This window comes from Caballeronia sp. EK, from assembly GCF_014384845.1.
GTDB classification, from domain to species: Bacteria; Pseudomonadota; Gammaproteobacteria; order Burkholderiales; family Burkholderiaceae; genus Caballeronia; species Caballeronia jiangsuensis.
Genome location: NZ_JACSUE010000004.1, coordinates 334,721 through 447,421, shown reverse-complemented (window position 1 = coordinate 447,421; position 112,701 = coordinate 334,721). Strand labels below are relative to the sequence as shown.

At 63.9% G+C, this 112,701-nt stretch carries 107 protein-coding genes (1 of these 107 running past the window's edge); 64 read left to right on the top strand and 43 right to left on the bottom strand.

From position 1 onward, the window contains the following. Window positions 1–700: the start of an AI-2E family transporter gene (locus tag IAG25_RS14390; RefSeq protein WP_187605438.1), read on the bottom strand. 1,304 nt of this gene lie to the left of the window's left edge; 700 of the gene's 2,004 nt are visible here — the first part of the coding sequence; the start codon lies at window positions 698–700; its stop codon lies off the left edge, out of view. Between the two features lie 279 nt (window positions 701–979). Between IAG25_RS14390 and IAG25_RS14385 the strand changes: the two genes are divergently transcribed. The 6 genes from IAG25_RS14385 (at window position 980) to zwf (ending at window position 7,128) form a co-directional block, all read left to right on the top strand. Further along, window positions 980–1,162 (top strand): DUF1289 domain-containing protein, encoded by a 183-nt coding sequence (locus tag IAG25_RS14385; RefSeq protein WP_187605437.1) that lies wholly within the window; start codon window positions 980–982, stop codon window positions 1,160–1,162. A gap of 102 nt (window positions 1,163–1,264) precedes the next feature. Beyond that, entirely contained in the window at window positions 1,265–1,567 is a 303-nt protein-coding gene (locus tag IAG25_RS14380; protein WP_187605436.1) for a hypothetical protein, read from the top strand. Window positions 1,568–1,725: 158 nt separating this feature from the next. After that, entirely contained in the window at window positions 1,726–2,346 is a 621-nt protein-coding gene (locus IAG25_RS14375; RefSeq protein ID WP_187605435.1) for a glutathione S-transferase family protein, read from the top strand. A gap of 52 nt (window positions 2,347–2,398) precedes the next feature. Next, window positions 2,399–4,486: a 2Fe-2S iron-sulfur cluster-binding protein gene (locus IAG25_RS14370; protein WP_187605434.1), complete on the top strand. Its 2,088-nt coding sequence runs from the start codon at window positions 2,399–2,401 to the stop codon at window positions 4,484–4,486. Between the two features lie 91 nt (window positions 4,487–4,577). Then, window positions 4,578–5,477 carry a LysR family transcriptional regulator gene (locus IAG25_RS14365; protein WP_187605433.1) on the top strand — a complete coding sequence of 300 codons (900 nt, stop codon included), beginning with the start codon at window positions 4,578–4,580 and terminating at the stop codon, window positions 5,475–5,477. Window positions 5,478–5,652: 175 nt separating this feature from the next. Continuing rightward, a complete protein-coding gene (zwf, locus tag IAG25_RS14360) occupies window positions 5,653–7,128 on the top strand; it encodes a glucose-6-phosphate dehydrogenase (RefSeq protein WP_035502837.1) in 1,476 nt (491 codons plus the stop codon). A gap of 27 nt (window positions 7,129–7,155) precedes the next feature. On the opposite strand, the gene IAG25_RS14355 is transcribed toward zwf, so the two are convergent. From IAG25_RS14355 to IAG25_RS14345, 3 genes are all read right to left on the bottom strand, one after another. Then, entirely contained in the window at window positions 7,156–8,448 is a 1,293-nt protein-coding gene (locus IAG25_RS14355; protein WP_187605432.1) for an FUSC family protein, read from the bottom strand. A gap of 86 nt (window positions 8,449–8,534) precedes the next feature. Beyond that, on the bottom strand, window positions 8,535–8,714 hold the full coding sequence (locus IAG25_RS14350) for a hypothetical protein (RefSeq protein ID WP_187605431.1): 180 nt from the start codon (window positions 8,712–8,714) through the stop codon (window positions 8,535–8,537). A gap of 3 nt (window positions 8,715–8,717) precedes the next feature. Next, window positions 8,718–9,356 carry a LysE family translocator gene (locus IAG25_RS14345; protein ID WP_187605430.1) on the bottom strand — a complete coding sequence of 213 codons (639 nt, stop codon included), beginning with the start codon at window positions 9,354–9,356 and terminating at the stop codon, window positions 8,718–8,720. A gap of 183 nt (window positions 9,357–9,539) precedes the next feature. Here IAG25_RS14345 and wrbA point away from each other — a divergent pair, with 183 nt between their 5' ends. After that, window positions 9,540–10,142, top strand: a complete 603-nt coding sequence (wrbA, locus tag IAG25_RS14340) for an NAD(P)H:quinone oxidoreductase (RefSeq protein ID WP_035502888.1) — start codon at window positions 9,540–9,542, stop codon at window positions 10,140–10,142. A 15-nt stretch (window positions 10,143–10,157) separates the two neighbouring features. Here the strand turns inward: wrbA and IAG25_RS14335 are convergent, their stop codons facing one another. Genes IAG25_RS14335 through IAG25_RS14325 form a run of 3 tightly spaced genes read right to left on the bottom strand, consistent with a single transcriptional unit; the run spans window position 10,158 to window position 12,740 of the window. After that, window positions 10,158–11,774, bottom strand: coding sequence for an alkaline phosphatase D family protein (locus tag IAG25_RS14335; RefSeq protein ID WP_187605429.1), 1,617 nt, complete (start codon window positions 11,772–11,774; stop codon window positions 10,158–10,160). A 20-nt stretch (window positions 11,775–11,794) separates the two neighbouring features. Continuing rightward, a complete protein-coding gene (locus IAG25_RS14330) occupies window positions 11,795–12,322 on the bottom strand; it encodes a universal stress protein (RefSeq protein WP_187605428.1) in 528 nt (175 codons plus the stop codon). A gap of 31 nt (window positions 12,323–12,353) precedes the next feature. Next, a complete protein-coding gene (locus tag IAG25_RS14325; protein WP_035502822.1) occupies window positions 12,354–12,740 on the bottom strand; it encodes a hypothetical protein in 387 nt (128 codons plus the stop codon). 422 nt (window positions 12,741–13,162) lie between these two features. Here IAG25_RS14325 and IAG25_RS14320 point away from each other — a divergent pair, with 422 nt between their 5' ends. Beyond that, window positions 13,163–13,645: a glycoside hydrolase family 108 protein gene (locus IAG25_RS14320; RefSeq protein WP_035502886.1), complete on the top strand. Its 483-nt coding sequence runs from the start codon at window positions 13,163–13,165 to the stop codon at window positions 13,643–13,645. Continuing rightward, a complete protein-coding gene (locus IAG25_RS14315) occupies window positions 13,645–14,334 on the top strand; it encodes a hypothetical protein (protein WP_187605626.1) in 690 nt (229 codons plus the stop codon). Before IAG25_RS14320 ends, IAG25_RS14315 begins: the two co-directional genes overlap by 1 nt. Before the next feature lie 11 nt (window positions 14,335–14,345). On the opposite strand, the gene IAG25_RS14310 is transcribed toward IAG25_RS14315, so the two are convergent. Continuing rightward, on the bottom strand, window positions 14,346–14,882 hold the full coding sequence (locus tag IAG25_RS14310; RefSeq protein WP_187605427.1) for a periplasmic heavy metal sensor: 537 nt from the start codon (window positions 14,880–14,882) through the stop codon (window positions 14,346–14,348). Between the two features lie 246 nt (window positions 14,883–15,128). Then, window positions 15,129–15,896, bottom strand: a complete 768-nt coding sequence (locus tag IAG25_RS14305) for an IclR family transcriptional regulator domain-containing protein (RefSeq protein WP_035502817.1) — start codon at window positions 15,894–15,896, stop codon at window positions 15,129–15,131. 268 nt (window positions 15,897–16,164) lie between these two features. On the opposite strand from IAG25_RS14305, the gene IAG25_RS14300 reads away from it, so the two are divergent. After that, window positions 16,165–17,574, top strand: coding sequence for an MFS transporter (locus IAG25_RS14300; protein WP_187605426.1), 1,410 nt, complete (start codon window positions 16,165–16,167; stop codon window positions 17,572–17,574). 130 nt (window positions 17,575–17,704) lie between these two features. Beyond that, window positions 17,705–18,619 (top strand): LysR family transcriptional regulator, encoded by a 915-nt coding sequence (locus IAG25_RS14295; RefSeq protein WP_187605425.1) that lies wholly within the window; start codon window positions 17,705–17,707, stop codon window positions 18,617–18,619. Window positions 18,620–18,629: 10 nt separating this feature from the next. Here the strand turns inward: IAG25_RS14295 and IAG25_RS14290 are convergent, their stop codons facing one another. The 5 genes from IAG25_RS14290 to IAG25_RS14270 all read right to left on the bottom strand — a co-directional run bounded on the left by IAG25_RS14290 (window position 18,630) and on the right by IAG25_RS14270 (window position 23,013). After that, on the bottom strand, window positions 18,630–19,514 hold the full coding sequence (locus tag IAG25_RS14290; protein ID WP_187605424.1) for a bifunctional helix-turn-helix transcriptional regulator/GNAT family N-acetyltransferase: 885 nt from the start codon (window positions 19,512–19,514) through the stop codon (window positions 18,630–18,632). A gap of 48 nt (window positions 19,515–19,562) precedes the next feature. After that, on the bottom strand, window positions 19,563–20,609 hold the full coding sequence (locus IAG25_RS14285; protein WP_187605423.1) for a Gfo/Idh/MocA family protein: 1,047 nt from the start codon (window positions 20,607–20,609) through the stop codon (window positions 19,563–19,565). Between the two features lie 63 nt (window positions 20,610–20,672). Next, entirely contained in the window at window positions 20,673–20,894 is a 222-nt protein-coding gene (locus IAG25_RS14280) for a hypothetical protein (protein WP_187605640.1), read from the bottom strand. An 80-nt stretch (window positions 20,895–20,974) separates the two neighbouring features. Further along, window positions 20,975–22,354, bottom strand: a complete 1,380-nt coding sequence (locus IAG25_RS14275) for an ATP-binding protein (RefSeq protein ID WP_187605422.1) — start codon at window positions 22,352–22,354, stop codon at window positions 20,975–20,977. Further along, on the bottom strand, window positions 22,351–23,013 hold the full coding sequence (locus IAG25_RS14270; protein WP_035502804.1) for a response regulator: 663 nt from the start codon (window positions 23,011–23,013) through the stop codon (window positions 22,351–22,353). Before IAG25_RS14270 ends, IAG25_RS14275 begins: the two co-directional genes overlap by 4 nt. 199 nt (window positions 23,014–23,212) lie before the next feature. On the opposite strand from IAG25_RS14270, the gene IAG25_RS14265 reads away from it, so the two are divergent. The 6 genes from IAG25_RS14265 to IAG25_RS14240 all read left to right on the top strand — a co-directional run bounded on the left by IAG25_RS14265 (window position 23,213) and on the right by IAG25_RS14240 (window position 29,416). Continuing rightward, window positions 23,213–23,605 carry a hypothetical protein gene (locus IAG25_RS14265; RefSeq protein WP_187605421.1) on the top strand — a complete coding sequence of 131 codons (393 nt, stop codon included), beginning with the start codon at window positions 23,213–23,215 and terminating at the stop codon, window positions 23,603–23,605. Between the two features lie 255 nt (window positions 23,606–23,860). Beyond that, window positions 23,861–25,063, top strand: a complete 1,203-nt coding sequence (gene hpnI, locus IAG25_RS14260; protein WP_187605625.1) for a bacteriohopanetetrol glucosamine biosynthesis glycosyltransferase HpnI — start codon at window positions 23,861–23,863, stop codon at window positions 25,061–25,063. 22 nt (window positions 25,064–25,085) lie between these two features. Next, window positions 25,086–26,510 (top strand): hopanoid biosynthesis associated radical SAM protein HpnJ, encoded by a 1,425-nt coding sequence (gene hpnJ / locus IAG25_RS14255; protein WP_187605420.1) that lies wholly within the window; start codon window positions 25,086–25,088, stop codon window positions 26,508–26,510. A gap of 4 nt (window positions 26,511–26,514) precedes the next feature. Then, window positions 26,515–27,348 carry a hopanoid biosynthesis-associated protein HpnK gene (gene hpnK / locus IAG25_RS14250; RefSeq protein ID WP_187605419.1) on the top strand — a complete coding sequence of 278 codons (834 nt, stop codon included), beginning with the start codon at window positions 26,515–26,517 and terminating at the stop codon, window positions 27,346–27,348. After that, window positions 27,345–28,343: a lysylphosphatidylglycerol synthase domain-containing protein gene (locus IAG25_RS14245; RefSeq protein ID WP_187605418.1), complete on the top strand. Its 999-nt coding sequence runs from the start codon at window positions 27,345–27,347 to the stop codon at window positions 28,341–28,343. Before hpnK ends, IAG25_RS14245 begins: the two co-directional genes overlap by 4 nt. Before the next feature lie 98 nt (window positions 28,344–28,441). Further along, window positions 28,442–29,416 (top strand): bifunctional helix-turn-helix transcriptional regulator/GNAT family N-acetyltransferase, encoded by a 975-nt coding sequence (locus IAG25_RS14240; protein ID WP_187605417.1) that lies wholly within the window; start codon window positions 28,442–28,444, stop codon window positions 29,414–29,416. A gap of 1 nt (window position 29,417) precedes the next feature. On the opposite strand, the gene IAG25_RS14235 is transcribed toward IAG25_RS14240, so the two are convergent. The 4 genes from IAG25_RS14235 to IAG25_RS14220 form a co-directional block, all read right to left on the bottom strand. Further along, window positions 29,418–30,338, bottom strand: a complete 921-nt coding sequence (locus IAG25_RS14235; protein WP_187605416.1) for a dihydrodipicolinate synthase family protein — start codon at window positions 30,336–30,338, stop codon at window positions 29,418–29,420. A gap of 12 nt (window positions 30,339–30,350) precedes the next feature. Beyond that, a complete protein-coding gene (locus IAG25_RS14230) occupies window positions 30,351–32,063 on the bottom strand; it encodes an IlvD/Edd family dehydratase (protein ID WP_187605415.1) in 1,713 nt (570 codons plus the stop codon). 131 nt (window positions 32,064–32,194) lie between these two features. Then, window positions 32,195–33,511: an MFS transporter gene (locus tag IAG25_RS14225; RefSeq protein WP_035502782.1), complete on the bottom strand. Its 1,317-nt coding sequence runs from the start codon at window positions 33,509–33,511 to the stop codon at window positions 32,195–32,197. 17 nt (window positions 33,512–33,528) lie between these two features. Further along, a complete protein-coding gene (locus tag IAG25_RS14220) occupies window positions 33,529–34,710 on the bottom strand; it encodes a M20 aminoacylase family protein (protein ID WP_187605414.1) in 1,182 nt (393 codons plus the stop codon). Window positions 34,711–34,844: 134 nt separating this feature from the next. Between IAG25_RS14220 and IAG25_RS14215 the strand changes: the two genes are divergently transcribed. After that, window positions 34,845–35,738: a LysR substrate-binding domain-containing protein gene (locus IAG25_RS14215; RefSeq protein WP_187605624.1), complete on the top strand. Its 894-nt coding sequence runs from the start codon at window positions 34,845–34,847 to the stop codon at window positions 35,736–35,738. Between the two features lie 39 nt (window positions 35,739–35,777). Here IAG25_RS14215 and IAG25_RS14210 read toward each other — a convergent pair whose 3' ends face one another. After that, entirely contained in the window at window positions 35,778–36,296 is a 519-nt protein-coding gene (locus IAG25_RS14210) for a hypothetical protein (protein ID WP_187605413.1), read from the bottom strand. A 179-nt stretch (window positions 36,297–36,475) separates the two neighbouring features. On the opposite strand from IAG25_RS14210, the gene IAG25_RS14205 reads away from it, so the two are divergent. Next, window positions 36,476–37,114 (top strand): YceI family protein, encoded by a 639-nt coding sequence (locus IAG25_RS14205; protein ID WP_187605412.1) that lies wholly within the window; start codon window positions 36,476–36,478, stop codon window positions 37,112–37,114. Between the two features lie 10 nt (window positions 37,115–37,124). On the opposite strand, the gene tdh is transcribed toward IAG25_RS14205, so the two are convergent. Together tdh and IAG25_RS14195 are read right to left on the bottom strand one after the other, a co-directional pair. Then, the gene (gene tdh, locus IAG25_RS14200) at window positions 37,125–38,156 is read right to left on the bottom strand and encodes an L-threonine 3-dehydrogenase (RefSeq protein WP_035502771.1); all 1,032 of its coding nucleotides are present in this window, start codon (window positions 38,154–38,156) and stop codon (window positions 37,125–37,127) included. A 99-nt stretch (window positions 38,157–38,255) separates the two neighbouring features. After that, entirely contained in the window at window positions 38,256–39,458 is a 1,203-nt protein-coding gene (locus IAG25_RS14195) for a glycine C-acetyltransferase (RefSeq protein WP_187605411.1), read from the bottom strand. 152 nt (window positions 39,459–39,610) lie between these two features. Between IAG25_RS14195 and IAG25_RS14190 the strand changes: the two genes are divergently transcribed. Then, a complete protein-coding gene (locus IAG25_RS14190) occupies window positions 39,611–40,213 on the top strand; it encodes a helix-turn-helix domain-containing protein (protein ID WP_187605410.1) in 603 nt (200 codons plus the stop codon). Between the two features lie 121 nt (window positions 40,214–40,334). Here IAG25_RS14190 and IAG25_RS14185 read toward each other — a convergent pair whose 3' ends face one another. Beyond that, window positions 40,335–40,520 carry a CsbD family protein gene (locus IAG25_RS14185; RefSeq protein WP_035502761.1) on the bottom strand — a complete coding sequence of 62 codons (186 nt, stop codon included), beginning with the start codon at window positions 40,518–40,520 and terminating at the stop codon, window positions 40,335–40,337. A 267-nt stretch (window positions 40,521–40,787) separates the two neighbouring features. On the opposite strand from IAG25_RS14185, the gene IAG25_RS14180 reads away from it, so the two are divergent. After that, on the top strand, window positions 40,788–41,144 hold the full coding sequence (locus IAG25_RS14180) for a DUF2471 family protein (RefSeq protein WP_035502759.1): 357 nt from the start codon (window positions 40,788–40,790) through the stop codon (window positions 41,142–41,144). Between the two features lie 67 nt (window positions 41,145–41,211). Here IAG25_RS14180 and IAG25_RS14175 read toward each other — a convergent pair whose 3' ends face one another. Continuing rightward, the gene (locus tag IAG25_RS14175; protein WP_187605409.1) at window positions 41,212–42,636 is read right to left on the bottom strand and encodes a DUF2252 domain-containing protein; all 1,425 of its coding nucleotides are present in this window, start codon (window positions 42,634–42,636) and stop codon (window positions 41,212–41,214) included. Between the two features lie 186 nt (window positions 42,637–42,822). Between IAG25_RS14175 and IAG25_RS14170 the strand changes: the two genes are divergently transcribed. Beyond that, window positions 42,823–43,863 (top strand): tyrosine-type recombinase/integrase, encoded by a 1,041-nt coding sequence (locus IAG25_RS14170; RefSeq protein WP_187605408.1) that lies wholly within the window; start codon window positions 42,823–42,825, stop codon window positions 43,861–43,863. Here the strand turns inward: IAG25_RS14170 and IAG25_RS14165 are convergent. After that, on the bottom strand, window positions 43,854–45,062 hold the full coding sequence (locus IAG25_RS14165; protein WP_187605407.1) for a DNA-binding protein: 1,209 nt from the start codon (window positions 45,060–45,062) through the stop codon (window positions 43,854–43,856). The genes IAG25_RS14170 and IAG25_RS14165 overlap by 10 nt on opposite strands. Window positions 45,063–46,790: 1,728 nt before the next feature. On the opposite strand from IAG25_RS14165, the gene IAG25_RS14160 reads away from it, so the two are divergent. Next, on the top strand, window positions 46,791–48,146 hold the full coding sequence (locus IAG25_RS14160) for a replication initiation protein (protein WP_187605406.1): 1,356 nt from the start codon (window positions 46,791–46,793) through the stop codon (window positions 48,144–48,146). Between the two features lie 98 nt (window positions 48,147–48,244). Here IAG25_RS14160 and IAG25_RS14155 read toward each other — a convergent pair whose 3' ends face one another. Both IAG25_RS14155 and parA read right to left on the bottom strand, forming a co-directional pair. Then, window positions 48,245–49,309, bottom strand: coding sequence for a ParB/RepB/Spo0J family partition protein (locus tag IAG25_RS14155; protein WP_187605405.1), 1,065 nt, complete (start codon window positions 49,307–49,309; stop codon window positions 48,245–48,247). Between the two features lie 24 nt (window positions 49,310–49,333). Next, window positions 49,334–49,996 carry a ParA family partition ATPase gene (parA, locus tag IAG25_RS14150; protein ID WP_187605404.1) on the bottom strand — a complete coding sequence of 221 codons (663 nt, stop codon included), beginning with the start codon at window positions 49,994–49,996 and terminating at the stop codon, window positions 49,334–49,336. A gap of 296 nt (window positions 49,997–50,292) precedes the next feature. Here parA and IAG25_RS14145 point away from each other — a divergent pair, with 296 nt between their 5' ends. Continuing rightward, window positions 50,293–52,719, top strand: a complete 2,427-nt coding sequence (locus tag IAG25_RS14145) for a bifunctional acetate--CoA ligase family protein/GNAT family N-acetyltransferase (RefSeq protein WP_187605403.1) — start codon at window positions 50,293–50,295, stop codon at window positions 52,717–52,719. On the opposite strand, the gene IAG25_RS14140 is transcribed toward IAG25_RS14145, so the two are convergent. Together IAG25_RS14140 and IAG25_RS14135 are read right to left on the bottom strand one after the other, a co-directional pair. After that, window positions 52,716–53,261 carry a hypothetical protein gene (locus IAG25_RS14140; RefSeq protein ID WP_187605402.1) on the bottom strand — a complete coding sequence of 182 codons (546 nt, stop codon included), beginning with the start codon at window positions 53,259–53,261 and terminating at the stop codon, window positions 52,716–52,718. The genes IAG25_RS14145 and IAG25_RS14140 overlap by 4 nt on opposite strands. Window positions 53,262–53,356: 95 nt before the next feature. Beyond that, a complete protein-coding gene (locus IAG25_RS14135) occupies window positions 53,357–54,133 on the bottom strand; it encodes an IclR family transcriptional regulator (RefSeq protein WP_187605623.1) in 777 nt (258 codons plus the stop codon). Between the two features lie 220 nt (window positions 54,134–54,353). Here IAG25_RS14135 and IAG25_RS14130 point away from each other — a divergent pair, with 220 nt between their 5' ends. From IAG25_RS14130 to IAG25_RS14090, 9 genes are read left to right on the top strand one after another with little or no spacing between them, the layout of a single operon-like run. Then, a complete protein-coding gene (locus IAG25_RS14130; protein ID WP_187605401.1) occupies window positions 54,354–55,355 on the top strand; it encodes a sugar ABC transporter substrate-binding protein in 1,002 nt (333 codons plus the stop codon). Continuing rightward, window positions 55,352–56,857, top strand: coding sequence for a sugar ABC transporter ATP-binding protein (locus IAG25_RS14125; RefSeq protein ID WP_187605400.1), 1,506 nt, complete (start codon window positions 55,352–55,354; stop codon window positions 56,855–56,857). The genes IAG25_RS14130 and IAG25_RS14125 overlap by 4 nt, the downstream gene beginning before the upstream one ends. Continuing rightward, window positions 56,847–57,869, top strand: a complete 1,023-nt coding sequence (locus IAG25_RS14120) for an ABC transporter permease (RefSeq protein ID WP_035502724.1) — start codon at window positions 56,847–56,849, stop codon at window positions 57,867–57,869. The genes IAG25_RS14125 and IAG25_RS14120 overlap by 11 nt, the downstream gene beginning before the upstream one ends. Before the next feature lie 11 nt (window positions 57,870–57,880). Beyond that, the gene (locus IAG25_RS14115) at window positions 57,881–58,198 is read left to right on the top strand and encodes a UxaA family hydrolase (RefSeq protein ID WP_035502721.1); all 318 of its coding nucleotides are present in this window, start codon (window positions 57,881–57,883) and stop codon (window positions 58,196–58,198) included. A gap of 9 nt (window positions 58,199–58,207) precedes the next feature. Then, a complete protein-coding gene (locus tag IAG25_RS14110) occupies window positions 58,208–59,500 on the top strand; it encodes a UxaA family hydrolase (protein WP_187605399.1) in 1,293 nt (430 codons plus the stop codon). A 24-nt stretch (window positions 59,501–59,524) separates the two neighbouring features. Continuing rightward, a complete protein-coding gene (locus IAG25_RS14105) occupies window positions 59,525–60,571 on the top strand; it encodes an aldo/keto reductase (RefSeq protein WP_187605398.1) in 1,047 nt (348 codons plus the stop codon). Continuing rightward, window positions 60,568–61,404: an amidohydrolase family protein gene (locus IAG25_RS14100; protein WP_187605397.1), complete on the top strand. Its 837-nt coding sequence runs from the start codon at window positions 60,568–60,570 to the stop codon at window positions 61,402–61,404. The genes IAG25_RS14105 and IAG25_RS14100 overlap by 4 nt, the downstream gene beginning before the upstream one ends. 52 nt (window positions 61,405–61,456) lie before the next feature. Then, window positions 61,457–62,200 (top strand): SDR family oxidoreductase, encoded by a 744-nt coding sequence (locus IAG25_RS14095; protein WP_187605396.1) that lies wholly within the window; start codon window positions 61,457–61,459, stop codon window positions 62,198–62,200. A 40-nt stretch (window positions 62,201–62,240) separates the two neighbouring features. After that, entirely contained in the window at window positions 62,241–63,089 is an 849-nt protein-coding gene (locus IAG25_RS14090) for an ureidoglycolate lyase (RefSeq protein WP_187605395.1), read from the top strand. A 71-nt stretch (window positions 63,090–63,160) separates the two neighbouring features. On the opposite strand, the gene IAG25_RS14085 is transcribed toward IAG25_RS14090, so the two are convergent. Continuing rightward, window positions 63,161–63,601, bottom strand: coding sequence for a PaaI family thioesterase (locus IAG25_RS14085; protein ID WP_187605394.1), 441 nt, complete (start codon window positions 63,599–63,601; stop codon window positions 63,161–63,163). Window positions 63,602–63,873: 272 nt separating this feature from the next. On the opposite strand from IAG25_RS14085, the gene IAG25_RS14080 reads away from it, so the two are divergent. Continuing rightward, complete coding sequence (locus IAG25_RS14080; protein WP_187605622.1) at window positions 63,874–65,415, top strand: methyl-accepting chemotaxis protein; 1,542 nt, start codon at window positions 63,874–63,876, stop codon at window positions 65,413–65,415. 6 nt (window positions 65,416–65,421) lie between these two features. Here the strand turns inward: IAG25_RS14080 and IAG25_RS14075 are convergent, their stop codons facing one another. Further along, window positions 65,422–66,534 (bottom strand): AGE family epimerase/isomerase, encoded by a 1,113-nt coding sequence (locus tag IAG25_RS14075; protein WP_187605393.1) that lies wholly within the window; start codon window positions 66,532–66,534, stop codon window positions 65,422–65,424. A gap of 124 nt (window positions 66,535–66,658) precedes the next feature. Here IAG25_RS14075 and IAG25_RS14070 point away from each other — a divergent pair, with 124 nt between their 5' ends. The 7 genes from IAG25_RS14070 to IAG25_RS14040 all read left to right on the top strand — a co-directional run bounded on the left by IAG25_RS14070 (window position 66,659) and on the right by IAG25_RS14040 (window position 73,551). Beyond that, window positions 66,659–67,342 (top strand): MgtC/SapB family protein, encoded by a 684-nt coding sequence (locus IAG25_RS14070; RefSeq protein ID WP_187605392.1) that lies wholly within the window; start codon window positions 66,659–66,661, stop codon window positions 67,340–67,342. Window positions 67,343–67,556: 214 nt separating this feature from the next. Further along, window positions 67,557–68,573, top strand: a complete 1,017-nt coding sequence (locus IAG25_RS14065) for a hypothetical protein (RefSeq protein WP_187605391.1) — start codon at window positions 67,557–67,559, stop codon at window positions 68,571–68,573. Between the two features lie 251 nt (window positions 68,574–68,824). Next, the gene (locus IAG25_RS14060) at window positions 68,825–68,977 is read left to right on the top strand and encodes a hypothetical protein (protein WP_167357790.1); all 153 of its coding nucleotides are present in this window, start codon (window positions 68,825–68,827) and stop codon (window positions 68,975–68,977) included. A gap of 458 nt (window positions 68,978–69,435) precedes the next feature. Then, window positions 69,436–70,614, top strand: coding sequence for a quaternary amine ABC transporter ATP-binding protein (locus IAG25_RS14055; protein ID WP_035502693.1), 1,179 nt, complete (start codon window positions 69,436–69,438; stop codon window positions 70,612–70,614). Further along, window positions 70,607–71,509, top strand: coding sequence for a choline ABC transporter permease subunit (gene choW / locus IAG25_RS14050; protein ID WP_035502690.1), 903 nt, complete (start codon window positions 70,607–70,609; stop codon window positions 71,507–71,509). Before IAG25_RS14055 ends, choW begins: the two co-directional genes overlap by 8 nt. 13 nt (window positions 71,510–71,522) lie before the next feature. Continuing rightward, complete coding sequence (locus tag IAG25_RS14045) at window positions 71,523–72,515, top strand: GlxA family transcriptional regulator (protein WP_035502687.1); 993 nt, start codon at window positions 71,523–71,525, stop codon at window positions 72,513–72,515. A 91-nt stretch (window positions 72,516–72,606) separates the two neighbouring features. Further along, complete coding sequence (locus IAG25_RS14040; RefSeq protein WP_187605390.1) at window positions 72,607–73,551, top strand: choline ABC transporter substrate-binding protein; 945 nt, start codon at window positions 72,607–72,609, stop codon at window positions 73,549–73,551. A gap of 24 nt (window positions 73,552–73,575) precedes the next feature. Here the strand turns inward: IAG25_RS14040 and IAG25_RS14035 are convergent, their stop codons facing one another. The 3 genes from IAG25_RS14035 to IAG25_RS14025 form a co-directional block, all read right to left on the bottom strand. Next, complete coding sequence (locus IAG25_RS14035; RefSeq protein ID WP_187605389.1) at window positions 73,576–74,340, bottom strand: class II aldolase/adducin family protein; 765 nt, start codon at window positions 74,338–74,340, stop codon at window positions 73,576–73,578. 49 nt (window positions 74,341–74,389) lie between these two features. Then, window positions 74,390–75,478: a GlxA family transcriptional regulator gene (locus IAG25_RS14030; RefSeq protein WP_187605388.1), complete on the bottom strand. Its 1,089-nt coding sequence runs from the start codon at window positions 75,476–75,478 to the stop codon at window positions 74,390–74,392. 138 nt (window positions 75,479–75,616) lie between these two features. Beyond that, window positions 75,617–75,931, bottom strand: coding sequence for a hypothetical protein (locus tag IAG25_RS14025; RefSeq protein ID WP_187605387.1), 315 nt, complete (start codon window positions 75,929–75,931; stop codon window positions 75,617–75,619). 392 nt (window positions 75,932–76,323) lie between these two features. Here IAG25_RS14025 and IAG25_RS14020 point away from each other — a divergent pair, with 392 nt between their 5' ends. The 7 genes from IAG25_RS14020 to IAG25_RS13990 are packed head-to-tail and all read left to right on the top strand — an operon-like array spanning window position 76,324 to window position 83,659. Next, on the top strand, window positions 76,324–77,718 hold the full coding sequence (locus IAG25_RS14020; protein ID WP_187605386.1) for an L-serine ammonia-lyase: 1,395 nt from the start codon (window positions 76,324–76,326) through the stop codon (window positions 77,716–77,718). A gap of 31 nt (window positions 77,719–77,749) precedes the next feature. Next, window positions 77,750–78,994: a sarcosine oxidase subunit beta family protein gene (locus tag IAG25_RS14015; RefSeq protein ID WP_035502665.1), complete on the top strand. Its 1,245-nt coding sequence runs from the start codon at window positions 77,750–77,752 to the stop codon at window positions 78,992–78,994. Window positions 78,995–79,014: 20 nt separating this feature from the next. Continuing rightward, window positions 79,015–79,314: a sarcosine oxidase subunit delta gene (locus tag IAG25_RS14010; protein WP_187605385.1), complete on the top strand. Its 300-nt coding sequence runs from the start codon at window positions 79,015–79,017 to the stop codon at window positions 79,312–79,314. After that, on the top strand, window positions 79,311–82,313 hold the full coding sequence (locus tag IAG25_RS14005) for a sarcosine oxidase subunit alpha family protein (protein ID WP_187605384.1): 3,003 nt from the start codon (window positions 79,311–79,313) through the stop codon (window positions 82,311–82,313). Before IAG25_RS14010 ends, IAG25_RS14005 begins: the two co-directional genes overlap by 4 nt. Next, window positions 82,303–82,965: a sarcosine oxidase subunit gamma gene (locus IAG25_RS14000; protein ID WP_187605383.1), complete on the top strand. Its 663-nt coding sequence runs from the start codon at window positions 82,303–82,305 to the stop codon at window positions 82,963–82,965. The genes IAG25_RS14005 and IAG25_RS14000 overlap by 11 nt, the downstream gene beginning before the upstream one ends. After that, a complete protein-coding gene (locus IAG25_RS13995) occupies window positions 82,962–83,399 on the top strand; it encodes a dihydroneopterin aldolase (protein ID WP_187605382.1) in 438 nt (145 codons plus the stop codon). The genes IAG25_RS14000 and IAG25_RS13995 overlap by 4 nt, the downstream gene beginning before the upstream one ends. Continuing rightward, window positions 83,396–83,659: a hypothetical protein gene (locus IAG25_RS13990; RefSeq protein ID WP_187605381.1), complete on the top strand. Its 264-nt coding sequence runs from the start codon at window positions 83,396–83,398 to the stop codon at window positions 83,657–83,659. The genes IAG25_RS13995 and IAG25_RS13990 overlap by 4 nt, the downstream gene beginning before the upstream one ends. Window positions 83,660–83,749: 90 nt before the next feature. On the opposite strand, the gene betA is transcribed toward IAG25_RS13990, so the two are convergent. From betA to betI, 3 genes are read right to left on the bottom strand one after another with little or no spacing between them, the layout of a single operon-like run. Then, entirely contained in the window at window positions 83,750–85,462 is a 1,713-nt protein-coding gene (gene betA, locus IAG25_RS13985; RefSeq protein ID WP_187605380.1) for a choline dehydrogenase, read from the bottom strand. Between the two features lie 11 nt (window positions 85,463–85,473). Beyond that, entirely contained in the window at window positions 85,474–86,943 is a 1,470-nt protein-coding gene (gene betB / locus IAG25_RS13980) for a betaine-aldehyde dehydrogenase (RefSeq protein WP_187605379.1), read from the bottom strand. Between the two features lie 29 nt (window positions 86,944–86,972). Then, window positions 86,973–87,560, bottom strand: a complete 588-nt coding sequence (gene betI / locus IAG25_RS13975; protein WP_035502635.1) for a transcriptional regulator BetI — start codon at window positions 87,558–87,560, stop codon at window positions 86,973–86,975. A gap of 237 nt (window positions 87,561–87,797) precedes the next feature. Between betI and fdhA the strand changes: the two genes are divergently transcribed. Then, window positions 87,798–88,994, top strand: a complete 1,197-nt coding sequence (gene fdhA, locus IAG25_RS13970; RefSeq protein WP_035502631.1) for a formaldehyde dehydrogenase, glutathione-independent — start codon at window positions 87,798–87,800, stop codon at window positions 88,992–88,994. Window positions 88,995–89,062: 68 nt separating this feature from the next. On the opposite strand, the gene IAG25_RS13965 is transcribed toward fdhA, so the two are convergent. Then, window positions 89,063–90,463, bottom strand: a complete 1,401-nt coding sequence (locus tag IAG25_RS13965; RefSeq protein WP_187605378.1) for a GntP family permease — start codon at window positions 90,461–90,463, stop codon at window positions 89,063–89,065. A gap of 308 nt (window positions 90,464–90,771) precedes the next feature. On the opposite strand from IAG25_RS13965, the gene IAG25_RS13960 reads away from it, so the two are divergent. Further along, the gene (locus tag IAG25_RS13960) at window positions 90,772–92,226 is read left to right on the top strand and encodes a sigma-54 interaction domain-containing protein (protein ID WP_187605377.1); all 1,455 of its coding nucleotides are present in this window, start codon (window positions 90,772–90,774) and stop codon (window positions 92,224–92,226) included. Window positions 92,227–92,331: 105 nt separating this feature from the next. Then, a complete protein-coding gene (locus IAG25_RS13955) occupies window positions 92,332–92,586 on the top strand; it encodes a hypothetical protein (protein ID WP_375336517.1) in 255 nt (84 codons plus the stop codon). 4 nt (window positions 92,587–92,590) lie between these two features. Here the strand turns inward: IAG25_RS13955 and IAG25_RS13950 are convergent, their stop codons facing one another. Beyond that, entirely contained in the window at window positions 92,591–93,160 is a 570-nt protein-coding gene (locus tag IAG25_RS13950; protein WP_187605376.1) for a lipocalin family protein, read from the bottom strand. Between the two features lie 504 nt (window positions 93,161–93,664). Here IAG25_RS13950 and IAG25_RS13945 point away from each other — a divergent pair. Next, a complete protein-coding gene (locus IAG25_RS13945) occupies window positions 93,665–94,645 on the top strand; it encodes an AEC family transporter (protein ID WP_222946497.1) in 981 nt (326 codons plus the stop codon). Between the two features lie 111 nt (window positions 94,646–94,756). On the opposite strand, the gene IAG25_RS13940 is transcribed toward IAG25_RS13945, so the two are convergent. Beyond that, window positions 94,757–94,996, bottom strand: coding sequence for a DUF4148 domain-containing protein (locus tag IAG25_RS13940; RefSeq protein ID WP_187605375.1), 240 nt, complete (start codon window positions 94,994–94,996; stop codon window positions 94,757–94,759). Between the two features lie 496 nt (window positions 94,997–95,492). Between IAG25_RS13940 and IAG25_RS13935 the strand changes: the two genes are divergently transcribed. Then, complete coding sequence (locus IAG25_RS13935) at window positions 95,493–96,044, top strand: NADPH-dependent FMN reductase (protein WP_035502617.1); 552 nt, start codon at window positions 95,493–95,495, stop codon at window positions 96,042–96,044. A gap of 76 nt (window positions 96,045–96,120) precedes the next feature. Here the strand turns inward: IAG25_RS13935 and IAG25_RS13930 are convergent, their stop codons facing one another. Together IAG25_RS13930 and IAG25_RS13925 are read right to left on the bottom strand one after the other, a co-directional pair. Next, window positions 96,121–97,506, bottom strand: coding sequence for a hypothetical protein (locus IAG25_RS13930; RefSeq protein WP_187605374.1), 1,386 nt, complete (start codon window positions 97,504–97,506; stop codon window positions 96,121–96,123). A gap of 167 nt (window positions 97,507–97,673) precedes the next feature. Further along, window positions 97,674–99,938, bottom strand: coding sequence for a hybrid sensor histidine kinase/response regulator (locus tag IAG25_RS13925; RefSeq protein ID WP_187605373.1), 2,265 nt, complete (start codon window positions 99,936–99,938; stop codon window positions 97,674–97,676). Between the two features lie 520 nt (window positions 99,939–100,458). Between IAG25_RS13925 and IAG25_RS13920 the strand changes: the two genes are divergently transcribed. The 11 genes from IAG25_RS13920 to IAG25_RS13870 all read left to right on the top strand — a co-directional run bounded on the left by IAG25_RS13920 (window position 100,459) and on the right by IAG25_RS13870 (window position 108,938). Next, complete coding sequence (locus IAG25_RS13920) at window positions 100,459–100,641, top strand: hypothetical protein (protein WP_187605372.1); 183 nt, start codon at window positions 100,459–100,461, stop codon at window positions 100,639–100,641. Between the two features lie 111 nt (window positions 100,642–100,752). Beyond that, window positions 100,753–101,121 carry a response regulator gene (locus IAG25_RS13915; protein WP_035502605.1) on the top strand — a complete coding sequence of 123 codons (369 nt, stop codon included), beginning with the start codon at window positions 100,753–100,755 and terminating at the stop codon, window positions 101,119–101,121. Then, complete coding sequence (locus tag IAG25_RS13910) at window positions 101,114–101,737, top strand: chemotaxis protein CheC (protein ID WP_187605371.1); 624 nt, start codon at window positions 101,114–101,116, stop codon at window positions 101,735–101,737. Before IAG25_RS13915 ends, IAG25_RS13910 begins: the two co-directional genes overlap by 8 nt. A gap of 19 nt (window positions 101,738–101,756) precedes the next feature. Beyond that, window positions 101,757–102,698 carry a GGDEF domain-containing protein gene (locus IAG25_RS13905; RefSeq protein ID WP_187605619.1) on the top strand — a complete coding sequence of 314 codons (942 nt, stop codon included), beginning with the start codon at window positions 101,757–101,759 and terminating at the stop codon, window positions 102,696–102,698. Between the two features lie 227 nt (window positions 102,699–102,925). After that, entirely contained in the window at window positions 102,926–103,774 is an 849-nt protein-coding gene (gene hpnD, locus IAG25_RS13900; protein ID WP_187605370.1) for a presqualene diphosphate synthase HpnD, read from the top strand. Next, a complete protein-coding gene (gene hpnE, locus IAG25_RS13895) occupies window positions 103,774–105,048 on the top strand; it encodes a hydroxysqualene dehydroxylase HpnE (protein ID WP_187605369.1) in 1,275 nt (424 codons plus the stop codon). Before hpnD ends, hpnE begins: the two co-directional genes overlap by 1 nt. Then, a complete protein-coding gene (gene shc / locus IAG25_RS13890; RefSeq protein WP_187605368.1) occupies window positions 105,048–107,027 on the top strand; it encodes a squalene--hopene cyclase in 1,980 nt (659 codons plus the stop codon). Before hpnE ends, shc begins: the two co-directional genes overlap by 1 nt. A gap of 26 nt (window positions 107,028–107,053) precedes the next feature. Further along, the gene (locus IAG25_RS13885; RefSeq protein WP_222946517.1) at window positions 107,054–107,710 is read left to right on the top strand and encodes a phosphorylase; all 657 of its coding nucleotides are present in this window, start codon (window positions 107,054–107,056) and stop codon (window positions 107,708–107,710) included. A gap of 130 nt (window positions 107,711–107,840) precedes the next feature. Next, window positions 107,841–108,314 carry an acyl-CoA thioesterase gene (locus tag IAG25_RS13880; protein ID WP_187605366.1) on the top strand — a complete coding sequence of 158 codons (474 nt, stop codon included), beginning with the start codon at window positions 107,841–107,843 and terminating at the stop codon, window positions 108,312–108,314. Window positions 108,315–108,378: 64 nt separating this feature from the next. Further along, window positions 108,379–108,630, top strand: coding sequence for a type II toxin-antitoxin system Phd/YefM family antitoxin (locus IAG25_RS13875; RefSeq protein WP_187605365.1), 252 nt, complete (start codon window positions 108,379–108,381; stop codon window positions 108,628–108,630). Continuing rightward, window positions 108,630–108,938, top strand: a complete 309-nt coding sequence (locus IAG25_RS13870; protein ID WP_187605364.1) for a type II toxin-antitoxin system RelE family toxin — start codon at window positions 108,630–108,632, stop codon at window positions 108,936–108,938. Before IAG25_RS13875 ends, IAG25_RS13870 begins: the two co-directional genes overlap by 1 nt. A gap of 91 nt (window positions 108,939–109,029) precedes the next feature. Here the strand turns inward: IAG25_RS13870 and IAG25_RS13865 are convergent, their stop codons facing one another. Both IAG25_RS13865 and IAG25_RS13860 read right to left on the bottom strand, forming a co-directional pair. Further along, window positions 109,030–109,956, bottom strand: coding sequence for an MlaA family lipoprotein (locus tag IAG25_RS13865; RefSeq protein WP_238214431.1), 927 nt, complete (start codon window positions 109,954–109,956; stop codon window positions 109,030–109,032). Between the two features lie 47 nt (window positions 109,957–110,003). Then, window positions 110,004–112,664 carry an MMPL family transporter gene (locus IAG25_RS13860; RefSeq protein ID WP_187605362.1) on the bottom strand — a complete coding sequence of 887 codons (2,661 nt, stop codon included), beginning with the start codon at window positions 112,662–112,664 and terminating at the stop codon, window positions 110,004–110,006. Between the last annotated feature and the right edge of the window lie 37 nt (window positions 112,665–112,701).

Below are 112,701 nucleotides of genomic sequence, written 5' to 3'. Positions count from 1 at the left end.
CCTCGTCCATCGCGGTGGTGGCGCGATGCAGATCGCGCGAGCCGAAAAGCCGTATCAGGCGGTCGCGCAGATCTTCGCGCTGCAAAAGGATGAACACCGCGACGACCAGCACGATGCCCGTGGTTTCCAGCGGACTGATGATCGGCGACAGAAAGCGCTGCGCCAGTTCCAGCGGCGTCGGCGTGGGCTCGTGGACTTCGACGGGCATCGGCTGATCGATCGGCGATGAGGTCGGGTTGTCCTCCTTCTTCTGCTCCTGCTCGCGCGCCGCGGGCGAAAGCCGCTTCAACGCACGCGAAGCGCGGCCGAGAAACTCGTCGGCACGGCCCACCGTCACGCGCTGCACGGAATCGATCTTGCGCTCGACCGCGACCTGATACTTCGGCAGATCGCCCGCGAGCTGCGCGACCTGTGCGCCGATCAACGCGCCGACCGCCGTCAGCACGGACAGCGCGATCAACACCGCCACGATCACCGACGGCACCTGACCCAGGCGCAGGCGCCGCAGCAAATCGACGAAAGGCGCGAGCAGAAAGCTCAGCAGAATCGCGAGGATGATCGGAATCATCACCGCGCGGCCGAAGTACAGCGCGCAAATGATGATGACGCCCGTCACCAGCGACGCCAGCGCGCGCACGCCGGGCGCTTCGGGCGGCAGGATCTTCGCGGGTGGCCGGCGCGGCCCGGGTGCTTGCGGCATGGGGAATGGCTCGCTTTCTATAGGAAGTCCGGCGGCGCACGACTGTGCGGAGCAAGCAACGGTCAAGCAAGGCGCATGCCGTCGCGACAGCGCCTGTCGCCATTGAGGTGAGTCTATTCGGGAGCCGAATTCTACTGCAATCGGTTCAACGGTGAGGCGATACGGGAAAGAAGCGGGTCCGCGCCGTGCTCTATCGGCATGATCGAAACAATCAGTTGGATGCGCGAACCGCGCGCGTGCGACATTGGCTTTTCGCCGCCGCTCTTGGAAAAGGACATCATGGCAGTCGATTCACCCTGCATCAGCATCTGCAAGTTCGACGAGAAGACCGGTCTCTGTATCGGGTGTCTGCGCACGAAGGACGAATGCAGGCAATGGAAGAAGATGAAGGACAAGCATCGCGCGCGCATCATCGACGAAAGGCCCAGGCGCCGGGCCAAGCTCAAGAAGCACCGGAAGTAGGCATCGCGAAAGAACAAAGGCTGGACTGGTCGGCGAAAGGGTGATGGCGCGTTTCGTCCCGCGCGCGGACTACACTGAATGGGACTTTGCAGGGAGTCGACCATGAAAGTGACTTGTGCCGCATTCGTTTTCGCATCCGCCTTTGCCGCCACATCGGCGTTCGCGCAGTTGCATCCGAGCGTCGAAACCGACATGAACGCGCCGCAGAACAGCACGAAGCTCATGCCGAACGCGCCGCTCGGCAGTCAATATCCGACGCACGGCAACGCGCAGGCGGGCGAGCTCAATCTCAATCCGAGCGATCCGCGCGCGCAGCTCGTCAACGGTCTCCCGAACAACGCCAACAGCGGCGGCTACGGCTCACCGCTCGCGGGCAACAAGGCGAACGTGCCGCGCGGCGAATAGATACCGCGTGAGCGAAGCAAAGAAGCTCGCGATCACCATTCTCGTTTCGAGAATGGTGATTTGAATTCCGCCGCTATTCTCCTTCTCACGGCAAAAACCGATACTTGATTCACAGGACGGGACTTCTCCCGGCCGCCAACCGAATCAGGGAATCTGCCGTGAAGATCTACTACCATCCGCTGTCCGGGCATGCGCATCGCGCGCGTCTCTTTCTGAATGTGCTCGGAATCGATCACGAAGCAGAATTCGTCGATCTCGCGGCTGCCGCGCACAAGACGCCCGAGTACCTCAAGCTGAATCGCTTCGGCCAGATTCCCGTGCTCATCGACGGCGATGCCGTCATCGCCGATTCGAACGCGATCCTCGTCTATCTCGCGAAGAAGGCCGGCGCCACGAAATGGCTGCCCGACAGCCCCGCGCAAGCCGCCGCCGTGCAGCGCTGGCTCTCGGTCGCGGCCGGTCAGATCGCGTTCGGGCCCGGCGCTGCTCGTCTCATCACCGTGTTCGGCGCGAAATTCAACGCGGAGGAAGTCATCGCCCGCGCGCACGGCGTGCTCAAGGTGATCGATGCGGAACTGGCGCAGCGCGAGTGGATCGCGGATACCGGCGCCGCGCATCCGACCATCGCGGATATCGCGCTCTACAGCTATATCTCGAGCGCCCCCGAAGGCAACGTCGATATCTCCGGCTACGCGAACGTGAACGCGTGGCTCGCGCGCGTCGAAGCGCTGCCCGGCTTCGTGCCGTTCCAAAAGACAGCCGCGGGTCTCGCGGCGTAAAGTAAGCGCGGCGGCTTCCGCCGCCGCGCCTGAATCGAAGAGGCATACGATCATGTCCGCTTCCGCGCTCGCCAATGTTCCAAGAGTCGCCACGCCCTCGCCGTGGCATCCCGGCGAAATCGCCATCCAGAAGGCTTTCGGCGTCGATGAGCGCATGGACAGCGTCGGGCGGCGCGTCGTGCGCGATCACATGCCGGATCAGCATCGCCAGTTCTTCGCGCAGTTGCCGTTCATCGTGGCGGGCGCGGTCGATGAACACGGCGATCCGTGGGCGACGCTGCTCGCCGGGCGTCCCGGCTTCATGCGCACGCCCGATTCGAAAACCCTGTCGATGAGCCGCGCGCGCGATCCGCTCGATCCCGCCGACGCCGGCATGAACGACGGCGCGTCGATCGGCCTGCTCGGCATCGAGATGCACACGCGCCGCCGCAACCGCATGAACGGCGTGATTCGTCGCGATGGCGCGAACGTCGCATTCGACGTGGCCGTCGAGCAGAGCTACGGCAATTGCCCGCAATACATCCAGTTGCGCGATTTCGAATTCGTGCGCGATCCGGCCGTGTCTTCGTCGGTGCAGCCGGTCATGCTCGACGCGCTTTCGCCGCGCGCAAAGGCGATGATAACGGGCGCGGACACGTTCTTCGTCGCGTCGTATTTCGATCGCGAGGACGGGCATCGGCAAGTGGACGTGTCGCATCGCGGCGGCAAGCCGGGCTTCGTGCGCCTCGCGGACGACGGCACGCTCACCATTCCGGATTTCGCGGGCAATCTCTTCTTCAACACGCTCGGCAATATCCTCGTGAACGGCCGCGCGGGACTCGTGTTCGCGGACTTCGATACCGGCGACGTCCTGCAACTCGCCGGCGACGCCGAAGTGCTGCTCGATTCCCGGGAAACCGCCGCGTTCCAGGGCGCGGAACGGCTGTGGCGCTTTACGCCGTGCCGCATCGCGTATCGCGCGGGCGCGCTGCCATTGCGATGGAAGGCGCGCAGCGAAGGCGCGTCGCCCAATTCGCTGATGACCGGCGACTGGGATCAGGTGGCCGAGCGCCTCAAGGCGGCCGCGCTCGCGAACATATGGCGGACGTTCCGCGTGAGCAAGATCGTCGATGAAAGTGACGCGATCCGCTCCTTCCATCTCGAACCGGCCGATGGCGCGGGCATCGTCCCTCACAAGGCCGGCCAGCATCTGCCGATCCGCGTCACGCTGCCGGGCGATGCGAAACCGGTGATTCGCACGTACACGCTGTCGGTCGCGCCATCGGACGGGCTGTATCGCATCAGCGTGAAGCGCGACGGGCGCGTATCGGCGCATCTGCATGACACGTTGAGAGTGGGCGACGTGATCGAAGCGCGCGCGCCCGCCGGCGACTTCACGATCGATGCGCTGGAGCGTCGCCCGGCCGTGCTGATGGCGGCAGGCGTCGGCATCACGCCGATGCTCGCGATGCTCCGGCACGTGGTCTATGAAGGCCTGAGAAAGCGCCGCGTTCGTCCCGTGTGGATGATCGTGTCGTCGCATTCGCTCGCGAGCCGCGCGTTCGCGCAGGAAATCGATGCGCTCGAGCAAAGCGCGGGCGGCGCGGTGAACGTGATCCGCGTGCTGAGCGACACGAACGGCGCGCGACTCGGGCGCGATTACGATGCATCGGGGCGCATCGACATCGATCTGCTGACGAGCCGCCTGCCCTTCAACGACTACGACTTCTATTTGTGCGGACCGGGCACGTTCATGCAGTCGATCTACGACGGCCTGCGCGCGCTCAACGTCTCCGACGGACGCATTCACGCGGAAGCGTTCGGTCCGTCGGCGCTGAAGCGCACGGCCGATCGGGGCGCCGACGTGAAGCCGATGCGCCCCGCCGCGACCGAGCCGGTGAAGATCGAATTCCTGAAGTCGGGCATGAGCGCGCAATGGAAACCCGGCAGCGGCACCTTGCTCGAACTCGCGGAAGCGAGCGGTCTTTCGCCGGAGTTCAACTGCCGGGGCGGCACGTGCGGCACGTGCCGGACGCGCATCGCGCAGGGGACGGTGTCGTATGAAAGCGAGCCGGCTTTTCATGTCGGCGATGACGAAGCGCTGATCTGTTGCGCAGTGCCCGCCGCGGACGGCGGCGGCAAGCTGGAACTCGATCTTTGATTCCTGCGTAAAGCGGTCGTGGATTGTGCCCCGCGCATATATCCCCGAGAATGCACGGCATCCTTCATGCTTGCATGCCTCGGACTCTCCCATGGACCGTTTACAGGCAATGACGACCTTCGTCACGGTGGTCGAAACCGGTGGCTTCGCATCGGCGGCGCGCAAGCTCGATGTCTCGCCGTCGGTCGTGAGCCGCGTCGTGACGGAGCTCGAAGAGCATCTCGGCGTGCGCCTGCTCACGCGAACGACGCGCGTCGTGCGTCTTACCGACGCCGGCAGCGGCTATTTCGAGGACTGCCGGCGCATTCTCGGCGAGATCGATACCGCCGAGCTTTCCGCGACGGGCACGCATTCGTCGCCGCGCGGCCTGCTCTCGATCACCGCGCCGGTGATGTTCGGCCGGCTGCACGTCACGCCGGTCGTGCTCGACTATCTGCGCCGTTATCCCGAAGCCGACGCGAGCTGCTGGTTCGTCGACCGCGTGGTGAATCTCGTCGATGAGGGCATCGACGTGGCGGTGCGCATCGCGCAATTGCCGGATTCCTCGCTGCAGGCGATCAACGTCGGACGCGTGCGGCGCGTGCTGTGCGCGTCGCCCGCCTATCTCGAAGCGCACGGCACGCCGCGTCATCCCGACGATCTCGCGGAGCATGTGATCATCGCGTCGACGGGCTCGTCGTCGTCGCCGGAATGGCGCCTTCAGGACGGCGAGCGGCAGTTTCTCGTGCGCGCTCATCCGCGAATCTCGACGACCACCAACGACTCCGCGATTGCCGCCGCGCTCGCGGACTTCGGCATCGCGCGGCTCATGTCGTATCAGGTCGCGCAGGACGTCAGCGAAGGGCGTCTCGTGATCGTGCTGCCCGAATTCGAACCGCCGCCCTTGCCTATCCATCTCGTGCATCGCGAAGGACGCCATGTCACGCAGAAGGTGCGCGCGTTCCTCGATCTCGCCGTGTCGACGCTGCGCGCGGACGACTCGTTGCGCTGAAGCGCGCTAAACATACGCGCCGCGAGTGACATTTCGTCCATCGTCCGGCGAATCGAACGGGCGTTAGCACGACTGCCGTGCAAAGTAGCGGCAAAACATGCAACATAGCTGTCTCGAACGATCGCACCGATCGGCGCGCTTTCGGCTTTTCTGAACCTTTACCGGCTCACGCACCATGACGAATCCAACTGCTCCCTCGAATGAACGCCCGCTCGACATGATCATCTTCGGCGGCGGCGGAGACCTGGCGGCGCGCAAGCTGCTGCCCGCGCTTTATATGGCGCACATGCACTGCAACCTGCCCGCCGACACGCGCATTCTCGCGATCGGCCGCAAGGACTGGGCGCGCGAGGATTACCTCAAGAATTTCATGGAAGAACAGGCGCGTCCGTTCATCGACGCGAAAGCGTTCGACGCGCAGTCGTGGGACAAATTTCTCGCGCTCTTCGACTACGTGCGCGTCGACGTCGAGAACCCCGGCGACTTCCAGCGTCTCGCGCAGGCCGTGCGTCCCGGCTCGCAGCGCGTGCTTTATCTGTCGACGTCGCCGGAGCTTTTCGTGACCATCTGCGAGAACCTCGACAACGCCGGCATTCTCGACGACCACGCGCGCGTCGTGCTGGAAAAGCCGCTCGGCCACGATCTCGCCTCCGCGCGCGCGATCAACGACGCCGTCGGCAAGCATTTCAAGGAAGAGCAGATCTATCGCATCGACCATTACCTCGGCAAGGAAACCGTGCAGAACCTGATGGTGCTGCGCTTCGGCAATGCGATCTTCGGGCCGCTGTGGCAGGCGCCGTACATCAAGAGCGTGCAGATCACGGTGTCGGAGACGGTCGGCGTGGGTAGCCGCGCGGGCTTCTACGATCACACCGGCGCGTTGCGCGACATGGTGCAGAACCACCTGCTGCAACTGCTGTGCATCGTCGCGATGGAGCCGCCGGTATCCCTCGATCCGGACGCCGTGCGCGACGAAAAGCTGAAGGTACTGAAATCGCTGCGGCCGATGACCGTCGCCGATACCGCCCGCGACACCGTGCGCGGTCAGTACACGGCGGGCGCGGTGGGCGGCGAGGCGGTGAAGGGTTATCTCGAAGAACAGAACGTGCCCCCTGACAGCCGCGCGGAAACGTTCGTCGCCGTGCGCGCGCATATCAACAACTGGCGCTGGGCGAATGTGCCGTTCTTCCTGCGCACCGGTAAGCGCATGCAGAATCGCCGCTCGGAGATCGTCATCGATTTCGCGGATCTGCCGTTCTCGATCATCCCGGATGGTCCGCGTCACTACGGCAACCGGCTGACGATCACGTTGCAGCCGGAAGAGTCGATCCAGTTGCAGATGATGGCGAAGGAGCCGGGCAGCGGCATGCACATGCAGCCGGTCACGCTCAATCTCGATCTGCAGCAGGCCATGACGCAACGCCGCGCCGAGGCCTACGAGCGCCTGTTGATCGACGTGATTCGCGGCAGGCTCACGCACTTCATGCGTCGCGATGAACTGGAAGCGGCGTGGACGTGGGTCGAGCCGATTCTCAACGGCTGGAAGGAGCTGGGCGACCGGCCGCGCGGATACACGGCGGGGACGTTCGGACCGGCGGCGTCGAGTGCGTTGATGGCGCGGGAGAATCAGGCCTGGGCGGAAGAGGCTTGAGTCATCGCGCGATGCGGTGACGTTCGTTCACCGCATCGCGACGTGCGATGTGCGTCTCGCGGCCCACGCCGCGCCTAACGCCATCACGCCCGACAACACCACGATCCCGCCTAGAATTCCCACGAGCCGCATCAGCGCCGGCATCGGGTCCGACGACCAGTGATGGTCCTGCACGAACACCATGATGAACGCGATGCTGAACTGCCGCCCGACATAGCTCGCGCCTTGCGTGCCCGTCTGCACGTGACAGCCGATCCACACGCCCGCGCACAGCGCCGCCATGCAGGCGAACGCGTTATCGCCCAGTAACGGCAGGAGCGCGAGACTCACCGCACCCGCCAGCAGGCAGCCGATGAAGCGCTGGATCATGCGCTCGGCGATCGGCTTGTGCGTCGGCTTGCCGAGCGCCGATGCGGGCAGAATCAGCACGGCGACCGCCGTCACCATCGCCTGCGCGAAGCCGGACAGGTTCCATGTGTACGCGAGCGACGCCAGGATCATCACCGACCACGCGCTCTGCCACGCGAGGCGCTTGCGCATCGCGAGCGCGATCTGCTCGGCGCGCGCGATGTGCGTCGCATCGAGCGCCTGCACGGCCTGCGCCGCATCGGAGGGAATCACGGTGACGGCCTGCGCGTTGACGCCATCGACGCGATCGACCGTGGATGCCGCCTGCGCGCGCGGCACCGGCGGCGCGCCCCGCGACTTGCGATAGTGCTGCACGCCCGCATGAAAGAGCGCCGACACGGCCACGCACGCGACCGTTCCGACCACCACTTCCGCGACCCGCAACAGCGCGAACGACGCCGTCGCCGCCGCGGAGACGAGCCGATGCGCCTCGAACGTCACCATCAACGCCGTCACCGCGCCCAGCACCCACGCGTAGCCCGCATCCGACACGAGCGCGCGATACACCGACACGCCCACGATCACGCCGAGGAACGGCACGAAGATCCACGGCACGTCGCCGATCATCGCGCCAGCCACCGCGCCGATGATCGCGCCCGCGACCGTGCCGACCACGCGCTGCACGCCGCGCTGCGCGCACGCGGAGAACTTCGACTGCATCACCGCGAAGCCGCTGATCGCCGCCCACCAGATGTTGCTCAGGTGGAACGCATAGGCGAGCGCCACGGCGAGCCCGACGGACAGCATCGCCTGCGTGGCGAAGAGCGCGCGGGCAGGCGTCGGTCTGATCGCAATGAGTTCGCGCCCGAGCGCGGCAAATGCATCGCCGACGATGTGGACGAACGCGCCCACGGCCGCGGCGCTTTCGGGCGGGATCGTGCGGGCGCTGCGGGAGGAATCGTCGGTCGGCATCGTTCTGGTGATATCGGGCGTCTGTTTGAGCGTAGCCGCCGATCGTCCAGATGCAAAGCCGAACCGCACGAGATGCGGCAAATCCGCTACACGAGCTGCGAAAGTGCGAACAGCGCGATGAGGTTGTAGAACGCATGAACGGTCGTCACGACCCAGAATGGCGAGCCGCGCTTTTCCTGCTCGATGAGCACGGGCGTCGGCAGTCGCGTCAGAAACGCGAACGCCGATTCAGCCGAAAGCGCCGACGCCCGCGCAAGCCGGTTCATGCATCACACACGCGAAGTCAGCAGGCGAATGCCCGCCGCGCCGAACACGAGCGCGAGGCACGCATCGAGGCCGCGCTGGATGCGCGTGTAGATGCGCCGCGCGGAGGCCATCGAGAAGAGCGCGGCATAGCCGCCGAACACGCACGCGCCGATGCACAGACAGCCCGCGACGACCACGAGCATATGTCCCGGCCCTTCCCCCGCCGACGAGCCGAGCGCCGCCACCGACATCCATACGAGAATCGCCTTCGGGTTGGTGAGATGCAAGAGCGCGCCGCGCGCGTAGAGCCTGCGCACGCTTTGCCCCTGCGCATCCGCCGATGAAGTCCGCACCGGAGGCTTCAGCGCCGCGCGCCCCGATTTGAACGCGAGCCACAGCAGATATAAGCCGCCGCAAATCTTCACGCCGATGAGAAAGCCCGAGTACGCGGTCAGCGCGGCGGAGAGGCCGAGCGCCGCGAGCATCGCCCAGAAGAACGAGCCGGACATCACGCCCGCCGCGAATGCGAACGCCGCGCGCCGGCCCGACGTGCTGGCAATCGACATGATCGCGAGATTGCTCGGCCCGGGACTCGCCGTGCCGACGAAATAAGCCGAGTAGGCAAGGAGCAGATTGGCGCTGAGCAAGGCGTGGCCGTTCATGGCGTTGGCGTCTCCGATTCGATTTATCGACATTCTGAGGGGAGAAACGCGCCCTCGTCCATGAACGGCTGGCATTCGCGCGGGCAGGCCAGTTCCTTGCGAACCGGCGCGGCGGTGCTATCTTTGAAGGCGCGCAAGGCGCCGCACGTCTCCATCCGATGCACCCTCACACAAGGACACATCATGGCGAAGGTACTGGTTCTCTACTATTCGATGTACGGCCACGTCGAAACGATGGCGCAGGCGATAGCCGAAGGCGCAAGCGGCGTCGCGGGCGCGGAAGTCACGGTCAAACGCGTGCCCGAAACGATTCCCGCCGACCAGGCCGCGAAGATCGGCGTGAAGCTCGATCAGCAGGCGAGCGTCGCCACCGTCGACGAACTCGCGGATTACGACGCGATCATCTTCGGCACGCCGACGCGCTTCGGCAACATGGCGGGCCAGATGCGCACCTTTCTCGACCAGACCGGCGGTCTGTGGGTGAAAGGCGCGCTCGTCGGCAAGATCGGCAGCGTGTTTTCATCGACCGCTTCGCAGCATGGCGGACAGGAAACCACGATCACGTCGTTTCATAACACGCTGCTGCATCACGGCATGGTGATCGTCGGCGTGCCGTATGCCTGCGCCGGACTCACGAACATGAGCGAGATTTCAGGCGGCACGCCCTACGGCGCGACGACGATGGCATCCGCCGACGGCAGCCGCCAGCCTACGCAGAACGAACTCGATATCGCGCGCTATCAGGGCAAGCATGTCGCCGAACTGGCGGCGAAGCTCGCCGGATAGCGATCGAAGCTACGCTCACGCTTCGACGTCGAGCTTCACTTCGTAGAGCGACTTGCCGTCCAGGTCGTGCAGCGAGACCGTCATCGCGCGGCTGACGGGATCGATCTTCGCGCGGCCGTAAAACTGTTGCAGCGACGCGGGCGAGCGGTTCTGCGGGTTGTCCTTGGGCACGCTCACGTAGCGCAGTTCCGGACCGAACGTCGTGTCGAGATCGTTGGGTCCGAAGGTGCCCGCGTTGATCGGCCCGCCGACGAATTCCCAGAAAGGCTTGAACTCGGTGAACTTCGCGCGCGACGGATCGTAATGCGTCGCCTGTGCGTAGTGCACGTCGGCCGTGATCCACACGACGTTCCTGATGTCCTCCTGCTTGATGAAGCGCAGGATCTCCGCGAGCTCCAGTTCGCGCCCGAGCGGCGCGCCGTTTTCGGCGTTGGCCCATGCCTCGAACGTGCCCTTCGGCACGTCGGGGTTCGCATCGGGGACGACGAGCGAGATCGGCATGTCGCTCGCGATCACCTTCCACGTCGCGCGCGACGCCTTCAACGACGCCTTCAGCCACGCCGTCTGCTGCGAGCCGAGAAACGCCGAATCCGCATCGAGACGGGTCTGTCTGTTCGGCGAGTTCGCGCCGCGATACGACCGCTCGTCGAGCATGAACACGTCGAGCAGCGGACCGAACTGAAAGCCGCGATACACCTGCTCCGGATCGAGCTGATTGATGCGATACGGGTTGTATTCGAACATCGCCTGCTTCGCGCGCGCTTCGAGCAGATTGATCGAGCGCACCTGATAACGCTTCTCCGCATCGCCGATTCTCTGGCCCGGATACCAGTTGTTGCGCACTTCGTGATCGTCCCATTGCACGAGGAAGGGCACTTCCGCGGCGAAGCGGCGCTTGTTCCTGTCGAGCTGGTTGTAGGCGAATGCCGCGCGGTAGTCGTCGAGCGTCTGCGCGACATGCGACTTGCCTTCGGTGACGATGTTGGTCCACATGGAACCGTCGGGCAGCTTCACTTCCGATTCGATCACGCTGTCCGCGTAAATCTGGTCGCCCTGATGGATGAAGAAGTCCGGCGCTTCGCGGCGCATCGCCTCATAGATGCGATAGCCGCCGAAGCGCTCGTTGATGCCCCAGCCCTGCCCCGCTTCATCGCCGGAGAAGACGAACGTGACCGGCTTGTTCGCATCGAGCGATGCGGTGCGCAGGCGTCCCGTTACCGGCTCGCTATATGCCTTGCCATCGACGAGATCCTGAAAGCGCACGCGATAGAACACGTCGGCGGCAGGCGGCAGGCCGGTCAGATCGACGCGTGCCGTGAAGCCGCTGCTGTCGAGCGCGGCCGGCCCGATGCGACGCTGGAAGGTATCGAAGCGCTCGCTCGTCGAATACTCGACGATCATGCGCGCCGGCCGGTCCGTGCGGCTCCAGACGATGCCGCTCGTCGCCGTGACATCGCCGCTCATCACGCCGCCGGGCAGTTGCGGACGCGACCTGTCCGCGGTGACGACGGCGGGCGCGACGCCTTGCGCGAGGGCATCGGCGAGACCCGCGCCCGTGAGCGCGAGTCCCGTGCCGGAAACGAGACCCTTCAACAAGGTGCGTCGGGACGGCTTGATGATGCGATCCGGCATGGCGAGCTTCCTCTCGGACTTTACGATGGAGTAGTGACGCGCTGCGTCGAATCGACGATGGTAAATCTTAACGGTGTCGCTTTTGTTTCAACGGACGCTGCATGCCCCGCATGATTCGATGCGATCAGCACGCGGCGATTGCTGTAACGGCTCACCGCGTCGGACACGCGCTCTTCCCAGAAGCGCCAGTTCGTCGCCTTCGTGCGGCCGATCACGATGAGATCGGCATCGAACTCGCGCGCCGCCTGCGCGATCACGCGCCCGAGCGTCGTGCGCGCGGGCAGGTCCATCGTCACGCACACGCCGTTGATGCTCGACGCGCGTATCGCCTGAAGCGTGCGCTTCTCGACTCCGCGCGCGAGTTCATCGACATGCACGAGCGCCGCGCCGCAGTCGTACTGCGCGGACGATATCGCCCAGAACGGCGTACGGTCCACCACATGAAGCGCGGTGAGGCGCGCGTTGCATTCGCGGGCCCGCGCGATGCCGAGCGCGAGCGCGGCGTGGCTGTATCCCGGGCCCACTGCGACGAGAATGTGCTTTTGCATGATGTCGTCTCCGTTCGATGGTTCGCGCGCTTCAATGCATGCGCCACGTGCGCTTCACCGCATCGATCACGGCGGCTTCGGTGCAGGTCATCATGCCGTCCGCGACCACCGCCGATTCGCAAAGCGTGAGCACGTCGCGTCTCATGCGCTCGTCGCGCACTTCTTCCGCGAGCTGCTGCACGATGCCTGAATCGACCCGACACGCGTCGTCCCACGTGAGATAGGAGCATCGCGTGAGGTCTTCGCAGACCTCGCGCACCACCTCGTGCAACTCGCCTGCGTGAAGCCCGAGCCGCGCATAGAAGCCGCGCTTTTCGAGCTCTTCGATTTCCGCACTGCCGATATGTCCGTCCGCGATGAGCGACATCACGACGATGCGCGCGGCCGCGCGGGGACTGTCCGATGGGTAGTGACGCATGGCATTTCTCCTCGATGAAACGTCGTCAACGAAAGGCAGTGCGATGGTTTCGATCGGGACCGCGCCGCCTGGATGCTTCGCATCGTAGGCGCGGACAATGAGCATCGAATGATGCGTGCAGTGTGCAGTCGATGTCTGCGCACATCGAACAAACGCCGTTAAAAGCGTTGGCCGGCGCACGACAGTTCACTTTTCTTCGCCAGCTTCCGAACGTTGCCAGAGCCTTGCCGGACAAGGCTCTGACGCGTTTCGCCCAGCGCCTGGCACAGCCGATGCATAAGGCATTGCCGTCGCGTCATGACTGCCTGCCACTGTTTGACGCGACCGGGCCGGCCGCCTCGTGCGCCGGCCCGTTTCTTCCGGCGCCGCGGCTTTCGTCTCGCGAGTTACCGGCGGCACGCGCAGGCGCCAAGGAGACAACCATGAACAATTTCGATGACGCCTTCGAAGCGCTGATCGGCAGCGAAGGCGGTTACTCGTTTCATCCGGCGGACCCGGGCGGCGAAACGATGTGGGGCGTGACGGCACGCGTCGCGCGTGGCTACGGTTATGCCGGCGCGATGAAGGACCTGCCGCTCGAACTCGCGAAGCGCATCGCGAAGCAGAAGTACTGGGATCCGCTGCATCTCGACGAATTCGATCCGCGCGTCGCGTTCCAGATCTTCGATGCGAACTACAACGGCGGTCTCGTCGTGCTGTGGATGCAGAAGGCATCGGGCGCGAAGGAAGACGGCAAGTTCGGCCCCGATACCGTCGATGCCGTGAAAGCCGCCGATCCGATGCGCTTTGTCCTGCGTTTCATCGCATATCGATTGCGCTATCTGAAGGGCCTGCATGCCTGGCCGACGTTCAGCCGCGGCTGGACCGATCGCATGGCGACGAATCTTCTTCTGGGAGCAGCATGATGGACTGGACGAAAGTGGCGGCAACCATCGGCGCGAAGGCGCCTCTTCTGGCGGGTCTCATCGGCGGGCCGGTCGGGCTCGGCGTGAGCACGGCGGCCGCGATCATCTCGCATGCGCTCGGTACGCCGAGCGAGCCGGATGTCGTCGAGACCGCGCTCAACGATCCCGCCGCGCTCGACAAGATCAGTCAGGCGGAGAACGCGAACTCGTTGCAGCTGCAGCAACTGATGGTGGCGGCGGCGCAGGCGCGCCTGTCGTTCGAAGCGGACATGGCGCGCATCGCGGCGGGCGATCGCGCCGATGCGCGCGCAATGGGCATCGCGAACAAGGACTGGGTGCCGAAGGTTCTCGCGATGTGCGTCACGGCCGGCTTCTTCGGCATTCTGCTGTTGATGGCGCTGCGCGCGTTGCCCGAGCCGAACCGCGATCTCGTGAACGTCGTGGTCGGCGCGCTCGGGACCGCATGGATCAGCATCATCGGGTATTACTTCGGGACGTCGGCGGGCTCGATGCGCAAGACCGAACTGCTCGCGCAACCGAGCGTGCCGATCACATCGGAGACCGCCGTCACGTTGCGCGATCCCGCGCCGTCGTCGGCCGGGCGCGATCAGTCCGGCGCGAGCATCGACCATGCACCGCGCACATTCGTGCCGGGCGGACAAGGTCCGATCTTCACGGGCGCGTCCTGAGCTCGTTCGCGTCAGAGTCCGGTGCGCGGATCGTAGGGGCGCGCCGGATGATGCGCGATGTTCTCGAACTGCGGCCGGATCGCATCGCTGAAGGTGGTCTTCTGCTGATTGTTCAGGCTGCCGTAGAACTTGAGCCAGGCTTTCGCCGATTGCTCGGACAAGGGCGCGTCCTGCTGCCGGATCTTCTGGTCCAGCGCGTGCAGCGCGGGGAGATCGAGTATCGGCTGCTTGAGCATCGTCTGGATGCGCGCCTGCATCTGGTCCGCGTTCATGCGCTCCGACGAATGGCTCTCGCGCATCGCGTCGAGCGCGGCCTGCCACTGCACTTCCTGATCGGCGGTGAGGTTCAGTCGATCGTGGAGCGTGCGCACGTCGAACGGCTGCACGCGGGCGGGCGCGGCGTTATCCATCGGCAGTGCCTGAGCGTAGACCGGCGCGGAGCCGAGCCCGAGCGAAAGCGCGGTGACGACGGATAACGCCGAGAGCTTGATAAGCAAGCCGGTGCTGCGTGCCTTGCGCGCGTTCGCCGATGCGTTGAGCTGGGTCATGTCCTTCTCCTTTCCTTTTGTCGATGTGCGGATGTGGTTGACCGGGTGTGTCGCCGCAACCATGGAAAGGAGTGTAGGGAGGGGGAATTAGGTGAAAGTGAGGGCGTTCGTCCGCCGTGCGGCGCTCCCGAAAATCCTCACCTCTGAGCCGTTGACACTCGCCGCAAAGCCTTTGAATACGGGCTTCGGCAGCGTCCAGACCACACGATCCCGAAAACCCTCACCTCAACCTTCAACCCGACGCATCTAGATCACGTTCAACATCGACAACGCCGTCTCCTGCAACGGCTGCAACACGCGAGCGAGCGCGGCCTCGCCCGTTTCCTTTCCGATCGGCATGTTCGCCGACAACGCCGCCACCACTTCACCGTGCCGGTTCTTCATCGGCACTGCGATACCGCGCACGCCCATCTGCAATTGCTGCTCGATCGCGACATAGCCATCGATCCGTGCCTGCCGGATCTTTTCGTAGAGCCTTTCCTTGTTGGTGATCGTGAGCGGCGTGAAGGGCTTGAACTCGGTCGCGTCGAGCCAGCCGCGCACCGCTGTCTCGTTCATGTACGCGAGCATCGCGATGCCGCCCGACATCAGCGCAGCCGGCACGCGTGCGCCGAGCACGAAGCCCGTCGTCATCACGCGCGTCGAACCATTGCGCGCAATGATCACGAGATCCCAGTCATCGAGCACGCTCACGTACACCGATTCGTGAATCAACGCGCTCAACTGCTGCAGGTACGGCTGCACGATACGCGGCAGCCGCGCGGACTCGAAATACGACCAGCCCATGCGCAGCACGCGCGGCGTCAGGTTAAAGAGCTTGCCGTCGGTCTGCACGTAGCCGAGATGCGCGAGCGTCAACAGATAGCGGCGCGCCGCCGTGCGCGTGAGGCCGGTGCGCATCGCGGCTTGCGTGGGCGTCATGCGCGCGTGCTGATCGTCGAAGGCTTCGAGGATCGCGAGGCCCTTCTCCAGACCGGCAATCCAGTCGCGTTTGTCGAGTTCCGGTTTAGTCATGCTGACATGCTTGTTTAGTTATGGATCGCCAAGTGTTTCGGCGCTCAAGCAAAGCCTTTTGCTAGTGCTAACCCCCAAAGTGATCGATTATCGGACACTCGCGTACGATAATCGCGCAAAATTTATCATAAAGCGTTGATCCAAAGGGGTTGCGCTCTTATTCTCCAATCACTTTCAGAGCGACGCGAAATTCGGGTGTTTCAAACGCCCCGCCGCTCGACCAGGTTTCAGGCTCAACTCCATAAACCCATTGTTCGGAGACATCTCTATGGCTAGCCCCAAGGAAGACGCGCACAGCGGACGCCAGGCGAAAAAGGCCACCGCGAGCGGCTGGATCGGCTCGGCGCTGGAGTATTACGACTTCTTCATTTACGCCCAGGCAGCAGCACTCATTTTCCCGCAATTGTTCTTCCCGTCGGGCAATCCGAAGGTGGCGATCATCGCGTCGCTCGCAACGTACGGCGTGGGCTACGTTGCCCGTCCGATCGGCGCATTCGTGCTCGGCCATCTGGGCGACACGCACGGCCGGAAGAACGTGCTGCTCATCTGCATGTTCCTGATGGGTTTCTCGACGATGGCCGTCGGCCTCCTGCCGACGTATCACAGCGTCGGCATGCTGGCTCCGGCGTTGCTCGTCGTGCTGCGTCTGGTTCAGGGCTTCGCGGTGGCGGGTGAAATCTCCGGCGCGAGCTCGATGATTCTGGAGCATGCGCCGTTCGGACGCCGCGGCTACTACGCGAGCTTCACGTTGCAGGGCGTGCAGGCCGGCCAGATTCTCGCCGCCGCCGTGTTCCTGCCGCTCGCCACGTTCATGCCGGAAGACATGTTCAACTCCTGGGGCTGGCGCATTCCGTTCCTGCTGTCGGCGTTCGTGCTGGTCGCGGGCTACATCATCCGGAAGGAAGTGCATGAAACGCCGGCGTTCACGTCCGAAGAGTCGCACGGCGATCTGCCGAAGTCGCCGATCAAGGAAGCGTTCGCCAACAGCACGCCCGACATGATCCGCGTCGTCTGCATGGCGCTGATGAACGTGATTCCCGTCGTCGCGACGATCTTCGGTGCGGCGTATGCGGTGCAGTCTTCGTATGGCATCGGCTTTCACAAGAGCGTGTATCTGTGGATTCCGGTGGTCGGCAACATCGTCGCGGTGCTGGTGATTCCGTTCGTCGGCAACCTGTCGGACAAGATCGGCCGTCGCCCGATGATGATCGGCGGCTCGCTGATCTCGGGCATGCTGGCCTTCGCGTATCTCTATGCGATCAGCATCCACAGCGTCCCGCTCGCGTTCCTGATGTCGCTTCTGATGTGGGGCGTCGTGTATCAAGGCTACAACGCGATCTTCCCGAGCTTCTATCCGGAACTGTTCCCGACCCGCTCGCGTGTTTCGGCGATGGCGATTGCGCAGAACATCGGCACGACGATCACCGCGCTCCTGCCCGCCCTGTTCGCAGCGGTTGCGCCCCCGGGATCGAACAACATCCCGGTGACGGTCGGCGCGATTGCGTTCGGCGTGACGATCATCGCGGCAATCGCGGCTTACTCGGCGCGTGAGACGTATCGCATCCGCCTGAACGATCTGGGCAAGAAGGACGCCGTGCCGATGAGCGAGCAGGAATACGAGCGTCTGCGTGCCGATTCGATTTCCGTGGACAAGGTTGCGAAGGCGCGCCACGCGTAAAGGTGACCGTGTTGGAGTGATTTGCCGGGCCCTTCGGGGCCCGTTTTTTTTTGCGCGCGGCCGGCATTCGCATCTTCACCCCGCATCGCGATAACATGAATGCCCTCTCATCGATGACACAGAGGCATGAATGTCCGCCTTCAACGAACGCATCCTCAACGGCATCAGCGTGTTCGCCGCGATCGTCGATGCGGGCACGTTCGCCGCAGCGGGCGATCGGCTCGGCATGTCGCAGCCCGGCGTGAGCCGTGCGATCGCGCGTCTCGAAGCGCGTCTGAAGATCCGTCTGTTCGATCGCACCACGCGCAGCGTCTCACTCACCGACGACGGCCGGCGCTTCTTCGAACACGTGATGCCGCATCTCGCGGGACTGGAGGAAGCCGCGGCCACCGCGTCGGAGGGCGCGACGGCCGTGCGCGGCCGCCTGCGCGTGAACGTCGATCCGATCTTCTCGCGGCTATTGCTCGGCCCGAAGCTCGATGCGTTCCTGAACGCGCATCCCGACCTGCAACTGGAGCTCATCACGAGCGATCGTCTCGGCGACATCATCGCGGACGGCTTCGATCTCGCCGTGCGCTTCGGCGAGCCGCGCGATTCGAGCCTTATCGCGCGCAAGCTGCTCGATACGCCGGTGCGCACCGTCGCCGCGCCCTCGTACATCAAGCGGCACGGCAAGCCCGCGACGCCGCAGGCGCTCGCCGACGATACGCACACCTGCATCGAGTTTCGCGATCCCGAGACGGCGCGGCCGTTCGCGTGGGAGTTTCATCGCAAGAAGAAGCGCCTGACGGTGCAGACGCGCGGCCGGCTGACGCTCAACGATCCCGGCACGATGCTCAGCACGATTCTCTCGGGCTATGGCATCGCGCAGATTCTGCTGCTCGGCCACGAACACCTGCTCGCCGATGGCAAGCTCGTCGACCTTTTCCCCGACTGGCCCGACGAGCGCTTTCCGCTCTATGCGTTTTATCCGTCGCGGCATCATCCGCCCGCGAAGACGCGCGCGTTTCTCGATCTCGTCATCGCGTTGACGGGCGAAAGTTGAACGAAACGCTTCAACGCAATGCTTTCTCGAACCAGTGATCCGCATAGGGTTCGTCGCTGAACGCGGCGACCTCGACATAACCCGATCGCCGATACAGTCCGACCGCCTCCGCGAGCGCCTTGTTCGTTTCGAGGCGCAGGACTTTCGCGCCGCTCTGCCGTGCGTGCCTTTCGGCTTCTTCGAGCAATCGGCGTCCTGCGCCCAGTCCGCGAGCGTCGGCGCTCACCCACATTCGCTTCAACTCGGCCGGAGCCGCGTTGTGAAACTTGAGAGCGACACAGCCTACCGCCGCGCCGCGAAGCCTCGCCACGATCAGCGCGCCCTGCGGCGCTGTCAGTTCACGCGCGTCGGCTGAGAGGCTGAGTGACGGATCGAAGCCCGCATCGAAGCGCGCGTTCAACTCGGCGAAGTATTGATCGATGCACCATTGCGCATCGACGCTCGTCGGATCTTCGATCTCGAAACGTATCAGCGACGGCAGCAGCAAGCGCTCGACTTCGGCCATCGCCGCGATCAGCCGCTGGCGCTGCGCCTCGTTCAACGGCGCCAGCATGCCGCCCGCGACGGCATCGGAAAGCCGTTCGAGTTCCTCGCGTTCGGCGCGGCCCGCTTTGGTCAGGCTGGCGCGGCGCACCCTGCGGTCTTCGGGACGAGACTCGATCGCGACGAGACCCTGCCGCTCCAGCGCGGCGAGCGTGCGGCTCAGATAGCCCGAGTCGAGGCCGAGGCGCTCGCGCAGCACGCGAAGATCGACGCCCTGAGCCCCGATCTCCCAAACGAGCCGCGACTCGCCCATCGGACGGCCGCGCCCGAGAAAATGATCGTTGAGCGCACCGATGCCCTCGGCAACGGTGCGGTTGAAGCTGCGAATCTGGTTGATGTCGGTCGGGTTCATGTCTCTGACTCTAGTCAGAGAATCGGCCGGCGTCAATCCGAAATCACTTCACAGCGTGACAGGCTTTTCACTGCGCGCGCTTTCGATGATCGCCGCAAGCGTCGCGGCATTGTCGAGGCTCACCTGCGCGTAGTACTCGATCGCGGCGGCGTCGCGCGTCTCGACCATGCGCGCGAAGCTTTCCGCCGCGAAGAGGAAGCCGCTGCCCACATCGGACGCGACCGGCTCGAACGGCACCGAATTCGGAATGCCGCGCCGCACGCGCATCTGGCTCGGCAGATAGCCGTATTGGTCGCCGGCCGTCTGCGCGCTCGTGTGATTGAGATACTCGGTGTCGATCGTGCCCTTCGAGCCGATGATCGTCGCGTAACGATGATTCGCCGCATCCATCGAGCACGAGACCTGCGCGCGACGGCCATCGGCATAGACGAGCGTCGCCATGAGGCTGATGTCGACCTTGCTGTCCGCCCACGTCGCGACCGCATCGACGCGCTGCGGGGCGCTACCCATCACGAGCCGGATGAGGCTCAGCGGATAGCTGCCCGCGTCGAGCAGCGCGCCGCCGCCGAGCTCGGGCTTCATGCGGATATTCGCGCCGGGATTGCCCACCGTGAAGCCGAAGCTCGCCTGAATCGCGCGCACCTCGCCGATCGCGCCTTCGCCGATCAGCGTCATCATCGCGGCGGTCTGCGGCTGGAAGTAATACGGGAACGATTCGAGCAGCATCACGCCGTTGCGATCGGCGGCCTCGAACATGCGCAAGGCTTCGTCGCGATCGAGCGCGAGCGGCTTTTCGCACAGGATGTGCTTGCCGTGATCGGCGGCCTTGATCGCCCATTCGGCATGCAGGCTGTTGGGCAGCGGAATATAGACGGCATCGATATCCGGACTCGCGAGCAGCGCGTCATAGCTGCCGAACCATGTTTCGATGCCGTTCGCTTCCGCGTAGGCTTTCGCGTTATCGTCGCTGCGGCTCGCGACGGCGACGACGCGCACGCGCTCGCTCGGCCTGACATCACGCGCGAATTGCCTGGCGATGTTCGCGGCGCCGAGAATGCCGAGGCGCAGGACGGATGAAGCTTGAGTGGAAGACAAGGCGGGCTCCTTGAGTTTGTACCAAATGGTTCATCCTCGAAAGGTACCACATTCGCCCATGCGTCAGGGCGCGCACCGGTCGGGGCGAACCTTCGTGCCGCGCCGGTCGGCGGGCACATGGCAATTGTCGACGCGTTGCTCGTCGCTCGCCTTGTCGCCCAGGCGCTCTTTCAGGGTCTTGGGCTCGGATGCCGCAGCCGGGGCGGCAGCGGGCGCGGCTGCATCGGCTGCAAGCGCGGTGCCGGTCCACGCGAGACATGCGCACAAGAGGACAAACTTCTTCATGATAGGCCCGGCATGAAGGGAGGAAACGACAAGCTTCGTCGCGCACGAGACATGCGACGCCCCGCTTCTTGCGCTTTCATTCACGCATGCATTCCGCTGACGATATCCTTCGCGTGCGCCGTCGATGCAACCGCGCGCAAGCCGCGCACCCGAACGATCAGCCCGCTCGCATCGTCACGATTCGTGATTTCGAGCGTCGCGTGATGCCGTTGCGCGACGCGCAGCGCGATTGCAAGCCCGAGGCCGCTGCCGTGCCCCGAGGTGCCGACGCAGCGATAGAAGCGGTCGCATACGCGGCCGATCTCGCTCTCCGGAATGCCCGGGCCGGAGTCGAGCACGGTCAGCGCGATGCCTTCCGTTTCGCGCCGCAAGGTCACGTCGACGCGGCCGCCGTGCGGCGTATGGCGGATCGCGTTGTCGAGCAGGTTGTTCACGAGCACGGAGAGCGCCTGCACATCGCCCATCACGGTGAACGCGTCGTGTTCGTCCCGCGCCTGTTCGAGTTCGAGGCCGAGGTCGATCGAGCGGGCTTCGGCCAGCAAGGAGAAATCGCTCACGCGTAGCTCGCACAGCGTGCGCAGGCTCATCGGCGCGATGGCCGCCTCGCGCGCGGCATCTTCCCGCGCCATGCTGAGCAGTTGCTGCGCGAGGTGGATCAGCCGGTTCAGGCGGCCATCGATTTTCGCGAGCGTCGCGGCATCGACCTGAAGCGAGCCGTCGCCGATTGCACCCTGGATTTGCAGCTTGAGCGCCGTGAGCGGCGTGCGCAGCTCGTGCGCGGCGTCCGCGACGAACGTTCGTTGCGCCTGCGACGCGTCGCCCAGGCGCGCGAGCAGGTCATTCAATGCATTGACGAGCGAATGCAGTTCGACGGGCATCGGCTTGTCGAATGCAATGGGTTCGAGCGACTCCGGAGAGCGCGCGGCGAGCGATTCCGACAGCCAGCGCACCGGCGAAAGCCCACGCGCGACGACGAAGAGCACGATCACCACGATCACCGGTATGAGCAAGGTTAGCGGCCAGATCGTGCGCAGCGCGAGCGAGATGGCGAGGTCGTCGCGGATGTAATAAGGCTGGGCCACCTGCACGAAGCGATCCGGCTGCGCGACGCCGAACGCGCGCCAGCGAAAGCCTTCGCGCTCGGCGGATTCGAAGCCGACGCCAAAGCGCGGCAACGCGGGCTCGCGCGGCGAGTGATAAATGAGCCGGCCCGAGCGGTCCCATATGTCGATGACGAGCCTGTCGTCCGAAATGCCGTGCAACTCGTGATCGCGCCCTTGCGCGACGTCGTCGGCGTTGATGTTGTGCGGCAGCGAAAGCGCGACGGTGCGCAGCTCGTAATCGAAGAGCTCGCCCGCTTCCAGCCGCGCCGTGCTGAATATGCCGACGCCCGCGATCAGACACGCGACGCCGAGGCCGCAAATGAGCCATCCGAGCAGCCATCGGCGAATGGATGTCATCCGATCCTCTTCAGGCGATAACCCACGCCGCGCACCGTCACGATTTCCTCCGCGCCGATCTTGCGCCGCAAGCTGTGCACGTGGACTTCGATCGCGTTGCTGCCCACTTCCTCGCCCCAGCCGTACAGCTTCTCTTCCAGCTCCGAGCGGCGAAACACGCGCGACGGCTCTTCGATCAGCGCCTGTAGCAGCGCGAACTCGCGCGGCACGAGATTGAGCGCGACACCGCCCTTGCTCGCTTCGTGCGCGGCGGGATCGAGGGACAGCTCGCCGTGCGAATACACCGGATGCTTGTGACCCGTGCGGCGTCGCAGAAGCGCGCGCACGCGTGCCGCAAGCTCGTCGAGGTCGAAGGGCTTCATCAGGTAGTCGTCCGCGCCGGCGTCGAGGCCGCGGATGCGGTCATCGACGGCATCGCGCGCGGTCAGGATCATCACGGGCGCATTGCCGCCGTTCTTGCGATAAGTACCGAGCACGTCGAGGCCGTCGCGCTTGGGCAGATTCAAATCCAGCAGCACGAGGTCATATACGCCATTGCCGAGCGAAAGCTCCGCGGCCCGGCCGTCCTGCGCCCAGTCCACGGTGTAACTCGCGCGACGCAACGCGGCGAGCACGGTCTCCGCGATCATCTCGTCGTCCTCCACCAATAACAGGCGCATGCGCTTTCTCCAGGCTCGAACAGGGGCTCACCGATTCTCCGGCCTGCATGCTTAAGCGCCACTTAAGCTTTGCGCGCTGCCGCACATGGTGGCCCCGTTATCGGCATTGCGCGCGTCCTGCTTAAGCATTGCATAAGCTTCGTCCCCGCACTATACCGTCGAGCGCGCCGATTCGCGGGCGCGCGGCCCGGAGATGCCGATGCGATCGTCCACTCTTGTTTCCCTGCGTGCGAACACGGTGCTGATCGCGTTGTGCATCGCCGCGTCGGATGCAGCGTGGCTCACGGTCTGCGGCTGCACGGGTCACGTGCATGCGCTTGAAAACACCGCTGTGCGCCTCGCGACGCTCGCGAGCGCGGTGGGCATCGTGCTCGTCGTGCGGCACATCGCGAAGCTCGCATTCGATGCCGCCCGCACGGCACGTCGCATCGCATGGGCCGCCGACAGGCTCGTGATCGACGGAACATCCCCGGGCGACTGGCTGGTGCAGCTTCATGCGGAACTTCATCCCGCCAGCTCCCGGCTAAACGCCGCCGCGCAAGCCTGTCCGCGCGCGGCGGCGTCCTGCAGAGTGCCACGCGGTCGGGCGTGACCTCGGATCTCGCCCGATCCCCTTCACCCGGCCTCTCCGCCGGGTTTTTTTTGCCCACGGCCGTTTCTTAGCGTGGCGATACAAGCCGCTTTCACGCGTATTTCAATGTGCATTCGTTCGCTTATCTAAGCATCTCTTAAGGTTCGCGAAGGCAGGCTTCGGGTTCTCGACACGCATTCGAATCCTTGCGATGTGCAAGGCAACTGTGGAGATCCTCATGCCGTGGTTCATGTGCTGCATCCGGACGCGACGATCATGACGGCGCATTCGGTTCCGTTGTTCGTATGGCTCGTCATCACGCTGTGCTGCGCCGCGACGTGCCACGCGACATTCGCCGCGCTCGTGTTTCCCGGCTTGCGCGGCGCGGCCGGCGCGCGCCGCGGCGACGACACGCCCGGCTCCGTCAGCGTGCTGAAACCGCTGTGCGGCACCGAGCCGCGCCTGTACTCCAACCTCGAAACCTTCTGCACGCAGACGCATCCGTCATATCAACTGCTGTTCGGCGTGGCGAGCGCGTCCGATCCGGCGGCAGGCGTGGTCGAGCGGCTCGCGCGCGCCTTTCCGAAGCTCGACATCGAACTCGTGATCGACGGCACCGCGCACGGCAGCAATCGCAAGGTGGGCAATCTCATCAATCTCGCCGCGCGCGCGAAGCACGATCTCATCGTGATCGCGGACAGCGACATCGCCGTCGAGCCGGACTATCTCGTGCGCGTGACCGGGCCGCTCGCCGATACGAACGTGGGCGTCGTCACCTGCCTGTATCGCGCGCGGCGCGTGGGCGGCTTCTGGTCGCGCATCGGCGCGCTGTTCATCGACGAATGGTTCGCGCCTTCGGTGCACGTGGCCAATGTGCTCGGTCAGAATCGCTTCGGCTTCGGCGCGACGCTCGCGCTCAGACGCGACACGCTCGTGAAAAGCGGCGGCTTCGAGGCCGTGCGCGACTGTCTCGCGGACGATTACTGGCTCGCGGAGCACGTGCGCGCGCTCGGCTTGCGCACGGTGCTGTCCGACGTGGTTGTCACCACCGACGTGATCGAACACGATCTGGCCTCGCTCTGGCGCCGCGAAACGCGCTGGCTGCGCACGATCCGCTCGGTCAATCCGCTTGGCTTCGCGTGCCTGTGCGTCACGTTCACCACGCCCTGGCTTCTGACGAGCGCAATCCTCGGGCTCGGCTTCGAGCACGGCACCGAGACCGCGCAAAGCATCGCGGACACCATCGTCGATCTGAGCACGTCGCTCGGTCTTTCCGCGCGGCTTCTGCTGCACTGGCGCGCCGCACGCTCATGGCGCGCGTTCTGGCGCGATCTCCCGTTCATTCCGTTGCGCGACCTGCTGATGTGGCTGCAATGGCTCGCCGCATCGTTCGGATCGAGCGTCATGTGGCGCGGCGTGCGCATTCCGCTCGACGACGCACGCGAGCGCTACGACGCCAACGCCTCCGACAGTCAATAACCTATTCACCGGACCTCGCATCATGAAGCACACGCTTTTCCTTCAGGCGCCCTCTTTCGACGGCTTCGACGGCGGCGCCGGCTCGCGCTATCAGGCGAAGCGCGAAATCCGTTCGTTCTGGTATCCGACGTGGCTCGCGCAGCCTGCCGCGCTCGTGCCCGGTTCACGCGTGCTCGATGCGCCCGCCGACGGCGTGTCCGTCGAAGCCACGCTCGATATCGCCGCGCAGCACGAACTCGTGATCATCCATACGAGCACGCCTTCGTTTCCCACGGATGCGCTGTTCGCCGAGAAACTGAAGGCGCGCGCGCCGGGCGTCATGATCGGCATGGTGGGCGCGAAGGTGGCCGTCGATGCGCACAACTCGCTCGCCGCGAGCGAAGCGATCGACTTCGTGTGCCGCGAGGAATTCGATTTCACCTGCAAGGAGATCGCCGAGGGCCGCGCATTCGCCGATATCAAGGGACTCAGCTATCGCCTGCCCGATGGCTCGATCGAACACAACGAAGCGCGTCCGATCCTCGAAAACATGGACGAGCTGCCGTTCGTCGCGCCGGTCTACAAGCGCGATCTCAAGATCGATAACTATTTCATCGGCTATCTGAAGCATCCGTATGTGTCGATCTACACCGGACGCGGCTGCCGTTCACGCTGCACGTTTTGCCTGTGGCCGCAGACGGTCGGCGGACATCGCTATCGCGTGCGCTCGGTCGAGAACGTGCTCGCGGAAGTGAAATGGATACGCGACAACATGCCCGAAGTGAAGGAGATCATGTTCGACGACGACACCTTCACCGACTTCAAGCCGCGCGTCGAAGAGATCGCGCGCGGGCTCGGCAAGCTCGGCGTCACATGGTCATGCAACGCGAAGGCGAACGTGCCCTATTCGACGCTCAAAATCATGAAGGAGAACGGCTTGCGGCTTCTGCTCGTGGGCTATGAATCCGGCGACGATCAAATCCTCCTGAACATCAAGAAGGGCCTGCGCACGGATATCGCGCGGCGCTTCGCGGACGATTGCCGCAAGCTCGGCATCAAGGTGCATGGCACGTTCATCCTCGGCTTGCCGGGAGAAACGAAAGAGACGATCGAAAAGACCATTCGATACGCGAAGGAGATCAACCCGCATACGATCCAGGTCTCGCTCGCGGCGCCCTATCCCGGCACGACGCTCTATAACCAGGCGGTGGAGAACGGCTGGCTCGCGGAGAACAAGGTCATCAATCTCGTGAGCAAGGAAGGCGTGCAACTGGCCGCTATCGGTTATCCGCATCTGTCGCGCGAAGAGATCTATCATGATCTCGAACGCTTCTACAAACGCTTCTATTTCCGTCCGTCGAAGATCTGGGAGATCGTGCGCGAGATGCTCACGAGCTGGGAAATGATGACGCGGCGCCTGCGCGAAGGCGTCGAGTTCTTCCGCTTCCTGCGCGCACGCGAGGCATGATGCCGTGCGTGGAATCATCGTCACCGCCGACGACTTCGGGCTCCACGAACGCGTGAACCATGCGGTCGCGCGCGCGCATCGCGAAGGCGTGCTCACGTGCGCGAGCCTGATGGTCGGCGCGAACGCCGCTCACCACGCCGTGAAGATCGCGCGCGATCTGCCGTCGCTGCGTGTCGGCCTGCACCTCGTATTGACCGATGGCGCCGCGACGCTGCCGCGTTGGTCGATCCCGGATCTCGTCGATGCGCGCGGCGCGTTCGAAGGCTCGATGTTCGAGAACGGCGTGCGTTTCTTCTTTTTGCAACGCGTGCGTCGGCAGCTCGCCATCGAGATCTACGCGCAGTTCAAGGCATTCGCCGCGACCGGCCTCGAACTCGATCACGTCAACGTGCACAAGCATTTTCATCTGCATCCGACGATCCTCGCGCTGATCCTCGAAATCGGGCCGCAGTTCGGCATGCGCGCGATGCGCCTGCCGCGCGAGATGCACGGCTCGCTCTTGCTCAGGCCGTGGGTCGCGCTGATGAAAAAGCGGCTCGACGATGCGGGCATCGCTCATAACGACTGGGTCGCGGGAATCGCCGCGACGGGTCGCATGGACGAATCCGCTTTGCTCGCGGCGCTCGCAAAACCGCGCCAAGGCGTGCTCGAAATCTATAGTCATCCCGCGACGGAAGGCGCGCCCTTGACGCCGTCAATGCACGACTATCGTCATGCGGACGAACTGGCCGCCTTGTGCTCGTCGCGCGTCGCGCGCGCCATCGAATCGACAGGCGCGATGCACGGCGGCTTCGCGGATGTGTTCGGACACGCCCACACGCCGGAGCATGCCACGTGACGACCTGGCTCAAACGAGTGGCCTGGTTACGCTGGCCGGCGGCCATCGCGTTGCTGATTGCGCTCGCGTTGCACGAAGGCATCGCGGATGCGTTCACGCTCATCGCGCATACGGGGCCGGTGCTCCTGTGGCTCGTGCCGCTGCACGCACTGCCGTTGCTGCTCGATGCGCGCGCGTGGCAGCTTCTGCTCGACAAGCGTATCGATCTGCTCGCGCTCTGGTGGATCGCGGTCGTGCGCGAAGCTGTCGGACGCCTGCTGCCGGTGCTCGGCATCGGCGGCGAGCTCGCGGGCATCCGGCTCGGCACGCGCTATCTGCCGAATGTGAGTCGCGTGAGCGCATCCGTGATCGTCGAGATGCTCGTGACGATCGCGGTGCAATATGCGCTCGCGATGCTCGGCCTCTTCCTGCTGCGCTTTCATGCGAGCGATTCGGGCGGCGGCATCGACAACGTGATCGGCGCGGGTCTGGTCGCGTCGCTGCCGATCTGCGTGGCGGCGTTCGTCGTCGCGCACAAGGGCGCGCCGTTTTATCGTCTCGAAGCGATGGCTCGGCGCTGGCTCGATCCCGCTCACGCGCTCGCCGCGAAGCTCGACGGCAAACGGCTCGACCATGACATCCGCGCGTTGTTGCATCGCACGCCGCTGCTCGCGCGCGCGTTCGCGTGGCAGTTTGCGGGATACGTGCTCGGCGCGATCGAAGTCTTTGCGGCGTTCGACATGCTCGGCCATCCGGTTTCAATCGCGGGCGCGATCGCGATCGAAACGCTCACGCAGGCTGTGCGCAACGCCGTGTTCATCGCGCCCGCGGGACTCGGCGTACAGGAAGCGACGATCGTCGCGATCGCGTCGGCGTTCGGCGTCGATCGGGAGGCGGCGCTTTCGTTCGCGCTGCTGCGGCGCGTGCGCGAATTCGTGTGGGGCGGCATCGCGCTCGTGCTGCTGCGCGCCGCGGAACCCGAACGCGCGGAGACATTCGCACGCGATCGCGGCTAAAGGTGAGAATGTTCGGGAGCGCGATTTTGCTTGCGAAAGTTGCAATCCGCAACTAAATTAAACGGATGTGGTTGCGCTTCGCAACCGATGGAGACGTCATGGATTTCATCGACACACCCGTTCAATCCCGCGATAAAACCATCCTCGAACTGCGTGAGTTCTCGCGCAAGCTCGTGCGCGAACTGGGCTTCATGCGCAACACGCTCGCGGATAGCGGCCTCGCGCCGTCGGCGGTGCACGCGATCATCGAGATCGGCGCGACGCCCGGCATTCAGGCGCGCGACATCGCACAGACGTTGCGGCTGGACAAGTCCAACGCGAGCCGCCAGATCGCGCGGCTCGAAGCGGCGGGACTCATCACGCGGCAGACGTCGAGCGAGGATGCGCGCTCGTCCGAGCTTTACCTCACTGCGTCGGGTCAGAAGCTGCGCAGAAAGATCGACAAGTTCGCGACCGATCAGGTTTCCGACGCACTGCGCCGCATGGTGCCGGAAGATCAGCAGACGCTCGTGCGCTCGCTCGCGCTCTACGCCGATGCGCTCGCGCACGGTCACGACCACAAGACGCAGCACGCCGCGCATACGCACAGCGCGCGCATCGTCGAGGGATATCGGCCGGGCTGCATCGGCGACGTGGCGGGCCTGCACGCGCGCTTCTATGCGCATCATGCGGGCTTCGGCGTGTTCTTCGAGCGCAGGGTCGCCACCGAGCTGGCCGCGTTCGCCGAAAGCCTGCCCGCGCCAGACAAGGCGTTGTGGCTCGTCATGGACGGCGAGCGCACGCTCGGCTCGCTTGCGATCGACGGCGACGCCGCGACGCGCGTCGCGCATCTGCGCTGGTTCATCATCGACGATGCATTGCGTGGCAGCGGCATGGGCAGGCAGTTGATGGCGCGCGCGATGGAATTCGTCGATGCGCATTACGACGAGACGTATCTCTGGACCTTCAAGAGTCTCGATGCCGCGCGCCACTTGTACGAATCCTTCGGCTTCGCATTGACCGATGAAGCCGAAGGCACGCAATGGGGCACATCGGTGACCGAGCAGCGCTTCACGCGCCGCCCGGTTCTATGATTCATCGGCGCAAGGCGCGCGACGTCGGCCCGAGCCGTTGCGCGAAACGCCGCGCGCATTCGATGCCGAACGGGCTCGGACGCGCGCCGCGATCGTGCACGACATCGAAGCCCATGCGCCATGCCGCGATGCGCTTGCCGTAACAGGTGAGCGTTTCCAGGGACTGCATCACGAAGACGATTTCCGGCAGCGTTTCCGCATACAGCGATTCGGCGTCGTGCTCGCGCCCGTCGGCGAACGCCTGATGAATCGCGACCTGACGATCGTACGCATCCGGCGCGACGATGAGGCCATCACAACCCGCGCGCAGATTGTCGATGAGTTCCTGACCGCCGCGTCCGTTGAACACCGCGAGCGTCTGTTCGAGCGCGCGCAGACGTTCGATGGTCGCGCGGATCGTCACGGCCGGGCCTTCGCCTTTGAGCAAGCGAAAGTTGGGCTGCTCGGCAGCGAGCGCGGCGATCGATTCCGCTGACAGACCGACGCCGAGATATTCCGGCGCGTTCTGAATGCCCGCGTTCGCGCCGGTCCGTTCGAGCACTGACGCGAAAAATTCGTAGTAGAAGGCTTCAGGCTCGCCGCGCATCGATGGCGGCTGAAGGATGAGCCACGACGCGCCGCGTTCGAGCGCGTAGTCAGCGAGCGCGACTTGCGACTCGATGCTGTCGCCGGTGATCGTGACCGCGAGCGGCACGCGGCCCGCGATGTGCGCGGCGCAGTCGTCGATCATCGTGCGCTTTTCGGCATCGGACAGGCGATTCACTTCAGTTGCAAGACCGAGCGTGACGATGGCGGGCGCGCCCGCCGCGATGGCCGCATCGATCTGTCTGCGCGTGGCGTCGCTGTCGAGCCGGTTCAGCGTGTCGAAGTAGGCGTAGAGCACCGGCCACATGCCGGATGGCGGCGTTTGATGATCGGACATCGACGCCTCCGCTCAGTGCGAGTCGCGCGGCACGGGCGCGCCGCTGGAACCGACGAGGAAATCGAGGTCGGCGCCCTGATCCGCCTGCAACACATGCTCCACATACAGGCGGTAATAGCCGCGCTTCGGCAACTCGGGCGCCTGCCACGCGGCGCGGCGCTTCGCCAGTTCTTCGTCGGAGACTTCGAGATTGAGACGGCGCGCCTCGACATCGAGTTCGATCATGTCGCCTGTCTGCACGAGCGCGAGCGGACCGCCCGCCGCCGCTTCCGGCGAGACGTGCAGCACGACCGCGCCGTACGCCGTGCCGCTCATGCGGCCATCGGAAATGCGGACCATGTCGGTGATGCCTTTTTGCAGCACCTTCTTCGGCAGCGGCATATTGCCGACTTCCGCGAATCCCGGATAACCCTTCGGTCCCGCGCCCTTCAACACCATGATGCAGTGCTCGTCGATATCGAGCGAATCGTCGTCGACTTTCGCGTGCAACTCCTCGACGTTCTCGAACACGACCGCGCGCCCGCGATGCTTCAGCAAGGATTGCGTCGCCGCCGATGGCTTGATGACCGCGCCGTTCGGCGCCAGATTGCCCTTCAGCACCGCGATGCCCGCATGCGGCTTGAACGGCTGCTCGAAGCGGGTGATGACCTTCTCGTCGTAGTTCGGCGCGTCACTCACGTTGTCCCACAGCGTGCGGCCGTTCACCGTGAGCGCGTCGCGATGCAGCAAGCCCTGCTCGCCGAGTTGACGCAACACAGCGGGCAAACCGCCCGCGTAGTAGAAGTCTTCCATCAGGTATTCGCCCGATGGTTGCAGGTTCACGAGGCACGGCACGTCGGAGCCGAGCTCCCAGTCTTCGAGCTTCAGTTCCACGCCGATGCGCTTCGCCAGCGCGATCAGATGCACGACCGCATTCGTCGATCCGCCGATGGCCGCGTTCGTGCGGATCGCGTTCTCGAAGGCCTCGCGCGTGAGGATCTTGTCCATCGTGAGATCCTCCTTGACCATGTCGACGATGCGCCGCCCCGCCATATGCGCGAGCACCTGACGGCGCGCATCGACGGCGGGAATCGCGGCGTTGTGCGGCAAGCCGATGCCGAGCGATTCGACCATCGACGCCATCGTGGAAGCGGTGCCCATCGTCATGCAATGGCCGCGCGAGCGGTTCATGCACGACTCCGCTTCGACGAACTCTGCCTGCGTCATCTTGCCCGCGCGCACTTCCTCCGACATCTGCCATACGCCCGTGCCCGAGCCGATCGTGCCGCCGCGAAAACGCCCGTTCAGCATCGGTCCGCCCGATACCGCGAGCGCGGGCAGATTGCACGACGCCGCGCCCATCAGCAACGCGGGCGTGGTCTTGTCGCAGCCGACGAGCAGAATGACGCCATCGATAGGATTGCCGCGAATCGACTCTTCCACATCCATCGACGCGAGATTGCGAAACAGCATGGCCGTGGGCCGCAGATTCGATTCGCCGAGCGACATCACCGGGAATTCGAGCGGCAGGCCGCCCGACTCGCGCACGCCGCGCTTCACGTACTCGGCGAGCTCGCGGAAATGCGCGTTGCAGGGCGTGAGTTCCGACCATGTATTGCAGATGCCGATGACCGGCCGGCCATCGAACTGATCGTGAGGAATGCCCTGATTTTTCATCCACGAACGGTGGATGAAGGCGTCTTTATCGTTGCCGCCGAACCAGCTTTGCGAGCGTAGCTTGCGCATGGACGTCCCCTTTTATCGCGCGTTCTTCATAGTGTGGGATCCAGTGAAAAAAGGCCGCGTGGGCGGCCTTTTCGAAACCCGGATACGTCGAGTTATACACCTCGCATCGCATCCGGCGCGCGATTTCACGATCAGTCGAGCATTTCCTTCGATCTGTCGCGCATGCACGCCACGGCGATCACGGAGAACACGCCGCAGCCGATCACATACCACGCGGGCGCCATTACGCTTTTCGTGATGACGATCAGCGACGTCACGAAAAACTGCGCAAAACCGCCGAAGATCGCGACGCCCAGGCTGTAGACGATCGCCGCGCCCGTCGCCCGTACCGAACGCGGGAACAGTTCGCCGAGCATTGCGCCGGTCGGGCCGACGTTGAGCGAATGCACGATCGAGAGCGCCGTGACGACCGCGAGCAGCGTGCCCGCCGTCGGCGACTTGTTCAGGAGCGCGAAGGCCGGCCAGATCGCGAGCATGAGCACGATGCGCGTCGTCTGCGCGAGCTTGTTGCGGCCGATGCGATCCGACAGATAGCCGCCGATCGGCGCGACGATAAAGAGAATCGCGCCCGATACGCAGCCGGAGAGCATCGCCGTCCAGCCCGGCAGGCCGAGCGTCTTCACGCCGTAGATCGACAGATAGAACACGATGATGAAGTGCGCCGACGTGCCGCCGATCGTGAGACCGAGACCGTTGAGCACCGCGCGGCCATGCTCGCGAAGCACGGTGACAAGCGGCAGCTTCGGCGCTTTCGGCGCGGCTTCGATGCTTTCGCGCGGCGCTTCTTCCATCGTGCGGCGCAGCCACCAGCCGACCGGCACGATCGCGGTGCCGATGATGAACGGCACGCGCCAGCCCCAGCTTTCGAGTTCCGAGGTCGTGAGCGTCGCCGTCAGCGCGACGCCCGTCAACGCGCCCGCGAGCGCCGAGAGTCCCTGACTCGCGAACTGCCACGAAGCGTAGAAGCCGCGACGATTCGACGGCGCCTGTTCGAGCAGAAGCGTCGTCGATGCACCCACTTCACCGCCCGCCGAAAAGCCTTGAATCAGCCGCGCGATCACGAGGATGACCGGCGCGGCGATACCGACCTGCGCGAACGTCGGCGCGGCTGCGATCATCGCGGTGCCGAGCGCCATCAGGCCGAGGGTGAGCAGCATCGCCTTCTTGCGGCCAGCGCGGTCGGCGTACATGCCGATCACGAGGCCGCCCACGGGCCGCGTGAAGAACCCGACGCCGAAGCTCGCCACCGCGAGCAGCAACTGGCCGACTGGATCGTGCACAGGAAAGAACAGCTTGCCGATGACGAGCGCGAAGAACGCGTAGACCGTGAAGTCGTAGAACTCGAGCGCGTTGCCGACGGCGGCCGCCATCACGAGCCGCGTGCGCGCTGCGCGGCTGGTCTGCGTCGATGCATTCGCCGGCGCGCTGGCGATCGTGGGTGCGTTCATGATGTGCTCCGAAGGGTTCAGTCGGCGAGCCAGGCTTCGGCCAGGCGCACCCAGTAGCTCGCACCGACTGCGAGGATGTCGTCGTTGAAATCGTAGGCCGGGTTGTGGACCATGCAGCCGCCCTTCGAGCCGACACCGTTGCCGATCCACGCATACGTGCCCGGACAGGCTTCGAGCATGAACGCGAAATCCTCGCTGCCCATGAGCGGCCGCGCGGCCGGATCGATGCGTTGCGCGCCGAGCATCTTCGTCGCGACATCGGTGGCGAAGGCGGTCGGCCCTTCGTGATTCACGAGCACCGGATAACCGAGTTCGTAATCGATTTCCGCCGTGCAGCCGAATGCGAGCGCCTGCGCGTTCACGAGCGCCGTGATGCGTTCCTGGAGCTGCTTGCGCACGCCCGCGTCGAGCGCGCGCACCGAGAGCTTCATCAGCGCGGTCTCGGGAATCACGTTGCACGCCTCGCCCGCCTGCACGCTGCCGACGGTGACGACGGCGGGCTTTTGCGCATCCACTTCGCGCGCGACGATGCTGTTCAGGCCCAGCATGATCGACGCGACGGCGGGCATCGGATCGCATGCGACATGCGGCATTGCGCCATGACCGCCGACGCCGCGCACCGTGATGTTCACGCGGTCCGACGAGGCCATGCCCGGGCCCGGCGTGAAGAACATGTCGCCCGCGGGCAGGCCGGGCATGTTGTGCAGGCCGAACACGGCATCGCACGGAAACTTTTCGAAGAGGCCGTCTTCGATCATCGCGCGCGCGCCCGCCTCGCCTTCCTCGGCGGGCTGGAATATCACGATCAGCGTGCCCGAGAACTGGCGGCTTTCGGCGAGATAGCGCGCGGCGCACAGAAGCATTGCGGTGTGGCCGTCGTGGCCGCATGCGTGCATCGTGCGCGCGTGCTTGCTGGCGTAAGGCAGGCCGGTCGCTTCCTCGATCGGCAATGCATCCATGTCCGCGCGCAGGCCGATGCGCTTGCCGCCCGCGCCCTCGTTCAACACGCCGACGACGCCCGTCTTGCCGAGCCCGCGATGCACTTCGTAGCCCCATTGCGCGAGCAATCCGGCGACGAGATCGCTCGTTTGCGTTTCTTCATACGCGAGTTCCGGATGCGCATGAATGCGACGACGCACATCGACGAATTCCGATGCTATGGCGGCAATGCCGGGGATGACGGGCTCGACTGACAACATGTAGACACTCCTTGCTCGATGCGTGATCAACGTGATCCAAGCATATAAAGCCGAAAAGCAAACCAAAAGACGGTAAATTTATTGCGTGACTACCATTAGTCGTCGGTGCTAACCCTTAGGTGTCGCTCATGAGCATGAAGATTCATCAGATACGCGCCTTTCTGACGACCGCCGAGCAAGGCAGCATCCGCGCGGCCGCACGCAGCCTGCATCTGTCGCAAGCGGCGCTGACGAAGGCGATCAAGGAACTGGAGCAGGATCTCGGCGTGCCGCTGGTTCTACGCACGGCGCGCGGCGTGCAGTTGACCGCGTTCGGCCAGCAGTTGCGCGTGCGCGCGCATCTGATCGTGAGTGAGATGCGCCGCGCCGAAGACGACATCACGCAGATGAAAAGCGCGGGTTCGGGAAGCGTAAGCGCGGCGATTACGCCGATGGCCGCGCTATCGATACTGCCGCAGGCGTATCGCGCGTTCCGGCGGCAGATGCCGAACGCGCGCGTGAGTTTCATCGAAGGCTTTCCGGGTGTCGCGATGCCGCGTTTGCGCGACGGCACGCTCGACTTCGTCGTCGCGGTGGTCGTGCCCGAGCATCTCGCGCCGGAATTCGATCACATCGAACTGTATGAGAGCCGCTCGGCTATCGTCGGGCGTGCGGATCATCCGTTGCGGCACTGCACGTCGCTGGCGGAGCTATCGGATGCGGAGTGGCTGCTGAACCCGTCGCCGGAAAGCTCGACGCAGGCGCTGCTTCACTCGTATGCCGAGCGCGGTCTGACGGTGCCGAACCGCGTGATCGAGTGCCCGAGCTTCATCATCGCGCATGGCTTGTTGCGCGGGTCGGATGTATTGGCCGCGCTGCCTGCCGCGTTGCTCGAACATTCGTGGGTCAGCGAAGGGCTCGCCATTTTTCCGATCGCGGATCCGTTGCCCGCGGTGTCGGTGAGAGTCGTGACGCGGCGAGATAGTCCGTTGACGCCCGCAGCGACGGTGTTGCTGGAATGCCTGCAACACGCGGCGCGTTCGAAATGACATGCGCCGAACATCTTATAGGGATTTAGTTCGGATTCCCTAGAATTTCAGTCTGAGCATGAAGCCGAGCGTGAACGGAAGATCGCTCGAAGGAATCGGCGGAATCAGGATGATGTTCGCGCCCACGCGCTTGTATTCGAGCATGATGAGCGGCGCGGCCACCGGTCCGACCGTATGGTTGTGCCCGATACCATAACTGCCATAGTCGTAGCCGGATATGAGGCCGGCCATCACGGCGAGCCTGATGTAGTTCCAGTGAAGAAAGTCCGGGCCCCAGACGCCGCCGCCATAGAACGACGGCTTCGACAGCGAGTTGCGAAAGTATCCGCCCGTCACCGCCCATTGCGGCGCGACCCAGCATTCCGCGCCGATGCCGGGATTGAACTGCTCGAAGTCCTTGTCCGGGTGAAAGTGATGCGATGCGACCATCGCATCGAGCCAGAGACCGTCGCCACACCAGCTCGCGTGCGCGGCAGGCGCCCAGGCCAACGCGGCGATGGCGGCAACGGTCAACAGGTGCGCGCGGAAGGTTCGGAAACGGGACAGCCATGTGCGCATGGGTTCTCCGCCATCGCGCGTCTACGATGGCGCCTTTTTTTGAGATGGAGGTCGAGGCGAACTCTACCTGATCGCGCGATTTTCGTGTGTGCTGACGAAAAGCGCGTGACGGCTTGCGCAGGTTTTTGCAATCTCGGCGAAACTTGTCGAAGTTTTTCTTGTACTCGAGGCAAAGCCCGATGAACGTCTATAAGCGTCTCGTTCCTTTTCTGGCGACGGTTGCATTGACGGCGTGCACGCCGCTACAAGTCGTCACGCATCATGTGTCGTCGAGCGAATCGAGCGTGCCGCCGGGGCGTTATCAACTCGATCCGCATCACTGGAACGTGAGCTTCGACGTCGATCATTTCCGTTACTCGCGTTTCGTCATCCGATTCGACAAGACGACTGCGCAACTGGATTGGAATGCGGACGGAATGTCCGGAAGCTCGGTGCGAGCGACCATCGATGCGTCGAGCGTCAATACCAACGTGCCGCTGCTCGATCGCATGGTGAAAGGGCCCGACATGTTCGATGTCGAGCGTTATCCGAGCATCGTGTTCGTCAGCACGGCTTTTCAGCGCACGGGCGACGACAAAGGCGTACTGACCGGCGACCTGACGATACGCGGCACGACGAAGCCGGTCACGCTGAACGTGACTTTCAACGGGCACGCGGTCAATCCGCTAACGAAGCAGGAAACGTTGGGCTTTTCCGCCGACGGACATTTCAGCCGCGCGCAGTTCGGATTGACGACGTGGTATCCAGCCGTCGGCGACGATGTGCACGTCGCCATTCAGGCCGAGTTTTCGAAAGCGCCGGCTGATTCGGCTCAATGACGTGCGGCGTTCAGGCCGCGGTCCAGTCGAGTACGACCTTGCCGCTGTTTCCGGACAGCATGGTGTCGAACGCCTGCTGATAGTCGTCGACGGGAAAAGTGTGCGTGAGGATCGGCGATAGATCGAGGCCGCTTTGCAGCATCGCGACCATCTTGTACCAGGTCTCGAACATCTCCCGTCCGTAGATCCCCTTGATTTCGAGACCCTTGAAGATCACCTGATTCCAGTCGATCGCGGTCTGCGCGGGCGGAATGCCGAGTAGCGCGACCTTGCCGCCGTGATTCATCGATTCAAGCATCGCCGTGAACGCGCTCGGCACGCCGGACATTTCGAGACCTACGTCGAAGCCCTCGGTCATTCCGAGTTCGCTCATCACGTCGCGCAGGTCTTCGTTCGCCACGTTGACCGCGCGCGTCGCGCCCATCTTGCGGGCGAGTTCGAGGCGATAGTCGTTGACGTCGGTGATGACGACATTGCGTGCGCCGACATGCCGCGCGATTGCGGCGGCCATCACGCCGATCGGCCCTGCGCCGGTGATCAGCACATCCTCGCCGACGAGATTGAACGAAAGGGCCGTGTGCGTTGCGTTGCCGAACGGATCGAAGATAGCGGCGAGGTCGTCGGAAATATCGGGCGGAATCTTGAACGCGTTGAACGCCGGAATCACGAGGAATTCCGCAAAGGCGCCTTCGCGGTCCACGCCGACGCCGACCGTGTTGCGGCACAGATGACGACGGCCCGCGCGACAGTTTCGGCAGAAGCCGCACGTAATATGGCCTTCACCGGACACGCGATCGCCGATTGCGAACCCGCGCACTTCCTGACCCATCTCGACGATCTCGCCGACGTATTCGTGCCCGACATGCATCGGCACGGGAATCGTCTTCTGTGCCCAGTCGTCCCATTTCCAGATGTGAATGTCGGTGCCGCAAATCGCTGTCTTGCGGATACGGATGAGAACGTCGTTGTGGCCAACTTCAGGCCGCTTTACGCGCGTCAAGGTAAGGCCGGGTGCACGTTCGAGTTTGGCGAGGGCTTTCATTGCGTTGATCCTGACGTTTGGTCTTCGTGGTGCTGCTTCGACGGTCGCGGGCTCGTGGTCCGGTCCCTGGGTTTATGCGCATAAAGTCGGCGGCGCTGCTCAGCGGATCACGCCAAGCGACCGGCCGACGCGCGCAAATGCATCGACTGCGCGATCGATCTGTTCGGGTGTGTGCGCCGCGCTCATCTGCGTGCGGATGCGTGCGCGTCCCTTGGGCACGACGGGGTAGGAGAAGCCGATCACATAGACGCCTTCTTCGAGCAATGCATCCGCCATTTTCGAAGCGAGTTGCGCGTCGCCGAGCATGACCGGAATGATCGGATGTTCGCCGGGGACGAGATCGAAGCCTAGCGAGGACATTGCGCGGCGGAAGTGCGCGCCGTTTTCGCGGACACGCCTGCGCAGGGTCGCGCCTTCTTCGCTGTCGAGCAGTTCGAGCACCTTCAACGATGCCGCCGCGATACTCGGCGCCAAAGTGTTCGAAAACAGATACGGCCGACTGCGCTGACGCAGCAAATCGATCACTTCTTTATGCGCGGCGACATAACCGCCCGATGCGCCGCCGAGCGCCTTGCCGAGCGTCCCGGTGATGATGTCCACGCGATCCAGTACGCCACAGTGCTCCGGCGTTCCGCGTCCGTTTTCGCCGATGAAGCCCACGGCGTGCGAATCGTCGACCATCACGAGCGCGCCGTAACGGTCGGCGAGATCGCAGATGCCGGAAAGATTCGCGATGATGCCGTCCATCGAGAAGACGCCATCAGTCGCGATCAGTTTGAAGCGCGCGCCGGCGGCGTCGGCTTCCTGCAGGCGCGCTTCGAGATCGGCGAGATCATTGTTCTTGTAGCGCAGACGCCGCGCCTTCGAAAGCCGCACGCCGTCGATGATGCTGGCGTGATTCAGCTCGTCGCTGATGATCGCGTCTTCCTCGGTCAACAGCGTCTCGAAGAGGCCGCCGTTCGCGTCGAAGCAGCTCGAATAGAGAATTGAGTCGTCGGTGTCGAGAAACCGGGCGATGGACTGCTCGAGTTCCTTGTGTACGGTCTGCGTGCCGCAAATAAACCGCACGGACGCCATGCCGAAGCCGTCGGCGTCGAGACCGGCCTTTGCGGCTTCGACGAGCCGGCGATCGTCCGCAAGACCGAGATAATTGTTCGCGCAGAAGTTCAGCATACCGCTTCCGTTCGCGAGCCGGATAGCCGATGACTGCGGGCTCGCGATGACGCGCTCCGTTTTGTAGAAGCCCGCAGCGCGCATTTCGTCGAGCGTCGAACGCAGATGGGAGAGATACCGGTCTTTCATCGCAATCCTTGTTTTGGGCTGATCGTGGTGTTCGGCCGCGCGGCGCCGCAAGCGGCCTATAGCCCTGTTATAGTGCATTCATCGCATCGGACATGTTCGATATTTCGAACGCATTTCCTATATGCCGAACACTTTAAGGGATTGATCGATTCATGGCAAGCACGGGTTCGGAAGGCAAAACGGGCGATCTGGCGGGAGCAGGCGCAACGCCGCCGCGCGTCGGCGAGATCATTCAACGCCTGCGCAGTGAACGCAAACTGACGCTGGACGATCTATCGCGGGCGGCAGGTGTATCGAAGTCGATGCTTTCGGAAATCGAACGCGACAAGGCGAATCCGACGATCGCGGTCGCGTGGCGATTGACCAACGCGCTTGGCATCAGCCTGGATCAATTGTTCGCGCAACAACGGCCCGTTGAAGCCATCCGGGTCGCAGGGCCGCATGAAATACCGACGCTGACCGGCGATAACGGTGGCTATCAACTGCGGGTGTGGGGACCGATAGAACTCGCCGGCAAGTTCGAATGGTACGAACTCACGCTGCAATCGGGCGCGGCGCTCACATCGAATGCGCACGAACCGGGAACGCGCGAGCATCTCACGGTGCTGAATGGTTCGATCGAAGTGGATGCATCGGGTGCGACGCGGCGGCTCAAGGCGGGAGAAACGGCACGTTACGCAGCGGACGAAGCGCACGCGATCCGCAACGTGGGCCGCGCCGACGCCAAGGCGTTGCTGGTGGTGATTCACGGATGACGTAGGAGCGCGAGCGCAACTTTATGCGCACAAAGTCTGGCCACCTCAAATGAAAAGCGGGACGCACGTCGAGTGCGTCCCGCTTTAAGCAGCGCCGCCGTCGCGGCACTCGACGCCTGGCTTACGGCTTCTTCACTGCGTCCTTCAGATCTTCGCGCGCATCGCCCACGCCCTTCTGGACCTTGCCCGCAGCCTGTTGCAGATCGCCCTTGGCTTCCTGAGCCTTGTCGCCGGTCACTTTCCCGACGCCCTCGTTGATCTTGCCCTTCACCTGCTTGCCGACGCCTTCGACTTGATCCTTGTTCATCTCAGTTCTCCCGTGGTTTGCAGCGCTGTTGGCCGCGCAGTGCCGTCGAACGTACGCAGTAGTGCCTGCGCGTTCCGCTCAGGGGATTTCCTAAGCATGGTTCTACGATGCGCTTCGTTGGCCGGCACGCATAGCAGCGGATGTCTGAAACGCACGTAGGCGGAATCGCACATACACCAGGGTCGAGTAGCGCGACGCTAGTTTCATTGCAACAAGTACTGTATGTTTATACAGTACAATAAGACCAGTTGGCGAAGGGGGTGAATCATGGAGTCGAATGGCGAGAATCTCAGCAGGAGGCAGTTTGCCCGCGCTGTGCGTGATCTGGAGCAGATCACGCGGCAGATAGCGGGGCGTTACATCGACAAAGGCGTGCCGTTGACCTGGCGCTTGTTGCACGCAATCGAGGCCGAGGCAGTGGCGGACCTCGGATTTGCCGGACGGCACGAAGCCGCATTGCGCGAACTGTTCGCGCGTCCCGACGACTTCCATTTCCCCGAAACCGACGACGTAGTCGACGTCGCATCGTCCGATGCCTTGCCCGCCGTTTTCGGCTTCGCCGTGGACGCCTACGAGCGCGCGGCCCGACAGCGACAACCGCAGGCCGTCATCGCCGCGCACTGACGCGCACCCGCCCGGCACGCGGCGAGAACCGCGTGCCTTGGTTCATCTCTTCCGGCATCGAATAGCTTCAGGGCGCAAAGTCCGCCGACATATCCGCATCGGAACGCGCTTCGAGCCTGCCATCCCGACACGCGGCGCGAAACACCTCGTAATCCTTCTCCACCTGATCCGCGTACGCGCGGCCGTACCGCACGAGCACGTCCGCCATACGGTCGCCGTTGCCGAGATAGCCGGAAATGTCCGACGCGCGTCCACCCGATTTTGCGTGCGCCCGGGCAAGCGCCCAGCCGCAGAGTGCGGCGTATTCGCGAAAGGCATCGTCGCTGAAGGTGTCGAGTTCGGGGGAAATCTTCATGTCGCGCAACTGACGGATGTACAGCGTACGTCCAAGAGGCCCCGTCGCCCAGCCGAGAAACGGATCCGTGGCCGCCTGCATCAGTCGTTGCCCGTGCACGACGCGCTGACCGTCGTGGCCGGAATCGTCGGCGTCTCTCGCATGGTTCGCGTATCTCGCGACAACCGATGTCGATGCTTCCTTCATCTGCAGGAAAAGAGGTTTGTCGTGGTGATCGGTGAGCAATAAAACGAGGCAACGCGTGCCGACACTGCCCACGCCCACCACCTTGAACGCGACGTCCTGCAGCGTGAATTGCGATAGCAGCCTCGCGCGTTCCGGCGTCAGCGTGGCCACATACTTCAGAATGAGCGCCCCGAAAATCTCCTGTGGGCTGCCTTTCAGCGTCATCCAGCCATCGTTCTTGTCGATCAGCGTGCTCTTGCCGCGAATGTGGAACACGGCAGGCGGCGCATCGCGGATACGCCACGCGTCACCGGTTCGCTCGGCGAGTTTCGGCAGCATCGTTTCGTGCGTACGGCGCGAAGCCCGTTCGATGCCGCGCTTGATGCGCCGCCGCGCATCTTCGTTCTGCACGGCGTCGTACATGCGATCGAACGTGATGCGCTCGTACCAGAGATCAAGCACGCTCATTTCCGCGTATTCGCGCAGATGCGTCTGATAGCTGCGCGCGGCGAGAAACGCGAACTCGTCGGCGGCGAGATCGCCGTGGCCGAGATGGCGGCCGGCGATCGTGAAGCTCGCGACGAGTCGTTTCAAATCCCACTCCCAGGGGCCGAGCGCGGTTTCGTCGAAGTCATTGAGATCGAAGATGAGCGCGCGCTCCGGCGTCGCGAAGCCGCCGAAGTTGGACAAATGACAGTCGCCGCAAATCTGTATCGCGATGCCGCTGTCAGGCGTGGTGGCCAGATCATGCGCCTGCAGAATGGCGCTCCCGCGATAGAAAGTGAACGGCGAAACGAGCATTCGGCCGTAGCGCAAGGGAATCAGCGCATCGACGCGACCTTCGCTGCTCATCCGCAATAGTTCGATGGGATCGCGATCGACATCGCCAATCGCATCGTGCGCGCCGCGCGGCGTGCGCTCGCGCGCGGCGCGTCCCAACGCGCGGCGTTCCTGCCAGGATTGCCGGGCCATCGCTCACTCCTTTTTGCTCTTGTGCTTGCGGGTCGAAGAAAGCCGTATGGACGACAGTAGAGGACAAAACGCATCCGCGGCAAGACAGTGATTGACACTTCGGCGAACACCTCCGCTTGACGTTCGGCGCTCGAAGCCCGACCCTGTGCGCAGTGCAACACAGCGCGCACTGCGCCTTCTGACACCATGCCGAACACTTCCGATCTCTTCGACCAACAGCGCGCCGACTGGCAGGCCGATCCGCACGCCGCATTCGATGCATGGCTCGCCCAACAGTCGTTCCGGGCATCGTCGGCCGATGTGTATCGCGCGCAGTGGGGCAACTTTCTCGAATGGCTGGCCGCGAAGCGCGCGACGCTGCATACGGTGCAACGTCCCGTCATCGAGCAGTTCGTCGCGCAACTGGACATTCGACGTCCACAGCGGATGCGCTACCTAAGGCTGATCGAACGCGTGCTGGATCACGTGCGGGAAGTGGAATCGGCGGCAACGAACCCGGCGCGATTCATCGCCCAGGACGGCGACGCGGCCTGGCGCAAGGCGCGCGACAACGAGCCGACCGGATTTCTTACACACGACGAGCGCGCGCTGCTCATCGCGCATCTGTTTTCGCCGATGGGCGCGTTGCCAGGCGCGCAGCGCTGGCGCGAGCGTCGCGACCGGGCGCTGGTCGCCGTATTTCTGGGCGGAGGCGTGAAAACAGGCGAGGCGGCGCAGTTGACCGTCGACTGCTACGCGGCGGGCGCGCCGTACATCACCGTCGATGCGGCGAATCCGCTGCTGATCCGGCAAGCGCGGCTTGCGCCGTTCGCCATCGAATTGCTCGACAACTGGATCAGCGAGCGCAAAACGGCGGATCTCGCGGGCGAGTTGCTGTTCCCGGCGGCGCCGTCGGGGCGCTCCATGCACAAGGCGACGATGCTGCGCGCGATCGACGCAGTCGTGGCCGCGTCCGGCATCGCTGCGTCACGCGTCGCGCGGGCGAGTCCGCAGACGTTGCGCAACACCTACGCCGCGGAACATTTCGAAGACGGAACGGACCCCGATCGCGTCGGCCAATGGCTCGGATTTCAGCAGACGATCTCCGTTCAGCGCCTGCTTCGCGCGTGGCAGGAATGGATGGGTGAGCAAATACGGGAGCGGGATATCGCTCAGGCGCGCGCCAGCGGCACGCCGGACGCGGGTTCGCACGGGCCCGCCGCGGATCCCGAAAACTCTCACCTTTGATCCGTTGCGCCGACACGCGCTGATCGGAGGAAGCCGTCGATGGCAGCGAGCTTGGATGACGCCGCGCCGGACGTCCGCTCGCAGTTTGGGCAGGAAAGTTCGTATTCGTCTTCGTGTCGCTGGAGTTCCGGTTCGCCGGCCTCGCATGCGGGACACGCGGTCGGCGCAACGATGTGCCCGTCCATTTGCGTTCCAAGCGTGGCGATTTCGGCGGCGCTCAGGCGGCCCTCGGCCGCCAGCGACGCGATCAACGCACCGACTTCCGCACTGGCCCCAGACTGGACGCGCTGCGCATCGCGCTCGAGAACAAGTGCATCGATTTCGTCGGACTGTGCCCGCACCTGAGATTCGAGTCGATCGGCGCGACTTCTCGCGGCGCTAAGTTGTTGAATAAAATCGAATTCCTTCTGGCTCGCCTCGCGGGCGCCTGCCTGATAGGTCGCTGCCATGCCACGCAAAGCGTCGAGCTCGACCAACATCGGATGAACGCGTCGCTCGGCTTCCTTGATCGCGTCCTTGATCTGGTGGGCGTAGTGCTCCGTATTGTGGCGCAGGTCGTTCTGCAGTTCGTCGATTCGATCGCGAAGCCGCGCAGCAGACTCCTGCTCGTTCTGCAGGCGTTCCGACAAGGTCTCATTTTCCTTTTCGCAACGCGCGATGATTTCGCGTAAGCCCGCCTGAGCGTCCGATCCCTGATTGCGCAGCGCCTTCAGGTCGGCTTCCAGCGCGGCAACCTGCGCGGCGCTTGCTTCGGCTCGCGCCTCGGCACGCTGATGGGCCTGCTCGATCGCTTCGCGGCGCACGTTGGCATCTCGAACCTGCGCCTGGGCCGCTTGCACGGCGGCGTCGAGACGGGCTTTGTCGTCGTCGAGAGCGGAAAGTGCAAGTTTCTGGGCCTCGTCGTAGAGCGCCGCCAGCAGCTCACCCGCGCGTTGCTGCAACGACTCTGGCATCGCGCCGGCATCGATGCGCACGCGCAGCGCCGAGCGCAGGCTGTCCCAGAAAGCTTCGATATCTTTAGGGATGTCGCTCGCGCTACCCGTTTGAGTGAGTTCGCGGACCGTCATCACCGACGGACGGATGCCGAGGTCGAAAAAAAGTCGCTTGCACGCGTGTTGAGAAAGATCCTGGCGGCGGGCGCCTGCGGTTCGCATCGCTTCGATTTCTTGACGCAGACTGTCGCGAGTGTATTGATTCATGGCGGAAAAAGAGGCAGTTCAACGTGACGATCATAACGTTTTACGTGTCGAACGTGATCGATTTCGTTGACTGAGGTGCAGCCGCGCTTCAGACTGACGACTTTCTGCGTTCAGATGGATTCGGCCTACATGCCACGGGGCCTATCGTGAAACATCCTGAGCTTATCTCTGCAAGCATATGATTTTCCGACGATTTTAGCTCGTATATCGCTTTCTGTCGTTGTTTCACGCGATTTCGGTTTGGTTGCTCTATTCGCGGCGACTCAGTAACGCTTGAGAGTATTAGAAGTAAACACCCTTGAACCCTTGTTAACCCAGTTAACGCCAAGGCAAAGCCTTATGGGATAAGGCTTTGCCGGTGATCAGGTGAGATTGTACGGGAACTATGGTGAAGCTCTTCGGGAGGGATCGGTGACGGACTTCGGGATTCTCGGTGAGTAGTCGCGGGAAGGATCGTGAGCGGATTCAGGGAAGCGCGTAAACCCGCAGGTGAGCGGATACGGGAGAAAACTTCCATGGCAGCATTGATGTTCGGTATCTCTCTCGCGATGAATCGATGTGGCAAGGTGAGGATTCTCGGGAGCATGCGAAAGACAGTGTTCGCCCATCAGATTGGGTCTTTTTTACCGATCGGTGATCGTTTGCGGGGAACAAGCGGGGATGAAGGTGAGTATTTTCGGGCGCCTACGTGACTTTGGCCCGAAATCTCTGCGCATTGTGGCTCCAAGGTGAGAGTTTGCGGGAGTGAAAAGCCGGACTATGGGCCGGGCTGACCTTCAGGACTGCACGTCGAAGCCAAGATTCGTCGATGTTTGTCACTAAGGTGAGCGTTTTCAGGAGCTGACGGAAGGTTCTTTCGTGGTTTCCTTATGAAGGTGCCGCAGTTCGACGGTGAGGAGATGCGGGAAGAGTTTTGGAGACGACGGGTCAGAAGCGATAACCTCTACGACGTTTCGATGCTAAAAATCACTTGAAATCAATGATATAGCTGAACGTCAGCGTACATGCTTCGAGATAAGGTGAGCAAATTCGGGAGAAGCGAACATTGGTGCGGCGTGTGACGACGCTTCGAATGGTGAGAGTTTGCGGGAGTGTGCCTGCTCCTAATTACGTGAATAAAGCGAGATAAGTGCCTGGATTGGTGTGTCTTTTTCAGAGGCCACGCGCAAAGGTGAGCGTTTTCAGGAGCGGCGGCGCTTTCCTTCAGGTGACGCGGTACAGTATTGAAACCCGTCAAGGTGAGGTTTTTCGGGACCTATTTCGTTGGGACGTGCCTTGGATCAAGGCCCGAAATGCCGCACGGGACTGAACGGAGTTGTGCAAAGGTGAGGATTTCCGGGACTTTCCTCCGTTTCCAACCAAAAGTGAGTGCTCGCGTCGCAAGATGTGCACCGCGAGGTCACAATTTTGGGCGAAAGCGCAGTCGGCGGCAGCGCTGTCGCCAGCGCACCACAGTCGGCAATACGCAAAACATTTTTCAGGTGAGGGCTTTCGGGACCTTGATTTGACCGTTCCGAAAACGCACCGGGATCGCCGCAATTCGTTTACCCGCGTGGAATCTGCAGATATGAGAATAATCCGATTGGTGAGCGGTGAGGGTTTACGGGAGCGCACCGCAGTGAGTCGAATCGCTCGGTCCACCATCACCCCGCAAAGGTGAAGACTCCCCTATAGACGTCGTTCACCCCGGTCGGTATCCTTGCTCGCAATATCGATTCTGACCATTTCATGGCCACCAAGCGCGCAAAGAAAACCGACGTAGTCAGCCCGAGTTCGGCGGAATTGCGCAAGGCGGTCGAGGCCATTGCGATTCAACCGAAGAGCGGCAAAATTACGCTGCTCACGAGAAAGCTCTTCAACGTGCTTCTCGCGGTCGCTCAGCAAGCCGACGACGCCGGCGACACGTATCGCGCGCTGCTATCCGATATCGTCGCGAACTCTGCGTTCGATTCGAACGATACTGCACTCGTCAAAGAGCATTTGCGTCGCATGGTGTCAGTGCAGGTCGAGTGGAGTACTGGCACGTCGAGCCAGAAGCCCGGTCGGAAATGGGGAATTTCTACGCTGATCGCCGACGCCGAAATTCTCGAGGATCCAACGACACGCCGCGTGTGGGTCGAATTCTCGTTCGCGCCCAAGATCAAGAAGAAACTGCTGGACCCCGTCCAATACGCGCGGCTGAGCCTGCAATTTCAAAGCCAGTTGCGTAGCAGCGCTGGCCTCGCGCTCTACGAGATCTGCGTTCGCTATCTGACCAATCCCAGTCATCTGACGATGCGCGAAACGTGGGAGTGGTGGCGTCCGATTCTTTCCGGCACCCCTGACACCGAAGCCGGCGACGAGGCCAAGCGCGAGTACAAATACTTCAAGCGCGATTATCTGCGCCCCGCGATCGCCGAAGTGAATGCGGTGACGAACATCTTCGTCGAGCTGGTTGAACATCGTGAAGGACGGCGAGTCGCTGAAATTCAGTTCCGAGTGACCGAACGCAAGCAGCCGATGCTCGCGCTCGACGAACATCCGAATGTTTTCGACAGCACGCTCGTGGATCGGATGGTGAAGATCGGCATTCCGCTGAAGGATGCGCAGACGCTCTACGCGGACAGCGAGGAAAACCGTATCCGCGCCGCCTTGCAGATGACGGAGCAGCGGATGCGCAGCACGACCTTGCCGCCGGTTCGCAGCGCGGCCGCACTTTTCAAGGACGCGCTTAAGAAGGGCTACGCGCCGCCGGTCGAGGCGCTGCCTTCGGCAACGAGCGGAACGGCGACGCGCGCGCCGGCGACCGTCTCCGGCGCCGACGATCTCAAAGCCCGATTATTGAGCGAATTTTCGGCTTATCGTCGCAAGGAAGCGCGCGTGCTGTACGACGAGCAAGGTGAGGAAGAACGGGAGATCGCGCGCCAGTCGTTCGAGGAAGATGTGCTGCCGGGCCTGGGCACGCACATGCGCGACGATTGGCGCAAGCGCGGACTGGATTCGAAGCTCGCCGAGACGTCCTTTTTCGACTGGCTGGCCCGAAGGACATGGGGTGAGCCGACGGATGGCGACTTGCTGGCATTTACGCTGAGTCAGTCGCGCTGATCTCGTCGCATGAGGGCTGCTGCCGCCGGAGCGGTCAGAGGACGGACCCCGAAATCAGAAAAGGCCGCTAGAGAATCATCTCGGCGGCCATCGTTACATCACTTCTCGGCGTCGACCGGTTGAAGCATGAGTTCGATCTGATGCAGGAGCGCGTCCCGCTTCTCCCGCGACAAACCCCGCAAGCGCAGTTCGAGACGATCTTCACCGTATGACTTCAGATCGCCGACCGCAATGCCATCCAGCTTGATCTCGAGACGTTGCGCATAGCGTTGGCGGCTCGGCGTCTTCGGTGTTTCCTGAGCGCTCGCGCGACCCTTGACGATGTCGGCGACCTGACGCGTACTCAGGTCGTCCGAGGTGATCTTGTTGATAAGCCGCAGCGTGGCGTCGCTGCCGCGGGCCGTGTGATAGCGGGCGATCTGATAGGCCATGTTCGAGCCGAATCGATCTGGTCGCGCGACCATCTCGTGCATGACGTTTTCCGGAAGCTTCGCGATGGACAACGCTACGGCGATCGTGGATTCGTCAAGGCCCAGGTGATCGGCCAGTTCGCGCTGGCTCTGGAAGTGCTGTTCGTCGAGGAAGCGCCGCCAGACTACCGCGTTGTCGAACACGGTCTGCGAGTCGCGCTGGACGTTCAGGTCATAACCCAGCTTGTAGCTCTGAATGCCGATCGGCAGATCGACGACCACCGCCTTGACCGTATCCTTATTCGCCTCTTTCAGCGCTCGCACGCGCCGGCCGCCATCGCTGACGAAAAACGTTCCCGGACTTTCATAGTCGGGGATGACGTGAATCGCCTGCTGCTGTCCCTGCTTTGCGAGGTTGACGGCCAGTTCCGCAATGGAAGTCTTGAGATAAAAATGGCGCGGGTTGAACGGGCTGGGCTTGATCGACTTGAGCGGCAACTCGATCACTTGGCCGCTCGTATAACGGTTGGCGCGCCTCCAGGTCCGATATTCGTCGGATTCCGGCCCAGAGTTGACGTCGGCGGGATCTTCAGCGACGAAGGCGCTCGATCGACCATTCGCCGCAGCCTGCCCTGCGTGCTGAATGTCGACGATGCCATCGATCGCATTGAGACGATCAAGCGCCGTGCGCTTCTCGCTGCTTGTCGAATCGGGGCGAGCCTTGAAGCCCTTCGCAAACTGGGATGGTTTCATACAGGGTCCTTTATGCGCATAAAGTCAGGCGAGCATGCCGAGGATTTCATCCGCCACGGCGCGGATTTCCGCCGCCGCTAGGCGCGACCCGCGATCGCTCATTTGAAGGACGGTCACTCCGAGCGCCATCGCCTGCTTGTAGCACTCGCGTGTGGGGATCTGGGTTTTGAGCAATGGGAAGCCGAGCTCTTCGAGCGCGACTTTGAGTTCGCGTGTGAGCATGCGCTTCTCTTCCGTCTTGTTGAGAAGGAAGACAGCGCGTAGGTCTTCGTTCATGACCTGTGCTTGTTGTACGAGCTTGACGAGACCGACGCTCGACCAGTAGTCCGCCGGCGACGAAGAAGTCGGAATCACCGCGACGCTCGCCGCCAGCAGCACGACACCGGACACCTTCTCGGTAATCGACGGTGGGCAATCCACTACGACGATGTCGTAGTCGTTGACGAACTTCTTGATCTCGCGGTGGATCTGCCCTCCCGCTTCAGACAGATTGACCACCGGAAACGGGATGCCGCTCGACCCATCCGATGCGGCGCTCGACCAATGTATCAAGGTGTTCTGACCATCCGCGTCGACCACCAGCACACGCTTCTTCTTTTCGTGAAAGGCCGCACCGAGGTGCATCGCAATCGTGCTTTTGCCGACACCGCCCTTCTGCTGCGTGATCGCTATGATTTCCGCCGCCACGTTTTGCTCCGAATTTTGAAGTTCGTTGAATTCTACATTGGCGTAGTTATTTTTCCAGTGATAAACGCAACAAATGAACTTCGTTAGCCATTCGGCCGAGGTTTATGCGCATAAAGTCGTCGCAGCCGTGTCGACGGCGACGGAGCCTCGAAGGATCAACCGGGAATTCCCCTCCGTGCCCGCCAGACTTTATGCGCATAAAGTCGCCCCCCAGGAACCCAATCTCAGCCATCACCCCCAAAACAAAATCGCCTATCCTAAGCGCTGACCCAACTGCCGCTCGCGCCGGAGCCGTCATGACCGTTCGCAACCTGGATATCCTGTTCGCGCCGAAATCGATCGCTATCGTGGGGGCCTCGTCGCGCGTGGGCAGCATCGGCGAGATGGTATGGACGCGGACTCAGTGCGCGGGATTCAAAGGCGCTCTTTGGCCGGTCAATCCGAAGCATGACTCGCTGGGTGGCGAAGTCGTGTACGCGGACATCGATGCGCTGCCCGAAGCGCCGAGCGTCGCCGTACTCTGCACACGCCCGCGCACGTGGCCGGACCTGGTCGAGCGTCTGGGCCGGCGTGGAACGAAAGCGGTGGTGATCGTCGGCGAAGCGACGCAGCGAGGAAGGGCGTCATCATCGCCGGACAAGCAGCAATCGTTCGCCGCCGAAGCGGATGAATGGACCGTTCGTACGCTGGCGGCCGCGCGTCCTTTCCTCGTGCGCATCATCGGGCCTGCCAGTCTCGGTGTGGTGACGCCCGCGATCGGCGCATGTCTCGGCGCGCCCGCATGCAGCGTCAAATCTGGCGGCGTCGCGTGGGTATCCGGATCGAACGCGCTGACGAATGGCGTGCTGGGCTGGGCGCGCGCGCGCGGGCTCGGATTCTCGCGCATCGTCGCGCTCGGTGATGAAGCCGATGTCGATTCCGGCGACATCCTCGACTTCCTCGCGAGCGATGCATCGACGCGCGCAATCCTGCTCGCCATAGAAACCGTCCGCTCGGCGCGCAAGTTCATGTCTGCCGCGCGCGCCGCGGCGCGAAACAAGCCTGTGCTCGTGCTTCGCACCGGTCGCGACGATCCGTTCGATCGTCTCTACGGCGCGGCCTTCCGTCGTGCCGGACTCGTCCGTGTCGACTCACTCGACGACCTGCTCGACGAAATCGAAACGCTCGGCATCGGCCGCGTGGCGGCGAGCGATGTCGCGACCGTCATCACGAGCGACCGTGGCGTCGCGACGCTCGCGCAGGACGCGTTCAGCGCCTCGGGCGATGATCTCGCGCATTGGCCGACCGCCGCGCGCGATGCCGTTGCCGCCGCGCTGCCTCGCGCCCGTGCGGGCAACCCGCTTCTTCTCGGCGACGATGCCACACCCGCCGACTTCGGCGCCGCGCTCGAAGCGCTCGCATCGCACCGCGAAACCGGCACCGTGTTCGTCGTGCATGCGCCGACGCACAGCGCGCCCGTTGCGGACGTCGCGCGCATATTGATCGCCGAGCGGCGTCACGCTTATCGTGGATTGCTGGCGTGCTTTTTCGGCTGCGTCGATGCGGCCACACGCGACGAACTGCACGCGAACGGCATTCCGGTGCACACGACGCCGCATCGGCTTGCACGCGGTTTCGCGCGCCTCGTCGATTTCCGGCAAGGCCGCGAACTGTTGATGCAAACCCCCGACGGCCTCCCCGTCGACATTCCGGAAGAGATCGACGCCGCGCAATGCGAGATTCGAAGCGCACTCGAAAACGGCATCGCCGAATTGAATGGCGAACGTGCGGCGCGCGTGTTCGGTCGCTTCGGCATCACGGTTAAGCCGGGACCGCCTGACTCGCTCACGAGCGATGCCGTCGAAATTCAGACGCGGCTGCTCAATCATCGCGTGTTCGGTCCAGTGTTCGAATTCAGGGCCGAGGGCGCGCTCGGACTCGCGGACGCGCTTCACGAGTTCGCGTTACCGCCGCTCAACCCCGTGCTGGCGCGCGATCTCGTCATGCGCTCGCCGCGCTCGCGCGAGCTGCCCGCCGAGACGCTGCTCAACGCGCTGACCGCGCTATCGCAACTGGTTTGCTATGTCGAGGAAATCGTCGCGCTGCGGCTCACCCTGCGCGTCACGCGCGATTCGGTTGCGGTTCACGAGCCGCAACTCACGCTCGGCGCGCATCGCAAGCCGCTTGCGATCGTGCCGTATCCGCGCTGCCTCGAAGAGACGCTCGACTGGCGCGGCATGCGCGTCACCGTGCGGCCGATTCGCCCCGAAGACGAAGAAGCGCATGCGGCTTTCGTCGCCGCCAATACGGCCGAAGATTTGCGTCTGCGTTTCTTCGGCGCCGTCCGCAGCTTCGATCACTCGCAACTCGCGCGCATGACGCAGATCGACTACGACCGCGAGATGGCGTTGATCGTCACGCGGGCGAATGGCGAAGGCACGGGCGAGACGCTCGGCGTCGCGCGCGCGATCGCGGATCCCGACAACGAGACCGCCGAGTTCGCCGTCGCCGCACGCTCGGATATGAAGGGGAGGGGATTGGGATCGTTGCTGCTGTCGCGCATCATCGATTACGCGAAGAAGCGCGGCACGCGCTGGATGGTCGGGGAAGCCTTGCGCGAGAACGCCGGCATGATCGCGCTCGCACGCAATAGCGGCTTCGAGTTGACGAAGACGGAAGATCCGGGCGTCGTCGGTTTCAGGATGCGGCTGTGCGATGCACCAGCACAGCCGCGCGCGGATTAGGCGGCGAGCTTCGTCAGCGCTTCGTCGATCTGAGCGCGCGACAGCGAAAGCTCGTCGAGCAATGCTTCGGCGTACGTACTTCCCGTTTCCTTTTCGAGCCGCGCGATCGTCAAAGCGCAGCGCGACGTGTCCTTCAATGTCGCGATGAACGGCTTGACCGATTGACCCGACGTGAACGCGTCGAAGAGCGGTACGCGGATATCATCGGGCAGCGCGCGCGACGTCCACTGATAGGGCTTGCCGTTGTGCGTCAGTTGCGGTGGCAGCGTGCGCTCCTTCTTCGCGGCGGGAATCAGGCCGAAGGTGCGCGCCGCATCGCCGATCTGCTCGGCCGAGAAAAGCTCGTCGGGCGTGATGTCGAATTGCGCGATATACGTTTCGATCGCCTGCATCGCGGCCGCGCGATCGTCGCGCGTCTTCTGCGCACGCGCGACGATCTCGCGCAGCTCATCGGCTTCGTCGGACGAGATCGTGAAGTTCGCCTGCTTTTGCTGAAGTTCGGTGAATCGGAGGAATTCGGAATCGGAAAGGAGTTTCGCCATCGGGAGTGCGTCGAATTGAACACGCCTGCACGCTGAACGCAGCGCGCCGGCATTTTTGAGAGGGCCGCCATTCTAACGCGCGCCGCCCGCACCGTTCAGTCGTGCATCATCGAAAGCGATGCCGCGGCGTCTCTGAGCAATGCCGTTACGTCGTCGATCGACGGCGCCACGTATTCATCGATACGTCGCATATACGGGCAGGTGAGGGCGGCGATCGCCTGGCCCGACGGCCCGAGCAGCGGAAATGTCACGTCCGTCACGCCGAAGGTCTGCTGACTTTCCTTCTGCGAATAGCCGAGTTCGCAAATCCGCTGGTAATCGGCGTCGAGCACGGCGCGATCCAGCGCAAGCTCGCCTTTGACCTTGGTGTGCTCCGCGAGCATGTGCTCACGCTGCTCTTCGGTCTGGAACGCGAGCATCACGCGGCCCGAGCCGGTATCGATCAGGCCGACGCGCGAGCCGAGCCGCACCGAAATGCCCCACGTGCCGGGGCCATCCACCTGCGCGATGACGAGCAGATTGCCGCGATCGTAGACGGCGAGATGCACCGACTGTTCCGCCGCGTCGGCGAAACGCTGCATCACCGGCAACGCTTCGGCAATCAGCCGGTTCATCGGCGGATGACGATGCGCGAGCGCATAGAGCTTGAGGCTCAGCGAATAGCGATCGCCCTCGGGCGAGCGCACGACGTACTGTCGCGCGACGAGCCGCTCCAGCATCCGATACATCTCGCTCGCGTTGCGCCCGAGCATTTTCGTGATTTCCGCGCGCGTGAGTCCCGACTTCTGCTCCGAAAGCAATTCCAGGATATCGAGCCCCTTGTCGAGGGCGGGCGCGCGATAGCGGTCGGCGTCGTTGTCTTCCACGTCCATGGGCTGTCTGGGTCGGTTCATGAATTCGCGCGAGTTTAAGCCTTCTGTCAGTCGACGAAAACCGGCTAGGGAAATTACCGACCGGTTTCGCCGCGCGTCGTCCTTGACTTCGGTTTGTGCGTATATGAATAATACGTTCACTGATGAATAGATGCACCGGCAGTTTCCCGAAGCCCCACGTCGCAGTCACGAAGAACCGCACACATCAGGAGACAAACGCATGAGATTCACGAAGACACTCGCCGTCGCCATCGCCGCGATCGGCACCATCGGCTTGGCGCAGGCAGCCGAGAGCGGCAAAGTCGGCCTCGGCCTGCCGCTGCTGACATCGCCGTTCTGGCAGTCGTACAACAACTACCTGCCGAAATACGCGAAGGAGATGGGCCTCGACATCCTCGCGCCCGTCAATTCGAACGGCGACCCCGCGCAGCAGATCACCGACATGAACAGCCTGCTGAACCTCGGCGCGAAGGGCATCGTCGTCGGGCCGCTGGATTCGGCGGCGATCAGCCGGGCGCTCGATGCATCGTCGGCGAAGAGCGTGCCGGTCGTCGCGGTGGACGTCTCGCCCACGCAGGGCAAGGTGGCGATGGTCGTGCGCGCGGACAACCGCGCCTACGGCTCGAAGTCGTGCGAGTACATCGGCGAGCACGTGAAGTCGGGCAAGGTCGTGCAGATCATGGGCGATCTGGCGTCGGTGAACGGCCGCGACCGGTCCGAGGCGTTTCGCGAGTGCCTGAAGAAATATCCGTCGCTGAGCCTTCTGGAAATCCCGGCCGCATGGAAGGGCGACGCCGCCGCGACCGCGCTCGACAGCCTGCTGACGGCGAATCCCGATGTGAAGGCGATCTACATGCAGGCGGGCGGCGTCTATCTGTCGCCGACGCTCCAGACGCTGCGGCGCAAGCAACTGCTCGTCAAGGCGGGCGATCCGAAGCACATCGTGATCGTGAGCAATGACGGCATCCCGCAGGAATACGATGCGATCCGCCGCGGCGAGATCGACGCGACCATCTCGCAGCCCGCCGATCTGTACGCGAAGTACGGCCTCTTCTATATCAAGGCGGCGCTCGCCGGACAGACCTTCAAGCCCGGCCCGACGGATCACGGCAGCACGATCGTCCAGCGCGCGCCCGGCATTCTGGAAGACCAGTTGCCCGCGCCGCTTGTGACGAAAGCCAACGTCGACGACAAGTCCCTCTGGGGCAACAACATCAAATGAGCGCGCCCGTGGTGGAAGCGCTTGGGCTGACCAAGCGCTACGGTTCGACGGCGGCGCTGTCGGACGTCACGATGCGCGTTCTGCCCGGCGAGTCGCACGCGCTCGTCGGGCGCAACGGCGCGGGCAAGTCGACGCTCGTCTCGATGATCACCGGCTTGCGCCGTCCCGACGCCGGCGAGATCCGCTTCGGCGGCGAGCCCGCGCCGCCGCTCGCGGATCGCGATGGATGGCGCGAGCGCGTCGCGTGCGTTTATCAGCATTCGACGATCATCCGCGAATTGTCGGTCGCCGAAAACCTGTTCATCAACCGGCAGCATCAACGCGGCGGCGTGATCGACTGGCGCACGATGCGCCGCGATGCGCGCGCCTTGCTCGATCACTGGAAGATCGATGTGCGCGAGGACGCGCGCGCCGGCGATCTGACCGTCGAGGCGCGGCAGCTCGTCGAGATCGCGCGGGCGCTGTCGTATGGCGCGCGCTTCATCATCCTCGACGAGCCTACTGCACAGTTGGACGGCGACGAAATCAAGCGTCTCTTCAGGCGTATCGAAGAGTTGCAGACAGAAGGTGTCACTTTCCTGTTCATTTCCCATCACTTGCAGGAGGTGTACGAAATCTGTCAGGCGGTGACCGTTCTGCGCGATGCGCGGCATATCGTCAGCGCGCCGGTATCGGCGTTGCCGCGCGACAAGCTGATCGAAGCGATGACGGGCGAAAAAGGCGGTCTCGCCGTCACCGATGCCGCGACGCGTGCGCCTTTGCCCGCCGATGCATCGATCGCGCTTTCCGTGTCCGCGCTCTCGGGCAGCGACTACGACGACGTCAGCTTCGACGTGCGGCGCGGCGAAGTCATCGGCCTGACGGGCGCGACGACGAGCGGTCGCACGAGCGTCGCGGAAGCCATCGCCGGATTGAAGGCGCAACGCAGCGGCACGATCACCGTCGACGGCCGCACGCTCACGCCCGGCGACGTGCCCGGCGCCTTGGCGAGCGGCGTCGGTTGCGTACCGAAGGACCGGCATCGCGAAGGTCTGGTGCTTACGCAGTCCGTCGCGGAGAACGCGTCGATGACGATCGCGCGCACGCTCGGGCGCTTCGGCATCGCGTCGCCGGCGAAGAAGGACGCGTTCGGGCGCCGCATGATCGCGGCGCTCGGCATCAAGACGCAGGGGCCGGAGCATGTCGTGTCGGGCCTGTCGGGCGGCAATCAGCAAAAAGTGGTGATGGCGCGCGCGCTCGCGACCGATCCGAACGTGCTCGTGCTCATCGATCCGACAGCGGGCGTCGATGTGAAATCGAAGGAAGCGCTGCTCGGCGTCGTCGAACGGGTGCGCGAGGAAGGCAAGGCGGTGCTCGTCGTCTCCGGCGAACTCGACGATCTGCGCACCTGCGACCGCGTCCTCGTGATGTTCCGTGGCGCGATCGCCGCCGAATTCCCTGCCGGTTGGCAGGACCATGAACTCATCGCATCCGTCGAAGGAGTGAGTCTCCATGAAGCATGACGTTTCCAGTTCCGCGATGGCCGGCCTGCCGATGCAGCGCCAGCGTCCGCGCATCGAGCTCGCGCGCTTTCGCGATCTCGCGCTCTTGCCCGCACTCGCGCTGCTGCTCGCGATCGGCGCGTTCGTCAGCCCGAGCTTTCTGACGCAGGCGAATCTGATCAGCATTCTCGGCGCGTCGGCGGCGCTCGCGCTCGTCGTGCTCGCCGAATCGCTGATCGTGCTGACGGGCAAGTTCGATTTGTCGCTCGAATCGACGGTCGGCATCGCGCCCGCCGTCGGCGCGATGCTCGTGATGCCCGCGGCATCGGCGGGCTTCGGTCTCGAATGGCCGGCGGCCGCCGGTCTCGCGGCGATCGTGGTGGTCGGCGCGCTGATCGGTTTCGTCAACGGCTTTCTGGTCGTGCGGCTGCGCCTGAACGCGTTCATCGTCACGCTCGCAATGCTGATCGTGTTGCGCGGGATGCTCGTCGGCGCGACGAAGGGCGGCACGCTCTTCGACATGCCGCCGTCGTTCTTCACGCTCGCGACGACGCTCGTGCTCGGCCTGCCCGTCTCCGTGTGGCTCGCGGCGGCGGCGTTCGCGGCCGCCGCGTTCATGCTGCGCTACCACCGCCTCGGGCGCGCGCTCTACGCGATCGGCGGCAATCCGGAAGCGGCGCGCGCGGCGGGCATTCGCGTCGAGCGCATCACGTGGGGCGTGTTCGTTCTGGGCAGCGTGCTCGCGTCGATCGGCGGGCTGGTCGTCACGGGCTATGTCGGCGCGATCAACGCGAATCAGGGCAACGGCATGATCTTCACGGTGTTCGCCGCGGCGGTCATCGGCGGCATCTCGCTCGATGGCGGCAAGGGCACGATGCTCGGCGCACTGTCAGGCGTTTTGCTGCTGGGCGTCGTGCAAAACCTCCTGACACTTGCGCAAGTTCCTTCGTTCTGGATTCAGGCGATCTACGGCGCGATCATCCTCGGCTCGCTGATGGTCGCGCGAATCGCGGGCGGCGAAGCGCAAAACTGACGATATCGACGATGCAAAAAACCACCGACCCGCGCCTCATTCTGCTGAGTCCGGAAGACAACTGCCTGATCGCCGGCGCGCGTTTGCCGGCTGGCGAAACGCTGATGATCGAAGGCGAGTCCGTCACGCTCGCGACGACCATCGAGCTCGCGCACAAGCTCGCGCGGCGGGCGTTGTCGAAGGACGAAAAGGTGCTGCGCTACGGCGCGATCATCGGCCACGTGAATGCCGATGTCGCGTGCGGCGAGCATCTGCATACGCACAATCTGGAAAGCGACTACATCCCGACATATACGCACGACGCCGGGCACGCTTACGTACAGCACTGAAGAACACTCATGAACAGTCCCGCACTGCAAGGCTATCTCCGCGCGGATGGCAGGAAGGGCATCCGCAATGTCGTCGCGGTGGCGTATCTCGTCGAGTGCGCGCATCACGTCGCGCGCGAGATCGTCACGCACTTTCGGCCATCGTTCGATGATTTCGATTCCTTCGATCCGCAAGCCGAATCGCCCGTTCATCTGATCGGCTTTCCGGGCTGCTACCCGAACAGCTACGCCGAAAAGATGCTGGAGCGCATCTGCACGCATCCGAACGTCGGCGCGGTGCTATTCGTATCGCTCGGTTGCGAGAGCATGAACAAGCACTATCTCGCGGATGCCGTGCGCGCGAGCGGGCGGCCCGCCGCCGTGCTGACGATCCAGGAAAAAGGCGGCACGCGCAGCACGATCCAGAACGGACTCGACTGGGTGCGCGAGGCGCGCGCGACGCTCGCGGCGCAACAGAAGGTGCCGATGGCGCTCGACGAACTGATCGTCGGCACGATTTGCGGCGGCTCGGACGGCACGAGCGGCATCACGGCGAATCCGGCGGTGGGCCGCGCATTCGATGCGTTCATCGATGCGGGCGCGTCGTGCGTCTTCGAGGAAACGGGCGAGCTCGTCGGCTGCGAGTTCCATATGAAGCGGCGCGCGGCGCGGCCCGAGCTCGGCGACGCGATCGTCGAATGCGTGCAGAAGGCCGCGCGCTATTACACGACGATGGGCCACGGCTCGTTCTCCGTCGGCAACGCGGACGGCGGGCTGACGACGCAGGAAGAGAAATCGCTCGGCGCGTATTCGAAGAGCGGCGCGTCGCCGATCGTCGGCATCATCAAGCCGGGCGATGTGCCGCCGACGGGCGGGCTCTATCTGCTCGATGTCGTCCCCGATGGCGAGCCGCGCTTCGGTTTTCCCAATATCAGCGACAACGCGGAGATCGGCGAGCTGATCGCGTGCGGCTGTCACGTCATCCTCTTCACGACGGGGCGCGGCTCGGTGGTCGGCTCGGCGATATCGCCGGTCATCAAGGTCTGCGCGAATCCATCGACGTATCGCAATCTGTCCGGCGACATGGACGTCGACGCCGGCCGGATCCTCGAAGGCCGCGCGACGCTCGACGAAGTAGGGCGCGAAGTTTTCGATGTCACGGTTGCGGTGGCGGCGGGCGCGGCGTCGAAGTCGGAGGCGCTCGGGCATCAGGAATTCATCCTGACTTACAAAACCTTCGAACCGGTCGGCCCGGCGTGTTTGCCCGGCGGCGCGGGACGCGTTACTGTGGCGTCTCGCACCGTGGAGATCGTTTCAAACTGAACGTATCGACTGAGGGTCGCACACATGACTGGAGACACCCAGGCAGTTTCGCGCCGGCGCAAGATCGGCCGCACGGCGCTGGAAGTCACGGCGCTGTCGCTCGGCACCGCGCCGCTCGGCGGGCTGTATCACGAACTGACGGAAGACGAAGCGCGCGCAACCGTCGATGCCGCGTGGTACGCCGGCATCCGCTGCTTCGATACCGCGCCGCACTATGGTCACACCAAGGCGGAGCATCGTCTGGGCGATGCCCTGCGGCGCCATCCGCGCGGCGATTTCGTCATCTCGACGAAAGTCGGCCGGCGCTTCGTCCCGCGCACGACGCCTGACGACGGCAGCGAAGGCTGGGCCGCGCCGCTGCCCTTCCAGGCGATCTACGACTACACCTACGACGGCATCATCCGCTCGTTCGAAGACAGCCAGATGCGGCTCGGCATGATCGATATCGATATCGTGCTGATTCATGACATCGGCCGCGTTACGCATGGCGAGAAGAACGCGCATTACTGGAAGCAACTCACCGACGAAGGCGGCTTTCGCGCGCTCGAAGAGTTGAAGAAGTCGCGCGGCGTGAAGGCGGTGGGCCTCGGCGTGAACGAAGGCGCGGCGGTGATGGAAGCGATGGCCGAATTCGACATCGACTGCGCATTGCTCGCGGGCCGCTACACGCTGCTCGAACAAAACACGCTCGACGATCTTCTGCCCGAATGCGAAAAACGCGGCGTGAGCATCCTGCTCGGCGGCGCGTTCAATTCGGGCATTCTCGCGCGCGGTCTCGATGCCAACGCGCACGGCGATCTCAAGTTCAACTACGGCGATGCGCCGAAGGACATCGTCGAGCGCGTCGGCAAGCTGGAGCGCGTATGCCGCGCGCATGGCGTCGCGCTGGCGACCGCGGCCATCCAGTTTCCTTATGCGCATAAAGTCGTGGCCACGGTGCTGATGGGCGCGCGCACGCCGGATGAAGTGCGCGAGAACGCGGCATCGTTCGCGACGCCGATTCCGCCTGCGCTATGGGACGCGTTGCGTGCAGAAGGTCTGCTTCACGCGAACGCGCCGGTGCCGCGATGAATATCGACTCGCATCAGCATTACTGGGATCCATCGCGCGGCGACTACGGATGGCTCACGCCGGACATGAAGCCGCTCTTTCGCGTATTCGGCCCCGACGATCTCGCGCCGCTTCGCGAGGCGGTCGGTGTTCAACGAACCGTCGTCGTTCAGGCTGCGCCGACACTCGAGGAAACGCGCTATCTGCTCGACCTCGCGCGCAATGACGAATCGATCGCGGGTGTCGTCGGCTGGGTTCCGCTCGATTCGCCCGATGCACCGAAGTTCATCGACGAATTCGCACGCGAACCGAAGTTCAAGGCCGTGCGCCCGATGTTGCAGGACCTGCCCGACGATACGTGGATCGCACACGCGCCGCGCGAAGACGCGATCGAACGCCTCATCGATCTCGATCTCGCCTTCGATGCGTTGATCTTCGCGCGGCATGTGCCCTCGTTGATCGAATTCGTGGAGCGATATCCGAGCTTGCGCGTCGTGGTCGATCATGGCGCGAAGCCGCCGATCCGCGATGGTCTTGCATCAGGCTGGCAACCCTGGGCCGATGGCATCGCGCAACTCGCCGCCTTGCCGCAAAGACTTCATTGCAAGCTCTCCGGCCTCGCGACCGAATCCGGGAAGAACTGGACTGACGAAACCTTGAAACCCTACGTCGCGCATCTTCTCGAACATTTCGGCGCCGAGCGTCTGATGTGGGGCAGCGACTGGCCCGTGCTCGACATGAACGGCAGTTACACTGCATGGCACAGCACGGCCCAAAACCTCACGTCGCATCTCGAAAAAGCCGCGCAGGCCGCGATTTTCGGCACGAACGCCCGCGCGTTCTACCGTCTCTGAAACGGCTGATATACCCGGCATGTCTCAAAAACACTTTCGACTGGAGCAGTAGATGGTACAAAGACTGGCAGGCAAGACGGCGCTGATCACGGCGGCGGGACAAGGCATCGGGCTCGCGACGGCCGAGCTTTTCGCGGCGCAGGGCGCGCGCGTGATCGCGACGGATATCCGCACGGAATCGCTCGAGGGGAAGTCTTTCGACGTACATCGGCTCGACGTGCGCGATCCGCAGGCGATCAACGCGCTGGCCGACGAAATCGGCGCGATCGACGTCCTCTTCAACTGCGCGGGCTACGTGCACGCCGGCTCGATTCTCGAAGCCAGCGAGGACGACTGGGATTTCGCCTTCGATCTGAACGCAAAGGCGATGTATCGTACGATTCGCGCGTTCCTGCCGAAGATGCTGGAAAAGGGCGGCGGCTCGATCATCAACATGTCGTCGGCGGCGTCGAGCGTGAAGGGCGTGCCGAACCGCTTCGTGTACGGTGCGTCGAAGGCGGCCGTGATCGGGCTGACGAAGTCCGTCGCCGCCGATTTCGTCACGCGCGGCATCCGCTGCAACGCGATCTGTCCCGGCACGGTGGAATCGCCGTCGCTGAAGGACCGCATCGCGGAGCAGGCGAAGGCGCAGGGCGCGAGCGTCGATCAGATTCAGGCTGCGTTCGTCGCGCGCCAGCCGATGGGGCGCGTCGGCCGCGCGGAAGAGATCGCGGCGCTGGCGCTCTATCTCGGATCGGACGAATCGTCGTTCACGACGGGCCAGATTCATGTCATCGATGGCGGCTGGTCGAACTGACCGCCCTCATTCTTTTTCCGAACCAGGAGGATCAAACCAGATGAAACTGCTTCGTTACGGCCCCAAGGGTCAGGAAAAACCGGGTCTGCTGGACGCCGAGGGCCAGATTCGCGACCTGTCGAAGGTCGTCGATGACATCGCCGGCGCGACGCTGACCGAAGCGGGCCTGGCGAAACTGCGCGCGGCCGATATCGCGTCGCTGCCCGTGGTCGACGGCAAGCCGCGCATCGGGCCGTGCGTGGGGCGTGTCGGCAAGTTCGTGTGCATCGGGCTGAATTATGCGGATCACGCCGCCGAATCGAATCTGCCGGTGCCGACCGAGCCGGTCATCTTCAACAAATGGACGAGCGCGATCAACGGCCCGGACGACGACGTCGAGATTCCGCGCAATTCGGTCAAGACCGACTGGGAAGTCGAGCTGGGCGTCGTGATCGGCAAGGAAGCGAAGTACGTCGACGAAGCGAACGCACTCGATTACGTCGCGGGCTATTGCGTGATCAACGATGTCTCCGAGCGCGAATGGCAACTCGAGCACGGCACGCAATGGGACAAGGGCAAGGGCTTCGACACCTTCGGCCCGATCGGCCCGTGGCTCGTCACGAAGGACGAAGTCGCCGATCCGCAGAAGCTCGATCTGTGGCTCGAAGTCGACGGCAAGCGCTATCAGAACGGCAACACGAAGACGATGGTCTTCACGGTCGCGCAACTGGTCGCGTATTTGTCGAAAGTGATGAGCCTGCAGCCCGGCGATGTCATTTCGACGGGCACGCCGCCGGGCGTCGGCATGGGCGTGAAGCCGAACGCGGTGTATCTGAAGGCCGGCCAGACGGTGCGCCTGGGCATTCAGGGCCTCGGCGAGCAGACGCAGAAGACCGTCGCTGCGCAGTAACGCACGCGCGCAGCCAACAAAAAACCTCGCCGCGGCGAGGTTTTTTGCGTTGGAGGACGGAGATTGAAGAATCAGGCGTGAAATACCGGTTCGGCGGGGACGCCTTCGCTGATGCGCGTGATCGTGCCCTGCGCGACCGCGACGAGCCGCTCGGCGCCGCCGTCGGTGACGAAGACGTCGCACTGGCAGGTCGCCTGCGTCATGCCCGCATGAACGACGCGGGCGCGGGCCATCAGCGTGCCCGACACGGCCGGACGCAGATAGTTGATCTTGTACTCGCCCGTGACGACCTTCGGCCCGAGCCGCAGCGCGCCCGCGAAGGTCAGCGCGTTGTCCACGAGATAACTCACCACCCCGCCGTGTACGAAGCCGTGTTGTTGCCTTAGCTCATCCCTGATGGTCAGGCACAGCGTGAGACTCGCTGAATCGACCTGCATCAGCTTGGTTCCGAGCAAGGCGCTGAACGGTTGCGCATTCAGCGCACCGCGCGCGATATCGACGATTTCGGCCATTCGGACACTCCTTGGGTGGGTTCGGTGCCGTCCTGCAAAGACAATAGGAAGCGTTCGCGCGCACTGCAAGGAAGTCACGCAAAAAATGTGCAATGGTGCGTTTCGGCTGACCTGCACGCTGCGCCGATGAAGTCGCGCGAAGGGCTCCGCATTGGATGCATTCGCATAGACCCGCCTTCGGGCAAACGATTCAAGCTTTTCGGCGCGACTGCCGTAAACCCGCACTGTCCCCGCACTGGCGGGCCTCATTTCGGAAAGCGTGGGTGCAAGTGATGTTCGGAAAGATCAAGGTTTCATCGGGTTTGCTCGCAGTACTGGTGGTGTTCTGTCTCTTTCAACTGGTGACCGAAGGGCTCGGCTTCTGGTCGCTCTCGCGTACGCATGACGATGTCGGCAGCCTGTCCGATATCGCCTTGAAGCAGGTCAACGCGGTCAACAAGACCACGCAGCATCTGATGGACGCGCGCATCAACCTTTCGCGCGCGGGCACGCGTATGGTGCGCGGAGGCACCGAGCCGACGGAAATCGTTCAGCACGCGCGCGAGCAGATCGCGGCGGCCGACAAGTCGTTCACCGCGTTCCTGAACGCGCCGAAGACCGGCGAGGAAAACACCGCGCGCACGACCGCGCTGCAGGCGAAATACGCCGAATATTCGAAGGCGCTGAGCGAGCTCGTCCAGCATCTCGACGCCGGCAATATCCAGGCGTTTCTCGATCAGCCGACGCAGGGTTTCCAGGACCGCTATCTCGCGGAACAGCAGAACTTCGTGAATTTCGGCGATGAAGCGGGCCGCGGCTATCTCTCGTCGATCGACACGCGTTACGCGTGGTTCCGCGCGGTGGGCATCGTGATTCTGGTGGCGCTCGTCGCGGGGATCGCGCTCGTGCACGTCGCGCTGCGCCGTGGCGTGATTCAGCCGCTGGAGGAAGCGGGCCGCCATTTCGAGCGCATTTCGAACGGGCGTCTGGACGAGCGCATCGAAGATCGCGGCACGAACGAGATCGGCCGCTTGTTCGCGGGACTCGCGACCATGCAGGCAAGCGTCGCGAGCACCGTGAAGACCGTGCGCGAGACGTCCGATTCCATCAACTTCGGCGCCGATGAAATCGCGAGCGGCAACGCCGATCTGTCCGCGCGCACGGAGAATCAGGCGGCTTCGCTCGAAGAAACCGCATCGAGCATGGAAGAGCTGACGGCGACGGTGCGTCAGAACGCGGAGCACGCGCGCGAGGCGAACACGCTCGCGGGCGAAGCGCTGAACGCGACGTCACGCGGTTCGAGCGTGGTGGACGATGTCGTCGAGAAGATGCGCGGCATCGCGTCGAGTTCGGACAAGATCGCGGAGATCATCTCGGTCATCGACGGCATCGCGTTCCAGACCAACATCCTCGCCTTGAACGCGGCCGTCGAGGCGGCACGCGCGGGCGAGCAGGGGCGCGGCTTCGCGGTCGTGGCGGGCGAAGTGCGCGGCCTCGCGCAGCGCTCGGCGCAATCGGCGAAGGAAATCAAGGAACTGATCGGCGAATCGGTCGCGCAGGTGAGCGACGGCTCCGTGCTCGTCGAGCGCGCGGGCGCGGCGATGCGTGAAGTATCGGCGTCGATTTCGCGCGTCACGCAGATGATGGCGGAGATCAGCGCGTCGTCATTGGAGCAGAGCGTGGGCATCGAGCAGGTCAATCAGGCCGTCACGCAGATGGACGAAATGACTCAGCAAAACGCGGCGCTCGTCGAACAGGCCGCGGCGGCCGCGTCGTCGCTGCACGAGCAGACGCGGCAACTGAAGGCGGCTGTCTCGGTGTTCCAGCTCGCCTGAGCGGGTTCAGAGCGGCAGCGCCGCGTACGACGTCGCGAGGTGATACGGCGTCGTCGACGGCATTTCGGCGCGGCTGATCTCGCCCTGAGCCGAGCGGCATTCGACCCAGCCGGTTTCATGCAGAAAGCGCGCGCGAAAACGCTCGATTTGTGCACCGACGGCATCGCCGCGCGTGGCCAGCGCGCGCAGATACTCGGTCTGCGCCCAGATACGCTGCGTGCCGTCGATCACATGGCCGGCTTCGTCGATGGCGGCTACCACGCCGCCTGTTTCCTTATCGACGCCCCATTGCCGGGCGAAATCGAACGCACGCGCGAGTCCTTCGTTGAGCCCTGCCGCCTCGAACGCGGGATGTCCGCTGCCGAGCGCCAGAAAGTACCACTCGAACTGATGCCCCGGCTCCAGCCGGTTGCCCGCCGTGCCCATCGGCAATTCGGCGATGGAACCGCTCGGCGCGTGCACGAACGCGTCCGCGACGGATTGCGCGAGCAGCGCGAGACGCCGGTCGTAGGCGGCGTCGCCGGTTGCGTCGCGCGCGGCGAGCCACGCTTCGGCGAGATGCATGAGCGGGTTCTGCAACGGCGTTTCGATCGTCGCGCCGAAATCCTCGGCAAGCACCGCGTTCAGCAGATCGCCGCCGCTCGAAAAGCGCACTTCGACGAGCCGCGACGTTTCATCGAGCAGCGCGAAGGCGTCGGCGGAACCGCTCTTCTTCGCGTAATGCGCGCACGCGAAAACGACGAACGCATGCGTGTAGAGATCCTTTTGGCGTTCGAGCGGCGCGCCGCCTGCATCCACGCTGTAGAACCATCCGCCGTTCTGCTTGTCCTGAAAATAGTGCCTTAGCGACTCGAAGAGCGTTGCGGCGTGCGCGAGATCGCCGGCTTCCGAGAACACGAATAGCTGGCGCGCGCAGGCCATCGCGCGATAACGCTTCGGCGGCAGCGGCGCATGATCGCCCGGCGCGACGGATTCATACGCGAGGCCGAGCGTCGCGTTGAAACCGGGCCCGCGCCATATGGGCAGCACGGTGTTCGCGTAATGCGCGCGCAGCTGTGCGGCGGAGTCCGGGTTCGTCGATTGCATGAACGACGAAGCGTTCGATTGCTGATCCTGCATGAGAACACTCTTATTGTTTCGAGGGGCGCGCAGCCTTGCGCGGCACACGCAACTGGAAAGAATAGCAAACGCGGCCCGAAGCGCGGCGCGTCTTTGGGCTTCTCACCGCGAGGAGGACTAAAACATGTTGGGAAATATGGAACTGGTGTCGCGACTCGTGATGGCCGCCGCGCTCGGCAGCGTGATCGGCTTCGAGCGCGAGCGCCTCTCATGGGCGGCCGGGCTGCGGACGCACATGCTCGTGTGCGTCGGTTCGGCGCTCATCATGATCGTGTCGGCGTACGGCTTCGCGGATGCGCTGAAGTACGAACACGTCGTGCTGGATCCGTCGCGGGTCGCGGCACAGGTCGTGTCGGGCATCGGCTTTCTCGGCGCAGGCTCGATCCTGCTGCGCGGTGAAATCGTCCGCGGGCTGACGACGGCCGCGAGCCTCTGGTCGGTCGCGGCGATCGGGCTGGCGGTCGGCGGCGGGCTCTACACGGCGTCGATCGCGGCGACGGCGATCATCCTGATCATCCTCGCGGGCATCAAGCCGCTCGAACGCCGCTTCATCAGCGTGAAGCAGCGCCGGCAACTGACGATGCTCGTCGATCGCGGCTCGCTCTCGTTTCATGCGCTGCACGAAGCGCTAGGCCCTGGCAGCGTGCGCGTGAAGCAGTTCGTCGTGCAACAAAGCGACGATTCGCCCGATCTGGACGAGGTGCGGGTGGAACTGTCGCGCGCATCGGCGATGGAATATCAGGCGATCTGCGAACGTTTGCGGCAACTCGATGTGGTGCGCGAGTTTCGCGAGGACGATGCGACCTGAAATCGCCGTCAGGATGCTGGTTTGCGCACGCGGCCATGCGACAATGCGGCCTCTCGAAATAATCGCCGAAGCGCCGGCGTGCCTTGTGCGCCGGCCATAGAGGCCGCCGCCTTTCGAACCTATGCCAGATTCCGCAGTAAAGAGAGATCCCGACGCGCGCCGGGGCGACTCGGCCGCACCGTCCCGTCGCCGGCGCGCAGCGCAAACGCATGAAGTGCAGGTCACGCAAGTCAGTGTCGACACCGAAAAGAAGCTTGCCCGCGCCGCGCGCTCGGCGCAGCGTCTCGCGCAGTTGAGCGAAGGCGCGCGCGGCGGCGAAACGCTCGACCTGTTCGCCGAAGACGCCGAACGTGCGCATCTTCAGGCGATGAACACCGATATCCGCCAGGGCACGTTCGAAGGTTTCGAGTTGCCGGACGTGTTTCTCGCGGCGGTGCAATCGAACGGGGGAACGGCGTCGCCGGGCGGCAATTCGGCCGATTCCGCCGTCGCGAAACGCACGGCGCGCGCAAGCGTGACGGCGCTCGCGCCAGCGCAGGGCCTGTTTCAGGACGATTTGCCCGATGTCGATACGCCGCGGCCGGACGAGAGCAGATCCGCCGGGAAGACCGGCGCGATCGCCGCTGCCGCGACGCGATCGGCGAGCATCAGTACTTGCGTCGCTCCGGAGAGTGCAGCGCCGTCGCCGGCTGTGCTCGCGTCCGCGCTGATCGCGAGCGATCGACGTGATCGCGGAGATCGTGGGGAACGCAACGCCGCTGAGCCGCTCGCGAAGGCCAGCGCCCGCGACGTCGTCGCGCCCGAACTCGACCGCGCCCGCGCGACGGCGTTCGCGGACACCATCGACGCGCTCTATGCGGTGATCGCCGAGCAGCGCACGTCCGCCGCGGCGCACTCGCGTCGCATGAAGACGATGCTGACGATCATCGTCTGCGTGATGCTCGTCACGGTGGCGACCGGCATCGCGCAGACGGCCGTGTTGCTGCGCATGAGCCACGACGGCAAGTTGCAGCAGGACCGCACGGAGCAGTTGATGCTCAACCAGCAGGCGACGCTCGCTTCGTTGTTCGACACCGATTCCGCGACCGTCGGCATGCAACGCGCGCCCGCAATCGCGCGCGATTCCGAAGACGCCTCGCCGATGCAGCCCGTCAGCGCCGCGCAGCCTGATTCCGCGCTGAAAAAGCACGTTCGGCACGCGCATCACCACGCCATTTCCTCCGCACGCTGATCCTCGCTGTCACATTCCCGCGACACCCCGCTCCGCGGCGGCGTGTCGCGGCTTCGTTCGCCTTGTCATCCGATGTCCGCCACGCGGCCCTTTCCGGCCCGTCCCTCTTTTTCGAATAGCCCAAATCGGCAATTTGGTAGAAAAACTACCAGGTTTCTTCCAAGAAATGTTGCATTGCACTAGAAATTGCTTAGGGGTAACCCTATAATTCTCTCTAAGGGAAAACCCTCTATCACTAACCGGAGTCAGTCATGAGCTACCTCTTCGCCCTGCTGCAAAAATTCGCTTCGATGTTCGAATCGGCGCACCTGCCGATGGACAAAGACTACTCGTATCAAGCACGTTTCCGTGAATCCGAGCGTCAACGCAAGGCACGCGGCACCGCTTTCGGCATCCGTCTGTAATGCGTAGCTGAGGCGGCGCGGGAAACAGAACACAAGCAATACACGACGGCACACGCCGTACGACCCGCCCGCCAGTTTCTCCTGTTGTTGTAGTTTTTCTAGCAGTTTTCATACAGCTTCGGCTTTCTTGCCGGACGCATCCCGCTCCCGCGATTCGCGCGCGACGCCAGTTTCTCTTTCCTTTCGTCTTGCCGACGGCCACATCGCAAGCCGCCTGCATCGCAAAATGACCTCGCGACTTGTATCTGCGCGACACGTCGAAAATCGCAAGATCGTTCACTTCATTCCCCGCAAACCCTTGTCCAGCAAGGCTCCGCTTCCGGATTGGCACTTTCGTCCTTATTCCGGTGTCGTATTTCCACATGTGGTTGTCGCAAATAGTCGGCTGATGTGACTTTTTTCTGGCAACTATGTATGCACAGCGCGGACGAGCGTCCGCCCACGCCAGGAGATATTCGATGAATTCCCCCAAGGTCGTAGTCGAAGGACTATGCAAAGTATTCGGCAATAGTCCCAAACAGGCGCTGGACATGCTGGCCGGAGGCGCAACGAAGGAAGAAGTCTTCAAGCGCACCGGACAGATCGTCGGCGTCCATAACGTCTCCTTCGACGTCAAGGAAGGCGAGATTTTCGTGCTCATGGGCCTGTCCGGCTCGGGGAAATCCACGCTGATCCGGCTCATCAACCGGCTGGTCGAACCGACTGCCGGCAAGGTACTGATCGACGGCCGCGACGTGGCCTCCGTGCCGCGCTCGGAACTCACGTCCCTGCGACGCAAGGACATGAGCATGGTGTTCCAGTCCTTCGCGCTGATGCCGCAGCGCACCGTTATTTCGAACGCCGCGTTCGGCCTCGAGGTCGCGGGCGTCGGCAAGAAAGAGCGCGAGGCGCGCGCGATGACGGTGCTCGAGCAGGTCGGCCTCGCGCCGTTCGCGCAGAAGCTGCCCGCGCAACTTTCCGGCGGCATGCAGCAGCGCGTGGGGCTTGCGCGCGCACTGGCGGTGAATCCATCGTTGATGATCATGGACGAGGCGTTCTCCGCACTCGATCCGCTCAAGCGCAAGGAAATGCAGAACGTGCTGCTCGATCTGCAACGCGAGCAGCGCCGCACGATTCTTTTCGTGTCGCACGATCTGGAAGAGGCGATGCGCATCGGCACACGCATCGCGATCATGGAAGGCGGCCGCGTGGTGCAGATCGGCACGCCGCAGGAAATCATCACCAATCCGGCCGACGATTACGTGGAAGCGTTCTTCGAAGGCATCGACACGAGCCGCTATCTGACCGCGGGCGATCTGATGCAGACGGACGCCGTGCCGCTCATGAAGCACGCGCCGCAGATCGACGCGTCGAGCGTCGCGGCGACGCTCAACGGCAGCGCCGACTACGCCTTCGTGCTGGATGCACAGCGCCGTATCCGCGGCTTCGTCGGACGCGATGCAAATGGCAACGCCGCGTCGCAGGTCAACCCCATCGAATGCGTCCAGCGCAGCATGGCGCTCGATGACGTCGTGAATCGCGTGGTCGCCAGTCCGGCGCCGCTGCCGGTCGTCGAAGCAGACGGTTCGTATTGCGGCTCGATCAACAAGGCCAATGTCCTGAAGGTTCTTACGCACCATCGAGGTTCCCATGTCTGAAATCATTCCGCTTGGCACTTGGGTGGACCACGGCGTCCACTATCTCCTCGATCACGACGCGAAGACCTTCGACTCCATCGGCAAGGTCATCGAAACGTTCGCTGCTGCGATCGAGCACGGCCTGCAGGCCATTCCGATGTGGCTGCTGATGGCGATCTTCGTCGGCATCGGCTTGTGGCGCGTCGGCTGGCGATTCGCCGCGTTCGTGCTGGCTTCGCTACTGCTCATCTACGCGACGAACTTCTGGGATCAGATGGTCATCACGCTGGGCCTCACGTTGTCGTCGACGTTCATCAGCCTGTTGCTCGGCATTCCGCTCGGCATCTGGACCTCGAAGAGCAAGTACGTCGAAATGGGCGTGCGTCCGGTCCTCGATCTGATGCAGACGATGCCCGCCTTCGTCTATCTGATTCCGGCCGCGATGCTGTTCGGCCTCGGGCGCGTGCCGGGCATTCTGGCCACCGTCATCTTCGCGATGCCGCCGGCTGTGCGTCTTACCGCGCTCGGCATCAAGCAGGTGAATCGCGAGATCGTGGAAGCGGGTCAGGCGTTCGGCTGCACGCCGTGGCAATTGCTCTACAAGGTGCAGATTCCGAACGCGCTGCCTTCGATCATGACCGGCGTGAACCAGACGATCATGATGGCGTTGTCGATGGTCATCATCGCGTCGATGGTCGGCGCGGGCGGTCTGGGCAACGACGTGCTCGCATCGATTCAGCGTCTGGATATCGGCCTCGGCTTCGAGAGCGGCTTGTCGGTGGTGTTGCTGGCGATCATTCTCGACCGCATCACCGAGAGCTTCGGACGTTCGCCCGGCATGGCGCGCGCCCCGCTGTTCTCCGGTCTGAAGAGCGTGATGAAAGTGCGCCGCGAACCGGCGACGCAACAAAGCTGACAAGGTCCGACCCATGAAGCGCGACGCGATCGTCCCAGCGGTTACCGATTCACCGTTGTCCAATCTCGCGCACTTCGGCTTTCTCACACTGCCGAACTTCTCGATGATCGCGTTCACGAGCGCGGTCGAGGTGCTGCGCATGGCCAATTACGTGGGCCGTGAGCAGCACTATCGATGGTCGATCATCACGCCGGAGGGCGAGCCGGCGCGCGCGAGCAACGGCATCACCGTGAAGCCGACAGTGACGCTCGACGAGGCGGGCATGCCGGACGTGCTGATCGTGTGCGCGGGCTGGCATGTCGCCGATTATGTCGATGATAAGGTGATCGAACTGCTGCGCCGCGCGCATGAAGCGGGCATTCCGCTCGGCGGCATCTGCACCGGGCCGTATGCGCTGCTCGCGGCGAAGCTGCTCGACGGTTATCGCTGCACGCTGCACTGGGAAGACATGTCGCCGGTCAACAAGCGCTTCCCGCATGTGCGATTCGCGGACGAGCTCTTCGTGATCGATCGCGATCGGCTGACTTGCACGGGCGGCACCGCGCCGCTCGATCTGATGCTCAATCTCGTCGGCATGCGGCTCGGACAGGCGCACGCCGCGCAGGTATCGGAGCAGTTCATTGTCGAACGCATACGCGGATCGACGGACTATCAGCACATTCCCGTCGATGCGCGCGTCGGCTTCTCGCGTGCCGAGCTTGTCGAAGTGGTGCGGCTGATGGAGGCGAACATCGAAGAGCCGCTGTCGCTCGAAGAGCTTGCGCGCCTCGTGCATCTGTCGCAACGGCATCTGCAGCGCATGTTCAAGATGTTCCTCAACGTATCGCCGACGCATTACTACCTGACGCTGCGTTTGCGCCGCGCCCGCGAACTGTTGCGCAACACGGATGCGTCGATCGCGCGTGTGACGAGCATCTGCGGGTTCCATTCGCCCTGTCACTTCAGTAAGGCGTATCGCGCGCAGTTCGGGCACGCGCCGAGCGTGGAGCGCCGCTTGTCGGCCTGAGGTCTTTCTGGTCTGTTTTCTTCGGTTCGTGCGGGCTTTCGAGTCGCGCGCGCGGGCCGCGCCATGCCTTCAAAAAATGGGAGAGAGATACATGAAACGTTTGTGGATCGCGTCGATGATTGCAGCGATGCTGTCGGGTGCCTACGCCGCGAATGCCGCCGAGCCCGCTGCGTGCAGGAACGTGCGCTTCGCCGATGTCGGCTGGACGGATATCGCCGCGACGACCGGACTTGCATCGACCGTTCTTCAGGGACTGGGCTATAACCCGACGAAGACGATCGCTTCCGTGCCGATCACGTTCGCGGGCGTGAAGAGCAAGCAGATCGACGTGTTCCTCGGTTACTGGTCGCCGACGATGGACCCGATGATCGATTCGTTCAGGAAAGCTAATCAAGTCAAAGTGCTGCCGACGCCGAATCTGACGGGCGCGAAGTACACGCTCGCGGTGCCTGACTACGCGTATCAGGCGGGCATCAAGAACTTCAACGACATCGCGAAGAACTACGACAAGCTGGATGGCAAGATCTACGGCATCGAACCCGGCAACGATGGCAACGCGCTCATCAAGAAGATGATCGACAACAACATGTACGGGCTCGGCAAGTTCAAGCTCGTGGAGTCGAGCGAGGCGGGCATGCTCGTCGAGGTGAATCGTGCGGTTCGCGAGAAGAAGCCGATCGTGTTCCTGGGCTGGGAGCCGCATCCGATGAACGTGCAGATGAAGATCGACTATCTCGCCGGCGGCGACGATGTGTTTGGTCCCAACTACGGCGAAGCGAAGGTGTTGACCGTCACGCCGACGGACTACGACACGCGTTGCCCGAATGTCGCGAAGCTCGTGTCGAACCTGCAGTTCACGACGGACATCGAGAACCACGTGATGCTGCCGATCATGAACAAGACCGATGCCAACAAGGCGGCGCGCGAGTGGCTCAAGGCGAACCCGGCGGTGCTCGATAAATGGCTTGCGGGCGTGAAGACGTTCGACGGGAAGGATGGGTTGCCGGCGGTGAAGGCTTACGTCGCCGGCAACTGAACGCAATGATGCGAAGAGGGTGCGTCAGCTCCGGTAATCGGGCTTCGCGCCTTCGATCATCCTCAACGCCGCTTCCCATTGCAGCGCCATGATCCCGTCGGACTCGTCCCGCCGATATTGCTCCGCCGTCACCTCGCAAACCTTCTGCGACGGCAGATTCAGTTCCGCATTGCCCGCCAGCGCGCGAATCTGAATCTCGCAGGCTCTTTCAAGGAAATACATCTCCTGAAACGCCTCCGCAATCGACTTCCCGCAGGTCAGCAAGCCGTGATTTTTCAGGATCATCGCGTTATGCGATCCGAGATCGTTGACGAGCCGATCCCGCTCCGCGAGATCCAGCGCGATCCCTTCGTAATCGTGATACGCGATGTGCCCGTAGTACTTCAACGCGTGCTGACTGATCGGCAGCAGGCCCTGCTTCTGCGCCGACACCGCCGCGCCCGCCGCCGTATGCGTATGGACGACGCAAAACACATCGGGTCGCGCCATATGAACGGCGGAATGAATCGTGAAGCCCGCCGGATTCACGCGATAGCGCCCGGGATCATCGCTTGCGCCCGCTTCGACCGGACGTCCCTCGCTGTCGATGCGCACCAGATCCGATGCGCGCATCTCGTCGAACAGCACGCCATAGCGGTTGATCAGGAAGTGATGATCCGGTCCCGGCACGCGCGCGCTGATGTGCGTGAAGATCATGTCGGTCCAGCGGAAGTGCCCGATCACGCGATAAAGCGCCGCCAGTTCGCAACGCACCTTCCATTCTTCCTGCGAATATCCGTGAGTCTCCATGCCGTTCCTCCTTGGATTGATGAGCCGCGGAAAACGTGAACAGATCCTGCTAGATCGCCTGGGCGCGGCCCGGGAAAGTCTCGTCGTAGTCCATTGCCTGAGCGGCTTCCTGCGCATCCGGCGCGCCGCCCTGCTCGCGATACATCATCGGCGGCAGGCCGAATTGCTTGCGGAACTCGCGGCCGAGATGCGATGCATCGGAGAAGCCGCAGCTCGATGCGATATCCGCCACCGTCTTGTCCGAGCTCGTCAGAAGCCACGCCGCCGTGCGCAGCCGCACCTGCTTCGCGTACGCCTGCGGCGCTTTACCCGTCTCCGCCTTGAAGAGGCGTTCGAGTTGCCGCGTCGACAGATCCAGCTTGTGCGCGAGTTCATCGAGCGTGAGCGAGCGCCCGACGTGCTGCTCCATCAGCAGGATCGCACGTTTCACCTTCGGATGCGTCGCGGGCGCGAGGCCCGGCGGATGCGGCTGCGGCGCATTGCCCTTCTGCATGTCATCGACGAGCAGGATGCGGAGCGCCTTTTGCACCGTCGCCGTTTCGAAGTGACGCAGAAGAATGGCGGCGGCGACATCGATCGATGCACGCCCGCCCGAACACGTGATGCGCCTTCTGTCGATCACGAACAGGCGGTCCGCGACGAGCGATTTCTCGTCGGCGTGCGGGAATCGCTCGATGAAGTCCCAGTAGTGAAACCAGCTCACGCAGATGCGATGCCCTTCGAGCACGCCCGCGCGCATCAGCGAAAACACGCCCGTGCACATGCCGACCATCGTCGCGTTCGCGGAGGCCGCGCGACGGATGAACTGCAGCGTCGCGTCGCTGGTGGCGGGGCCGGAATGCAGCAGGCCGCCGACCACCACGACGTAGTCGAACGGCTCGGCCTGATCGTAGGTTTCCCACGGCGTGATCTGAATGCCGCAGCTTGCGCGCACCGGCGCGAGCGTTTCGCCGATCACGCTCCATGAGCAGCGCACCGGACGGCTGAAATCGCCTTCGTCGGCGGACAGACGCAACAGATCGACGAAACCGGCGAACGCGGTCAGCGTGAAGTTCGGCAACAGGATGATGCCGAAGCGGATACGCGATTTCGATTGACCGTCGACGGAAGACGGCGGGAGAGGCTCTGCGGCATTCATGCGGGAGACATGCGGCTGGACGTTATCCAGCGAGCATAACACTCGCCCGTGAGCCTCGGGCGCGTGTCAGAAAGAGAACGCAGCCGGCGTCGTGAGACGGCGGCCGCGTGATTGCGAACGGATAAAAGCGGAGGCGCTTCAGCCGCCGAGCACGGCGAACCCCCACGCAAAGATGCAGCCGACGAGCGCGCCGGTCGAGCGGCCGAGCACGCTCGCGACCGCGTAATCGCCCCAGCGCTGCTCGACTTCGGCCTGCAACACGCCGAAGTAGCGCAGCACGGGATCGATCGAGCAGAGCAGCGTCAGCGCGGCCCAGACGGGCGCCTCACGCGCGAGCAAGCGATCGGCGGTAAGGAGATCGAGTGCCTCGAGCGTGCCGACGACAGCCACGCCGACGACGAATGCGAAAGCCCAGGATTTGAAGAACTGATCGGGTAAGGCGTGAGTTTCCATCGATGCAAACCAAAGAAGCGAGAGAAGGCGGAACGTGGAGTGAAGCCGCCTGGCGCGGCTCATCCGGGAACTTGGGGAATATACCGATGAGCGTTCGCGCGACGATTCGGATCAGTCTCAAAAAAGCGGAAAGTGCAACGAAGATGCGCAAAAACGCGCCAGACGCGAAATGCTCTGTTAGCAGGACCGGCATTGATAGGTGTCGCGAAGCAGCGAACGCCCGCGAAATCGTCGCGAAAACATCGCCCGGATTGCGGCGAATCGAGCCCTGACGCCGCGGTCCCATTTCGATGGCGCTTTTGTTCTATCGGGTCTCTTCAGGGTTTGGTGCAATGAGCGCCATACCGAAACCACGGTCGCGCTCGTGCGCAACGCCAACCAGGGACAAACCCATGAATGTCAGCGTCTTCGATCTGTTCAAGATCGGCATCGGACCGTCAAGCTCGCATACCGTCGGGCCGATGATCGCGGCGTGCCGTTTCGCGTCGCATATCGAGGACGCCAATCTGCTCGCCTTCGTCACGCGCGTGCGCGCCGAGCTGTTCGGCTCGCTCGGTGCGACCGGCAAGGGCCACGGCACCGACAAGGCCGTGCTGCTCGGTCTCGAAGGCAATCTGCCCGACCTGATCGATCCCGACATGATCGCGCCGCGCCTCGCCGACATCCGCGCGACGAAGCGCCTGAAGCTGCTCGGCAAGCATGAAGTCGTGTTCGAGGAACGCGAGCACATCGGTTTCTATCGCAAGCTGATGCCGGGCGCGCCGGGGTCGAGCATCGTGCATCCGAACGGCATGCGCTTTCAGGCGTTCGACGAGAACGGCCAGTTGCTCGTCGAGAAAGAGTATTACTCGGTCGGCGGCGGCTTCGTCGTGAATCGCGAAGGCGATCGCGTGAACGGTCTGCGCGCGGCCAACACGGTGCCGCATCCGTTTCGCACCGGCGACGATCTGATGCGCGTGTGCCGGGAGACAGGTCTGTCTATTGCCGAAGTGACGATGCAGAACGAATGCGCGAATCGCACCGAAGCCGAAGTGCGCGAAGGCCTGCTCGCCGTGTGGCGCGTGATGGCCGCGTGCGTCGAGCGCGGCTGCAAGGAGCGCGGCGAATTGCCCGGCCCGATGCATGTGAAGCGCCGCGCAGCCGATCTCTCCGCTTCGCTGCGGTCGCGTTCCGAAGAGTCGCTACGCGATCCGTTGTCGATGCTCGACTGGGTCAATCTCTATGCAATGGCCGTCAACGAAGAAAACGCGGCGGGCGGCCGCGTCGTCACCGCGCCGACCAATGGCGCGGCCGGCGTGATTCCCGCCGTGCTGCACTACTACGTGAAGTTCATGCACGGCTCGAACGACGACGGCATCGTGCGCTTCCTGCTCACCGCGGCCGCCATCGGCATCATCTACAAGGAAACGGCTTCGATCTCCGGCGCGGAAGTCGGCTGTCAGGGCGAAGTCGGCGTCGCATGCTCGATGGCCGCGGCCGCGCTCGCCGCCGTGATGAACGGCACGCCCGCGCAAGTGGAAAACGCCGCGGAAATCGGCATGGAACATAACCTCGGCATGACCTGCGATCCCGTCGGCGGCCTTGTGCAGATTCCGTGCATCGAGCGCAACGCGATGGGCGCGATCAAGGCGATCAACGCCGCGCGCATGGCGATGAAAGGCGACGGCACGCACTACGTGTCGCTCGATTCGGTCATCAAGACGATGCGCGAAACCGGCGCCGACATGAAGACGAAATACAAGGAGACGTCGCGCGGTGGCCTCGCCGTCAACGTCATCGAATGCTGAATTCAGGACCCCACGAAGGAAGAGAAACACCATGAGCCGCTATTCCATCTTCAGCCTCTTGCGCAACGGCATGTCGTATCACGAGAACTGGGAGCGCCAGTGGCGAAGTCCCGAGCCGAAGCGCGAGTACGACGTGGTGATCGTCGGCGGCGGCGGTCATGGTCTCGCGACCGCGTATTACCTCGCGAAAGAGCACGGCATCACGAACGTCGCGATTCTCGAGAAGGGATGGATCGGCGGCGGCAATACCGCGCGCAATACGACCATCGTGCGCTCGAACTATCTGTGGGACGAATCGGCCGCGCTGTACGAGAAAGCGATGAAGCTGTGGGAAGGCCTCTCGCAAGATCTCAACTACAACGTGATGTTCTCGCAGCGCGGCGTGATGAACCTCGCGCACACGCTGCAGGACGTGCGCGATACGGAACGCCGCGTGAACGCGAACCGCCTGAACGGCGTCGATGCCGAGTTCCTCACGCCGCAGCAGATCAAGGAAATCGAGCCGACGATCAACCTCAACAGCCGCTATCCGGTGCTGGGCGCGTCGATTCAGCGGCGCGGCGGCGTCGCGCGTCACGATGCGGTGGCCTGGGGCTTCGCGCGCGGCGCGGACCGCGCGGGCGTCGACATCATTCAGAACTGCCAGGTCGTCGGCATTCGCCGCGATGGAAGCCAGGTGACGGGTGTCGATACGACGAAGGGCTTCATCAAGGCGAAGAAGGTCGCGGTCGTCACGGCCGGCAGCACGACGACGCTCGCCGACATGGCCGGCGTGCGTCTGCCGATCGAGAGTCATCCGCTTCAGGCGCTCGTTTCCGAGCCGATCAAGCCGGTCGTGAACACGGTGATCATGTCGAACGCGGTGCACGCGTACATCAGCCAGTCCGACAAGGGCGATCTCGTGATCGGCGCGGGCGTCGACCAGTACGCGGGCTATGGACAGCGCGGCAGCTTCCACATCATCGAAGGTACGCTGGAAGCGATCGTCGAGATGTTCCCGGTGTTCTCGCGCGTGCGCATGAATCGCCAGTGGGGCGGCATCGTCGATGTCTCGCCGGATGCATGCCCGATCATCTCCAAGACCGACGTGAAGGGACTCTACTTCAACTGCGGCTGGGGCACGGGCGGCTTCAAGGCGACGCCGGGCTCGGGCTGGGCCTATGCGCACACGATCGCGAAGGACGAGCCGCATGCGTTGAACGCGCCGTTCTCGCTGGATCGCTTCTATACCGGCCATCTGATCGACGAACACGGCGCGGCTGCCGTGGCTCACTAACCGCATCGAGGAAAAGAAACATGTTGCTGATCGAATGCCCCTGGTGCGGGCCGCGCGCCGAAACCGAATTCTCCTGCGGCGGCGAAGCGGATATCGCGCGTCCGCTCGACACGGAAAATCTCACCGACAAGGAATGGGGCGACTACCTTTTCATGCGCAAGAATCCGCGCGGCGTGCATCGCGAGCAATGGATGCATGCGCAGGGCTGCCGGCGCTGGTTCAGGGCGCAGCGCGATACGGTGAGTTATGAAATCCAGGGCTACGAGACGTTCGACCGTCCGCTGGCTGTGATGCAAGACAACGGAGGCACGTCGAAATGAGCCAGAAAGACCGACTCGGCATGGGCGGGCGCATCAATCGCGCGATCCCCGTGACCTTCACGTTCAACGGCAAGACTTATCACGGTTTTGAAGGCGATACGCTCGCGTCTGCGTTGCTCGCGAACGGCGAGCGCTTCGTCGCGCGGAGCTGGAAATATCACCGTCCGCGCGGGATCATCACCGCGGGCGTGGAAGAACCGAATGCAATCGTGCAGCTTGAAACCGGCGCGTACACGGTGCCGAATGCCCGCGCCACGGAAGTCGAGCTGTACCAGGGTCTGGTCGCCGCGAGCGTGAACGCGAAGCCGAACATCGAGAACGACCGCATGGCGGTCAATCAGAAGATTGCGCGCTTCATTCCCGCGGGCTTCTACTACAAGACGTTCATGTGGCCGCGCAAGTTCTGGCCGAAGTACGAAGAAGTGATCCGCGATGCGGCGGGCCTCGGCGAAGCGCCGAAGCATCTCGATGCCGATCGCTACGACAAGTGCTTCGCGCACTGCGATGTGCTCGTGGTCGGCGGCGGCCCTTCGGGTCTCGCGGCGGCGCATGCGGCGGGTCTGTCGGGCGCGCGCGTGATTCTGGTCGACGATCAGCGCGAACTCGGCGGCTCGCTGTTGTCGTGCCGCGCGGAGATCGACGGCAAGCCCGCGCTGCAATGGGTGCAGAAGCTCGAAGCCGAACTGCGCAAGATGCCTGACGTGAAGATTCTTTCGCGCAGCACGGCGTTCGGTTATCAGGATCACAACCTCGTCACGATCACGCAGCGCCTGACTGACCATCTGCCCGTTTCACGGCGCAAGGGCACGCGCGAACTGATGTGGAAGGTGCGCGCGAAGCGCGTGGTGCTCGCGACGGGCGCGCACGAGCGTCCCATCGTCTTCGGCAACAACGATCTGCCGGGCGTGATGCTGGCCTCCGCGGTGTCGACGTACCTGCATCGCTATGCGGTGCTGCCGGGCCGTCAGGCCGTCGTCTTCACGAACAACGACGACGCCTATCAATGCGCGCTCGATCTGAAGGCGGCAGGCGCCGAGGTGACCGTCGTCGATCCGCGTCCGGCCGAATCGAAAGGCGCCTTGCCCGCAGCGGCCCGCCGCTACGGCGTGCGCGTGCTGAACAACGCGGTGATCACCGTTGCGCGCGGCAAGCTGCGCGTGGCGTCGGTGGAAGTGGCTTCGTATGCGAAGGGCGAGGTCGGCCCGAAGCAGACCGATCTGCAATGCGACCTCGTCGCGATGTCGGGCGGCTGGAGCCCGGTGCTGCACCTCTTCGCGCAATCGGGCGGCAAGGCGCACTGGCACGACGAGAAGGCGTGCTTCGTGCCGGGCAAGGCGATGCAACTGGAAAGCAGCGTCGGCGCATGCGCGGGTGAGTTCTCGCTGGCGCGCGGCATCCGCTTCGGCGGCGATGCCGGGGCGGAAGCGGCGCGTGCGGCGGGTCATATCGTCGTGAAGCCGAATCCCGTGCAGGTCGCTGAAATCGTCGAAGCGCCGATGATGCCGCTGTGGATCGTCGGCAACCGGGACATGTCGACGCGCGGCCCGAAGCAGTTCGTCGACTTCCAGAACGACGTGTCCGCGGCGGACATCTATCTGGCGGCGCGTGAAGGCTTCGAATCCGTCGAGCACGTGAAGCGCTATACGGCGATGGGCTTCGGCACCGATCAGGGCAAGCTCGGCAACATCAACGGCATGGCGATTCTCGCGCAGGCACTCGGCAAGACCATTCCCGAGACCGGCACGACGACGTTCCGCCCGAACTACACGCCTGTCACCTTCGGCACGTTCGCGGGCCGCGAGCTCGGCGAGTTTCTCGATCCGGTGCGCAAGACCGCGATTCACGAATGGCACGTCGAGAACGGCGCGATGTTCGAGGACGTCGGCAACTGGAAGCGTCCGTGGTATTACCCGAAAGCCGGTGAGGACATGCACGCGGCGGTCGCGCGTGAATCGCTCGCGGTGCGTCAGAGCGTCGGCATTCTCGATGCATCGACGCTCGGCAAGATCGACATCCAGGGCCCGGATTCCGCGAAGCTCCTGAACTGGATGTACACGAATCCGTGGAGCAAGCTCGAAGTCGGCAAGTGCCGCTACGGCCTGATGCTCGACGAGAACGGCATGATCTTCGACGATGGCGTGACGGTGCGCCTCGGCGAACAGCACTACATGATGACGACGACCACCGGCGGCGCGGCGCGCGTTTTGACGTGGCTCGAGCGCTGGCTGCAGACCGAATGGCCCGACATGCGCGTGCGTCTCGCATCGGTGACGGATCACTGGGCAACTTTTGCGGTCGTCGGCCCGAATAGCCGTAAGGTTCTGCAGAAGGTGTGCCACGACATCGACTTCGCGAACGCATCGTTCCCGTTCATGAGCTATCGCGACGGCACGGTGGCGGGCGCAGCGGCGCGCGTGATGCGCATCAGCTTCTCGGGCGAGCTCGCGTACGAAGTGAACGTGCCGGCCAACGTCGGACGCGCGGTGTGGGAAGCGCTCATGCTGGCGGGCGCGGAGTTCGACATCACGCCGTACGGCACGGAAACGATGCACGTGCTGCGCGCGGAGAAGGGCTACATCATCGTCGGTCAGGATACGGACGGTTCGATGACGCCTTACGACCTCGGCATGGGCGGGCTGGTCGCGAAGTCGAAGGACTTCATCGGCAAGCGTTCGCTGACGCGTTCGGACACGGCGAAGGCCGGGCGCAAGCAGTTCGTCGGCCTTCTGACCGATGATCCTTCGTTCGTGCTCCCGGAAGGCGCGCAGATCGTCGCGGGTCCGTTCCAGGGCGACACCGCGCCGATGCTCGGTCACGTCACGTCGAGCTATTACAGCCCTATTTTGAAGCGTTCGATTGCATTGGCCGTCGTGAAGGGCGGCCTCGAGAAGGTCGGCGAATCGGTCATGATTCCGCTCGCGAACGGCAAGCGCATCAACGCAAAAATCACCAGTTCGGTGTTCTACGACAGCGAAGGAGCACGTCAGCATGTTGAATGAGATCAAAGGTTCCTCGACGGTCGTCGATCGCGCAATCAGCGGACAGGCTCTGAGCGGCACGTGGCAGGAGTCCCCGCTCGTCGGCGCCGATGCGTTGATGAAATCGCATCAGAGCGGCTCGCCGAAAAAGTTTCGTCTGACGGAGCGGCCGTTCCTCGAACTCGTGAACGTGCGTGGCGACACGCGTGATCCTGCGTTCGTCAAGGCGGTGCAGAACGTGATCGGCTGCACGCCGCCCGAGAAGGCGAACACCATCGCGCGCGGCAACGGCTACACGATGCTGTGGCTCGGCCCCGATGAATGGCTCGTGCATTCGGATACGGCGCACGACGCATCGCGTCCCGCGCCGCTCGAAGCGACGCTGCGCGACGCGTTCGTCGGTCAGTTCTCGGCGGCGGTGGATATCGGCAGCGGCTATACGGTGCTCGACATCGATGGTCCGAAGACGCGTGAAGTGCTCTCGCGCGGCTGTCCGCTCGATCTGCATCCGAAGATGTTTGGTGAGGGGCAGTGCGCACAGAGCCATTATTTCAAGGCATCTTTGACGCTCGTGCCGCTCGGCGGCGATCGCTTCGAGATGATCGTGCGCCGCAGCTTCGCCGATTACTTCGTGAAGATGATGCTCGACGCCGCCGAGCCGCTGCTCTCATGAAGCCGTTCGAACCGCTCGAAGCAGGTGGGCAGGGCTGGCGCGTGATCGTCGATGAGTTGATCGTGAAAACGCGCGTCGGCTTGTACGAGCATGAACATGAAGGGCCGCAGCCCGTGTGCATCGATGCGAGCCTGAGGTATCGCGGCATGCCGCATGAATCGGACGATGGTCTGATCGATTACGAAGCGTGGTGCAATCGCGTGAGTGCGTTTCTTGAAACGAAGGGGCATACGCGTTTGCTGGAGACGCTCGCGGTCGAGATCGCGGCGCTTTCGTTCGAGGAATGGCCCGCGCTGGATGCGCTCACGCTCGTGCTGCACAAGCCGAAGATTCGCGAAGGCACGAAGCGGCTCGCGCTCGAACTCGACTGGCGTCGTGCGGATTTCGAAGCGTGGCGGTTGAGCGCTTCCGCGCATCAGATGCTAGTGCGATGAATGCGTCGCGCGATGCCGCCGCGCGACTTTCCGAGCGTGCGTGCAAGAGGCATGACGCGGATGCTGCGCTCGCGTTGCTCGATCGGAGTATTGCGCTGAAGCATCGGCGGATTGCGCTGATTCGCTATCTGCACGCGCAGTATCTCGATGCGCCGCTCGAAGCGCGGCATCATGAGTATGTGAAGGTGATTGCGTCGCGGTTGAGTGTGGAAGTATTGATGCAGATCGCGGCGGCGGCGCGAGCGCGGTTCGATGCGTGACATCCGTTGGATATGGATTCCGAAGGGGTATGAGGTAGGGCGATTCGAGGCCGCGCTTGCGCGGCCTTTTTTTGATCGCAGCGTGCGCTCTTAACCCTTCACCTCTCCGAACTCTCGCGTGACGCGCGCCACCGACTCCTTCCGCGCGCGTTTCCCCTCCGCCACGAAGTACGGCGTATCAACCCGCCCCAACGCCTGCAAACCCCGAACCCGATCCGCGATCTTCTCCGCCAACATGATCGTCGGCGCATTGAGATTCCCCGTCGTGATCTGCGGCATGATCGAAGCATCGACGACGCGCAGTCCTTCCATCCCATGCACGCGTCCTTCCCCATCGACGACAGCCATATCGTCATAACCCATCTTGCACGAACACGAAGGATGAAAAGCCGTCTCCGCCTTCGCTCTCACGAACGCATCGAGTTCCGTATCGCTTTTCAGATCATCTGAAGGATGAAGCTCGCGACCGCGATACCGCCCAAGCGCAGGCTGATGCATGATCTCCCGCGTGATGCGAATCGCGTCGCGGAACTCGCGCCAGTCGAGCGGATCGGCCATATAGTTGAAAAGGATGGCGGGATGCGCATTCGGATCGCGCGACTTGAGCTTCACGTGTCCGCGACTCGGCGAGCGCATCGATCCGACATGCGCCTGGAACCCGTGCATCCTGATCGGGTTCGAGCCGTTGTAGTTGATCGCCACCGGTAGAAAGTGATACTGGATGTTGGGCCAGAGATCATCGTCGCGCGTGCGGATGAAGCCGCCCGCTTCGAATTGATTGCTCGCGCCGATGCCCGTACCGTTCAGCATCCACTCGAGCCCGATCCCCGGCTGATTCCACCACTGCAACGCCGGATACAAGGACACAGGCTCCTTGCATTCGTATTGCATGTACATCTCCAGATGATCCTGTAAGTTCTCACCGACACCCGGCAGATCGTGCACCACCGGAATCTCAAGTTCCTTCAGCCAGTCCGCTCGCCCGACGCCCGAACGCTGCAGCAACTGCGGCGAAGCGATCGCACCGCTGCACACGAACACCTCGCGCCGCACATGCGCCGTGACGCGCTGCCCGCCATGCAGATACGCGACGCCGATCGCACGCTTGCCCGAGAACAGCACGCGGTCAGTCGTTGCATGCGTGACGATCGTGAGATTGCCGCGATGCTTCGCGCGATCCAGATACCCGCGCGCCGTGCTCGCACGCCGTCCGTTCGCGGTCACGGTGCGATCCATCGGGCCGAAGCCTTCCTGCTGATAACCGTTCAGATCTTCGGTGCGCGGATAACCGGCCTGCACGCCGGCCTCGACCATCGCGGCGAATAGCGGATTGTTGCCGGGCTTGCTCGTCGTCACATGCACGGGACCATCGCCGCCGTGATACGCATTCGGGCCGATATCGCGCGTCTCCGCTTTCCGGAAATACGGAAGACAGTCGAGATAGCTCCAGTCATCGAGCCCCGGCATCGACGCCCAGTTGTCGTAGTCGAGCGCATTGCCGCGGATATAGCACATGCCATTGATCAGCGACGATCCGCCCAGCCCCTTGCCGCGCCCGCATTCCATGCGACGGTTGTTCATATGCGGCTCGGGCTCGGTTTCATACGCCCAGTTATAGCGCCGTCCCTGAAGCGGATAAGCCAGCGCCGCAGGCATTTGCGTGCGGAAGTCGAAGCGATAGTCCGGCCCGCCCGCTTCGAGCAGCAGCACGGTCACATCCTCGTCTTCGGTGAGACGCGATGCGAGCACGTTGCCCGCCGATCCCGCGCCGACGATGATGTAGTCGTATTCGTTCGCGCTCATCGCAATACTCCTTAAAACACGGGCTGATAAGGGCCGAGCTCGACCTGCACGGACTTGATGCGCGTATAGGCATGCAACGCGACGATGCCGTTCTCGCGACCGATGCCCGATTGCTTGTAGCCGCCCACGGGCATTTCCGCCGGCGATTCGCCCCACGTATTGATCCAGCAAATACCCGCTTCGAGCCGATGAATCACGCGATGCGCACGCGACAGGTTCTCCGTCACGACGCCCGCCGCAAGACCGTAGTCCGTATCGTTGGCGCGCGCGATGACTTCGTCTTCGTCATCGAACGCAAGAATGCTCATCACGGGGCCGAAGATTTCCTCGCGCACGATGCGCATGTCGTCGCGGCAATCGGCGAACACGGTCGGCTCGACATACTGGCCGCGCGCAAACGGGCCATCGGTCATGCGTGCGCCGCCCGCGACGAGCCGTGCGCCTTCGCGCTTGCCGCTCTCGATGAAGCCGAGCACCTTCTGCAATTGCGCCGCGCTCACGAGCGGCCCGAAGTTCGTGTTGAGATCATCAGGTGCGCCGATGCGAATGCGCTTCACGCGCTCCAGAACCAGCGCTTCGAACCTGTCAATGACGCCGCGCTCCACGAACACGCGCGTGCCGTTCGTGCACACCTGTCCCGAGCTGAAGAAGTTCGCGCTCATCGCGATATCGGCGGCGCGTTCGAGATTCGCGTCGTCGAAAACGATGAGCGGCGACTTGCCGCCGAGCTCCATCGTCACTTCCTTGAGCGTCGAACCGCCCGCGCGCGCCATCACTTTCTTTCCCGTCTCGACGCCGCCTGTGAACGAAATCTTCTCGATGCCGGCATGTTCGGCGAGCATCGCGCCGACGCGGCCATCGCCCTGCACGACATTGAAGACGCCCGCGGGCACGCCCGCTTCGGTGTAGATCTCGGCGAGCTTCAGCGCGGTCAACGGCGTGACTTCGCTCGGCTTGAAGATCATCGCGTTGCCCGCGGCGAGCGCCGGCGCGGACTTCCAGCATGCGATCTGAATCGGGTAATTCCACGCGCCGATGCCCGCGCACACGCCGAGCGGTTCGCGCCGCGTATAGACGAACGACGATTCGCGCAGCGGGATCTGCTCGCCTTCGATGGCCGTCGCGAGCCCCGCGTAGTACTCGATGACATCCGCGCCCGTGACGATATCGACGGCGCGCGTCTCCGCGATCGGCTTGCCGGTATCGCGCGTTTCGATCGCGGCGAGTTCATCGTTGCGCGCGCGAAGCAGGTCGACCGCGCGGCGCAGGATGCGCGAGCGCTGCATCGCGGTCATCGCAGCCCATTCGCGCTGGCCCTCGCGCGCCGATCGCACCGCGCGATCGATATCCGCCTCCGACGCCTGCTGCACGCGCGCGAGCGTTTCGCCCGTTGCGGGATCAAGCGTGTCGAAGGTTTCGCCGCTCGTCGCATCGACGTATTCGCCGCCGATATAAAGCCGTTGCTCTCCGAATGCGGACATGTCGCGCTCCTTTCCTTGAATGTGGGTGATCAGCCGCGCGCTTCCAGCACGAGGTCGATGTAGTCGTAGGCGAGTCGCAGCGCGCCCTTCGTATCGAATGGTTCGCCCGCGAGCGCGCCGCGCAGCCACAGGCCGTCGATCAACGCGGCGAGGCCGCTCGCGGCGCGGCGCGCGGCCGGCTTCGTCAATGCTCGCGCGAAATCCGCGCACAGGTTCGAGTTCAGACGCCGCGTGTTCACGCGTTGCAATCGCCGCAATTCCGGCTTGTGCATGCTCTCCGACCAGAACGCGAGCCAGGTTTTCATGACCGGTCCGTTGACCTGTTCGACATCGAAGTTCGCCGCGACGACCGCGCGCAGCTTCGAGCGCGGATCGGGCTTCGCGGCCTTGCGCCGGCGCGACGTGCCCTGCCACAGCGAGCGCAGCACATGACGCATCGTGGCTTCGAGCAGGCCGTCCTTGTCGCCGAAATAGTGACTGACGATGCCCGTCGACGTGCTCGCGCGCTGCGCAACCGAGGCGAGCGTCGCGCCCGCGAGCCCGGATTGATCGATGGTGTGCAGCGTCGCGTCGATGAGTTGCGCGCGGCGGATTTCGCGCATTCCGAGCTTGGGCATGGCGGTTCTGTAATCGATGATTTGCGCCGATACTAGTTTTTTTATTTTGAACGGTCAATCAATAAAAACCGGGTCGAAAGGCTTTCGGGGCGCGATGTCGGTTTCAGTCAAACGCGCGTCGCATTGAGTGACAGTCGCGGCTGTGCGAGAGCGCTACCCTCGTTGCACGGGCGCGATGACCCGATGAAGTGCGGCGGGCTCATCGCGCGTGCCGTCCACGAAACATGGAGACGATCAATGAGCAGCAATCGCGGCGTCGTTTATCTGGGGCAGGGCAAGGTCGAAGTGCAATCCATCGACTATCCGAAAATGGTCGATCCACGCGGCCGCGACATCGGTCACGGCGTCATTCTGAAAGTAGTCAGCACCAATATCTGCGGCTCGGACCAGCACATGGTGCGCGGCCGCACGACCGCGCAGGTCGGTCTCGTGCTCGGCCATGAGATCACGGGCGAGGTCATCGAAGTCGGGCGCGACGTGGAAACGCTATCGGTCGGCGATCTCGTTTCGGTGCCGTTCAATGTCGCGTGCGGCCGCTGTCCGACTTGCAAGGCGCAGCACACGGGCGTGTGCCTGAACGTGAATCCGTCGCGGGCGGGCGGCGCGTACGGCTATGTCGACATGGGCGGCTGGATCGGCGGACAGGCGGAATACGTTATGGTGCCGTACGCGGACTTCAATCTGCTGAAGTTTCCCGACAAGGCGCAGGCGATGTCGAAGATTCGCGATCTCACCTGCCTCTCCGACATTCTTCCGACGGGTTATCACGGCGCCGTGATGGCGGGCGTCGGGCCGGGCTCGACGGTGTATATCGCGGGCGCGGGTCCGGTCGGGATGGCGGCGGCCGCGTCGGCGCGCATTCTGGGCGCGGCGTGCACGATCGTCGGCGACATGAACGAGGAGCGCCTCGCGCACGCACGCGCGATGGGCTTCGAGACGATCAATCTGTCGAACGACGCGACGCTCGGCGAGCAGATCGAGCAGATACTCGGCAAGCCGGAAGTGGACTGCGCGGTCGATTGCGTGGGCTTCGAGGCGCACGGCCACGGCAGCGACAGCGGCCACGAAGCGCCCGCGACCGTGCTCAATTCGCTGATGGAAATCACGAAGGCGGCGGGCGCGATCGGCATTCCGGGTCTCTACGTGACCGACGATCCGGGCGCCGTCGATGCCGCCGCGAGGAAGGGCAGCCTGAGCATCCGCTTCGGTCTCGGCTGGGCGAAGTCGCACTCGTTCCATACCGGGCAGACGCCGGTCATGAAGTACAACCGCAATCTGATGCAGGCGATTCTGTGGGACCGTCTGCCGATCGCGGATATCGTCAACGTGACGGTGGTGTCGCTCGATGAAGCGCCGGATGGCTATCGCAAGTTCGATGGCGGCGCGCCGCGGAAGTTCGTCATCGATCCGCACGGGCTGCTGAAGGCGGCTTGAGGTAATTTGCCCCTGCGGTTTTTTCGGCCGCAGGGGCGTCGGTCTGCATAGGTCTCAGAAAAGACCCATCAAACGATTCCCGTCATGTAGTAGACGGCGATAACAAAGAACACGGCCAGCGTCTTGATGACCGTCACCGCGAAAATATCGCGATACGACTCCCGATGCGTCAGCCCCGTCACCGCGAGCAGCGTGATGACCGCGCCGTTGTGCGGCAACGTATCCATGCCGCCCGAGGCCATCGCCACCACGCGATGAAGCACTTCCAGCGGAATATGCGCGGCCTGCGCGCCGGCGATGAACGTATCGGACATCGCGGCGAGCGCGATACTCATGCCGCCCGACGCCGAGCCGGTGATGCCCGCGAGCGAGCTCACGGAAATGGCCGCATTGACGAGCGGATTCGGGATGCTTTTGAGCGCATCGCTGACCACGAGAAAGCCCGGCAAGGCGGCGATCACGCCGCCGAAGCCGTATTCCGACGCCGTGTTCATCGCCGCGAGCAGCGCGCCCGCGACGGCCGCCCGCGTGCCCACGGCGAAGCGCTCCTTCACGCGCGAAAAGGCCGTCAGCAAGACGAGCACGATACCCAGCAACAACGCGCCTTCGACCGCCCAGATCGCCACAACGGTTTTGACCGCCGTGGTAACCGGCGCGTGCACGCCCGGCAGCACTTCCGGCGGCACGGTATAGCTCGCGCCGTACCACGTCGGAATCCACTTGGTCAGCGCGAAATTCGCGACGCCGACGAGAATCAGCGGCGCAATCGCGAGCAACGGATTCGGCAGCGACGTCGATTCCACGCGCTCCGGCTCGTTCACGAGCGACGTGCCGTAGCCTTCGCCCTTGGCCATCGCCGAGCGGCGGCGCCATTCGAGGAACGTCAGGCCCACCACGATGATGAACACCGAGCCGATCACGCCGAGCCACGGCGCGGCCCAGCCGGTCGTCTTGAAGAACGTCGTCGGGATGATGTTCTGGATCTGCGGCGTGCCCGGCAGCGAATCCATCGTGAACGAGAACGCGCCAAGCGCGATCGCGCCCGGCATCAGGCGCTTCGGAATATTGCTCTGGCGATACATCTCCGCCGCGAACGGATACACCGCGAACACGACGACGAACAGCGATACGCCGCCATAGGTGAGCAGCGCGCACACCGCGACGATCACCGCATTCACACGCGACTTGCCGATGTAGCGAATCGCCGCGGCGACGATCGACTCGGAGAAGCCCGACAACTCGATGACCTTGCCGAACACCGCGCCGAGCAGAAACACCGGAAAGTAGAGCTTCACGAAGCCGACCATCTTCTCCATGAAGATGCCGGAGAACACGGGCGCGACGGCGGCGGGATCGGTGAGAAGGACGGCAGCGAGCGCCGCGATCGGGGCGAAAAGAATGACGCTGTAGCCGCGGTAGGCGGCGAGCATCAGGAACGCCAGGGCGGCGAGCACGATGATGAACGACATTGAGTCTCCGTGAGTGGTTTGTTCTTTGAAGCATAGTGCGCGCTTCTTCTGGAAGCGCTGCGGGCGCGTCGGTAACGCACCGCGCGGGCAGAACGCAGGTTTCGTGCCAGTGCGTTGAAACGAAGCCGCTGCGGGCATCGGACGAGCATGCCATCGCAACGTTTCATCCAGATGTCTCAAAATAGAGACATCTTCGGCACCACGCGCGATCACGCAACTTGTCAAGACTAGTACAGATGCGGATTGCCGGCGAGTCTCCTGATTGAGATAGTTGTCTCAATATAGAGAAAACGGAGACTTTGGGCGCCATGCGCAACGACTGGATTAACGTGCCCCTGGACTACAGCGACGTGATGCGCCGCGCGATGGAGTCGCTTTTCAAGACCTTCGAGAATTTGAGCGAAGGCACTTTCATCGTCGATGCGGACGCGCGCGTCGTGTGGATCAACAAGCGCTACGCCGCGCGTTTCGGATTCGACGATCCGCTCGACGCGATCGGCCTCGACTGCGAAACCGTGATTCCGAACAGCCTGATGCGCGAAGTCGTCGCGACAGGCAAGCCGATCCTGCTCGACGTGCTGGAAACGGACCGCGAGCCGCTCGTCGTCACGCGTCTGCCGCTCAAGGACGACGCGGGCGTGATCATCGGCGCGATCGGCTTTGCGCTGTTCGACGAGATGAAGGCGCTCACGCCGCTTTTCGCGCACTACTCGCGCGTGCAGCAGGAACTGATCGCGACACGCCAGTCGCTCGCGCAGGCGCGGCGCGCGAAGTACACGTTTTCGAGTTTCGTCGGCACGAGTCCGGTCAGTCTCGAGGTGAAGCGGCAGGCGCGTCGCGCGGCGCTCGTCGATTCTCCGGTGCTCCTGCTGGGCGAAACCGGCACCGGCAAGGAACTGCTCGCGCATTCGATCCACGGGGCATCGACGCGCGCCGGCAAGCCGCTCGTGACGGTCAACGTAGCGGCCATTCCGGACACGCTGCTCGAAGTCGAATTCTTCGGCGCGGCGGCGGGCGCGTACACCGGCGCGGAGCGAAAGGGCCGCGTCGGCAAGTTCGAGCTGGCCGACGGCGGCACGCTCTTTCTCGACGAAATCGGCGACATGCCGCTGCCCTTGCAGGGAAAACTTCTGCGCGTGCTGCAGGACAAGGAGTTCGAGCCGCTCGGCTCGAATCGCATCGTGCGCGCGGATGTGCGCATCATCGCGGCGACGTCCGCTGATCTCTCCGCGCTCGTCGCGGCGGGACGCTTTCGCGCGGACCTGTTCTATCGCCTGAACGTGCTCACTATTCAGGCGCCGCCGTTGCGCGACCGGCTGGGCGATATCGAGGCGCTCGCCTACGCGATTCTCGAAGACCTGTCCGCCGACACACGGCCGGGGCACGGCGGTCATTTCGTGCTGCACAAGGATGGTCTGCAACTGCTGGAGGCATATTCCTGGCCCGGCAATGTCCGCGAGTTGCGCAACACGCTGGAGCGAGCGCTGATGCTCTCGGAGACCGAGCATATCGATGCTCGTGCGTTGAGCGCGTTCATCGATGCGGGGCGGGTTGCGATCGCGGCGCAGGCGGAGCCGTCGGAGCAGGAAGACGGCGATCCGCCGAGCCTCTCCTATGCGGACGCCATGACCGATTTCGAACGGCGTTTTCTCTCCGATGCGTTGCGCGCGAGCGGCGGGCGCGTCGCGGATGCGGCGGAGAAAATCGGCATTGGGCGGGCGACGTTGTACAAGAAAATCGCGGCGCTGGGGATCGCCGTCTGACGGATTTTTGCGAACACGCCAGATCGACGCGAAAGCTTCGCGTGGCATACTCCCGAAATCGAAAATAACGACCAAGAATCAAAGGGGTACGGGATGAAACGCGGGATGAAAATCGGCAGGGCAATCGGCCTTTCGGCCATGTTCGCGGGCAGCGCGTGGGCGCTTGCCGGATGCAGCAGCGCGCCGCCGCTTTTTTCCACCGATGGCCGCCCGACGCAGCAGATCCAGTGCCCCACGTACAGCGGCTGGAGCAATTGCACCGACAACGCGAAGGCGCTCTGTCCGAGCGGCTACGACGTGCTCGGGCAATCGACCGAGAACAATCAGAACGCGCTGCTCATCGCCTGCAAGGGAAGCTAGCCGGTCAGCTTTGCTGCGTCTCGCGCAGCATCGTCACGTCGTAGCCGAGCGCGCGTGTGCGCTCGATCAGCGTGCGGCGCAATTCGGCGGAAGGCTTCGCCTCGCGCGTCAGGATCCAAAGATAACGCCCGCTCGGCTCGCCGACGATGGACCATGTGTAATCGTCGGCGTGATCGAGAATCCAGTAGTCGCCGACATAGAACGGGCCGAAGAACGACACCTTCAGTTTCGTCCCGTTCGATCCGGGGACGATCTTCGCGCGTCCTTCCGCCGAACGGTATGAACCGTTCACGCCGCCTTGTCTGCACGCATTGACGACCGACACGAGCCCGTCCTCGCGTCGCGCATAGTTTGCGGTGACCGCTTCGCAATTGCGTTCGAAGCGATTCTCGTAGCGCGCGAACTCATGCCAGTGGCCGAGATAGCGGTCGAGATCGACGGCCTTCGATGGTTCGGGCACGTTGTCGTTGCCGCTCTTGCGCGCCCCGTTCGATGCGCACGCGGCCAGCGTAACGATGCCGCCGATCAAAGCCAGCGCCGCGGCGCCGTATGCCCAAGGTCTACTGATTTTCATGTTGCCCGGTTGGGTGAGAAGTGCGAAGGCAGATCGATCAGCAAGCTTCGTTCCGCCGCGCGCCTCTCCCGAATCTCCTCACCTTCAGGCCCGTCCAATGACACGCGCTGAATTCGGCGCGAGGCGCAAGTGGCTGTCCTTATTGGGTTTTATCCGGCGTCCGCGGCCCAGCGATACGACGTTCTTCCGGCTCCCGAATCACCTCACCTTAACTGCACACACGCGATTCACCGCCCGTCGCGCCGATTTTTCATGCCCTGCCAGACAGTTCGACCGATCCAATGCGCCGCCAACGAGCGAAATGTCGAATACGTTAAAGAACAATGGCTTGCATCGTCCACTTGAGAGAGGGAATGAGCTACGAAGTTGCTTCGCGATCCCGATGATCCGATGAAGAGTGAGCTTCGCGTTAATCGAACGGCTCACCGTCGCCACGCTCCCGAAACGTCTCACCTTGTTGTCCGGGGTATTCTCTCGCTCTTCACATCCAACGCTCAAAGCAGCATGCCTTCGCCGGTTTCCTTGCCTCAAGCATTCGCATCACTGCCTTCGCTGCTTACTCCGCTCGTCACGATCATCCTGCCGGTATTCGGTCTCATCTTCGCGGGCTACGCCTGCCGCAAGCTAAACAGGCTCGGACCACGCGCGGCGTCCGAGCTGAATCGCTTTGTCGTCTTTCTGGCGCTGCCGGCGCTGCTCTTCGACATCATGGCGAAGACGCCGTGGAGCATGCTCGATCAGCCCGCGTTCATCGCTGCGTTCGGCATCGGCGCGGCGGTGATCTTTCTGCTGACGCTCGTCGTGCGGCTGATGCAGTCGCGTCATCTCGCCGATGCGAGCATCGACGGATTGAACGCGGCGTATCCGAATACCGGATTCGTCGGCTTGCCGCTTTGCCTGCTCGCGTTCGGCAAGGAAAGTCTCGCGCCGGCCGTGATCGCGACGATCATCACGGTCTGCGTGATGTTCGCGGTCGCGATCGTGTTGATCGAGCTGGGACTGCAAACCGAGAAGCACATCGGTGCGACGCTCGGGCATGTGGCGAAGTCGCTGGTGAAGAATCCGTTGCTGATCGCGCCTGTCGCGGGCGCGTTGCTGAGCGGCTCGGGCGCGCATGTGCCGGAAGGCGCCGAGGCGTTGCTCAAGTTGCTGGGCGGCGCGGCGAGTCCTTGTGCGCTCGTCGCGCTCGGTCTTTTTCTTGGCGCGAAAGGCGAGGCACGCGCCGTCGGGACGACGAGCGCGCTCGTGACGATGAAGCTCGTCGCCCAGCCACTCCTGACCTGGTGGCTGGCTTTCCATGTGTTCAGCCTGCCGCCGCTGTGGGCGAAGAGCGCCGTGATTCTGAGCGCGCTGCCGACCGGCACCGGCCCCTTCATGCTCGCCGAGTTTTATCGACGCGAGGGCGGGGTGACATCGAGCGCGATTCTCTTCTCAACCGTGGTCTCGCTCATCACGGTCACGCTCTGTCTGACCCTGATGCTCTGAGCACGCAAAAAAATGCCCGGCGCGAGTGCACCGGGCGTAACCACCTTCTGTTCGACGGTGGAGGAGGGCCAGTTCAGACTGCTTCCTCTGAGTTCTGCAAGTTGCTGCTGCTTACCGCGTGGTGCTGCCGTCGCGGGCGTCGGCGCGAAGTTGCGCGTGCCGTTCCTGATACGGGCGCAACTGCGGGTAGCTCAGCGAATTGACGGCGTCGAGATCGCCCGCGCGGCGCGCGCTCGCGAGTTCGGCCTTCACTTCAGCACGCGATTTCCCCTCCGATGCCGACTGAGCAAAAGCGGGCGCGGTGGCGAGAAGCGCGGACAGAACCAGACCACCGATCAATGCGTTTTTCATTTGAAGCCTCCTGGATGCCTGTGCGTCGGACCCGACGCTTGAAATGCAGTCTAGGAGGATTCCTATTGGACAAAAATACCGATTGAGCCAACACATTGTTGTCGAGACTGGATGAATGCTGGCCCGCGATTCGCAAGTAATCGTCGCCTGAATGTGGCGGTCGTCACGACATTGGCGAGGGGTTCAGGCCCGTCCGACGAGCGTCATGTTTCGTTTACGAATCAAAAACTAAACGGAATACAAGTTACTCCAGACTTATCCACAGAAACTGTGGATAACCGTGGGGATAGCTCATCGGGAACCGCGCGCCGTCGCGGTGAAAGGTAGATTGCTCGATTCGTCGCAAAAATAGTCCGCGACGCGCCGAGAACGCATCTAAGACGATAACCTCGCGATGCGCCTATCATGTGCACGCGCGTCGTTTCGAGGACGGCGTTTTCCGGACCGATCATCGTCCGGGTCATCCACCTTTTCATCCTTTCACGGGGAAGATTTCATGGCCTTAAAGATTGCGGTGGTCGTTGGTAGCCTGCGGCGGGATTCGTTCAACAAGCAGCTCGCGCATGCGCTCGTGTCGCTTGCGCCGAGCGATTTTTCCTTCGAGTTTCTCGACATCGGCACGCTGCCGCTCTACAGCCAGGATTACGACAGCGACTTTCCCGAAGTCGCGCGCGCGTTCAAGCAGAAGATCGCCGATGCGAACGGCTTGCTGATCGTCACGCCGGAGTACAACCGCTCGATTCCGGGCGTGCTGAAAAACGCGCTCGACTGGGCCTCGCGTCCGTGGGGGCATAGCGTGTGGGGCGGCAAGCCGGGCGCGATCATCGGGACGTCGGTCGGGGCGATCGGCACGGCGATCGCGCAGTCGCATCTCCGCGGCGTGTGCGCATATCTGGATATCGTGCTGATGAATCAGCCGGAGATGTACATCAAGCACGACGAATCGCGCATCGATGCGAGCGGCAATATCGTGAGCGAAGACACGCGCAAATATCTGCAGACGTTCATGGACAAGTACGCCGCGTGGGTGCGCGATCGCGCGGCATGAGCGTTCACCTTGTCTGACGCAAATACGGCCCGCTCAGCGGGCCGTATTCATTTTGCTGCTGCCAACAGACACGAGATCAAACGTGATGATGTCCCGTCACGCGATCCCATCCGTGGCGGATCGCCGCCTTGAAGCGGTCCCACGTATCGCCGCCTTCGGGATGCTTGCTTTCCCAGTCGCGACGCGTCTCGTACTCCATCTGTTCGTCCCACGCGCGGCTGCGGAAGCGATCGTCGTTGCCGAGCGTCGCGCCGTAGCGATACGCACCCTGATAGTCCTCGTAAGGCTCGCCCGTCGCCGAATACTTCGAGTCGTAATCGGCGCGGAAGTCCTCTTCGTACTCCATGTATTCATTGGGCACGGTCGCCGGACCGGTCGTCGTAGGAGCAGGACCGACCGGCCCCGCGCCTTGCGTGCCCGCGGAAGCCAGCACCGGATCAGGCGACGATCCCGCCGCGCGCGCCGCTCCGGCCTGATACGGCGCGGCCGGTTCGTCGAGCGGTCCGAGCGGTTCGACCGAGCGCCATTCAGAAGCCATGTCGGTGCGTACGCCCGGCAGCGGGTCGCGTTCGGCGGGAACGGCGCCCGTCGTGCGAAGCGGATCGCGGCCGGCAAGCGCATCGCGTTCCGAGAGCGATTCGCCCGTGAGTCCGTCGCGCGCCGCGAGCGGGTCGGCGGGCATGCCGGCGAGTGGGTCGCCGAGCGGATCGATGCCGGTCGTCGCATACGGATCGCGGCCCGTCACCGGATCGCGTCCGGCTAGCGGGTCGCGTGCCGTGCGCTCAGCTTCGCTCATCATCGATTGAGTCTGCGATTGCGACTGCGACTGCATGCCGCCGCGCGGCATCAACGGATCGTCGGCGGGATCGCTGACGTAATCGCGCGGAGCAACCGCGGCCGGGTCGCCGACATCGGCGTGCGGATAAGCGCGTGCGCGCAAGGGCGTCATGTCCGGATCATTCACCGGCTCGCGTCCCGGAACGGCGCTGCCGCGTCCGAGGCCCAATTCGTCGAGCACGGAATGATCGCGCTCGTCGGCGGCTGCGGCGGACACCTCGGGCGTGCCGTGTTCCAGCGTCGACCAGCTCGCGGCACGTTCGTCGATATCGATTGCGCCCTGATCGCTCAAGGTCGCGCGCGCGACATCCGCCTGCTCGGCGCTTGGCGTGTCGACAGCGACGAGAATCGCGCCGCGCCGCACGGCCTCCGAATAATGCGCGACTTCAGGCGGCTGATCGCGCCCGCCGAAGAGCATGCTGAAGAAGCGCTCGATATTCGCGAGCATGCCCGGCTCCTGATGCGTGACGGCGTCGGGCATCTCGGACGGCGCGGCCGCGTCGTCGCGCTTCGGATTGGCTTGCAGTTCGATATCCGCGCGCGGGAAACCTGCGGCGATCAACGCCGAACGGGCGTCCTCGGCTTGCGCATAAGTATCGAAAACTCCGATGACGGTGTGTCGCATGTACGCCTCCTGCGGTGGGCGAATTCCGGAAATCGGCGACGGCGTCGCCGTACATGGAAGCGCTCACGCAACTCGCGTGCCGGATGCCCGCGGACCGTCGCGCACAGGGAAGCGTCTGGAAGGATGACGGCGCTTTTACAAACGCGCGTGCAAAAAAACCGATCGGGTTAGCGCGCGGCGCGCGCGTCGCGCGTCGTTGCGTCCGAACCGTCCGCGCGCTCGCGGATCGCGCGCAGGAGCGAATCGAGCAGCGCGATATCGAACGGCTTCGACAGCACGCGCGCGCCGACCTGCCGCGCGCGGTCCAGCTCTTCCGCGTAGCCCGTGACGAGAATCACCGGGATGCGCGGCTCGAAGCGCTGCATCATCTCCGCGAGATCGATGCCGTTCATCTGCCCCGGCATATGGATATCGGAGAGCACGACGTCGAACGGAAAGCCGGTCGAGGCGTCGGCGCGCGCGGCTTCGAGCACGGTGGCGGCGGTATCGGCGTTGAAGACGTAGGTGACGTGGTGGCCCATCATCGTGAGCAGCGCCTCGGTGCCGGCGGCGACCTCCTCGTTGTCTTCGACGAGCAGCACGCGCAAGCCGTCCGCCTCCTTCGCCGCGGCCTCTTCCTTACTCGCGGATGCGCCTGGCGCGGCCGCCGCCGCACGCGGCAGATACAGGCGCACGGCCGTGCCCGCGCCGATCGCGCTGTCGATGGTGGCAAGCCCGCCCGCGCGCTCGCAGAACGCAAAAACCTGCGGCAGGCCGAGGCCCGTGCCCATGCCTTTCGGCTTGGTCGTGAAGAGCGGTTCGAATGCGCGCCCGAGCACGTCGGAATTCATGCCGAAGCCGTTGTCTTCCAGCATGATCTGCACGAATTCGCCGGTGATCGGAAAGCCGTCCTCATGGCGAAAGCGCACGTTGCCGGCGCGCACGGTGAAGGTGCCGCCGTTGGGCATCGCGTCGCGCGCATTCACCGCGACATTGATGAGCGCAAGCTCCAGTTCCGCCGGATCGACGCGGATCGCCCACACGTCCGGCGCGACCTCGACGTTGAGCGCGACCTTCGCGCCGAGCGACGCGCGCAGCAGTTCGCGCCCCGCCGGCACCCATTTGCCGATGGCGATGACTTCGCTTCGCAACGGCTGCTTGCGCGCGACGCCGAGCAACTGCCGCGTCAGCGACTGGCCGCTCTTCAACGCGCGCTCCATCGCGGTCAGTTCGCGGTCGAGGCCGGGCGCGCCGCGCCGCCGCGCGATCTGCACGTTCGTCGAGACGATCATCAGCAGATTGTTGAAATCGTGCGCCACGCTGCCGACGAGATTGCCGAGCGCTTCCATCTTGCGCGCCTGGCGATACGCGGATTCGATCGAGCGGCGCATCGACGCTTCCGCCTGCCAGCGCTCCCACGCTTCCTCTTCGGTCGCGAGCCGCCGCAACGACTGCGTGATCACGCCCCAGAGCACCACGCACGGCGCGAAGATCGAGAGCGCGAGCACGCTCAGATGCTTCCACCAGGCGGACCAGATCGTCGCGATCGGATAGCCGCTCGATACGTAGACCGGATATGTGCCGACGCGCCGGAACGCGACGATCTTCAACTGATCGTCGAGGCCGGACACCATTTTCACGACGCCGCTCCTGCGCCCCGCGGCGTACGCTTCGCGCAGCGGCGAACTGGCTGCGAGCGCCATGCGTTCGGGCGGGCGCGGTGGATACCAGGCGAGCACTTCGCCGTCCGAGCGCGACAGGCCGAGCGAGACGCTCGGATTGTCACCGATGAGTTCGCGGTAGAACGCGCCGAAATACGCGGGCCGCAGCGCGATGGACACGATGCCGTCGAACTTGCCCGACACCGTGCGTCGCGCGACCGCCGTGTTGAACACCTGCTCGCCGGCGACCCGGCCGATCATCACGCGGGAAATCTGCTCGAGCCGCTGGCCGGCGCGCAAACCGCCGAAGTCGTCGCGGTCGGCGACCGAAATGTCGGGCGTCGGCCAGGCGCGGCTCGTCGCGAGCAGCTTGCCGTCGGCGCCGAACACGGAGGCCGCCGCGACCTGCTGATAGGTGTTGCTGATCGTTTTGAGACGCTGGTGGATCGTTGCGCTCTCGCGGCTGATGGCGGCGGCGTCGAGATCGTCGAGCAGATCGACGATGCGCTCGTTGAGCGTCACGTTCAGATCGAAGACCTTGAGCGCATGCTCCTCGGCGACGCGGGCATTGCGCGCGACGAGATCGGACGCATCGGCGACGCGCGCGTGGTAGTCGGTGAAGGCGGTGACCGCGACGTACACGCACGGCAGCACGATCGCGGCGACGAGGAGGGCGTAGAGCGTGAGGCGCTGCGCGGCGAAGTTGCGTTCGGGAACCACCGGAAACGGCGGTTCTTCCTGCCATGATTCCGCGGCAGGATCGGCGTCGGACTCCTCACGTTGCAGCGTCATTTTTGGCAGCGAATTGGAAAACTTACTCGACGCCCGCGCTCCGCGTTAGCTCTGGCGGGCGTGCGCGCGGGACTTGCCGGGTTTGAGCGGTGCAACCGAAACTGGAACGCACGAAGCATGCCGGACGAAAGTATGTGCGGCGCGCGACATCTGGAGGAAAACCTCGGTCGCGCCGCGAAGTTAGCGAGATTATCGGAAGCGCAAACGTACACAAAAGTATGACAACGTATCACATCAGAATACAGCGAGTGAAATGTACCCGATTACGCGCTATTTTCATCGGATTAATTCTCGCTTGGCGCTCTGGCGAGTTGCTTTGACATTCTGATCGGCCGACAATGCAATCCTCCGACCACATGCGCCGCTCAGAGCGCCGGCCGGAGGACACAAGCAGCCTCGCGGCGCGCGCCGGGGAGAAGTACCGCTTGTCCGGCCAATTGCCGGCAGGCAGCGCGACCGAACGAGGAGAAGAAGGCCACGGTCCGGAAACCTCTTCCGGATCATGCACGGGGCAGTCGACATGACGCCGATCGAGAGCCAGCAAGCATCGCGCGCTGTGCGCATGCTCATCACCCAGCGTTCGCCCGCGGGGTGGCGCGCCTATGTCCACAGGCGCCGCGCCTGGCTCATCGCCGCCGAGCTGCATCTCCGACAGCGTCCGCATTCCCGCCGGGCCAAAGGGCTCACGCCGGTTCTGCCGTGAAGATCGCCATAAAGATCGCCGCGCGGATGCCGTAATCACATACGAGTGCCTGCCGTGTCGGCCGACACGACCATCCTCAGCCCGAAAACAGCCTAAGAGATCCTGCCAACCATGCCGTTGCCGATTGTCATTGCCGATGATTCCCTGCTCGCACGCAAGGTGATGACGCGCGCGCTGCCCCCGGACTGGGACGTCGAGATTTCCTATGCGACCAACGGGCGCGAGGCGCTCGAGCACTATCGGGCGGGCCGCGCCTCAGTGATGTTCCTCGATCTCACGATGCCCGACATGACGGGCTATCAGGTACTCGACGCCTTGCAGCACGAGGACCTGAATACGTTCGTGATCGTCGTGTCCGCGGACGTGCAGCCGATGGCCCAGGAGCGGGTGCGCGCGCTCGGCGCGATCGCGTTTTTGCCGAAGCCGGTGACGCCCGAAGCGCTGCGTCCCGTTTTAAAGGAGTACGGACTCCATGGTTGATTCCGCCCTGAACGAAGATCAGCGCGACGCGCTGCAGGAAGTCGCCAACATGGCGATGGGCCAGGCCGCGACGCGGCTCTCGAAGCTGCTCGGCACGTTCATCGAACTGTCGGTGCCGCGCGTGCGCGTGGTGAGCGTGGCCGAGGCGTCGGCGGCGCTCGCCGAGATGACCGGCATCACCGATACCGTCACGGCCGTGCGCCAGGGTTTTCGCTCGGACATCAAGGGCGAGGCGATCGTGCTGTGCAAGAGCGGCAGCGTCGATCAGTTGTGCGCGCTCGTCAGCGATCCGTACACCAAGTCGACCTACGAGGCGACGACGCGCACCGAACTCGTCTTCGATGTCGCCACCGTGCTGATGGGCGCGTGCGTGTCGTGCATCCTCGACCGCCTCGGGCGCTCGCCGATCTTCTCGCCGCCGGGCATGCTCGGCACGGAAATCGGGCTCGACGAGGTTTTTCAGCCTGCGATGCTCGCGTGGAAGACCGCGCTCCTGCTCGAAGTGAATTTCGCGCTCGAAGATCACAGCTTCCGCGCGCATCTCGTGATGCTGATGGCCGAAGACGCCATCGCGCATCTGAACGAAGCGCTCGACGCGCTTCTGTCGAGCTTCTGAACGGGACGCCATCGTGAGCATGGACGAACTGCGCCACGCGCTTTCCGAACTCGTGATCGAGCGCGTGGGCTTCGGCATATTCGTGCTCGATCGCGACCTGAACGTGCTGATGTGGAACCGGTTCATGCAGGACCACAGCGGCAGGACGGCCGAGCAGGTGATCGGCAAGTCGATCTTCGCGAGCTTTCCGGAGCTGCCGCGCGTGTGGTTCACGCGCAAGGTCGAGAGCGTGTTTCAGCTCGGCAGTTTCGCGTTCAGCTCGTGGGAGCAGCGCCCGTATCTCTTCAAGTTCGATCACGACCGGCCGATCACCGGCGGCGTCGATTTCATGCAGCAGGACTGCACCTTCATGCCGCTCATGCTGGAGCGCGAGGTGCGCGCGGTCTGCGTGACGATTTCCGACGCGACCCACGCGAGCATGATGCAGCGCGCCCGCGACGAAGCGGTGGCGAAGCTGCAGGAATTCGCGGACCGCGACGGCCTGACCGGCATCGCGAACCGACGCTATTTCGAACTGCGCCTGCGCGACGAGTTCTCGCGCTGGCAGCGCTACGGCGGCGAGCTGTCGATGCTGCTGTTCGATCTCGACCACTTCAAGCGCATCAACGACGATCTGGGCCACCTCGTCGGCGACACGGTCTTGCGCGTGATGGCCGAGCGCGTCGCGCAGAGCGTGCGCGTGCAGGACGTCTTCGGGCGCTTCGGCGGCGAGGAATTCGCGCTGTTGCTGCCGTGCACGAATTTCGAGGACGCGATGATCGTCGCGGAGAAAGTGCGCCGCGAGATCGGCGAGACGCCCATCGACGTGCAGGGGGCGCGCGTGCCGGTCACGGCGAGCGTCGGGGCGGCGCGCGCGCGGACCGGCGTGACGTCGTCGTACGAGGCGCTCATCAACGAGGCCGACGCGGCGCTTTATACGGCGAAACGCGAGGGGCGGAATCGGGCGGTGGGTTTCGCCTGAATCGCAGCCCGACGCGCAACGCCTTGCCCCGCGCGGCTCCGGCGCAATCGGGCAAAGTATTGATATACTCTTTGCCGCTTCCGGCGCAGTCACAGCCGGCTCGCGCCGGCTTTTTCCCTCGATCGTCTTTTCAGCGCCAGATGGTTCCGCGCGCGCCGGAATCGCATCGAGACCGGCGGCGATCTCTTACTAAATTTGCCCTTGGGGGCGCCACAGCGGAGTTCGTCTTGGCCGTTTCCAATTTCATCGCTGAAGAGCCTGCTCCAGACGCCGCGAAAACGTCGTCGGGAAGCTCGTTTTATCTCGCGATGCGCATCCTTCCCGCCGAGCAGCGGGACGCGATGTATCAGATCTACGCGTTCTGCCGCGCGGTCGACGATATCGCCGACGAAGGCACCTTGCCGCGCCGCGAGCGCGCGCTCGCGCTCGACCAGTGGCGCGAGGACATCGACGCCTGCTACGCCGGCAAGCCGAAGCAATCGCTCGAAGCGCTCACGCGCCACATCCAGGCTTTCCACCTCTCCCGCGACGACTTCCAGGCCGTGATCGACGGCATGGCGATGGACGCCGCCGGCGATATCGTCGCGCCCGACGAAGCCACGCTCGATCTCTATTGCGATCGCGTGGCGAGCGCGGTCGGGCGGCTGTCGGTGAGAATTTTCGGGATGCACGAGGATGCCGGGCGGCGGCTCGCGCACCATCTCGGCCGCGCGCTGCAACTGACCAACATCCTGCGCGACATCGACGAAGACGCGGAAATCGGCCGCGTGTATCTGCCGCGCGAGCTGCTCGCGCGCGAAGGCATTTCCACCAGCGATCCGGCAAGCATCGTCGGCGATGCGCGCCTGCCGCGCGTCTGCGCCGTGCTCGCCGAGCGCGCGAAGGGCCACTACGCCCAGTCCGATGCGATTATGGCGGCGTCGCCGCGCGCCCAGGTGCGCGCCCCGCGCATCATGTCGGCGGCGTATCGCGCCGTGCTCGACGCCAATCTCAAACGCGGCTTCGACCTGCCGCGCACGCGCGTGCGCACGCCGCGTGCGCGCCTGCTGTGGATCGTGGCGCGCAACCTGATCTGATGTCCCGGCGGGTTATCGTCGTCGGAGCGGGCATCGCCGGCCTCGCCGCCGCGGTCGAGGCGCAACGGCGCGGCGCACGCGTCGTGCTGCACGAGGCGGCGCCCTACGCGGGCGGCCGTTGCCGCTCCTTCTTCGATGCCAAACTCGGTGTCACGCTCGATAACGGCAATCATCTGCTGCTATCAGGCAATCAATCGACGATGGCCTATCTGCGCGCGATCGGCGCAACCGACACGCTGATCGGCCCGACGCAGCCCGAGTATCCGTTCTTCGATGCCGCGACCGGCGACGCCTGGTCGATCCGCATGTCGCCGGGGCGCTTGCCGCGCTGGATCTTCGACGCCGCCGCGCGCGTGCCGGGCACGCAGCCCGCCGATTACCTGCCGTTCCTGCCGCTCTTCTGGGCGAAGCCGGGCCGCGCGATCGAGGAATCGGTGCGCCGCAAGGATCGCGTGTGGAATCTTCTCGTGCGCCCGCTGCTGCGCGCCATGCTCAACGCCGATCCGTCCGAGGCGAGCGCCGAGCTCGCGGCCGGTTTGCTGCGCGAGACGGTCGCGCAGGGCGGCCAGGCGTGCCGTCCGCTGATCGCGAGAAGCGGGCTGTCGCACGCGTTCGTCGAGCCGGCGCTGCGGCATTTGCAGTATGGCGGCGCGGAGATCAGGCTCGGCTCGCGCGTCACCGGTGTCGGCATATCGGGCACGGATTCGACGGAGCGTGTAAGCTCGCTGGCTTTCGAAGGCGCGGAGCCTGTCGCGCTCGGAGCCGGCGATGGCGTCGTGCTTGCCGTGCCGCCCGATGCGGCGCGCGCGCTGGTGCCGGACCTGATCGCGCCGGATGCATCGCGCGCGATCGTCACCGTGCATTTCGCCGTCGATGCGCCAGCGGGCTTTCAGCCGCAGACATGCATCGTCAACGGCATGTCGGACTGGATCTTTGCCGCCGACGGCAGGCTATCGGTCACGCTCGCAAGCGCGAACCGATGGCTTGCGACACCGCACGAGGAACTCGCGCAGGCGATCTGGCGGGAAACGGCGAAGGCGATGCGCATGGCCGCCGCGCCGACGCCGCCGTGGCAGATCATCGTCGAAGAACACGCGACGTTTGCCGCCGTGCCTTCGCAGGAAGGCTTGCGGGCCGCCACGCGCACGCGCTGGCCCAATTTCACGCTCGCGGGCGACTGGACGGCGACCGGGCTGCCCGCGACGATCGAAGGCGCGATCCGCTCCGGCCAGAAGGCCGCGGACGCGCTGTTGAACCCATCGATGGAACGCTGATGAACGATTTATCCCTGTCGGCCGTGGGCGCGCGAGTGTCGGGCGCCTCGCTCGATTCCGCCGTCAACCACGCCACCGACGCGCTGCTCGCGGCGCAACATCCGGACGGCTACTGGCTCTACGAACTCGAAGCGGACGCAACTATTCCGGCTGAATACGTGTTGCTCGTCCACTATCTCGGCGAGACCGCCGACGAGAAGCTCGAAGCGAAGATCGGCCGCTATCTGCGCCGCATCCAGCGCGAGGACGGCGGCTGGCCGCTCTTCACCGATGGCGCGATGGACGTCTCCGCGACCGTGAAGGCGTATTTCGCGCTGAAGATGATCGGCGATTCGCCCGACGCCGAACACATGCAGCGCGCTCGCCGCGCGATTCTCGCCGCGGGCGGCGCGGAGAAGGTGAACGTGTTCACGCGCATCCTGCTCGCGCTCTTCGGTGTCGTGTCGTGGCGCGCAGTGCCGATGATGCCCGTCGAAATCATGCGCCTGCCGATGTGGTTCCCGTTCCATCTGTCGAAGGTGTCGTACTGGGCGCGCACGGTGATCGTGCCGATGCTCGTGCTCAACGCGAAGCGCCCGCGCGCGCGCAATCCTCGCGGCGTGCGCATCGACGAGGTATTCACGAATCCGCCGGTCAATACCGGCATGCCGACGCGCTCGGGGCATCAGAGCCGCGGCTGGTTCGCGTTCTTTCGCGTCGTCGATTCGATCCTGCGTGTCGCCGATCCTTTGTTGCCGAAAACCGGCCGCGAACGCGCGATCGATGAAGCCGTGCGCTTCGTCGACGAGCGCCTGAACGGCGAGGACGGACTCGGCGCGATTTTTCCGGCGATGGCCAACTCGGTGATGATGTACGACGTGCTCGGCTATCCGCCCGAGCATCCGAATCGCGCGATCGCGCGCAAGTCGCTCGACAAGCTCCTCATCATCGACGAAGCCGACGATGGCGAAGCGTATTGCCAGCCGTGTCTGTCGCCGGTGTGGGATACGTCGCTCGCGGCGCACGCGCTGCTCGAAACCGGTATGCCGAAGGCCCGCTCGGCGGTGGCGCGCGGCCTCGAATGGCTCGTGCCGCTGCAAATTCTCGATGTGCGCGGCGACTGGGTCTCGCGCCGTCCGAACGTGCGGCCGGGTGGCTGGGCGTTCCAGTTCGCGAACCCGCATTATCCCGATGTCGACGACACGGCCGTCGTCGCGATGGCGATGGAGCGGGCGGATCGGGAGAACGGCACGGCGCTGTACGGCGAGTCGATCGCGCGGGCGCGCGAGTGGGTCGTCGGCATGCAGAGCAGCGACGGCGGCTGGGGCGCGTTCGAGCCGGAAAACACGCAGTACTACCTGAACAACATTCCGTTCTCGGATCACGGCGCGCTGCTCGACCCGCCGACGGTCGATGTGTCCGCGCGCTGTCTGTCGATGCTCGCGCAGCTCGGCGAGACGTCGCTGAACAGCGAGCCCGCGCGCCGCGCGTTCGACTACATCGTGAGAGGACAGGAACGCGATGGAAGCTGGTACGGACGCTGGGGCCTGAACTACATCTACGGCACCTGGTCGGCGATGTGCGCGCTGAACGCGGCCGGCGTCGCGCCGACCGACCCACGCATGACGCGCGCGGCGGACTGGCTCATCGGCATCCAGAACAGCGACGGCGGCTGGGGCGAGGACGGCGAGAGCTACAAGCTCGACTATCGCGGTTACGAACAGGCGCCGAGCACGGCGTCGCAGACGGCGTGGGCGCTGCTCGGACTGATGGCGGCGGGTCTGGTCGAACATCCGGCGGTCGCGCGCGGTGTCGGCTATCTGTTGAAGACGCAGCAGGCGCACGGGCTGTGGGACGAAACGCGCTTCACGGCGACCGGCTTCCCGCGCGTGTTCTATCTGCGCTACCACGGCTATCGCAAGTTCTTCCCGCTTTGGGCGCTCGCGCGCTACCGAAACCTGACACGCGACGGCCTCACGCGCGTGACGGTGGCCATGTGACCGCGCCCGTCGTCGCCGTGACCGGCATGGCGTTCGAGGCGAAGATCGTGCGCGGGCGCGGCGTCGATGTAGTGTTCGCGGCGCGTGCCGACTGGCTCGAGCGCGCGTTGTCCGAAGCGATCGCGCGCGGTTGCTCGGGCATCATCAGCTTCGGAACGGCGGGCGGGCTCGCGCCGGATCTCGAACCGGGCGAGCTGATCGTTGCCGAGAGCGTGTCCGGTCCGTTCGGCGAGCTGCACACCGATGCGGCGTGGTCCGCGCGCATCGTCGATGCGTTCGCGGGCACGCCCGTCGAGCGCGTCATGCGGCGCGGCAGGATGGCGGGCGTCACCGCGCCCGTCAAGAGCGAGGCGGAGAAGCGCTCGCTGCATTCGTCGACCGGCGCGCTGGCCGTCGATATGGAATCGCATATCGCCGGGGCGATCGCGACGGCGCGCGGCCTGCCGTTCGCGGTGTGCCGGGCGGTCGTCGATCCTGCCTGGCGCACGCTGCCGCCCGCCGCGACGGCCGGTTTGCGCGATGACGGCACGACGGCCATCGGCCCGATTCTGCGGGAACTGATGCGCGATCCGGCGCAACTGGGCGCGCTTTTGCGGCTCGCGTCCGACGCGCGCGCCGCCCGCGCAACGCTCGTGCAGGCTCGGCACGCGCTGGGATCGGCGCGGGCGCTCGCTTTCGGTTGAGCCTTTCGCTTCTATCCTTGCTTTCTGCGGGTTAACCCTCATCTCGTTATAATCAGGGAAAACCCTAATCTTGCGCGCGTCGATTTCTCTGCACCGTGACGCGCGCGGTAATGAAAGCGAGGTACCGCAAATGAATTTCCACACCCGCAAATGGGTCAAGCCCGAAGATCTGAACCCGAACGGCAGCTTGTTTGGCGGCAGTCTTCTGCGCTGGATCGACGAAGAAGCCGCAATTTACGCGATTTCGCAACTGGGCAACCAGCGCGTCGTGACCAAGTTCATGTCCGAGATCAACTTCGTCAGCTCGGCGCGTCAGGGCGACATCATCGAGCTGGGTATCACCGCGACGCAATTCGGCCGCACGTCGATCACGTTGCGCGCGGAAGTGCGCAACAAGATCACGCGCAAGAGCATTCTGACCGTCGAGAAGATGGTGTTCGTGAATCTGAACGAGCAGGGCGAGCCCGCGCCGCACGGTCGCACGCAGATTCGCTACGCCGATGAATTGTTCGAGGCGTATCGAAGGGATCAGGGTGCGGTGGAAGCGCCGAATATGTCTGGCGACGATCTGTTCGAGGAAGTGGCGGAAGAGGCCGCGCATTGACTGCGTACCGACGCGATTAGCCGTGTAAAATAGGTCGAAATTCAGACCTATTTTTGGTGCCTTCATGGAACGCATTCATAGCGTGTTGTCTGTCAGCATCTCCGAGTTCAAGCAGAACCCGGGGAAGATCGTCGACGAGGCCGGCGGTGAACCGGTCGCCGTACTTAATCACAATCGGCCTGCCTTTTACACGGTTTCTCCGGAGCTGATGGCGGAGATCGCTGAGTTGTATGACGAGCGCCAGTTGGCGACGTTGGTCCAGTCCCGGCTCAAATCGGTGAAACGCGCGGTCAAAGTCAATCTCGACGATCTTTGATGACGTACGGACTGCTGTTCGTACCGGACGCGCTTAAGGAATGGGCGGAACTGGATGGCTCGGTCAAAGCGCTTTTCAAGCAAGCGCTGAGAAAGCGTCTGCAGACGCCGCGCGTGCCGGGGTCTGAACTTCGGTCGCCACTCGTCGACTGCTATAAGGTCAAGCTGCGCGGCGTGGGTTATCGGCTCGTCTATCTGGTTCGCGACGACGAAGCCGATCCCGATATTGTCGTCCTGGCGGTCGGGCGTCGCGATGGCGGAATCTACGAGGCAGCCGCGGCGGCGTGGGAGCAAGGGCAGAGGCTTTGACGCGCCAAATCTCACGAAATCGAAAAGCCGCGCACTAAAAGCAAAACGGGCGCTCAAGCGCCCGTTTCCTTTTCCAGCCATCACCCCCTGCTCACTTGCCCGCAGGCTGCGCCGCCGGATCGTCATACTGCGGCAGCCCCTGCGCCTTGCTCGAACTCGGCGACGGCTGGCCCTTCGGCGCGTTCTCTTCCGGCGCAGGCGACTTCCCGCCCACACCACCCGCAGGCGACGCCGCCGCGCCCGGATCGACATACGTCGGCAAACCTTGCTCCGTACTGCCACCACCGGTCTCGCCCGGCGCGCTCGCGCCTTCTGGCGCCGATGCGCCTTCGTCGCCGTAGTCGGGCAACGTACTCGCGCCGCCGCCCGTCAGCAGATACTGACGCCGCTGCGTGTAGGCATCGCGCACGAACGCGTATTTGTCGAGCGCGGCCGCCGAGAGCAGATCGGTCGCGCCGATCAGGTCCGCGCGCGCGCTCACGAAGTTCACTCCAAACAACGGCCAGCGTATTTCCGCTTCGGAATAACTCAGGGGGTTCACGCGCCAGTCGACGAGCCAGGTCGTCGAATCGCGGAACGAGCTCGGGCCGAGCAGCGGCAGCACCAGATACGGCCCCGACGGCATGCCGTAGTGCCCGAGCGTCAGGCCGAAATCCTGATGATGCTTCGGCAAGCCCGCAGGCGACGCGACATCGATCAGGCCGCCGACGCCGAACAGCGAGTTCATCGCGATACGCATCAGATCCTGCGTCGCATCGGTGATCTTCAACTGCAGCAGGTTGTTCGCGAAGTTGGAGAAATCGCCGAGGTTCGAGAAGAAATTGCTGACGGCCGTGCGAAACGGGCTCGGCGTGTAATCGACGTAGAACTGCGCGACGGGCTTGGCGACGTAGGTGTCGAGCGTGTCGTTGAACGTGAAGATCTTGCGGTTCATCGGCTCGAGCGGGTCTTTCGGATTGCGGTCCGGGCCGGTGGCGCAGCCCGCTGTCGTGAGCACGCCCGCAATCGCCAGACTCATCCCCAATTTACGCACTGCACGAGCGGTCAAAGCCGTCGATCCCCACTTCATTCTTCAATTCCTCTTAGGTTGTCATGTCGTTGCGCCGCCCTGAGCTTCGCCCGTGCCGCCGCGCGCACCTTGCGCGGTTTGCCCATCAGAACGGGCTGGAACACCACCGCGCCGATCAGCGTGCAAAAGAGCGACAGCGCCAGCAGCCGTCCCATGCTCGACGTGCCCGGATGATGGGAGAACCACAGGCTGCCGAACGCCGTCGCCGTCGTGGCCGCACTGAACATAACGGCATGGGTGAGGCTCGACTGTAGCAAGCGCGTCTGCCCGGAGCGCCACGCCATCACGAAGTAGATCTTGAACGCGACGCCGACGCCCAGCATCAGCGGCAGCGCGATGATGTTCGCGAAGTTGAGCGGCATCCTGAAGACGACGCACAGTTCCAGCGTGACGATCGCCGAGACGAGCAACGGTACCAAAGTTCTCAAAACGTCGCCAAAACGGCGCAGCGCGATCCACAGCAGCACGGTGATCGCGATGAGCGAGTAGAGCGCCGCCTGCTCGAACGCCTTGATGATCGTCTCCGCCGAATGGCGCACGGAAATCGGCCCGCCGATGGCGTCGGGCGCCGCCTTCTGCACCGCGTCGGCGAAGCGGGCGAGCAGCGCGTCGTCGTTGGGATCGGCACCGGCCGGAACCTTCGGCGCGATGTCGACGAGCGCCTGGCCCTGCGGCGTCACGAACGACGCGACCATCTGCGGCGGCAGCGTTTCGCGCGTGATTTCCGTCGGCGTGAGCAGCGCGCGCAATTGCGCGAGCGCGATTCGGAGCGGCTCGGCCATCGCGTGTTCGGCGCGGTCGCGGGTCGCGGAGTCGGCTTGCGCCAGCTTCGCGAGCGTCTGCGACAGATGTTTCGCTTCCTTGTCGCCCGGACCGGGATGCTCGTCGGCGGCGAGCGAGAGCTGGCTCGACACCCGTTTCAGCGCGGCGACGCGCACCGCGTCCGTCACGGGCGATGCCGTCTGTTGATCGAGCGCGGGCAGCAGTTGATCGGCGGCGGCTTTGATGAGCGCCAGTTTCTTCGGCTGATCGGCGGGGATGAGCGACGAGAGCGTCGTCGCACTGCCGACTTCCGGCAGTTTTCGCAGCTTCGCGGCGATGTTGTCGGCATCGGCGAGCGAGGGCGCGAGCACCGCGACATCGTTCACCGCGCCTTCCGGCGAATCCTTGAGCGCGATGAGCGTCGCCATCGACTCGGTGTGCGGGTCCTTCAGATGCAGCGGGTTGAAGTCGAAACGCAGATCGAAGAGCAGCGGCAGCGCGCCGATCACGACCACGAGCGTGCCGATCAGCACCGGCTTGCGATGCTTGTCGAGGAATTCGTCGAGCGGCGCGAGCACCGGAAAGCCCGGCGAATGCGCTTCGCCCGGCGGCGCGAACACCTTGATGAGCGCGGGCAGAAGCGTCATGTTGGTCGCGTAGGCGACGAACATGCCGACGCCCGCGATCAGCCCCAGCTCCGACACGCCGCGATACGCGGTCGGCAGAAACGAGAAGAAGCTCGCGGCCGTCGCGGCGGCGGCGAGCGTGAGCGGCACGGCGACATGACGCGCGGTTTCCGCGAGCGATACGTCGAGCCGCCTGTGCTTGTAGCGCTCCTCGCGATACTTCACGCCGAACTGGATGCCGAAGTCCACGCCCAGCCCGACGAACAGCACCATGAACGCGACCGAGATCATGTTGAGCGCGTGGACCATCATGAGGCCGAGCGCGGCGGTGATCGCGAGCCCGACGAAGAGCGTGATGAACACCGCGAGGATCATGCGCTTCGAGCGCAGCGCGACCCAGAGGATCATCAGTACGACGAGGAAGGTCAGCACGCCGTTGAGCACGGCGCCGTCCTGCACGGACGCGAATTCCTCGTCGGCGAGCGGCTGCGCGCCTGTCAGATGCAGCGTCGCGCCATATTTTTTGTCGATGCCGAGTTCGGCGGCCTTCGCGCGAATCTCCTCCGACGTGCCCGCCGCCGCCTTCAGCGCATTGAAGTTCAGCTCGGGCAACACGGTGACGAAAGCGCGCCCCGGCGCGGCGCTGTCGGACGAATCCGCGAGGCCGCGCCACGAAAATGCCGCGGGCTGATTCGCCAGCACGCGGTCGAGCACCGTCGCGCTTCTGCCGAGCAGACCCGCCATCTGGCCGAGACTGACCTGTCCGAGCGTGAGCGGCAGATTGAGCGTGGTGTTGAGCGTCTGCGCGAGGCCGGTGAGCGTCGGGTCGTGCGCGAGCGTGTTGATGAGCGGGCGCGCCTGCGCGAGCTGCTTCGTGACCTGTTCGACCTTGTCCGTCGGCAGATACAGCAGGCCGTCGTGCTCGAAGAACGTTCCGCCCTCGGGCTGCGACACCGACTTGAAGCGCTCCGGCTCCTTCGCGAGCGCGGCGGCGAGTTCGTTCGCGGCGGCATCGGCGAATTCCTGGGCGGGCGCCTGAACCACGATCAGCAACGTTGCGCCGCGCTGCGGAAACGCCTCGTCGATGGCCTTGCTGCGCGCAGCCCACTCGGGCTCCGTCTCGATCAACTGGCTGACGTCGGTGCTGATTCTGAAGTGATGGACGACATAAATCGTGGAGAGCACGCCGAGCAGGAGCGAAACGGCGATAATCCACGCCGGCCGGCGGATGGCGAGGGTGACGAAGCGAGTAATGTTGGACGTCAGCATGAAGACGCTACCTGGTGCCTGTTATCTTTTGTGCGTG

What these genes read in the sequence shown, in the direction of transcription:
- IAG25_RS14385 (WP_187605437.1), top strand. Translation starts at nt 980, where the DNA reads ATGGCAGTCGATTCACCCTGCATCAGCATCTGCAAGTTCGACGAGAAG.
- IAG25_RS14380 (WP_187605436.1), top strand. Translation starts at nt 1,265, where the DNA reads ATGAAAGTGACTTGTGCCGCATTCGTTTTCGCATCCGCCTTTGCCGCC.
- IAG25_RS14370 (WP_187605434.1), top strand. Translation starts at nt 2,399, where the DNA reads ATGTCCGCTTCCGCGCTCGCCAATGTTCCAAGAGTCGCCACGCCCTCG.
- IAG25_RS14365 (WP_187605433.1), top strand. Translation starts at nt 4,578, where the DNA reads ATGGACCGTTTACAGGCAATGACGACCTTCGTCACGGTGGTCGAAACC.
- zwf (WP_035502837.1), top strand. Translation starts at nt 5,653, where the DNA reads ATGACGAATCCAACTGCTCCCTCGAATGAACGCCCGCTCGACATGATC.
- IAG25_RS14355 (WP_187605432.1), bottom strand. Translation starts at nt 8,448, where the DNA reads ATGCCGACCGACGATTCCTCCCGCAGCGCCCGCACGATCCCGCCCGAA.
- IAG25_RS14350 (WP_187605431.1), bottom strand. Translation starts at nt 8,714, where the DNA reads ATGAACCGGCTTGCGCGGGCGTCGGCGCTTTCGGCTGAATCGGCGTTC.
- IAG25_RS14345 (WP_187605430.1), bottom strand. Translation starts at nt 9,356, where the DNA reads ATGAACGGCCACGCCTTGCTCAGCGCCAATCTGCTCCTTGCCTACTCG.
- wrbA (WP_035502888.1), top strand. Translation starts at nt 9,540, where the DNA reads ATGGCGAAGGTACTGGTTCTCTACTATTCGATGTACGGCCACGTCGAA.
- IAG25_RS14335 (WP_187605429.1), bottom strand. Translation starts at nt 11,774, where the DNA reads ATGCCGGATCGCATCATCAAGCCGTCCCGACGCACCTTGTTGAAGGGT.
- IAG25_RS14330 (WP_187605428.1), bottom strand. Translation starts at nt 12,322, where the DNA reads ATGCAAAAGCACATTCTCGTCGCAGTGGGCCCGGGATACAGCCACGCC.
- IAG25_RS14325 (WP_035502822.1), bottom strand. Translation starts at nt 12,740, where the DNA reads ATGCGTCACTACCCATCGGACAGTCCCCGCGCGGCCGCGCGCATCGTC.
- IAG25_RS14320 (WP_035502886.1), top strand. Translation starts at nt 13,163, where the DNA reads ATGAACAATTTCGATGACGCCTTCGAAGCGCTGATCGGCAGCGAAGGC.
- IAG25_RS14315 (WP_187605626.1), top strand. Translation starts at nt 13,645, where the DNA reads ATGGACTGGACGAAAGTGGCGGCAACCATCGGCGCGAAGGCGCCTCTT.
- IAG25_RS14310 (WP_187605427.1), bottom strand. Translation starts at nt 14,882, where the DNA reads ATGACCCAGCTCAACGCATCGGCGAACGCGCGCAAGGCACGCAGCACC.
- IAG25_RS14305 (WP_035502817.1), bottom strand. Translation starts at nt 15,896, where the DNA reads ATGACTAAACCGGAACTCGACAAACGCGACTGGATTGCCGGTCTGGAG.
- IAG25_RS14300 (WP_187605426.1), top strand. Translation starts at nt 16,165, where the DNA reads ATGGCTAGCCCCAAGGAAGACGCGCACAGCGGACGCCAGGCGAAAAAG.
- IAG25_RS14295 (WP_187605425.1), top strand. Translation starts at nt 17,705, where the DNA reads ATGTCCGCCTTCAACGAACGCATCCTCAACGGCATCAGCGTGTTCGCC.
- IAG25_RS14290 (WP_187605424.1), bottom strand. Translation starts at nt 19,514, where the DNA reads ATGAACCCGACCGACATCAACCAGATTCGCAGCTTCAACCGCACCGTT.
- IAG25_RS14280 (WP_187605640.1), bottom strand. Translation starts at nt 20,894, where the DNA reads ATGAAGAAGTTTGTCCTCTTGTGCGCATGTCTCGCGTGGACCGGCACC.
- IAG25_RS14275 (WP_187605422.1), bottom strand. Translation starts at nt 22,354, where the DNA reads ATGACATCCATTCGCCGATGGCTGCTCGGATGGCTCATTTGCGGCCTC.
- IAG25_RS14270 (WP_035502804.1), bottom strand. Translation starts at nt 23,013, where the DNA reads ATGCGCCTGTTATTGGTGGAGGACGACGAGATGATCGCGGAGACCGTG.
- IAG25_RS14265 (WP_187605421.1), top strand. Translation starts at nt 23,213, where the DNA reads ATGCGATCGTCCACTCTTGTTTCCCTGCGTGCGAACACGGTGCTGATC.
- hpnI (WP_187605625.1), top strand. Translation starts at nt 23,861, where the DNA reads ATGACGGCGCATTCGGTTCCGTTGTTCGTATGGCTCGTCATCACGCTG.
- hpnJ (WP_187605420.1), top strand. Translation starts at nt 25,086, where the DNA reads ATGAAGCACACGCTTTTCCTTCAGGCGCCCTCTTTCGACGGCTTCGAC.
- IAG25_RS14240 (WP_187605417.1), top strand. Translation starts at nt 28,442, where the DNA reads ATGGATTTCATCGACACACCCGTTCAATCCCGCGATAAAACCATCCTC.
- IAG25_RS14235 (WP_187605416.1), bottom strand. Translation starts at nt 30,338, where the DNA reads ATGTCCGATCATCAAACGCCGCCATCCGGCATGTGGCCGGTGCTCTAC.
- IAG25_RS14230 (WP_187605415.1), bottom strand. Translation starts at nt 32,063, where the DNA reads ATGCGCAAGCTACGCTCGCAAAGCTGGTTCGGCGGCAACGATAAAGAC.
- IAG25_RS14225 (WP_035502782.1), bottom strand. Translation starts at nt 33,511, where the DNA reads ATGAACGCACCCACGATCGCCAGCGCGCCGGCGAATGCATCGACGCAG.
- IAG25_RS14220 (WP_187605414.1), bottom strand. Translation starts at nt 34,710, where the DNA reads ATGTTGTCAGTCGAGCCCGTCATCCCCGGCATTGCCGCCATAGCATCG.
- IAG25_RS14215 (WP_187605624.1), top strand. Translation starts at nt 34,845, where the DNA reads ATGAAGATTCATCAGATACGCGCCTTTCTGACGACCGCCGAGCAAGGC.
- IAG25_RS14210 (WP_187605413.1), bottom strand. Translation starts at nt 36,296, where the DNA reads ATGCGCACATGGCTGTCCCGTTTCCGAACCTTCCGCGCGCACCTGTTG.
- IAG25_RS14205 (WP_187605412.1), top strand. Translation starts at nt 36,476, where the DNA reads ATGAACGTCTATAAGCGTCTCGTTCCTTTTCTGGCGACGGTTGCATTG.
- tdh (WP_035502771.1), bottom strand. Translation starts at nt 38,156, where the DNA reads ATGAAAGCCCTCGCCAAACTCGAACGTGCACCCGGCCTTACCTTGACG.
- IAG25_RS14195 (WP_187605411.1), bottom strand. Translation starts at nt 39,458, where the DNA reads ATGAAAGACCGGTATCTCTCCCATCTGCGTTCGACGCTCGACGAAATG.
- IAG25_RS14190 (WP_187605410.1), top strand. Translation starts at nt 39,611, where the DNA reads ATGGCAAGCACGGGTTCGGAAGGCAAAACGGGCGATCTGGCGGGAGCA.
- IAG25_RS14185 (WP_035502761.1), bottom strand. Translation starts at nt 40,520, where the DNA reads ATGAACAAGGATCAAGTCGAAGGCGTCGGCAAGCAGGTGAAGGGCAAG.
- IAG25_RS14180 (WP_035502759.1), top strand. Translation starts at nt 40,788, where the DNA reads ATGGAGTCGAATGGCGAGAATCTCAGCAGGAGGCAGTTTGCCCGCGCT.
- IAG25_RS14175 (WP_187605409.1), bottom strand. Translation starts at nt 42,636, where the DNA reads ATGGCCCGGCAATCCTGGCAGGAACGCCGCGCGTTGGGACGCGCCGCG.
- IAG25_RS14170 (WP_187605408.1), top strand. Translation starts at nt 42,823, where the DNA reads ATGCCGAACACTTCCGATCTCTTCGACCAACAGCGCGCCGACTGGCAG.
- IAG25_RS14165 (WP_187605407.1), bottom strand. Translation starts at nt 45,062, where the DNA reads ATGAATCAATACACTCGCGACAGTCTGCGTCAAGAAATCGAAGCGATG.
- IAG25_RS14160 (WP_187605406.1), top strand. Translation starts at nt 46,791, where the DNA reads ATGGCCACCAAGCGCGCAAAGAAAACCGACGTAGTCAGCCCGAGTTCG.
- IAG25_RS14155 (WP_187605405.1), bottom strand. Translation starts at nt 49,309, where the DNA reads ATGAAACCATCCCAGTTTGCGAAGGGCTTCAAGGCTCGCCCCGATTCG.
- IAG25_RS14145 (WP_187605403.1), top strand. Translation starts at nt 50,293, where the DNA reads ATGACCGTTCGCAACCTGGATATCCTGTTCGCGCCGAAATCGATCGCT.
- IAG25_RS14140 (WP_187605402.1), bottom strand. Translation starts at nt 53,261, where the DNA reads ATGGCGAAACTCCTTTCCGATTCCGAATTCCTCCGATTCACCGAACTT.
- IAG25_RS14135 (WP_187605623.1), bottom strand. Translation starts at nt 54,133, where the DNA reads ATGGACGTGGAAGACAACGACGCCGACCGCTATCGCGCGCCCGCCCTC.
- IAG25_RS14130 (WP_187605401.1), top strand. Translation starts at nt 54,354, where the DNA reads ATGAGATTCACGAAGACACTCGCCGTCGCCATCGCCGCGATCGGCACC.
- IAG25_RS14125 (WP_187605400.1), top strand. Translation starts at nt 55,352, where the DNA reads ATGAGCGCGCCCGTGGTGGAAGCGCTTGGGCTGACCAAGCGCTACGGT.
- IAG25_RS14120 (WP_035502724.1), top strand. Translation starts at nt 56,847, where the DNA reads ATGAAGCATGACGTTTCCAGTTCCGCGATGGCCGGCCTGCCGATGCAG.
- IAG25_RS14115 (WP_035502721.1), top strand. Translation starts at nt 57,881, where the DNA reads ATGCAAAAAACCACCGACCCGCGCCTCATTCTGCTGAGTCCGGAAGAC.
- IAG25_RS14110 (WP_187605399.1), top strand. Translation starts at nt 58,208, where the DNA reads ATGAACAGTCCCGCACTGCAAGGCTATCTCCGCGCGGATGGCAGGAAG.
- IAG25_RS14105 (WP_187605398.1), top strand. Translation starts at nt 59,525, where the DNA reads ATGACTGGAGACACCCAGGCAGTTTCGCGCCGGCGCAAGATCGGCCGC.
- IAG25_RS14100 (WP_187605397.1), top strand. Translation starts at nt 60,568, where the DNA reads ATGAATATCGACTCGCATCAGCATTACTGGGATCCATCGCGCGGCGAC.
- IAG25_RS14095 (WP_187605396.1), top strand. Translation starts at nt 61,457, where the DNA reads ATGGTACAAAGACTGGCAGGCAAGACGGCGCTGATCACGGCGGCGGGA.
- IAG25_RS14090 (WP_187605395.1), top strand. Translation starts at nt 62,241, where the DNA reads ATGAAACTGCTTCGTTACGGCCCCAAGGGTCAGGAAAAACCGGGTCTG.
- IAG25_RS14085 (WP_187605394.1), bottom strand. Translation starts at nt 63,601, where the DNA reads ATGGCCGAAATCGTCGATATCGCGCGCGGTGCGCTGAATGCGCAACCG.
- IAG25_RS14080 (WP_187605622.1), top strand. Translation starts at nt 63,874, where the DNA reads ATGTTCGGAAAGATCAAGGTTTCATCGGGTTTGCTCGCAGTACTGGTG.
- IAG25_RS14075 (WP_187605393.1), bottom strand. Translation starts at nt 66,534, where the DNA reads ATGCAGGATCAGCAATCGAACGCTTCGTCGTTCATGCAATCGACGAAC.
- IAG25_RS14070 (WP_187605392.1), top strand. Translation starts at nt 66,659, where the DNA reads ATGTTGGGAAATATGGAACTGGTGTCGCGACTCGTGATGGCCGCCGCG.
- IAG25_RS14060 (WP_167357790.1), top strand. Translation starts at nt 68,825, where the DNA reads ATGAGCTACCTCTTCGCCCTGCTGCAAAAATTCGCTTCGATGTTCGAA.
- IAG25_RS14055 (WP_035502693.1), top strand. Translation starts at nt 69,436, where the DNA reads ATGAATTCCCCCAAGGTCGTAGTCGAAGGACTATGCAAAGTATTCGGC.
- choW (WP_035502690.1), top strand. Translation starts at nt 70,607, where the DNA reads ATGTCTGAAATCATTCCGCTTGGCACTTGGGTGGACCACGGCGTCCAC.
- IAG25_RS14045 (WP_035502687.1), top strand. Translation starts at nt 71,523, where the DNA reads ATGAAGCGCGACGCGATCGTCCCAGCGGTTACCGATTCACCGTTGTCC.
- IAG25_RS14040 (WP_187605390.1), top strand. Translation starts at nt 72,607, where the DNA reads ATGAAACGTTTGTGGATCGCGTCGATGATTGCAGCGATGCTGTCGGGT.
- IAG25_RS14035 (WP_187605389.1), bottom strand. Translation starts at nt 74,340, where the DNA reads ATGGAGACTCACGGATATTCGCAGGAAGAATGGAAGGTGCGTTGCGAA.
- IAG25_RS14030 (WP_187605388.1), bottom strand. Translation starts at nt 75,478, where the DNA reads ATGAATGCCGCAGAGCCTCTCCCGCCGTCTTCCGTCGACGGTCAATCG.
- IAG25_RS14025 (WP_187605387.1), bottom strand. Translation starts at nt 75,931, where the DNA reads ATGGAAACTCACGCCTTACCCGATCAGTTCTTCAAATCCTGGGCTTTC.
- IAG25_RS14020 (WP_187605386.1), top strand. Translation starts at nt 76,324, where the DNA reads ATGAATGTCAGCGTCTTCGATCTGTTCAAGATCGGCATCGGACCGTCA.
- IAG25_RS14015 (WP_035502665.1), top strand. Translation starts at nt 77,750, where the DNA reads ATGAGCCGCTATTCCATCTTCAGCCTCTTGCGCAACGGCATGTCGTAT.
- IAG25_RS14010 (WP_187605385.1), top strand. Translation starts at nt 79,015, where the DNA reads ATGTTGCTGATCGAATGCCCCTGGTGCGGGCCGCGCGCCGAAACCGAA.
- IAG25_RS14005 (WP_187605384.1), top strand. Translation starts at nt 79,311, where the DNA reads ATGAGCCAGAAAGACCGACTCGGCATGGGCGGGCGCATCAATCGCGCG.
- IAG25_RS14000 (WP_187605383.1), top strand. Translation starts at nt 82,303, where the DNA reads ATGTTGAATGAGATCAAAGGTTCCTCGACGGTCGTCGATCGCGCAATC.
- IAG25_RS13995 (WP_187605382.1), top strand. Translation starts at nt 82,962, where the DNA reads ATGAAGCCGTTCGAACCGCTCGAAGCAGGTGGGCAGGGCTGGCGCGTG.
- IAG25_RS13990 (WP_187605381.1), top strand. Translation starts at nt 83,396, where the DNA reads ATGAATGCGTCGCGCGATGCCGCCGCGCGACTTTCCGAGCGTGCGTGC.
- betA (WP_187605380.1), bottom strand. Translation starts at nt 85,462, where the DNA reads ATGAGCGCGAACGAATACGACTACATCATCGTCGGCGCGGGATCGGCG.
- betB (WP_187605379.1), bottom strand. Translation starts at nt 86,943, where the DNA reads ATGTCCGCATTCGGAGAGCAACGGCTTTATATCGGCGGCGAATACGTC.
- betI (WP_035502635.1), bottom strand. Translation starts at nt 87,560, where the DNA reads ATGCCCAAGCTCGGAATGCGCGAAATCCGCCGCGCGCAACTCATCGAC.
- fdhA (WP_035502631.1), top strand. Translation starts at nt 87,798, where the DNA reads ATGAGCAGCAATCGCGGCGTCGTTTATCTGGGGCAGGGCAAGGTCGAA.
- IAG25_RS13965 (WP_187605378.1), bottom strand. Translation starts at nt 90,463, where the DNA reads ATGTCGTTCATCATCGTGCTCGCCGCCCTGGCGTTCCTGATGCTCGCC.
- IAG25_RS13960 (WP_187605377.1), top strand. Translation starts at nt 90,772, where the DNA reads ATGCGCAACGACTGGATTAACGTGCCCCTGGACTACAGCGACGTGATG.
- IAG25_RS13955 (WP_375336517.1), top strand. Translation starts at nt 92,332, where the DNA reads ATGAAAATCGGCAGGGCAATCGGCCTTTCGGCCATGTTCGCGGGCAGC.
- IAG25_RS13950 (WP_187605376.1), bottom strand. Translation starts at nt 93,160, where the DNA reads ATGAAAATCAGTAGACCTTGGGCATACGGCGCCGCGGCGCTGGCTTTG.
- IAG25_RS13945 (WP_222946497.1), top strand. Translation starts at nt 93,665, where the DNA reads ATGCCTTCGCCGGTTTCCTTGCCTCAAGCATTCGCATCACTGCCTTCG.
- IAG25_RS13940 (WP_187605375.1), bottom strand. Translation starts at nt 94,996, where the DNA reads ATGAAAAACGCATTGATCGGTGGTCTGGTTCTGTCCGCGCTTCTCGCC.
- IAG25_RS13935 (WP_035502617.1), top strand. Translation starts at nt 95,493, where the DNA reads ATGGCCTTAAAGATTGCGGTGGTCGTTGGTAGCCTGCGGCGGGATTCG.
- IAG25_RS13930 (WP_187605374.1), bottom strand. Translation starts at nt 97,506, where the DNA reads ATGCGACACACCGTCATCGGAGTTTTCGATACTTATGCGCAAGCCGAG.
- IAG25_RS13925 (WP_187605373.1), bottom strand. Translation starts at nt 99,938, where the DNA reads ATGACGCTGCAACGTGAGGAGTCCGACGCCGATCCTGCCGCGGAATCA.
- IAG25_RS13920 (WP_187605372.1), top strand. Translation starts at nt 100,459, where the DNA reads ATGACGCCGATCGAGAGCCAGCAAGCATCGCGCGCTGTGCGCATGCTC.
- IAG25_RS13915 (WP_035502605.1), top strand. Translation starts at nt 100,753, where the DNA reads ATGCCGTTGCCGATTGTCATTGCCGATGATTCCCTGCTCGCACGCAAG.
- IAG25_RS13910 (WP_187605371.1), top strand. Translation starts at nt 101,114, where the DNA reads ATGGTTGATTCCGCCCTGAACGAAGATCAGCGCGACGCGCTGCAGGAA.
- IAG25_RS13905 (WP_187605619.1), top strand. Translation starts at nt 101,757, where the DNA reads ATGGACGAACTGCGCCACGCGCTTTCCGAACTCGTGATCGAGCGCGTG.
- hpnE (WP_187605369.1), top strand. Translation starts at nt 103,774, where the DNA reads ATGTCCCGGCGGGTTATCGTCGTCGGAGCGGGCATCGCCGGCCTCGCC.
- shc (WP_187605368.1), top strand. Translation starts at nt 105,048, where the DNA reads ATGAACGATTTATCCCTGTCGGCCGTGGGCGCGCGAGTGTCGGGCGCC.
- IAG25_RS13885 (WP_222946517.1), top strand. Translation starts at nt 107,054, where the DNA reads ATGGCGTTCGAGGCGAAGATCGTGCGCGGGCGCGGCGTCGATGTAGTG.
- IAG25_RS13880 (WP_187605366.1), top strand. Translation starts at nt 107,841, where the DNA reads ATGAATTTCCACACCCGCAAATGGGTCAAGCCCGAAGATCTGAACCCG.
- IAG25_RS13875 (WP_187605365.1), top strand. Translation starts at nt 108,379, where the DNA reads ATGGAACGCATTCATAGCGTGTTGTCTGTCAGCATCTCCGAGTTCAAG.
- IAG25_RS13870 (WP_187605364.1), top strand. Translation starts at nt 108,630, where the DNA reads ATGACGTACGGACTGCTGTTCGTACCGGACGCGCTTAAGGAATGGGCG.
- IAG25_RS13865 (WP_238214431.1), bottom strand. Translation starts at nt 109,956, where the DNA reads ATGAGTCTGGCGATTGCGGGCGTGCTCACGACAGCGGGCTGCGCCACC.
- IAG25_RS13860 (WP_187605362.1), bottom strand. Translation starts at nt 112,664, where the DNA reads ATGCTGACGTCCAACATTACTCGCTTCGTCACCCTCGCCATCCGCCGG.